Genomic DNA, 115343 nt, shown 5'->3' on the forward strand with positions numbered 1-115343 from the left:
CACGGTTGCGGCCTCGACCTCGACCACTTGAACGGCCGCGATCATCGTCATCGTCGTCATCATCACGGCTGCGGCCACGTCCTCGACCACCTGAACGGCCACGATCGTCATCATCGTCATCACGGCTACGACCCCGACCACCATTTTTATGACTTAAAGCACCAGCTTCACGAGCCTCTTCAGAGGTAAATTCGTGAGCATTTCCACTTGCATGTGCTGCTCGGCCAGCTTCACGAGCTTCTTCAGAGGTAAATTCATGCGCATTACCGCTTGCATGCGCAGCTCGTCCACCTTTACTGGCTATTTCTCTAACTCTTTCAGGATCCATACTTGCAAATCCACGATTTGAAGTACCTGTGCTGTTATTATCTTGATCTTCATACCTTATATTAGCCATAGTTACATCTTCCTATATTTAGTTATAGTCACTACCGCTTTTATTTAACGGACTAAATAAAGATAAAAGATCTATAATATTTTCCTATCTATGCTATGTATCAATCTTTTTAAATGTATATAAAATAAAAGAGTTAAAAACCTTATAAATTTATTACTTACACAAAAATTTAAAGATTTTAATTTTTATTATTTTTACTTTTTAAATACTCAGCATACTTATTATTACTCAAACAAACACTACAATATATTTTTACAAATATATGTTATATATCCCTCTAGATAACAAAAACTTTCAATATAAACAAAATCGTAAAAAACCAAAACAATGGGTTAATTAAAAAAACAGTTGCAAAACATTTAATTTTAATAAAAAACAATAACATATATTATTACATTTCAAAAAAATATTTACTTGTACAATAAACTTTCATGTTTAAAAATTAATTTAAGATATTTGATGATGAGAAGAAATCATGCCATTCAAAAATCAAAAGCCAACTCCCCAATACATTCATATTTCAATTCCTGAAATTCTACTAGGCCATATTAATATTGATAACACATGGCAGAGCTTTGATCAGGAATGGAGTTATAGAATAGAGCCGCCTTACGCAAGCCATCCCTTTCAAAGAGATGTATATGTAATTAAATCAAAAAAGATTAAAGAAGAAGAAAAATTAATGAGAGACAATTACTTAACTAAAGAAAATAAAAATTTAGAAGCGATAGAATCAGCAAAAGTAATTATAAAGAAAATATTAGATTTATCTAAAAATTTACCTATAGAGAACTGGTTAAATGATACAGGTCATAGATCTATTATTGAAAGTATGATTGATAAAAACAAAGTTAAAATATTAGAAATTACCTAATATTTAGATAATAAATATTTTTTTACATCTCTATATATAAAATAACAAAGGCAACCTTTTAAAAAAGACAACTTACTCATATTCACGTGGGAATTAAGCATTATAGGAATAGTAAAACTAGATTTTAAACAGAGGTATTTGAAACATGGAAAATTCAACAAATCAGTATCCAACCTCCGCCCCTGCACAAGTCCAATCTCATCAACCTGGTGATCAGGAAAAAATGCATCCAGAACCAGAAGTCATAAAAGCATCGCATAAAGGTAGCGATAAGTTACAAGGTAAAGTTGCCGTAATCAGCGGTGGTGATAGCGGTATTGGTCGGTCCGTGGCTGTATTATTTGCTCGAGAAGGTGCGGATATTGCCATACTTTATCTTGAAGAAGAACAAGATGCCCAAATCACTAAAGAACTTATTGAAAAAGAAGGCCAACGTTGTCTTTTACTGAAAGGCGATATTTCAGACCCAGACATTGCAAAACAAGAAATTGATGAAGTGTTAAAGCATTTTGGCAAGATTAATATTTTGGTCAATAATGCAGGTGTTCAATATCAACAAAAAGATATTGTAGACATTAGCAATGAACAATTAGAAAAAACATTTAAAACCAATATTTTTGCAATGTTTTACTTAACAAAAGAAGCTATTCCTTATATGCAAGAGGGAGATAGCATTATTAATACAACCAGTATTACTAGCTATCAAGGGCATGATGAACTCATTGATTATGCAAGTACTAAAGGCGCGATTACTTCTTTTACACGTAGCTTATCAAACAATTTAATGAAACAGAAAAAAGGTATTCGCGTAAATGGGGTTGCACCGGGTCCAATCTGGACACCTTTAATTCCAAGTAGTTTTGATGCTGAAACTGTCGAGAAGTTTGGTAAAGACACACCGATGGGAAGAATGGGTCAACCAAGTGAAGTCGCCCCTGCCTATCTTTTCCTTGCTTCAGATGATGCAAGCTACATTACAGGTCAGGTTATTCATGTAAATGGCGGTCAAATTGTAAATGGTTAAAAGATAGAAAATATTTGCATAAAAAAGCCCTGAAAGTTAACAACCTTCAGGGCTTTTACTTTAAGCCGGAACGTGCTGAGCTATTTTCTCTCGCGACCAAACGCGATGAGCTTTAAGCAAGTTTTTAAGTTTCTCTGAAATATGCTTAAATTCACCTTCTATTAGTGTTCCTTCATCTGCAACCAAATTAAGTGGCTCAAGTAGGTCAGATTTATTACCTAAAAAGACGACTGGTTTTAAATGTTTATAGGCTTCTAATATGTAATGACGAGTTACACCATCTTGTATCACTGCATTTAAATTATCGCCATCGGGAATGATCACCGCATCATAAGCAATTGATGGTTCTGCCATTTGCATACCATCAGCTGCAATAATTTTGTCTTGATGATCTTTAACTGGTGCTAAACTCGGTGCTAATAAATGAACAACAGCCCCTTCCTTAATTGCCCAGTTTTTAATGGTTTCTAATGCATCAGACTTCACCAGATTATGGATGAGTACGGCTATTTTTCGGCCTTGAATATCGGCTGGCGGGAAAGCGAGCATGGATAACTTAGCCGATTTTTCAACAGGTTGAGGTTTAAAATCGAGGCTAAGATCAGGTACTTCTATACCTAGATTTGCTCCCACTTGACGTGCTAAATCGAGGTCGATATTCGCCAAAATTTGTTGAACCTGACGTTCCCGAATATGTTTTCTTTTTACCTTACTGAGCTCAAAGGTATACGCATCGACCACATGTTTTTGCTCATGAGGTGCAAGGCTCTTATAGTAAAGACGAGGCTGAGAAAAATGATCTGAAAAAGATTCACTTCTTTCACGAATCTTTTGACCACTCACTCTCTCATAGTAACTTTCAAATCCACCATTTTCTGCCGCTGGAGGTGTCTCAACCGGCCAGTTCCCATCAATTGAATTTGGTTGATAAGAAGCTTGCCCTTTATGAATGGTATGCTGATGAATACCATCGCGTTGATTGTTATGGAATGGGCATACAGGTTTATTAATTGGTATTTGATGGAAATTCGGTCCGCCTAAACGACTTAACTGTGTATCCGTATATGAAAATAGTCGTGCCTGTAATAATGGATCATTCGTAAAATCAATACCTGGTACAATATGCCCTGGACAGAAAGCAACCTGCTCTGTTTCAGCAAAGAAATTATCAACATTTCGATTTAAAACAAAACGGCCAATAGGTGTGACAGGAACTAATTCTTCAGGAATAATTTTTGTTGGGTCAAGTAAGTCGAAATCGAACTTCATTTCATCTTCTTCTGCGACAATTTGCACCCCTAATTCCCATTCGGGATATACGCCTTTCTCAATGGCTTCGTAAAGATCTCGACGATGGAAATCAGGATCTTTACCTGCAAGTTTTTGTGCCTCATCCCAAACCAGAGCACTTAAGCCTTGTTTAGGGGTCCAGTGAAACTTAACAAAATGAGCTTTACCTTCAGCATTAATTAAACGGAAGGTATGCACACCAAATCCTTGAATTGAACGTAAATTACGAGGAATAGCCCGATCGGACATCGCCCAAATCACGGCATGCGCGGACTCTGGTACTAAAGACACAAAGTCCCAAAATGTATCATGCGCACTCGCTCCAGTAGGCATTTCAGTATCTGGTTCAGGTTTTACCGCATGTACAAAATCAGGGAACTTAATACCATCTTGCACAAAGAAAACTGGAGCATTATTGCCGACCAAATCGAAGTTGCCTTCTTGCGTATAAAATTTAATAGCAAATCCACGAATATCACGAACAGTATCAGCTGAACCACGTGGCCCTTGTACAGTCGAAAAACGTACAAAAATTGGAGTTTGAATAGATGGATCTGTCAAAAAACCTGCTTTCGTTAGACGCTCATTGCCTTCATAAGCCTGAAAATAACCGTGAGCTCCTACGCCACGAGCATGCACAATACGCTCTGGAATTCGTTCATGGTCAAAATGGGTAATCTTTTCTCGTAAGATAAAATCTTCTAATAACGTTGATCCGCGCGTTCCTGCTTTTAGACTATTTTGGTTATCAGCAATTTTAACCCCCTGATTTGTGGTTAAAGCCTGATTTGTAGCATCATCTCTTACCGTATCTAACTGTTCAGTTTTTTGAGTGGTATTGGCTTTGTTTGCCTCATCAGCACCAGCCATTTCACTTGTTTTATTTGTTAATTTAACGTTATCAGTCATGTTTATTACCTATGTTTTAAAGTTAAACCTTGGGTGAAGTAGAAAAATTAAAGAACTAGTTTTTGTTAAAAGAATTTAAATATGGGAAAAGGAGTTCAACATATTTACGTGTGCTCCAAAGCCCAATACTTTTATGATGTGAATCTGGCCCCAGAAACGGAGTCAGCTTGCATATTTTTATGGCAAGATCATGTGATTTCTGCACACGCTCTTGTAATGCATCAAGCTCGCCATCAGAGATATAGCTAAATAAATAATCTTGAATACGCTGGCTAGTATTTAATGCTCTGCTATATGCCAAGAAATTAGAAGAATGATCATTGCCCGCAATCCAGTCATGAATGATCTGACGCTCTACAGGGTTAAATACCCCATACATTTTTCCATTCTCATCATTAATTAATCTCCAGAAAGCACTCTGTTCAGGGTCAGCATTAAATTTAATCCACTTATTTTCAATTAAATGAGATACCAGCCCCTCAACATCGTCTGGGTTAGATAACCATTGATTAATCGTTTTGCACCCGAAATCTCTAGTTTCGTTATGAATTAACTGCCCAACCAATGCCTTTCTCTTTAAAATTTTAAGAACAAAATCTTCAAGATTTAAATTTTTTATAATGCTAGAAGAGCCTACGCCATGATTGTTTAGCGCAAAACCACGTTTTAATTTACTTAGAAAAAGTTCTTTATCTCTATATTTATCATAAATATTTTCTATAACTTTAATCGCTTTATTTGCATGTCCATTATCAATGTTATCAATGGTAATGTGCAGATTGAAGTACTTAGAATCGATGCCAAGCTCTGCAAGCTCATAATTGCTAATAAGTAGATGAAGTGGCAGTTGCTCATAGCCTAAATTAAAGCCCACAATCTCTGGAATAAACTCAGGTGGAGCATAACCAAGCGCCAACTGAATCACAGCATTATGGTAATATTCATCTGCTAAAAGCAGCTCAAAGCTATCGAGTCCCAAACTACGTAGCAAGTCATCATAAATACATACATGATTTGCCTTAGGCTCACCTAACCCAAGCTCTTCCAAATAGGTAATAATAAGATCATGGAAAACTGGGTCATTCCAATAGTGAACACAACTATATAGCCATGCACCATCTACTTTTTTGGTTGGAGAAACTTTAATTAAAAATTCAAACGCCTGACCGACATTATTAAAGTACTCTCTCTCACCTCCGCTTTGTCTGCGGTTTAAATAAGACTGAAATACCTCACAATTTTCTTTATTATTATTCTCACACCATGCTTTAACCATATTTATATGTGAAGGGAAATCAATTTCATTTTGATCTATTTTATCTATTTCTTTAGTTAGAAAATCTCTTGCTTTCTTTTCTTTTTCAAAACTAGAAATATCAGGATCAAGGAAAAAAACAAATAATTCGTAATAGTTCTGTTGATTATCTTGCAATAGGTCTAATAATCTTTCTTTCACTACAACAGGCATTTCCATTCTCCTTTTGTGAGATATAAACTACCATACTTTAATCAAATTATAATCCCAGTATCGCTTTGTTATATTGCGTTATTAAAAATAATTGTTTTTCTATAAACCTTTAAAATTCAAAAACATAACTTCTCACACAAAATTACATTCTCATCTTTAGAATAATTTAACTCCCTGTTTCTATAAAAAATATATAAATTTTAAATTTTTATTACATTAAGTTACCTTTAAAATTATAAAGATTAAAAAATTAACATAAAGTAATTAAAAATAATTTTATAACTAATTTAAAAACAATTGAAAGGAGAAAAAATGTTTAATTCATGCTGTAAATTATTAGCACAAGAAAAAGTTAAAATTGCATTTTTTGAGAGTGCTTCTGCGGGCTATTTAGCTTATCGCTTTTCTTTAAGCCCCTATTCCGGCGACATACTTATTGGAAGCTTAGTCAGCTATGACTTACGGGTTAAAGAAAATACCCTTCATATTTCTTCGGAACTTATTGAAAAATATACACCTGAATCCATGCAAGTCACCGTAGAGATGATCAAAAAAGGTAAAGACCTTATAAAGGCAGATCTTTATGTTGCTTGCACGGGATTATTAAAAAAAGGTGGATCAGAAACAAAAGATAAACCGGTAGGTACCTTCTTTTATTCTATTTATTATAAAAATAATTTTTATAATTTCCGCCGTATATTTAAAGGCCTCCCCTACATTAAGCTAAGACAACTTGTTTATTACATTACTCAAGATATAGAATTCATAATATTAGATAATAAAAAAGATAATCTCACTAATAAAAAATAACAAATACATATTTAGAAATGATCATAGTGTTTCTTTAACACCAATGTACTTAAATGTAATTTTATCCATCTTCATATTAATTATGTTTATCGATAAAATCTTCATTATATAAAAATCAAGGTTTTAATTAATTTCTAAAGTTACAGTTAAATATAGGGTAACACCCTTAGACTTCACATTTAAAATTTTCGTGTTTAAATAACCCTATCTGAAGCTCTCAGATAAAACACACATCATAAATGATATGAGGTAATTAAAGATGAGCACTACTAATAATCAAAGCAATCAACCTAATAATCAGCAGCAACAACAGCAGCAAAATGACAACCGTAATAACCAGCAACAGCCAAATGGCAACCAACAGCAAAAAGATCAACAGCAACAAAACAATCAGCAACAACAGCAAAATGACAACCGCCGCCAACAACAAGGCTCTAATCAAAAAGATCCTAGTCAACAAAACTCAAATAACAATAATCAGCAACGTTAATTCATTGCCGATTTAATTGTCATTTGATGCGGTCTTCATTTTATTTAGGAAGGTGCCTTCACCTTCCTAAATTCAACATAAGCATAAAATTTAATAATAGATGAGGAAAAACTGATGACAGATCAAAATAGCGATCACGCACGACTGCCAGCTGGCGACCATAACTATTCTGATACTTATTGGCGCGAAAGTTACGTTACTCGTCCTTATTATCAAGAAGCTCAGCTTACTACTCCAGATCTAGATTATGATCGAGATTTCTCGACAGCCTATGAATTAGGTCATCGTGCCCGTACCGAATCTGAAGAAGGTGCTCAATTTGAAGATGTTGAAGGTAGCCTTCAACAAAAATGGGAAGAGCTGAAAGCTGAATCCCGCTTAAAATGGGAACATGCTAAACAGGCAATTAAAGATGCATGGAACGATAGATAGTATTTGTATGTAATATCTTCTATTTATTAATTTAAAAAATATGAGCTTATTTCCTATTGGCCCTCGGAAATAAGCTCTTTTTATACGCCCCTATTTAACTTTCATTTTTCTTAAAATATTCAATAATTTCTTCTCCGTTATTCACAGGAGTTGCTGAAGAAGGCAAGGTTTCATCGTAAGCATAGGTAGGTAAAGCAACCTTAGCTCGGATTGGTGGTAATTTTTCTTGTCCACCCGTGGTAATTCGCTCAATAAAACCTGCAAGCCACAATACAAATTCTTGAGTATTTTTACTTTTAGGAATAATACTTAAATCCAATTTAATTTTAGATTCCTGCAAAGGTTTAATCAGTAATTCAGCAAAATCAATATAATTGTATAAAAGCTTCAGATTTGTCCCCTTGATTTCATGTCTGAGTTCAATCATCAAATTATTAAGATCTTCCATAGGCTCATCTGTAAAGCCTTTTTTTTCTTTAACATTTTGATATATTTTCTCAGCTATTCTTAAATACTGGGGCATATCCTTACCTTTATAAAATTGTCATCGCTACAATGAATTTTGGATGAATATAAGTAATTTATTGTGTGTATTTTATTAATTTTTTGAAACTATAACTCACCCTAGAAACAATTCAGTAACAACAAATTTATATAAAGACAATAACCTACTAATTTACTGATTAATTTTATATTTTCATATAATTATCTTTTTTATTATGTTACATATTTTATAGAAAATAACGATAAGAAAACTCACCTAAAAGTGAGCTTTCTTAGAAAAAATACTTATGAATTTTTATCAATTTGGTGAGGAGTAGTTGGATCATTAGCACCATGAGTTCCATCATCTCTTGAATCTCGATCTTGGCAAGCGCTCATACCTATTGCGATTGTAACAACCATGCTAACTGCACAAAAAATTCTTAACATTGAGGTCACCCTTATAAATTTTAAGACGTAGGCTTATGAATAACATTATCTTATGTTGGCCTACCGCTGTGGTTCTCTTAACTTTTGTAGGTTATGCAAGCTTTTGTAAAATCAAAATTAAACAAATGATTAAAAAATACCATTCTTGCAATTGATATTTTAATTAAATTTTGGCATAAGCTAATTATTTAAGATTGCCATATTCATAAAACTAAAATTGCTCATCCTTTATGAGTTTGTGTCTTATTAAGCCAATGATTGCAAACAATATATAAATAAACAATTAATAAATCTCTGATATATAAACATTAAAACTCAATTATAGAAATTAGTTTTAATAATTATTCAATTGTTTAAATTCTAAATAACTTATTATTTTATTAATGAAAATTTAAAAATATTAATATTTGTTTATATAAACCAATCTTTTATTTTTGCAATTGACCCGCTTTAAGGCTCAGCTTATGATGCTCCGGCTGACCTATTTTGTCAGTCGGTTTTAGCAGATCGTCTACCTAAGTGCACTAAAAACAAGTTTTTTGGTGTGGAGCCCCTCGTGCCTTTGACGGAGGAACGGGAGTGGGACACCTTCGGGTGTGCTGGTTTCTTAGGTATCAGTCTGCTAACCCTCTTTCGTTTCACCACCATAATTAATAGCAGTGATTGGGCACAACTTCTTTTATCAAGGAGTCTCTAATGACTATTATTTTATATCATTTTATTTTTATTACTCTTCATTATCTTATTGTTCAGCTTAAAACACGTTTAAAGAATTCTTCCCATCTTTTTACCTATCCCTACTTTTATCTTTTTAGGGAAAAGATCTCAACATTTAACGCCAGTTAAAGATGAGCGCATCTATAAGCATAACTTAACGATAACAACAACCAACGAAGAGCAATAATGATGTTTTTTTCATCTCGTATTGTTTTAGTGTGCACTCTATTAATAATTTCTATAAGTTTATTAGGGTGCAGACCTATCAGTAAAAACGAATTCAATACACATTGTGTGTGGTCAGGCCATGCGCTCTCACAATGCAATTGTATTTATAACGCTTTAGAAGAACATTATTCGCCACAATTTGTAGAAGATCTAGAAAAAATAAGCTTACAAAATATTGATGCGAACATGAACTTTGTGGAAACAATGAATGAAACAATTCACCAATGTCAGTTAAGTGCAAGAAAAGACCCAATTAACTGATATTTGCATGTTCCACTAAGAAATCTAGAAAGACCCTTACACGTTTAGGAACGTATTTATCATGCCCGATCCAGACAGCATGAAATTCTTCAGAAGCATTAATATTCCAGTCTTCAAGAATTTTAGTTAATTGCTTTTGTTCTAGCGCTTTTCGAACTTGAAATTCATTGAGTTGTGCAATGCCTGCATCGGCAAGTGCTAACTGCAAAATCGCTTCCCCATGATTTACTCTTAAAACCTGAGTAGGTACAAGCGTGATTTCTTGATTCTCTTTTTTAAACAGCCATGTCTTATTCTGGCGCTGATAGCTGACGTCTAAAAGCTGATGTTCAGATAGTTCATCTGGATGCTGTGGACAACCACACTGTGTAATATATCTAGGTGAACATACATAATGTTTATGAGTATTCCCCAATGAGCGAGCCACCAAATTTGAGCTTTTTAATGGACCTGTCCGAATCGCGACATCAATTCTTTGCTCAACTAAATTAATGACTTCATCACTTAAATGAGCCTCTAATTCAATTTGTGGATAGCGCTGATTAAATAAAGAAATACACGGCAACAAAAAATGGGTCCAATATGAAAGACTGGTATGTATTCTGATTCGGCCTTTAGGTGTGTGATTTGCAGTAACAGATTGTTCCAGTTCATCTAGCTCACTGAGTATTTGAAGACCTTGCTCATAGAACTGACAGCCTTCACTTGTGAGCTGAAACTGGCGTGTTGAACGATTTAGTAACCGGACTCCTAGTCGTTTTTCGAGCCGAGCAATTAATTTACTGACAGCAGACGGCGTCATGTCGCATGCTCTCGCTACTGCTGAAAAACTTCCTAATTCGACCACCCGAATAAAAATTGCCAACTCGCCAGATCGATTAATATCAAAATATGACATAACGAAATCTATTTATGAATCTAATTCACAAATCTTATTCCGCTTAGACCGCTATAACAAGCCACTAATTTGTTTCAAGATAACTCTAATTCGTTTTAAGGATTCATGAGATGAAACTTTATAAATCTACCCTTTTCTCTTTAGTTTTATTGTCTACCGTAACGCAAGCAGAAGTACAAAAAAGCCAATGGATTACCAGTTGGTCTGCCAGCCCACAAAAGGTTTGGAATAAGGATTTTGTTTTCCCAACCCATATTCCCGAGCAAATATCCAATCAAACGATCAGACAAGTTAGTCAAATTAGTTTGGGTGGTGAAGCAGTTAGACTCGTTTTCACCAATCAATATGGCGAACAGCCGCTTTATATCGATAAAACCACCGTAGGCTTAGTTAATTCAAAAAGTCTAAAATCTAAGAGTGCTTATCCAGTTTACTTCTCGGGTAAGCTCAAAGCACAAATTTTACCGGGTAAACAATTGATTAGTGACCCAATTCATCTCTCTGTTCCTGATCATGCACAGTTAATGGTAAATAGTTTTATTCAAAAACCAACGACATTTAAAACTTTTCATTGGGATGCTAAACAAACCAGTTGGCTGATTACGGGTAACCAGACCGCAAATTTAAATGCTCCTAGCGATGCAAAAACAACCACTGCAAGATTATTACTCTCTGCGATAGAGGTAAAACCAAAGCATAAAGCCCATGTTGTTGCGGTTATTGGAGACTCAATTACCGATGGAGCAACTGCAACTCTAGATGCAAACACGAGATGGACCGACTTTTTAGCTAAGCGTTTATCGCCACATCAAGTAGCGGTGATTAATAGCGGAATCTCAGGAAATCGACTACTTACAGACGGTATGGGCGACAGTGCTTTAGAGCGCTTAAAAAAAGAAGTGTTTCAATATTCTGGGGTGAAAACGTTAATTGTTCTGGTGGGCATTAATGATATTTCATGGCCGGGTACTGCTTTTGCTCCTAAACAAGAAATACCGTCTTTTGAAGCCTTAACTCAAGGTTATAAACGTGTCGTAGATGAAGCACATAAACAAGGCATTCAAGTGATTGGGGCAACCTTACCTCCATTTTCGGGTGCTTTACCCAATACCCCTTTAGATAACTACTACCAACCGAACAAAGATCAATTACGTAAAAAAATTAATGATTGGATAAGAACAAGTCAAACATTTGATGGAGTTCTTGATCTTGATCAAGGTTTAAAAGATTCAAAACACCCCGATCGATTAAACCCGATTTATGACTCAGGTGATCATTTACATCCTAATGATCGCGGTAATCAGCAAATGGCAAATCTAGTTCATTTAAACCAGTTACTCAAAAAATAAAATGTAGATACAGGTAGGAATTTTTCTCCTACCTGTATCAATATCGATTAGTTACCTTCTAATTCAGCGGTAAGTTTCGGTGCAATCGGCTGTTTTTCAACTGCAGGTCGTCGAAGCATCATGACTGCTAAAAAAGCAAGAATTGCAGGAATTGCGATCATCACAAAATTCATTTTATGTGGTAACTGTAGGCCTAATAACATGCCGGTTAAAATTGGCCCAACAATTGCTCCAATTCGACCAACACCAGAAGCACAGCCAATTCCTGTAGAACGCACACTTAATGGATAATATTGAGCAACGTAGCTATAAAGGAGAATTGAGGTACCAATGGTTGCGGCTCCTGCAACAGTCACCAAACCATATAAAACATAGGCTGGTGAGTTAAAACCTAAACCGACTAATGCCATAACACCCGCCAGCAGCATTGCCATAATTACAGGTTTTAAATGGAATTTATCAGAAAGAATGCCGCCACCGATTGAACCAATCATTGCGCCGACATTTAAGGCAAACAAGAATAAAATACTCTTTCCGAGTGAATACCCTGCTGCCAGCATGAGTTTTGGTAACCAGCTGCTTAAGGCATAAACCATGAGTAAGCACATAAAGAACACTAACCAGAACATGAGTGTATTGAAAGCACGGCCTTGTTGAAATAATCCCTTTACAGAGCTGCCTGTTGGAACATTATCGTCATTAAGCACTAACTGCGTATCGATACTCATAGATTGTTCAGGTGAAATTTTTTGAATAATGCGCTGTGCTTGTTCAGTTTTACCAGTTTTAACCAAAAAGGTTAAAGACTCAGGTAAAAACCTCCATATAACAGGCAACAAAAATAAAGGAATGCCTGCAATCAGGAACATAATTTGCCACCCCTGACTTTCAACCAAATAACTGCCAATTAATGCTGAAAGAATCCCCCCAATCGCATATCCACTAAACATGGTACCCACTAAGGTGCTGCGTATACGTTTAGGTGCATATTCTGATGTGAGTGCAACTAAATTTGGCATTACCCCACCAATACCTAATCCCGCTAAGAATCGAAGCACCCCAAACTCAAGTGGACTTGATGCAAAAGCACCTAAAAAAGTAAAACCACTAAAAAGAGCGACACAAATTAAAATCACATTTTTACGGCCTATTTTGTCTGCCAAAGTTCCAAAGAACATTGCCCCAAACATCATTCCGCATAATGCTGTACTTGCTAACATTCCCGCCTGTACAGCCGTCAACGACCACTCTTGCATCAGCAAAGGTAACACTACACCATAAATAACCAGATCATACCCATCAAAGATAATAATTAATAAACACCAAAGTAAAATACTCCAGTGATAAGGTCTAAATTTGGCCTGATCAATAATTTCATTTACATTTAATTTAGATGTTGTCATTTACCCACCTCCTCTGTGAGATAAATTCATATTCAATTTTTTAAAACGACATATTGCACCCTAAAGAAAAAACAGATTATTCAAGGTCTTATTGAATTAATTAAAAATCGTAACTCGCCATCATGTTGAAGCGGTTATCAGTCCCGTTACGCCCATCAAAAGTTTCTCGTTCGCCATAAACATATTCGACGCCCAAAGTAATTGGTTTATAAGGGTTATAAAGTGCATTTACCCAGCCCTGCCAAAGTTCTTTGTTTTGGGTTGTGCTATTACGTTGTAATTCGGCAAAACGGTTATCATCTTTGGCTTTCATATAGCCATAACCCAAGGTTGAACGAATTTGTGGCGTAAACTGATGGGTTATACCTAATGAAACTGTGTCAAATTCATTGCTATGCATATTGTTTTGATCATCTATTGCATAGCCGCTGTTACTCCATAGTAGGAAACGTCCATCTCCCTTGACATGGTAATAATCAGCTTTGAGTAATGTATCTGGCGTAATCTGATATTTCCCCCCTAGGCCTACACCCCAAGCCACTTCTTCATCATTATTGGTTCTCTTTTCAGCCACAAAACTACGACCTGATAGCATCGAGCCATTGGCGAATTTATGATTTAAGCGCCCTACCAAAGCTGGTAAACGCATTTTATTGTCAGGATCAGTTGTCGCTGTATATTTCGGGTCTTCAACCGATATTGCAAAGCTTGTATTTGCACTTAAGTTGTCGCTATAGCGAACCAGCGGTGATCTTAATAATGCCCCACCTACAAATGTGCCTGCATCAATTGTTTCTGGGTAATATTCTGGCGCAATAAATGTCGACCACGTTTGTCCAATGAGCCATTTATCAAAAGTTAAATAAGCATGGCGTATACGGAACTGATCACGAGTGGCTGCGCCAAAGAAGTCCATTTCCAGTTTCCCACCCACATCACCCATGGCTGTTGGGGTTTTAAAATTCAACCCAAACCGTGTCACATTGACGGTACTGTGCAACTGGTCTTTTTGAGCAGATTCTTCAGGAGTATTTTCGAGTGGAACCCCACTAATGTTGTTATACATGGTAGATGCGCCTTTCATTTGATAAGAAGCATCTGCCCGTATATAACCGTATAAGTTAAATTCTGCGCCAGACTTAGTTAACCCTTGCTGTATTGGCTGCACAGCTTGGGGCGTTGCAGAAGTTGCTAGTTCAACTCGTCCTTGCGATAAAGATTTTTGAGCTTGTATATTTGCTTGTAGCATAGCTCGTAGTTCTTTCACTTCTTGTCGAAGTTGTTCTATTTCAGGATCTGTTTTTCCTGCAAAAGCAGAAGACACAAACAGGGTCACAGAAACCGCCAATAGGCTTTTTTGAACCGTTGTATTTAAAGCATTTATCATAAAACTTTCCTTTTTTGATCTTTAAATAGACTTAAAGATCTCGACATCCTTTTTGTTATGCACCTATTTAGATAGGTCCTTGAAAATTTGACTTTCTTTCTCAAGAAAGACCTTCCGTCATATTTTTTAGACAAAACCTCCCTAAAGCGGCATTAGGGCCACTTTTTAATTTGTTTTAAGTAAAGCTAAATCTTTTAATTTTTTTCAGTTTTCATATTCTCTTCCTCATTGAGAATATTTAGGTGTTAAGACAACATTCCTATGTCTCTACTGGCATTATTTTTTTGCAATAAAACCCTGATAAATCAGAACCTGTGCATAAGACTGTACGCTTTCAAAGCCAGTCTTTTGCAAAAGTTTTATATAACCTTCTGTGGTTAGGCTAAAAAAGTCTTGAGCCATACGCTCTAACATTTTCTGGCATTGCTCCTCAGTTAAGCCTTGTGCCAAACATAAATAACGTAAAGCTTGAAGCTGCTGAGGGTTTATACACGTCATTAAATCGTAGGTGAGCAAGACAGCATTTTCATTTAAGCGATCATAAATATCTTTAAAGAACGCAGGTTTTATATCATCAGCAATAAAATGCGCCACAAGAATAGACAGCGCAGCATCAAAGCAATTTTCAAGAGGCAAAGCTGAAGTTTCCCCATGTATAAAAGTTACTTGTGAAGATTTACCTAAAAGTTCAACCTGTTCTTGGGCTTTTTGAAGCATCGTTAAAGATGGATCAACGGCTGTAAATTTCCAGTTCGGATGTCTTTTAAGTAAATATTCGAGTTCATAACCCGTGCCACATCCCACAATTAATATGTGAGAGTTCGGTTTCAACACTGATTGCAAAATGGCATCCACCTGTTGATGGATCACTTCATAACCCGGAATTAATTTACGGATATGTTCATCATAACCATCGACTACTTTAGGGCTATTAAAGTCTTTTGCCATTTTGTTGTATCCTCTATTTGAACTGCCTTTCAATTTATAGTTTGCTGCACTTTGACTGGGCTTTTGGCTTCTTTAGTCAAAGACATTTCCTGTCAAATTAAGCTCAGCACGCATAATTTCTTGTAACTTAAACTTTTGGGCTTTGCCTGAAGCAGTCATTGGAAATTCATTAAAGAATCGAACATAGCGCGGCACTTTATTATGGGAAATATGCTCTTTACAGAATTGACGAATGCTATTTTCATCAATTTGATGATGTTCATGCAAAATAATACAAGCACAGAGTTCCTCACCATATCTCGCATCTGGCAGGCCTATCACCTGTACATCGCTCACATCGGGATGGGTATATAAAAAGTCTTCAATTTCTTTAGGAAAGAGATTTTCCCCACCACGAATCACGACATCTTTAATACGGCCTTTAATTTTAATAAAACCGTCTTGATCCATTTCTGCAATATCACCCGTATGCATCCAGCCAGCCGCATCAATCACTTCACGGGTCTTTTCTTCTTCGCCCCAATAACCAGCCATGACTGAATAACCACGAACACATAGCTCGCCTAAAGTCCCTTGCGGAACAATCTGACCTTCTAAATCGACAATTTTAATTTCAACATGAGGATGAACATGCCCAACTGTACTTACTCGTTTATCAATTGAATCGTTTACCGAGCTTTGTACACTGACTGGCGAGGTTTCAGTCATGCCATAACAAATCGTGATTTCAGACATATGCATTCGGTCTATGACCCGCTGCATAATTTCACGTGGACAAGGACTACCCGCCATGATGCCCGTTCTTAAACTCGACAGATCAAACTCATTAAACTGTTCATGTTCTAGAGTTGCAATAAACATGGTTGGCACGCCATAAGCTGCCGTACAGCGTTCTTGATGAATGGCTTTTAACGTTTCTAAAGGATTAAATACCGCCGATGGATAGACCATCGTTGCCCCATGCGTAACACATGCTAAATTCCCCATCACCATGCCAAAACAATGAAATAACGGCACGGAAATACACACTTTATCTTGAGGGGTTAAACGTATCCCTTCACCCACAAAATAACCGTTATTTAAAATATTATGGTGGGTCAACATGGTCCCTTTAGGGTTACCCGTTGTACCTGAGGTAAATTGGATATTAATGGTTTCATCAAACTGATGTTGCTTCGTTAACTGTTTTAATTGTTCAAGCTGCTCGGAGTTTGGTGTTGTAACTAAATCACTAAAACGGTGAATGCCGGTGTGTTGCTGGTCATCGATTTTAATGACAAATTTTAAATGTGGCAGTCGTTCTGAACTGAGCACGTTATCAGGACTGTTGGTTAACTCAGGGGCAATTTTTGTGAGTAATTCTTGGTAATCGGTGGTTTTGAATTGAGAAGCAATAATCAATCCTTTGCATGAGACTTTATTCAATACATATTCAAGTTCATGGCTTTTATAAGCTGTATTTAGATTGACTAAAATAATCCCTGCTTTAAAGGCTGCGAACTGGGTAACCGTCCATTCCACACAGTTTGGTGACCAAATCGCTAACCGGTCGCCTTTTTTTAATCCCAATTTCAACAAACTACAAGCAAAAGCATTTACTTCATCCTGTAAAGCTTTATAGGTTAATCGTCTGTTTTGATGAAAACTGACGATTGCTTCCTTTTCTGCATATTGCCGACAGGCCTGATCAAATTGTTCACCAATGGTCATACCCAGTAAGGGTTGCGTGCTTGGTCCCGAGGCGTAGCTTAACCGTTCTTGTTGCATTGAATCATTCTCCTTGATTCTTTGTAATTCTCTTCGTACCTGATCTAATTGTTGTTACTGCAACTACTTTTCCAAACCGCCTACTTTGTAATGTTTATCCTTTATATGCCCTATTTCTTCTGCACAGCATCTACACAAAAGTCAGCAATCTGTTTTGAAAAATAGTCTCTGTGTGCTTGATCAAACTTTGTATTTTGAGCTGGATCTAGGGGTTCAACGACCACATAGGTCATGGCACCAACAACACAGAGTGCTGCTGTATTTAAATCATCCAAGACAAACTCACCACTTGCATTTCCATCCGCAAGTATTTTTTTCATACTTTGTTTAATCAATTGCTTCACACGAAAACGCTCATGTTCAACCGTTGAATCGACGGGTTCAAACATGAGTGAATATGCAAGCTGAGGACTATTCAGTGCCCGTTTTACAAAGGTTGCCACAGCCTTATGTAATTTCTGCTTTGCCGATAAATCACTTTCGGTAATCGAATCGATCACCAACAGTTCTGTGTTAATGGCCTCAGACAAAACTTCAATGAGCACTTGGCTTTTATTATCGAAGTAGCGATAAACCAGACCACTTGATACACCCGCTTGCTCTGCAATTGTTTGTATTTGTGCGTCTTTAAACCCTCCCTCTGAAATTAACTTTCTGGCTGAACTCAAAATCGACTTACGATTTTGCTCCATCCGCTCTTGCATTAAAGATGATCGTTTATAGCTCATAATTTATTCTCTAACAAATAAAATGAATTGTAAATCATTTTATGAATCTGTATTCACTTTTTTAAAAAATCATTGTATGGTACATATCAAATACCCACAAAATATTTTATGGACAACAAATATAACCAATAGGATGAAAATATCATGAACCTCCGCAGCTTGAATTTCGGTCTAGATGAAACTTTAATTGCGCTTCAAGATTCAGTAGCCGCATTTTGTGCAAAGGAAATTGCACCAATTGCCCAACAAGTTGATCAAGACAACAAATTCCCTGCACATCTCTGGAAAAAATTCGGAGATATGGGCCTTTTAGGTATGACCGTCTCTGAAGAATATGGCGGTGCCAATATGGGTTATTTAGCTCATATTATTGCCATGCAAGAAATTTCTCGTGCTTCGGCAGCCATTGGCCTCTCTTACGGTGCTCATTCTAATTTATGTGTAAACCAAATTAACCGAAACGGTAACGAGCAGCAAAAGCAGAAATATTTACCCAAACTGATTTCTGGCGAATATGTAGGTGCCCTTGCGATGTCTGAACCAAATGCCGGTTCTGATGTGGTCAGCATGAAATTACGTGCCGAGCAAAAAGGCGATCATTTCGTTTTAAATGGTTCAAAAATGTGGATCACCAACGGCGGTGATGCAGATGTACTTGTGGTTTATGCAAAAACTGACCCTAAAGCTGGTGCGAAAGGCATGACTGCTTTTTTAGTTGAAAAAGGCATGAAAGGCTTTAGTCACGGCAACCATTTAGACAAACTCGGTATGCGTGGCTCTAACACTTACCCACTATTTTTTGACAATGTGGAAGTACCTGCTGAAAACGTACTGGGTGGTGTCGGTAACGGTACAAAAGTATTGATGAGCGGCCTAGACTATGAACGTGCAGTTTTAAGTGCCGGACCTTTAGGAATTATGGATGCTTGTTTAGATGTTGTGATTCCTTATTTGCATCAACGCGAACAGTTTGGTCAGGCTTTAGGTGAATTCCAGCTCATGCAAGGCAAACTTGCCGATATGTATTCAACTTGGTTGGCATGTAAAGCCCTCGTTTATGCTGTTGGTGCTGCTTGTGACAAAGCCGACCATGACCGCAGCCTACGTAAAGATGCTGCAAGTGCCATTTTATATTCTGCTGAAAAAGCCACATGGATGGCAGGCGAAGCAATCCAAACTCTGGGCGGTAATGGTTACATCAATGAATTCCCTGCTGGTCGTTTATGGCGCGATGCAAAACTTTATGAAATTGGTGCTGGAACTTCTGAAATTCGCCGCATGCTGATTGGCCGCGAACTCTTCAATGAAACCAAATAATAATTATAAATAAGGACGCATCTTATGAACCAATTACAAAGCAAGATTAATATTCGAAGTGAAGACTTCAAAACAAACCAGCAAGCCATGCAAACATTGGTCACAGATCTAAAACAAGTTGCCCAACGTATCGCTTTAGGTGGTGGTGAAAATGCCCGTCAAAAACATTTGGCTAGAGGGAAACTTTTACCTCGCGAACGTATTGATCAACTGATTGATGTCGGAACGGCATTTTTAGAAATTGGTCAATTGGCAGCGTACAACGTTTATGAAGATGATGTTCCAGCTGCGGGTGTAATTGCAGGTATTGGTCAGGTCAATGGTGTGACTTGCATGATCGTTGCCAACGATGCAACGGTTAAAGGTGGAACGTATTATCCCCTTACGGTTAAAAAGCATTTACGTGCACAAGAAATTGCCGAACAAAATCACTTGCCTTGTATTTATTTGGTGGACTCAGGCGGTGCCTATTTACCAATGCAAGATGAAGTTTTCCCAGACCGCGATCACTTTGGGCGTATTTTCTATAATCAAGCACGCATGTCGAGTCTGGGTATTGCCCAAATTGCTGTGGTGATGGGAAGCTGTACCGCAGGTGGTGCTTATGTACCAGCTATGTCTGATGAAACCATTATTGTCCGTAACCAAGGCACCATTTTCTTAGGCGGTCCTCCTCTTGTAAAAGCTGCAACTGGCGAAGTAGTGAGCAGTGAAGACTTAGGTGGTGGTGATGTGCACACACGTCTTTCTGGTGTGGCTGACCATTTAGCTGAAAATGATGAACATGCAATTGCGATTGCACGGAACATTGTTGCCAACTTAAATAAAAAGCCAAATGATTTAAATAAACAAGTTGATGAACCACTGTTTGATGCATCGGAACTCTATGGTGTGGTGCCAAGTGATGCACGTAAGCCTTTTGATATTCGTGAAGTGATTGCACGCATTGTAGATGGTTCTCGTTTTGATGAATTTAAAGCACGTTTTGGCTCAACCCTCATTACTGGTTTTGCTTCGTTGTATGGTATGCCAGTCGGAATTATTGCCAATAACGGGATTTTATTTTCAGAGTCTGCACAAAAAGGTGCACACTTTATTGAACTGTGTACTCAGCGCAATATTCCTTTGTTATTTTTGCAAAACATTACGGGCTTTATGGTCGGTCGCCAGTATGAGAACGAAGGGATTGCAAAAAATGGCGCTAAACTGGTCATGGCAGTTGCAACCGCAAATGTACCAAAACTCACCCTGATTATTGGTGGTTCGTTTGGTGCAGGTAACTACGGCATGTGCGGACGCGCTTATTCACCACGCTTTTTATGGACATGGCCGAACTCTCGTATTTCAGTGATGGGCGGCGAACAAGCAGCCAGCGTACTTTCAACCTTAAAACGCGATCAAATTGAGCAAAAAGGTGCCGAGTGGTCAGCTCAACAAGAAGATGAGTTTAAACAACCCATTCGTGAACAATACGAACGCCAAGGCCATCCATATTATGCTTCTGCCCGCCTTTGGGATGACGGTGTAATTGACCCAGCTCAAACCCGTCAAGTACTGGGTTTAAGCCTTGCTGCTGCAATGAATGCCCCTATCCAGCCAACCAAATTTGGCGTGTTCCGCATGTAAGAGGTGTATATGAGCTATCAATTTTTACAACTCGAACAACAAGGTCAAGTTGCCTATGTTTGGCTGAATCGCCCTGAACTACACAATGCCTTCAATACAACAGTGATTGAAGAATTGCATGCTTGCTTTAAGCAAATTAATACACGTGATGATATTCGTGTTGTGGTTTTAGCTGGTCGTGGCAAAAGCTTTTCGGCAGGCGCTGACCTGAATTGGATGAAACAGGCAGGTCAGGCATCTTCAGCAGAAAATGAAGCAGATGCTCTAAAACTCGCGCAAATGTTAGATGCACTTGCAACGCTGAGACAACCGACTATTGCCCGCGTTCATGGCATTGCCTTTGGTGGTGGTATGGGCTTGGCATCGGCTTGTGATATTTGTATTGCCAGTACTGACGCCAAGTTTGCAACCTCTGAAGTGCGTTTAGGTCTTGCGCCATCTACCATTAGTCCCTATGTGATTCGTGCGATTGGCGCCAGACAAGCCTCTCGTTACTTTTTAACTGCTGAGCGTATTTCGGCACGTGACGCCAAACAAATTGGCTTGGCACATGAAGTCGCAGATGCAGAAGACTTAGACAGAAAAGTTCAAGAAATTATTGATGCTCTATTACTTGGTGGCCCCCACGCTCAGGCTGCATCAAAACAACTCATTCAAATGGTGAGTAACCAGATCATGAGCAATGATTTGCTACAACAGACGGCGCATCATATTGCTCAAGTTCGTCAAGGTAGCGAGGCAAAAGAAGGTCTGAGTGCCTTTTTAAATAAACAACAGCCTGCTTGGGTTTCTAACTCGAATAACAACAATTAAGGACGATCATCATGTTTGAAAAGATTTTAATTGCGAACCGTGGTGAAATTGCCTGCCGTGTGATTCGTACAGCTAAAAAATTAGGTATTGCAACGGTTGCTGTTTACTCTGATGCAGACGCAAATGCACAACATGTCAAACTTGCAGATGAAGCCATCTATATTGGCCAGTCGCCTGCGACTCAAAGTTATTTACAAGCTGACCGGATTATTCAAGCTGCCATTGACACAGGTAGCCAAGCGATCCATCCGGGCTATGGTTTTTTATCCGAAAATGACCAGTTTGCACTTGCTTGCCAACAACACAATATTTGCTTTATTGGCCCGCCAGTCGATGCCATTTTAGCTATGGGTTTAAAAGCCACGTCTAAAGCTTTAATGGAAAAAGCAGGCGTCCCTTTAACACCGGGTTATCACGGAACCAACCAAGATGCCGACTTTTTAAAACAACAGGCAGACAAAATTGGCTATCCAGTTTTAATCAAAGCTAGTGCTGGCGGTGGCGGTAAAGGCATGAGCTTGGTTGAGCGCAGTGAAGATTTTCTGCATGCATTAGCTTCTTGTAAGCGCGAAGCTAAATCGAGCTTTGGTAATGATGATGTCTTGATTGAACGCTATGTGATTCAACCACGTCACATCGAAGTACAAGTGTTTGGCGACACACATGGTAATTATGTTCATTTATTTGAACGCGACTGTTCCGTACAACGTCGCCACCAAAAAGTATTAGAAGAAGCTCCAGCTCCACAAATGCCAAGCGAGAAGCTTGATGCGATGCGTCAGGCTGCTATTGATGCTGCACGTGCAGTAGACTATGTCGGTGCTGGTACGGTCGAGTTTATTGTGGAACAAGACGGCACGGCGTATTTCATGGAAATGAATACCCGCTTACAAGTCGAACACCCAGTGACTGAAATGATTACCGGTGAAGACTTGGTTGAATGGCAACTTCGTGTAGCTTATGGTGAACCTTTACCTAAACTACAAAACGAATTGCAAATTCACGGGCATGCGCTCGAAGCACGTATTTACGCCGAAGAACCTGAAAAAGGCTTTTTACCTGCGATTGGTAAAATTGACTATTTGCACTACCCAACTCAAAACCAATATGTACGTGTAGACAGCGGTATTGTTGAAGGCGATGAAATCACGACGTATTACGACCCAATGATTGCCAAACTCATCGTATGGGGTAAAAACCGTGAAGCTGCACTCATTCAAATGCAACACGCTTTAAGTCAATTCCATGTCGATGGCTTAGGCAACAACATTGCCTTTCTTGAAAAGATTGTACGCAGTGAGTCTTTTAAACAAGCCAAGCTTGATACCAACCTGATTCAACGTGAACAAAACTTCTTGTTTAGTCCTGAAGAGATTAAACCTGAACTTGTGGTGGCAGCGGCATTTATTGAGTTTCTAAGTAAACTTAACAACAACAGCTCAAGCCAAAAACAGCTTTGGCAAGCTCAACCTCTATGGCGTTTAAATATTGCCTATCAGCACAGTATTAAACTGAATTATTTAAACCAAAATATTCAAATTAAATTTGCCTCACATGAAGATGGCTTCACCGCAGAATATAACGGTCAAAGCTACCCGATTTCAGGTCAATTGATTGATGCACATACTGCCTCTGTTCAAATTGGTGGGGCTCAGCAAAAGCTATCTTTTAACCAAAGTCAGCAAGGCATTACCTTGTTCCAAAATGGACAAAGCTATAAATTTGCTTATATTCGCCAAGACTTTAATCAGGCAGATAGTCAAGCTGATGAAGGCCACCTGAAAGCTCCAATGCCGGGTGTAGTCACGCAAGTGCTGGTGAGTGCAAATCATAGCGTGAAGAAAGACGATATTTTAATGACACTTGAAGCAATGAAAATGGAATACACCATCCGTGCCCCTAAAGACGGCGTGATTGTAGACTCCTATTTCCAAGTTGGCGATCAAGTCAAAGCTGGCGATGAGCTTGTGGAATTTCAACCTGCACAGGAGGAAGTTGCATGAGTGAGTTTGTCAAAATTGTGGAGGTCGGTCCCAGAGATGGCCTCCAAAATGAAAAGCAGGCTTTAACGGTTGAACAACGCTTAAACTTTATTAATGACCTGATAAATGCAGGTCTAAAATCGATTGAAGTGGGGTCATGCGTTTCGGCAAAATGGGTGCCGCAAATGGCTCAAAGTGACGAGCTATTTAAGCTGTTACCCCAGACCACAGATGTGCAATTTAGCCTGCTCACCCCCAATATCAAAGGTTTTGAAACAGCCCAAGCAGTGGGATGCAAAGAGGTTGCGGTTTTTACCGCAGCTTCTGAAAGCTTTACACATAAAAATATTAACTGCTCTATCGATGAAAGCTTTGAAAAATTTAGTGATGTCATGACCGCAGCGAAAGCACATAACATACGTGTGCGCGGCTATGTCTCTTGTATTGTCGATTGTCCTTATGAAGGCGCGATTGCACCTGAGCAAGTGGTGAAAGTCGTTAAGCGGCTCTATGACATGGGCTGCTATGAAGTGTCTTTAGGTGAAACTATTGGTACCGCAACACCAGATCGAGTTCAAAAGGTTTGGCAAGCCTGCCTCGCTGAAGTAGACAGCAAGGTTTTGGCTGGACATTTCCACAATACCTATGGCATGGCAATTGCCAATATTTATCAGTCCCTACAGCAAGGTATTCGCGTCTTTGATTCGTCTCTTGCAGGACTCGGTGGTTGCCCTTATGCCAAAGGTGCCTCAGGCAATGTATCGACCGAAGATCTGTTTTATTTGCTGTCACACATGGGATTTGAAACTGGCATTGACTTAGAAAAACTGATGCAAGCCAGCCAGAATATTAGCAATGTATTAAACCGAAAAAGCTTGTCGAATTATGCAAATGCCTATTGGCAAACCAAGTGTGCGTAGTAATAAATAAAATAACTCAGCATCTGGTATAAGGCTTACTCTATTAGGCTAAGTACCAGATCATCCTATCTAATCTTTATCTCATTCTGATCAGGAATTGGGACTATCCCTCATGCAATTTATTTAAAATCTATCATTCATCTCTGTATTAAATGCTCCTCTCAACAGAAGCATTCTCTACCCTATTTTTATTCTAATCCGTATTATTGTTCATCCTTTTCTAGTTTAGTCCTTAAAAAATTTATCTCATTATTTATAAAAATAAGATGCATCCATTTCAATTCTTGGTGAAATATATTCTTCTACCCAATCTAACCATGCACGCGTTTTGGCATCAATAAAATGGCGTGAAGGCAATAAGGTATAGACCCCAATATCGGGCGAACGCCACTCAGGCAAGATATGGCATAATCTTCCATTCTGAACCGCGTCTAAAGCCGAAAACATCGGCAATAACGCCACGCCCATATCTTGTTGCACCACATCTAATAATAATTCTGGGTTATCTGCAATGAGTTGCCCACCAATATCAATTTGGTAAGACTCACCATTTGCATTTAACAAATGCCAATCTGCTGTAATCGATGGATTAACTAATCGTAAACAAGCATGATTTTTTAAGTCTTCTGGTGACTTAGGAACACCATGTTTTTCTAGATAAGCAGGTGAAGCACATAAAACAGAAAAAATAGTGCCAATTCTGCGGGCAACAAAGCGGGAATCTGTTAAAGACTCAGTGAGATAGAGACTCACGTCTACCCCTTTCGCCAACAGGTCTGGAACGTACTGCGATGTCGTATATTCCACCGTTAACTCGGGATAATTTTTGCAAAACTCGGCCATGACTGGAAAAACATAGTGATGCCCGAAGCTTCCCATGCTTAATACACGTAAACGCCCTTTCGGTTTAGATGCCGTTCCTGTTACTTCTGATTCTGCTTCATCCACTATTGAAATGACTTGGCGACAGCGCTCTGCATAAGTCGCACCAATATCGGTCAGAGCCTGCTGGCGCGTTGAGCGTTGTATTAATTTTGTACCTAAGCGTGTTTCTAGCTCGCTGATAAGACGTGAAACCTGTGCTGTGGTCAGATCCATCTGCTCAGCTGCTGCTGTGAAACTCCCGCTATCAATCACTTTCAGGAATGCATGCATCGCATGCAATAGTCCACCATCGAGATTTTTGCGCATAACGTAAATATGTTTTCCTAAATTACGGATTGTTGCACCAGTTTAGATCAACCACAATGACTAAATGTACATACATTGGCACTAATTCTTTTTAAGAAGAGGAACCGATCTTTTTTTATTTCGTATGTCACTTGCTCCAAATATTCAACTGGATGTTGAAAAAAGAAAGTAGTCCGAGCTACTAAAAATTCTAAGGAGATATAAATGAACATAGCTACAAAAGTCACTCCAAATATTATTGCAACAAAGGATGTGTCACTTGAAGATAAATATATAAGTGATAACGGTACAGCATATATGACTGGCATTCAGGCACTTGTTCGATTGCCTCTTGCTCAGACTCGCCGTGACGCGATTAATGGTTATCATACTGCTGGTTTTATTTCTGGTTATCGCGGTTCTCCTGTTGGTAACTATGATAGTTTCCTTTGGCAAGTTCAAGGATTACTTAAATCCCATAATGTTGTATTTCAACCTGGTGTAAATGAAGACTTGGCTGCTACCGCAATTTGGGGTACGCAACAAGTTAATCTTTCAGGCCAAGGCAAATATGATGGAGTGTCTTCATGGTGGTATGGTAAAGGCCCCGGTGTTGACCGTTCAGGCGATGTACTCCGCCATGCTAACTTAGCTGGTACCTCTGAACGTGGTGGCGTGGTTGCTTTATTTGGTGATGACCACTCTTGTAAATCTTCTACAATCCCTCACCAGTCTGAACATGTCATGATTGGTTGTGGTATTCCAATTTTCTACCCAACATCCGTTCAACAAATTTTAGACTTTGGCGTTCACGCCATTGCCGTTTCACGTTTTTCTGGCCTATGGTCTTCAATGAAGCTGGTCAGTGAAATTGTAGAAACTTCTGCTTCAGTTCATGTTGATCTAGACCGAGTTAATCCCGTTATACCGGAAGATGTCAATTTCCCTGCCGACGGCGTTAATATCCGTTGGCCAGATCATGGCATTCAGCAAGAAGAACGTCTTTATAAATATCGCTTACCTGCTGTTTTGGCTTATGCCCGCGCGAATAAAATCAATACCGTAACATGGCCTTGTGAAAATGCCCGTATTGGTATTGCCGCAAGTGGTAAAGGTTATTTAGATACGATTGAAGCCCTACGCATTTTAGGTATTGAAGATGAAACTGCCCAACAGCTTGGGCTACGTGTTTATCAAGTTGGTCTAATTTGGCCTTTAGAACCTCAAGGCGTTCGTGAATTTGCCGAAGGTTTGCAAGAACTGATCGTTATTGAAGAAAAACGTCCAATTATTGAAGCACAAATTAAAGATGAGCTGTATTCACTTCCTGATAGCAAACGCCCACATGTGATTGGTAAAGCCACCGATGGGAAAGGTGAATGGAGTACCTCTATTGAGGAAGCACCACTCATTGGTCACTATGAGTACCAGCCTGAACCTATTGCAAAAATGCTGGCTGCTCGCTTCTTAAAACTAGATATTCCAGAAAGCCTAAAAGTACTAATCCAAAGCAGAATCGACTTACTGCTAAAAGCAGAGCAAGAATCAAAACGTGTTATTGATCTTGCTGAGCGTAAACCATATTTCTGTAGTGGTTGCCCACATAACTCTTCAACCGTAGTTCCTGAAGGTAGCCGTGCGCTAGGTGGTATCGGTTGTCACTATATTGCCGTTTCTCTTGACCGCGGTACTGAAACGTTCTCTCAAATGGGCGGTGAAGGTGTAAGCTGGGTCGGTGCATCGCCATTTACCAATGAAAAACATATTTTTGCTAACCTTGGTGACGGAACTTACTTCCACTCAGGTTACTTAGCAATTCGTCAGTCTATTGCTGCAAAAACTAATATTACCTACAAAATCCTCTACAATGATGCGGTCGCTATGACAGGTGGTCAGCATGTAGATGGTCATTTGAGCGTTGCACAATTAACTCGTCAGCTTGCTGCTGAAGGTATTAAAAAACAAGTGATTGTCACTGATGAAGTTAAACTATTAAACGAAGAAGACGGCATTGCACCGGGTGTAGAAATTCGCCATCGTAATGAACTTGACGCGGTTCAACGTGAATTGCGTGAAGTTTCAGGTGTGACCGCTTTAATTTATGTACAAACCTGTGCCAGTGAAAAACGCCGTCGCCGTAAACGTGATGCCTATCCTGACCCAGCTGAGCGTTTATACATTAACAGTGATATTTGCGAAGGCTGTGGCGACTGTTCGAAAAAATCAAACTGTTTATCTATCGAACCAGTAGAGACAGCTTTAGGTACTAAGCGTCAAATTAACCAAAGTAGCTGTAATAAAGACTTCACTTGTGCTGAAGGGTTCTGCCCAAGTTTTGTGACTGTTCATACACGTGATATGAAACGTCCAGCTAAATTTGAAGGAATTGGCGCAGGCTGGCCAACATCACCAATCATTCCTCAGTTATATGATGTTCCAAGTCGTATTATGGTCGGTGGTATTGGCGGTACAGGTGTTGTGACTATTGGTGCACTCCTTGGTATGGCAGCTCACCTAGAAGGCAAAGCAACCCGTGTTATGGACATGGCTGGTCTTGCGCAAAAAGGCGGTACGGTTTATTCATACGTACAACTTGCAGCAAGTGATGAACAAATTTCTTCTACAAAAATTCCAGCAGGACAATGTGAATTATTGATTGGTGCTGATGCCGTAGTCGCTGGCGGTAGTGCCGCACTTTCTCGCTTAAGAGATGATGCTTTGGTTATTGTGAATGAAGACAGCACGCCGACTTCTGAGTTTATTAAATCTCGTGACTGGTATGCCCCTATTACCGATTTAGTTGATCGTCTTCGTGGTCGTGTTCGTCAAGGTCAATTGGTTTCATTACCAGCAGCTCGCATTGCAACACAACTATTGGGCGATGCAATCTATACCAACCAGTTATTACTCGGTATGGCATGGCAATCTGGTCGTATTCCGCTATTACGTGAAAGCATTGAAAAAGCAATTCGCTTAAATGGTACTGCTGTTGAAAAGAACATTGAAGCTTTCCGCGTAGGTTGTCATCTTGCAAGTGACCCAACTTTAGCTGCACGTTTACTCGCAGCAATGCCAAAAACTAAAACGCCGCAAACGTTGGCTGAACTTGTTGAAGACCGCTCTACTCGTCTGACAGACTATTGGAATGACGCTTATGCAACTAAATACCGTACGCTGGTAGAACTGGCTGCTAAAAAGTTACCAGAAGAATTAACTGGTACCATTGCAACCCAGCTTTATAGAGTCATGGCGTACAAAGATGAATATGAAGTTGCACGTCTGTTAACAGGCAAAAGCTTCAAAGAATCGATTGAAACACAGTTCGGTAAAGGCTTACGTTTAACTTACCATCTTGCTCCACCAGCGTTACTGGGTGGTCTTCAAAATGTTCGTAAACGTGCATTTGGTTACTGGATGCGTTTCCCAATGATGATGCTTGCTCGCTTACAATGGCTACGTGAGACTTTCCTCGACCCATTTGCGCGTCAAGAAGAACGTCAACACGAACAAGCATGGCGTGACCGTTACATCGCATTTGTTGAAGCACTTGTTGAAGCTCCAGAAAATCATAACTTGGCTGTTGCTGAACAAATTGCAAAATTACCAGCAGAAGTACGTGGTTATGGACATATCAAAATGAAAGCAATGGACGCTGCAAAAGCGCGTTGGGATGAGCTTACACCAACACTCATTAAAGTTCGTAGCTAAGAAATTGCTTAAACTTTAAATCTCAAAATAAAAAAGTCATCCTCCGGGATGACTTTTTTATGGGTCCAAATATTTATTTGGCCATCTTACGTAAAGTTAAAATCTGCTCGCTTCGTCCAAATGGGCCATAGAGGTCATGTAAAACCGCACTGGTTAAGCCAATGCCATCCGATCCATATTGCTGAACAGTTTCCAAACCTAACCATTTACCTTGCGGATAACGATGCATGTGAATTTGCAAATCAAGATTTGGAAAACCCCACGTAAATTCACTTTCTTGTCTTGGTACAATTCCGTTTGCGGTATCCACCATGCCAATCAAATGTGCAAAATCTGTGGTCGGCAGCCCTTCAACCATTTCTTTATCATTATTTAGCCAAACAATGCCTTTACCTGCGCGATGCTGATCATCAATTTTTGTCACTAGTGTTTGAATAAAACCACCCGGCCACCTTTTCATACCCTTCCACTCAGTAAAAGAGTCTGGATGATGAACTGGCTGATCTTCAAGCCCAGCAATATCAGAACTGTCTTGAGTACACATTCGCCATGCTCTGGCAACAATACAAGTTTTACCTTGTGCTTGCATTTCAGCTTCTATTAGCTCAATTGTTTTTCCGGCACGAATCACTTGGGTCTTAATTGTAAACTCACCAAATGCAATAAGACCGAAAATATCAAAACTAATTCGACCAATTCGCATGCCTTGTCGTGGTGAAAACTGCTCTAACTCCGCTGCTATTAAGCCACTTGCTGGTGCCATATGCTGTTCATGAGGGTTCCAAGTGCCTTGTGCATGAACAGTTGAGCAATAATGAGCAATAACTTCACCTTGAGGACCAATTGATCTATTCAGTAATTGATAATAAGCATTCATGATTTTCTTTCCTTAGTCCTTACCGAACATCAATATTTAATGAAAGTTCACGTTTTAATGCTTATATTAATGGTCTATTCCCTTGGCTAAATTGGTTTTTCCTACCAAAAACTCATGAGTCTAAAGTTACAAATTTAATCAATGGGTAAAATTCCACATAAAAATTTCACCCATTGATTCTCAAAAACTACTATTTGTTAGAATGCAAAAGCATCTTGGTCAAGCTCCATGACAGATTCAGCTCCTGACTCAATTGCGGCAGCATGACTTTGTGTACGATGCAAAAGTTTTTGATAGAAAAACTTAGCTGTGCTTAGCTTCGCTTTATAAAAAGCTTCCTCTTGTGTACCTAATGCCAATTTTTCATGGGCAACTTGAGCCATTCGAGCCCAAAGATAGGCAAACACAACGTAACTAGAAAAATAAAGATAATCTACAGAGGCCGCGCCAATTTCTTCTGGATTGTGCTTCGCTTTTTCGGCAATTGTTTTAGTGAGTGATAACCATTGTTGCTTAAGTTCATCTAATTTTTCTAAATAAGGTTTCAGTGCAACATTTGCTTGATGTTGAAGAATGAATTGATCAATTAAATCCGTCATATTCTTTAAGAGCTTGCCTTCTGAATTTAAGACTTTACGTGCAAGCAAATCTAAAGACTGGATTTCGGTTGTTCCTTCATACAAGGTTGAAATGCGTGCATCGCGTACAATTTGCTCCATTCCATGCTCAACAATAAACCCATGCCCACCAAATACCTGAACACCATGTTTTGCAGACTCATTACCAGACTCAGTTAAAAAGGCTTTAGCAATAGGCGTTAAAAAAGCCAGTAAATTATCGGACTGTTTTTGCTGCTCTTGATCGGCTGAACTTTCAACAATGTCTACATGTTGAGCTAGAAAATAAGCCAGCGCACGTCCACCTTCAGCAAATGCTTTTTGTGTCATTAACATTGAACGCACCGCAGGATGCACAATAATCGGATCGGCATTCTTTTCCGGATATTTTGGACCAGATAATGAACGCATTGCGAGCCGCTCTTTTGCATAGCTTAACGCGCCCTGAAATGAAATTTCAGAGGCAGCGAGCCCTTGTACTGCCGTGCCAATACGTGCCGTATTCATAAAGGTAAACATACAATTAAGCCCACGATTTTCCGGACCAATCAAATAACCTTGAGCACCATCAAAATTAAGAACACAGGTGGCATTTCCGTGAATACCCATTTTATGTTCAATGGCACTACAGACGACCTGATTGCGATCTTGCAACTTACCTTCATCATCTACATTAAATTTAGGCACGATAAACAAAGAAATACCTTTTGTACCTGCGGGTGCTTGAGGTAGTCGAGCTAAAACAATATGAATAATATTTTCAGAAAGATCGTGTTCACCTGCCGATATAAAAATCTTTTCCCCAGTAATTGAGTAACTACCATCCGAATTTGGTTCAGCCTTAGTTCTAATTAAACCGAGGTCGGAGCCCGCATGTGATTCGGTTAAACACATGGTTCCAGTCCAGATCCCACTAATTAACTTGGCTAAAAACTGCTGCTTTTGCTGTTCTGTTCCGTGGTGTTCAATTGTTCTCATCGCACCATGAGATAACCCTTGATACATTGCCCAAGCCCAGTTAGAACCACACAACATTTCAGAAATCGCGATGCGTAATAGTGTTGGTAAGCCCTGCCCACCATATTCAGGGTCAGCGGTTAGAGAGGTAAACCCAAGTTCGGCATATTTTTGGTAGGCTTCTTTAAAACCTTTCGGTGTAGTCACTACGCCTTGATTTAAATGACACCCTTCTTGATCGCCATTTTGATTAATAGGTGCCAATTCATTTTCACAGAAATCTGCTGCTGCCTCTAAATATTGATCAATTAATTCTCGATTTACGCTTTCTTGATATTTGCTTAAACGTTGGTAGTTCTCTTCTGTTTGAAGCATTTCATGCAGAACAAATTGCATATCACGTAATGGAGCTTTGTATAAAGGCATAATTTTTTCCCTTTCACTTCACTGTCTGTTTCATGCAGGCAGATATGTTTTTCCTTGAATAGACTTTTATTTTTTCAACTCAACCAAAATATCAAAAAATTTCTTATAGCAAAACTAGTTTTCACTATTTTCATAAAATTTAACAAGCAAAAACATCCATCAAATATTCAATGTATTGTATTTAAATAGTTTTATTGAATTAATGCATGTAGAAATAAAAAACTGATTGCTATTTTAATTTTGTACTGCAAAATATTATTCCGTAAAAAATCAATTTATAGTATTGTGATTACATTACTTAATCATCCACGGACGATTTATGGATAGCCCGAAATACACAGGTCTTGAATTTTTAACAGCTTTAAAAAATGGTGAAGTTTCTCCATCACCTATGGCTCACACCATACCCATGCAATTAGTAGAAGTTTCCGAAGGTAAAGCTACTTATAAAGTTACTCCTAGACAAGAACATCGAAATATACAAGGCGGTGTACACGGCGGCTTTTGTGCTACAGCTTTAGATACTGCTACAGGAAGTGCTGCGCATACCCTACTCGAACATGGGGTTGGCTATGGGACTATTGATTTGAATGTAAAAATGATTCGTCCCATGCAAGTTGATACGTCTTACTACGCAAAGGCCGAATTGATTAATGCAGGGCGCAATATTATTAGCACCGAAGGTAAAATCGTGGATGAAAATGGAAAAGTATATGCTTTTGCCACTGCCACATTAATGATTATTCGAAAATAAAAGTCTTGTTAAGCTCCTCCTTATGGAGCTTTTTCTTGCTTGGCAATTTTGTCCATTTCATAGAAATCAAAGCGATCAATCATAAAACTCACAATGGCTAGACTTATACCTAAGGCTACACAGGCTTCCCATCCCCAGTGTTTCCATGCATAAACTGCAATAAAAGAACCCAACGCCGCCCCACCAAAATAGAGCGTCATATAAATTGAGTTAATGCGGGAACGTGCCTGCGCGGAAATTCGATACACCAGATTTTGGTTGAGTACATGAAATGCAGACAGCCCAAAGTAAGCCATAATCACGCCAACTGCATAGGCCACTAAAGATTGCTGTGCAAAAAATAGTGGTATCCATGCAGTAATTAATAAAACCATGCTAACCAGTGCGACTTTATTCTCAAGTCCCGCTGCAATTTTCTTACCCGCCCACGGTGTGGCAAACACACCAGCTAACCCGACAATTCCAAATAGACCAATTTGGAAATCATTAAAATGATAAGGAGCATTAGCTAAAAGGAATGTCATGGTTGTAAAAATAAGTGCCAAAATACCAAAACCAATTCCACCAGCAAAACCACGGCGAAGCAGATGAGGTTGATGCACCGCTAATGAAAATAATGAACTGTAAATTTGTAGAATATTGAGTTGATGAGATTTACGCGCAACTGGTAATTTTGACCACATGATCCAAGCAAAAACCAAAATGACGATGCCACTAATTAAATAAACGGCATGCCAAGACCAAACCGTAGAAAGTAAACCCGCAATAGAGCGCGCCAATAAAATTCCCAAGAACAAACCACTCATGAGAGTCCCAACAACTTGCGGGCTTTTTTTCGGACCTGCCAAACCTGCGGCGAAAGGAACCAAAACTTGAGTTGCAATAGAAAAGAATGTTGCTAAAAAGGTAAAGCCATATAAGACTGGCAAGGTTTGGCTAAAAGAAAGCCCCACTTGTGCAAGCCCCGTACAACACATGAGCAAACAAATATAACTACGCTTTTCAAAGAAATCACCGAGTGGAACCAATAGAAACAGTCCTATCGCATAAGACAGTTGTCCAATCACAATGGTTAAAGCCACTTGTTCGGCATTAGCCTGCAAAGCTTTGGCAATTGAATAAATTAAAGGCTGGTTATAATAGTTCGAGCCCGCACAAATCCCGCATGTCATCGCCATGATAAAAATAAAGCTTTTTGACAAAATATTGTCTGCATCGGGTCGAACTATTTTTTCCATTTTTAATTACGCCCTATTTTAAAATTTATACATCGACACAAAGTTTACACGCGATACATCGGCTGTTCTGCCATCAAAGACTTCTCGTTTACCTTGATGGTATTCCATGCCGATATCCATTTGTTCAATAGGCGAATAAAAGACGTTAGCAGCATAGTCAGTTAAACGCTTATTGGCATCGGGATTGAGTTTTGCATAAGCCGTATCGTCATCATAATCAAACACTGAAGCTGATAAGTTTGCACGCCATTGCTCATTGAATTTATATGTATAACCAATATTTACACTATTGAGTTTATTCATAACTAAATCTGTTTTTTCTTCATTTAAAGAAAAATCACCCGCTGCATTTAAACTTGTTGAATTTGCCAAGCCGCTTTGCGTGGTGTACGGCATAAATTTTTGATCACCAACAATATATTGATAATTTGCTTGCACCGATTGCTGTGGCGTTAATTGGTATTTTAACCCGCCCCCTGCACCCCAACTTACTTTCTTAACTGTTGAGGTGGCTACATCTGCTGACTTCTCGTTAATAAAACCTTGAGCAAGTGCAGTTAAAGGACCTTGTTTAAAGGTGTAGCGTCCCGTTAATGATGGAAAAGCCGAGACTCTGGAACCTGTATATTCTAGAGCTACTTTTAAATCATTATTGGCATCAATTTTCCAGTCATAGCGAATTTGAGGAGTACGCGTATAGGAAGTTCCCACAAATTGCGTGTAATCCACCGATTCTGTACGTGTTTCCATGTTGGACATGAGTGACCATGTTTGACCGAATGTCCAATCCTTATAAGTGAAAAATGCATGGCGAATACGGAATTTACCATCACCCGTTCCCATGTTAGAGCTATCAAAGAAATCGGCTTCAATATTTCCCGTAACCGCTTTATTGGGACTATTAAAATAGACCCCTAAGCGGCTTGCATTTACGCTTACATCTGAACGCGCATGATTAGAACGTTTATCACTCTCAAAAGGTGTGCGGTTTAAGCTACTTGTCGTTCTCCCTCCTGAATCAGGTGAAGATTTAAAATCGACCGCCGCATCTATACGGGCAATACCGTAAACCTTAACATTGTCGGTCCAAGTCACCCATGACGGAGCAATCGGCTTAGCTGTTTCAATGCTCTTATTCTTTTCGACATTTTCTTCAATTTGGGCCTGTTTGACCTGTAAATTACTTTGACTTTGTTTTTGAGCTATAAGTTCTGCTTTTAACTTTTGTAGCTCACTTTCTAGCAAATTAATTCGCTGTTCTGTTGTATCTGAAGAATTTGCAAAAACAGTCCCTGAAGCCGCAGCGCAAGCTGCAGCTAAAATTAATTTTTTCATCTTTTAATCCTTAAAGAAGCTTTTTTTCCATGTGTATAAATTAGGCTACACGTGCATCTATGAGCGGACAGTCGGTCACTGCCTGTAATTCATCAAAACTTAGACCTTCCACCATTTCCTTGACATAGGCTTTCTGATCTTTCAGTTCAATAATGCATAAATCGGTATAAATACGATTTACACATTGCTCACCTGTGAGTGGATATGTGAGTTCTTTTACAATTTTGGATTCACCCTTTTTAGTGACATGTTCCATATAGACATAAATAGTCTTTGCTCCCACAGCCAAATCCATCGCACCGCCTACGGCAGGTACATCATCTGGTTTGCCTGTGTGCCAGTTTGCCAAATCACCATTTACCGCAACCTGGAATGCACCAATCACGCAAATGTCTAAATGGCCTCCACGCATAATGTCAAACGAGTCACCATGATGCATAAAGCATCCACCTTCTAATAAAGTGACAAGTTCTTTTCCGGCATTGACTAAGTCTTCATCTTCTTCACCTGGTTGTGGCGGCGGGCCAAAAGCCAAAACACCATTTTCCGAATGTAAAAAGATTTCTTTGTCTTTTGGCAAAAATTTGGCAACGTTAGTAGGAAGTCCAATTCCCAAATTGACATAAGAACCTTCAGGAATGTCATTGGCAATCAGTCTAGCAATATCTTCACGAGAACGTTTTTGAACTGACATTAGATATCTCCTACTTTTACAACGTGCTGTACAAAAATTCCCGGTGTGATAATGCACTCTGGGTCAAGCGTTCCTAGCTCTACCGTATCATTAACTTGAACAATGGTATTTTTTGCGGCTTTTGCCATAATGGGGCCAAAATTACGGGCCGCTTTGCGATAAGTTAAATTGCCCCAGCGGTCGGCCTTATCTGCATAAATCAATGCAAAATCAGCTTCAAGTGGATATTCAAGTACATAATTTTTGCCATTAATAGTTCGCGTTTCTTTACCCTCGGCAACTTTGGTGCCATAGCCAGTTGGAGTAAAAACAGCTCCTAATCCTGCACCTGCAGCCTGAATACGACATGCCAAATTCCCTTGTGGAACCAGCTCTAGCTCAATCTTTCCAGCTCGATATAAATCTTGAAAAACGGTTGACCCAGCCGATTTAGGGAATGAACAAATCATTTTCTTAACACAACCGGCAATAATCAGATTCGTTAAACCCCGATCACCAGAAGCTGCATTGTTATTAATAATGGTAAGTTCTTTCTTGCCTAAATCAATTAAGGCCTCAATTAATTCAGCTGGTTGTCCAGTAACACCGAACCCACCTGTCATGATGGTTGCCCCATCAGGAATAGCTTTTAAAATCGGTTCAATATCACTGGTCAATTTATTAATCATTTCTTCACTCTCCTTAGTTATTCAGCTTTTTGAGGATCGTATAAACGATCTTTAATAAATAAGGTTGGGATAAGCCCACAGACAAAATATGCAATACCCATCAGTAATAAGCCTGCACCAATGGAACCATGCATTGCCAAATAACCAATGGTCAGTGGTGCAAAGATCGCTCCGATACGTCCAATATTAAATGCACCACCCACTGCTGTACCTCGAATAGAGGTTGGGAAGCTTTCGGTTAAATAAGTTGCGTTAATAGCGTACGGAATACCATAAAGGAAACCAAAAACCAGCATCAGCCAACCAATGTTTTCAGGCGTATGCATATACACCACCACTGGTATAAACAGTGCGGTTCCAATCGTACCGAAGGCGAAAACAACTCGGCGTCCAATACGGTCTGCTACAAAACCAGCAAGCACTTTGGCAAACATCATGGTCAAAAATGTTCCAATCATATAGATTGCCATTTCTTTAAATTTAATCCCTAACTCGGACTCTAGATAAGCAGGCAACCAGTTACTCACCCCCAAATAACCAAACATCAGGAACCCAGAACTAAATGACCAAAGCATGAGCATCTTGCCGTGTTTTTTATCTTTAAATAGGGCGATATACGGATTCTCAGCTTTTTTGGCAGTGCCAACAGCAGGGTTAGCAAGTTTTAAATCACGGGCTTTTCTCCATGACTCAGGTTCAGGCACAAAGAAGAACATGAGAACAGCCAAAACAATCGGGATAATCGTAATGAAATACAGCATCCGCCAGCCAAATTCAGGAATAATCCAACCTGATAGACCTGTAATCGTTAAAGAACCGAGGGTATAACCAGTCATCAGTGTTGCTAACACCGTTGTACGATATTTGGTCGGCACCATCTCAGACATTAAAGTATTACAGCCGATGTAAAGACAACCCAATCCCATACAGGTAATAATTCTTAAGATCGCGAGTTGCCCATAGGATTGTGCAAACCCCGTCATACAAGAAAGTATGGCAAATGCTGCTGTTGAAATGACAATAATGCGGACTCGTCCAAAACGGTCACTTGCCCAGCCACCAATCAGTCCACCAATCGCCATACCAAAAATTGACCAACTGCCTAATGCACCTGCCTGAATCGTGGTTAAACCAAATTCAGCCTTAATACTGGTCAGAGTAAAAGCTAGAATGCCAACATCAGCACCATCACAAAGTAAAGTGAGAAATGAAAATATAAAGGCTAGAACCCAGACTTTTTTAGGTGTCTGAGTAACCTCATTGTCTTGGAATGTACTTACAGCTTCCATTTTCATATTTTTACCTATCCATTACATAAAAGTGAGTATTCCTAAGCTCATTTATTTGAAAGAGAATATTTTTATAAAAATCATCCATCTTTCTATTTATCATTTTTTTTCATGCAATAAATTAACTGGTAACCGTGCATGACTTAGGTTCAGACCTGATCATGATCAAGTCTGAAACGCTGCTAAATTAATCAGCTTTTTGTGGGTTAAATAGTCGGTCTTTAATAAATAACAGTGGAATCACACCGCAGATAAAATAAGCAGCTGCCATCACCAATAGCCCTAAACCAATAGAACCACTTTGCGATAAATAACCAATTGTAAGTGGAGAGAAAATCGACAGAACCTTGCCAATATTATAGGCACCACCAACCGCAGAACCACGAATCGAAGTCGGGAAGCTTTCAGTCATATAGGTGGCATTAATGGCGTATGGAATGCCATACAAGAAACCGAAGAACAGCATCATCCATAAAATATTGGTTGGGGTATTTAGATAAACAATGACAGGAATAAACAGTGCTGTACCAATGGTTCCAAAGGCAAACACAGCACGGCGACCCAATTTATCCGCAACAATGCCCGCAATTACTTTGGCAAACATCATAATCAGGAAGGTACCGACCATATACATCGCCATTTCTTTAAATTTGATCCCCAGATCAGATTCAAGATAAGCAGGTAACCAGTTACTTACCCCGTAATAACCAAACTGTAATGCACCTGTACTGATAATCCACAACACAAACATGGTGCCGTGTTTTTTATCTTTTAAAATTTCAAGATAAGGATTCTGACGTTTCACTTTTTGGGTTGGATCGACTGTCGTTGTAGCCAATGCTTTCAACTCACGTGATTTTTTCCACGATGCAGGTTCAGGCACACAGAAGTGCATCAAAATCGACAACACTACAGGGGTAATTGCAATCCAGTACAGAAAACGCCAACCGTGCTCAGGAATAATATGACCTGCTAACAAGGTTGCAAGTAATGAACCCAAGGTATAACCCGTCATCAAGGTTGCCAATACGGTGGTACGATGTTTAGTCGGCACCATTTCTGACATTAAAATATTACAGGCAATATATAATGCACCCAGCCCCATCGAGCCAAAGACTCGTACAATGGCAAACTGCATATAAGAATCAGTAAAACCAAGTGCACAGGTTAAAACTGAAGAATAAGCAATAAAAAACACAATAATGCGCACGCGTCCAAAACGGTCACATGCCCAACCACCAATCAGACCGCCAATTGCTGAACCTAAAAGTGTTAAACTTCCTAAAGTACCTGCCTGTACACCCGTTAAATGAAACTCCGTTTTTAAACTGGTTAAGCTGAGCGCGAGAAAACCCAAATCTGCGCCATCACATAACAAGGTAAGAAAGGCAAAGATAAATGCAGTAATCCAAATCTTTTTAGGGGTTTGAATCCCTTCAGGACTTGCTTCCTGCTTCAGTGTTTCTGTGGTCATATCCATATCCTTAGAGGAACATGAGGCATCCAATGCCTCATGGCATTTAATTTTTTATTAGGCTGTAGCTTCCCTAATCATGTTTTTGGCAATAATAATTTGTTGAACTTGCGTAGTTCCTTCATATAAGCGGAACAAACGCACATCACGATAAAAACGTTCAATGGCATATTCACTGATATAACCTGCCCCACCGTGAATTTGTACGCAGCGATCCGCCACTCGACCACACATTTCGGTCGCAAACATTTTTGCGCAAGATGCTTCAGTACTAATGTTTTCACCATTGTCACGACGGCGAGCTGCATCTAAAACCATACATTTAGCAGCGTAAATCTCGGCTTTTGAGTCGGCGAGCATGGCTTGAATAAGCTGAAAGTTAGCAATTGGCTGACCAAATTGCTTGCGTTCAATGGCATAGTGAAGAGCATCATTTAACATACGCTCAGCAACACCGACGCTATATGCCCCAATGTGCAAACGGCCTTTATCAAGCACTTTCATGGCCGTTTTAAAACCAATACCTTCAATGCCACCAATAAGTGCAGATGCAGGTACTCGGCAATTTTCAAAAATGACATCACAGGTATGAGAACCCTTTTGTCCCATTTTTTGATCAATTTTCCCTAAAGTAATGCCGGGGGTGTTGGCTTCTACTAAAAAGGCTGAAATACCACCCGATCCTTTAATTTCCGGATTGGTTCGTGCCATTACCGTAAAAGTAGCTGCATGAGGCGCATTGGTAATAAAACGCTTAGTACCATTTAGAACATAAAAATCACCATCTTTTACTGCACTGGTTTTTAAAGAGGCTGCATCCGACCCTGACTCAGGTTCAGTTAAACAAAATGAACCTATAATTTCACCACTTGCATAACGTGGTAAATATTTTTGCTTTTGCTCTTCTGTGCCATCAATCAAAATTGCACTTGAACCAATTCCGTTATTGGTACCAATTAAAGAACGGAAAGCTGGTGAGGTTTGCCCAAGTTCAAATGCGACTCTTACCTCTTCTTCCATGGTGATACCTAAGCCACCATATTCTTCTGGAATTGTGAGTCCGAACAAACCAAGCTCACGCATTTGCTGCACAATGTCATCCGGAATTTTATCTTTCTCTACCACTTCGTTTTCACGAGGGATCAATTCATTTTTTACAAAATCTCGAATTGTTGAAAGTAATTGTTCCAACATCCCTTCATCACGGATCATCTGTGATCTCCCTTTTTATGTATTTCCATCGTACCCATCAGCCAATTCCAGCTTGTCTGGATACCATGTTTTAAATCTTGTTTACTGCGGATTTGTTTCATAGTACGAGAACGAAAACACAAATTTCAAGATTTTTTGAAAATTAATTTCGTTAAACGAAATTTAAAAACAGACCAATACACAATATCAAGCACTTACACTCCTCAAGAGATCACAATTGCTCTATTTAAATAAATAAGACTTGAAATAAATTCCAAAATACGCATCATAAAAGGAATATAGTTTTGATATGCGAAACAAGGAATGCAAAAATGAGTAAAGAAATAGGGAATAATTTCGTAGATGTTGATTACACCATTCAAAAAATAGCGATTGTAAAAATTAACCGCCCAGAAGCTAAAAATGCCTTAAACGGTGAAGTTCGTAAGCAATTAGCACAAATTTTTTCCAAATTAAGTTTTAACGATGAGATCAATGCGGTTGTACTCACTGGCGGCGATGAAGTCTTTGCCGCGGGTGCAGATTTAAAAGAAATGGCAACAGCAACTTCAACAGAAATGCTATTACGTCACACTGAACGTTATTGGAACGCAATTTCCCAGTGCCCTAAACCAGTGATTGCGGCTGTAAATGGCTATGCGTTGGGTGGTGGCTGTGAATTGGCAATGCATGCCGACATTATTATTGCCGGTAAAAGTGCAGTTTTTGGACAGCCAGAAATTAAAGTTGGTTTAATGCCAGGTGCTGGTGGCACACAGCGTTTGTTTCGTGCAGTCGGTAAATTTCATGCTATGCGCATGATTATGACAGGTGCCATGGTGAAGGCTGAAGAAGCTTATATCATTGGGCTTGTTTCACAAGTGACAGAAGACGATCAAACTATTCCCACCGCTATTCAAATGGCGCAAAGCCTAGCAAAAATGCCACCTATCGCCTTGCAGCAAATTAAAGAAGTTGCACTCATGAGTGAAGATGTTCCTTTAAATGCTGGCCTAACCCTAGAGCGTAAAGCATTCCAACTACTGTTCTCTACCGAAGATAAAAATGAAGGTGTTCAAGCTTTTATTGAAAAACGCAAACCCTCGTATCAAGGTAAATAATTGAAATAGACAACACCAAAGGAATGAAAATGGCTAAAAAAGTATTTATTAGTGCAGGTGGTTCAGGGATTGGACGCTGCATTGCTGAAGCATTTTTAAACAACGATGATGAAGTTTTCGTTTGTGATATTAATGCTCAAAGTCTAGAACAGTTTCAGAAAGATTATCCAAAGTTGCACATATATGCATGTGATTTAGCAGAGCCTGAGCAGATTAAGCTTATGTTTGCCGAAGCGATAACAAAACTTGGCCATATTGATGTTTTAGTTAACAACACAGGCATTTCAGGCCCAACCATTGCCGCAGATGAACTGAGTTTTGATGACTGGAACACGGTGATTAATTTAAATCTGAATAGTACTTTTTTAATTACTCAATTAGCGATTCCCTTGTTAAAGCAATCCGGCGCTGGTGTCATTATTAATATGTCATCAATTGCAGGTCGCTTAGGCTATCCATATCGTTTGGCGTATTCCACTTCAAAATGGGGACTTATTGGTTTTACCAAAACACTTTCTATGGAACTCGGTGCAGATAATATTCGAGTTAACGCGATTCTTCCGGGTGCTGTTGATGGTGACCGTGTCCAACGCGTTCTACAGGCCCGCGCAGATGTAGCCCAAAGTTCTCTTGAGAAGGTCACACAAAATGCTCTTAAAAATCAGTCGCTCAAATATTTTGTAAATCCGAAACATATCGCAGATTTATGCTTATTTTTAGCCTCAGATAGTGGTCGTTCTATTTCAGGCCAGATCTTACCAATTGATGGTGATAAACAATGCTTAAGTTAAATCACCCACCCTTATTTATCCGCTTAATTTCAAATACAGATCAATAATCAGGATGATCGACATGACTTATGATATTAAAAGCATGGCTGTGATTGGTGTAGGTATTATGGGCAGTGGTATTGCTCAAATTGCTGCACAATCAGGACATACCACTTATTTATATGATGCTAAGGCAGGTGCAGCAGAACAAGCAAAAGAACAACTTGCTGCCACATTTCAAAAGTTAGTCGACAAAAATAAAATTACGGCTGAACAAGCTGCAGCGGCAAATAATCATTTAATTGTTGCGCAACAAATTGAAGATTTAAAAGATTGCGACTTGATTATTGAAGCTATTGTTGAACGTCTGGATATCAAACAAAGTTTGATGCAACAACTTGAAGAGGTTGTTTCGGATAATACTATTTTAGCCTCAAACACCTCTTCTCTTTCTATTACAGCCATTGCGGCAAATTGCAAGAAGCCTGAGCGTGTTGTGGGTTATCACTTTTTTAACCCAGTCCCACTCATGAAAGTGGTCGAAGTCATTCGTGGTTTAAAAACAGATCCACTTATTATTGATGCTTTAAATAGCTTGTCTCGTGCATTCGGCCACCGCCCTGTAGTTGCGAAGGACACACCAGGATTTATTATTAATCATGCTGGACGAGCTTACGGAACTGAAGCTTTAAAAATTCTAAATGAAAATGTCTGCGACATTAGTGAAATTGACCGAATTTTACGTGACGGTGTTGGTTTTAGAATGGGACCTTTCGAGCTAATGGATTTAACGGGGCTTGACGTTTCTCATCCTGTTATGGAGTCGATTTACCATCAATACTATGAAGAAGCACGCTACAAACCTAACCCGTTAACCAAACAAATGTTGGAGGCTAAACAACTCGGACGCAAGGTTAATCAAGGTTTTTATAATTATGAAACCGGTTCAAAAACAGGTGAACAACCCGCCAAGTTTGTAGACCGTTTAGCACAATATCCAAAAGTTTGGGTAGCAGCAGATTTCTCTGAAGATAAAACACAGCTTGAAGATTATTTAACTCAGCAAAATATTGCCTTAGATACTGGCTCTGCACCACAATCAGACAGTTTATGTTTACTCGCCTGTTACGGCGAAGACACAACTCAAGCAGCTATACGCCTAGGCGTTAATCCTGAGCAAGCTGTTGCTATAGACATGTTATATGGCATTGCAAAACATCGCACATTAATGCCTTCACTTGTCACAAAAGCTGACTACCGTCAGGCAGCTCACTCTATTTTCAATTTAGATGGAAATACGGTCAGCATGATTGCTGAAAGTATCGGCTTTGTTGCTCAGCGTGTTTTAGCCATGGTCATTAATTTAGGCTGTGATATTGCCCAGCAAAATATTGCAACAGTAGATGATATTAATGCGGCAGTACGTCTTGGCCTAGGCTATCCATTTGGCCCAATCGAGTGGGGCGACCAAGTCGGTAGTCAAAAAATCTTACTCATTCTCAACCGTATAACAGCACTTACCCATGACCCGCGCTATCGCCCTAGCCCATGGTTACAACGTCGCGTCGCGCTTAATTTACCTCTCACTTTTACTCATTAGTCTTGAAAAGGAATTTCTCAATGTTAAATGCTTATATCTATGATGGTTTACGTAGCCCAATTGGTCGCCATGCAGGTGAACTTGCCTCAATTCGTCCAGATGATTTAGCAGCGACAGTCATTCAAAAGTTACTTGAAAAAACTGGTGTTCCGGGTGCTGATATTGAAGATGTAATTTTGGGTGATACCAACCAAGCAGGTGAAGATAGCCGTAATGTTGCGAGAAACGCACTTTTACTTGCAGGTTTACCCGTAACTGTACCCGGTCAAACCGTAAACCGTTTATGTGCCAGTGGTTTAGGTGCGGTAATTGACTCTGCGCGTGCCATTACTTGTGGTGAAGGTGAGTTATATATTGCAGGTGGCGTAGAAAGTATGTCACGTGCACCCTTTGTGATGGGTAAAGCCGAAAGTGCTTATAGCCGTGATGCTAAAATTTATGACACCACGATTGGCTCTCGTTTTCCGAATAAAAAAATTATTGCCCAGTACGGCGGTCATTCAATGCCTGAAACGGGCGATAATGTTGCTGCCGACTTTGGTATTACACGAGAGCAAGCCGATTTATTTGCAGCTCAGTCACAAGCCAAATATCAAAAAGCCAAAGAAGAAGGTTTCTTTGCGGGTGAAATCACCCCAATTGAGGTTTTCCAAGGCAAAAAGCTTCCACCAAAACTGGTTTCTGAAGATGAACACCCTCGCCCAAGCTCGACTGTTGAAGCACTTACGAAATTAAAACCATTGTTTGAAGGTGGTGTAGTGACTGCTGGGAACGCTTCAGGCATTAATGACGGCGCTGCGGCACTCCTGATTGGTTCAGAAGCCGCAGGTCAAAAATATGGCTTAAAGCCTATGGCAAAAATATTGTCAGCAGCAGCAGCGGGTATTGAACCCCGTATTATGGGGGCCGGCCCTATCGAAGCCATTAAAAAGGCAGTTGCACGTGCAGGGCTGACTTTAGAGGACATGGATATTATTGAAATTAATGAAGCTTTTGCATCACAAGTGTTGTCTTGCTTAAAAGGCTTAAATGTTGATTTTAATGATCCACGCGTAAATCCAAATGGCGGTGCGATTGCTATTGGTCATCCACTTGGTGCTTCTGGTGCCCGTCTTGCTTTAACTGTGGCACGCGAACTCATTCGTCGTAAAAAGAAATATGCTGTCGTAAGCCTATGTATTGGTGTGGGTCAAGGCCTCGCTATGGTGATTGAAAACGTTTCATAATTACCAAACCAGATATCCATTCATCACAACAGCGCAGTGATGAATGGATTTATTTTGCAGAGCGAAATATAATAGCAAAACTTTGCTTTATTATATTTGAGGATCGAATGTCTCAGAATTCAAAAACTGAACAACCAATAAATTTTGATGAGATACGCCTAGATCCTATTTCACATATTCATCGGGAAAATAACCCTCAATTTATCGCTTCTTTAGCGCGTGGTTTAGAACTTTTACGCTGCTTTTCTGCAAACAATCAGGTACTTGGAAATCAAGAACTTGCAAAAATGACAGGTTTACCTAAACCGACTATTGCACGTATTACCAATACCCTTGTGTCATTAGGTTATTTAAAACAATTGCCTAATTCGACCAAATATACCCTAGACATTGGTGTTTTATCTTTAGGATATGCAGCATTGTCGAATATTTCTATCCGTACTATTGCTCATCAATATATGGAAGAGATGAGTCAACATGTGCAAGCCCCAGTGGCAATGGCAACACGTGACCGATTAAATATGGTGTATATCGATGTGGTACAAATTGAAACTGCATTAAATATGCGCCGTCCAATTGGCTCAACTTTGCCACTTCATAGTAGTTCAATGGGAAGAGCATGCTTAGCGGCGACCCCTGAACGTGAACGTAATTTTTTACTTGATGCGCTTAAACAAAAGAACGCTGAAAACTGGCCTGCCATCAAACGCTCTTTAGAACGAGCTTTCCGTGATTATCAAGATTACGGATATTGTTTGTCTTTAGGTGAATGGCATAAAGAAGTGAACTCGGTCGCTGTACCATTAGTCAGCTCTAAACACGGTCTTTATGTCTTTAACTGTGGTGCGCCAAGTTTCCATTTAAATCCGGAAAAACTTGAAGGTGAAATTGGACCACGTTTAATCCATATGGTGCACAATATTCAAGATGCTTTGAATGAAACGCACTGACAACCGTACTTAGAAAAGTAATGGTTGTGATGGTTAAAGTTCCTCTTTCATTATGACAATAGGCATGATGAAAAACGCACTCTATACCCCAACCATTATTTTAATGGCTATTGCAGCAGGCATCTGTACAGGCGGAAATTATTTTAGCCAACCACTTATTCATTCGATTAGTTTAAGCTTAAATTTAACCGAAACCACCACGGCATGGGTGCCTACTTTAGCCCAGATTACCTATGCTTGTGGCTTACTCTTTTTAATGCCATTAGGAGACATTTTAGAAAAGCGTAAACTGCTCTTCACCTTTATGTTACTGGCTGCAAGTGGATTAATTATTAGTGGTTTTTCACATAATATTTATCTGCTCTTACTAGGTACAATCATTACCGGTCTATTTTCCAGTTCAGCTCAGCTTCTATTACCTCTCGCCGCAAGTCTGGTTCCCATTCAACAAAGTGGTCGTGTTGTTGGTTTTTTACTGAGTGGTCTCATGATGGGGGTTTTACTCGCTCGCTCCCTATCAGGTCTAATGTCTACGCTTTTTGCATGGAATGTGATTTATCTGGTCAGTGGCTTTTTATTACTAGTCATCGCCATTATTTTGCACCGTAGTATTGGATTGTTCCCACCCACCAAATCTGAAAACTATGCGAAAACCATCCGCTCACTTCCACAAATTTTTATCCAAAAACGACGTTTAAGAATTAGAACTTATATTGGTGGTTTTACATTTGCCTGTGTAAGTTTAACCTTTACTACCATGTCATTACTTTTGGCTCCCGCTCCCTATTTTTTTAGTGACTTTACGATTGGGCTTTTCGGTTTTGTTGGTGTTTTAGGAACGTTCGTTGCCAATTTTTCAGGCAAATTTATTGACCAAGGGTATATCCACAAAATTTCAATTTATTGCGGCGTGGGGCTTATTCTAAGTTGGATTCTTTTTTCACTTTTACCCTACCATTTCATCTTTTATATTATTGCCTTACTCATTCTATACGCTTCACTTTCCGCAGTTCATGTCACCAATCAAAGTATTGTATTTAAGCTCAATCAAGAATTACGTTCGCGTTTTAATGCGATTTATATGACTGGTTATTTTGCAGGTGGAGCTTTAGGCACCACAGCTGGAAGCTACGCTTGGAAACATTTTGGTTGGACGGGTGTCTGTATTTTAGGCTTAATTTTTGCCGTCTTTTGTCTTTATTATTGTATCGCCGATGCAAAAGATCAGCACAACTAGCAAGCTTGTACTGATCTTAAACGAATAACTTTCAATAATTTCGTAATAAACGTTATGAGCTAAAGTTAAATTTTATAAAAGCCCTAATAAACGTCCACGAATAATATCTTCTGCATCTTTGACAATTCGGCTGACCAATTCATCACAGGTCGGAATATCATGAATTAAACTTGCAACTAACCCACATGACCATGCTCCGGCATTTACATCGCCATCTATCATGACTTTAGGATAAACCCCTGCAACCTCTTCAATAATATCTTCAAATTTAATGTTGTCGCCAAGCGCTTTTTCTTTCGCTACAATTTTTTCAACGGCCACATTATTCAGCACGCGCTCGGTGTTGCGTAAAGCTCGCATAATTAAACGGGTATCTCTTTCAGTTGCATTCAGAATTGCCTGTTTCACATTTGCGTGTACTGGGGCTTCTTGAGTTGCAATAAAACGTGTTCCCATATTAATTCCATCTGCCCCCATGGCTAAAGCTGCCGCGAGTGAACGTCCATCCGCCATCCCTCCTGAAGCAACAAATGGAATTTCTAATGCATCAGCTGCTAAAGGCAATAGAATCATATTCGGTACATCATCTTCACCAGGGTGCCCACCACACTCAAAACCATCTACAGAAACTGCATCGCATCCAATTTGCTGGGCTTTTAAGCTATGTCGAACAGATGTACATTTATGAATAACTTTAATTCCAGCAGCCTTTAAATAAGGCATGACCTGTTCAGGATTACGACCCGCTGTTTCTACAACTTTTACTCCACCCTTAATAATTGCTTCTACAAAACCCGGATAATCAGGTGTATTTACGGTAGGCAAGAAAGTTAAATTTACGCCAAAAGGTTTATCAGTCATTTCTCGACAGCGCGCAATTTCTTTTGCTAGATTTTCAGGTGTTCTTTGAGTCAGGCCAGTAATAATGCCTAATCCACCTGCATTTGAAACCGCAGCAGCAAGCTCCGCAAAACCGACATAATGCATACCGCCTTGAATAATCGGGTGCTCGATTTCAAATAATTCTGTAATTTTCGTCTTCATATTATTTCCACTCACTTTTTATATACCTAGCTTCTGATTTCCTTAGCATGTCTAGGTACTTTATTACCAATAAATCCTGTAAACATTTCTAAACTTACAAAGCTTAAAATTTCGCAATACAAAATTTTATACCACAATATAAAACAAATTAATTGATAATGGAATTTATTTTCGATAGGATCATCTTATTAATTTAAAGTTTTAATTTCAAATCTGTCTAAGAATATTTGGTTTGAATCAACAATAAAGCGAATATTTTTCAAATAGTTAAACAAAAGGAATGAATGATGCAGCAGGATGATATGAGTCAAAATAAATTGACAATAGGTGTGATTAAGCAACATTTAGATAAAAATATACTCACACTAACGATGAGCAATCCCACCAAAAAGAATGCGATTAATTATGAAATGTATTCTGCACTCAGTCAGGCATTAGATGAGTCAGCAATCAATCAAGAAGTTCATGTTGTTATACTCACAGGCGAAGGGTCTGCATTTACCAGTGGCAATGATGTAAATGCATTCGAAACACGTAATACAACCAGTACCGAACCACCCTCTTCAATTGTGTTTCTAAAAAGCTTAGCAACGTTTCCAAAGCCGATTATTGCCAAGGTAAATGGTGTGGCAATTGGCATTGGCAGCACCATGCTTTTACATTGTGACCTCGTATATGCAAGTCAAAACTCTATTTTTCAGTTTCCTTTTGTGAATCTCGGACTTGTGCCTGAAGCAGGTTCTAGTTATATCTTACCGAGATTATTAGGGTTCGCTCGAGCTTCTGAAATTATTTTACTGGGCGAGAAATTTTCGGCGCAACAAGCTAAAAATTATGGTTTAGTAAATAACGTATGCGAAGAAAACGAGCTTCATCAATTTGTTGAAGATACGGCAACCAAACTCGCAAATAAACCAAGTCAAGCTTTACAGCTCAGCAAAAAATTATTAAGAGATATGCCTATTGATGATCTATTAAATCGTATTGATCATGAGTCGACTATTTTTTCTCATTGTTTGCAAGGTGAAGAATTTAAAGAAGCCCTAAGCGCCTTCAAAGAAAAAAGAAAACCTAATTTTCATAAGCACGTCATTTGAAATACAACTTATGAAAAAGGCCAGCAATCAATATCTTTGCTGGCCTTTTTGATTTTTTAATTCAGTACAGTTAACTAATCTCAGTACGAATGTTATTCACCATATGTAAGAGACGTGGTGCAATATCTTCTTCAAGTTTTTCTCGGTTCATAATAAAACTTGGACCACCACAGTTGAACACCAGCAAACCATGTTGTTCATGAATCAGTGGAACTGCAACTGAATTCACATCTTTATGCCATTCGCCAATTGAAAAACAATATCCAAAATCTTGGTAATCTTTAAAAGCTTTGTCTAAATCACGATTAATCTTGATCCAGTCTTCTTTGTGCTTGGTACGAATCGCATCAAGCAAAAACTCTCTTTCATCTTCAGGCATTGCAGCTAAACATGCACGTCCCATCGAACTTAAATGAATGGGTAAATAAGTGCCGACCTGACGGCGCATGGTCATATTTCCTTTACCTTGTACCACGTCAAGATAAATCATATTGAGTCGATCACGTGTTGCCATTGCGACCGCAGCACCAGCATAGTCTGCCAGATTTTTCATATATGGATGAGCAATAGAACGAATCGACACGTTAGAAAGCATCGAGTAACCAAAGGCAAGAACCCCAACTGAAAGTTGAAATTTGCTCGAATTTGGGACTTGTTTGATATAACCCAAACGAGACAAAGTGTGCGTTAGACGAGTAATGGTTGGCTTAGGTAAACCCGTCATTTGTGCGAGTTCTTGGTTTCCTAAATGCTGATGTTTTGGGGTAAAACAACGTAAGAGCTCTAAACCACGGGCTAATGCAGTAATAAATTGGCGATCATTTTCATCCTGCATGTCTTGAATCGGATGTAATAATTCATGTCTCAAAGGCGCTAATAATTTTTCTGTTTGCTCTGCATCTACTGCATCATTCATATCTATACCAATCCACATTTTGTTTCGCACTGCGAAAATTATAATCTATTTTTTCTATAAATAGCAAAAAAGCAAACGTCCTAGTCTGCATCTAAAATATAACTTGATTTAAACCATTCAAGCGAAAGGCTAAATATTTTATTTTCTAATTTTAAAAATAATTTTAACCCTTCGCTTTCAGGCCAGCTTACGCAATCACGCCTTTTTTCTTAAGCTCATCTAATTTTTCCAGAGAAACGATTCGACCTAAAACCACTTGCGTATGTTCACCCAATAAAGGAGGAGCTGTTTTGTACTCAACAGGTGTTCTTGAAAGTTTGATTGGCGAGCCAATTACCTTCAATTTTTCACGTTGCGGGTGATTCATCTCGACCAACATTTCTCGGGCAAACACTTGTGGCTCTTGAAAAGCTTGTTCCAAGTTATTGATTACCCCTACCGGAACTTTAGCAGCATAAATCGCATCTACCCATTCATCTGCAGTTTTAGTTAAGAAATGGTTTGATAAAATTTCGATAATTTCATCACGGTGTTTAATTCGGTCTGCATTTCGGGCAAAACGCGCATCATTGGGTAAATCGGGTAACCCAATACTTCTACAGAGCTGAATAAACTGGGTGTCATTTCCACACGCGATAATAAAATCACGATCAGAGGCTTTGAATACTTGGTAAGGCACAATATTGGCGTGTGCATTGCCATAACGCTTAGGGATATTACCTGATGAGAGATAATTCATTCCCTGATTTGCCATAGTCGCAATTTGGACATCAAGCAAAGCCATGTCAATGTATTGTCCTAAACCCGTCACATGACGGTTAAGTAAAGCAGCTTGAATGGCTATCGTAGAATAAAGTCCTGTAGCTAAATCAGAAAAGGCCACCCCTACTTTTTGTGGACCACCGCCTGGTAAATCATCACGCTCGCCTGTGACTGACATCAGTCCGCCCATTCCCTGAATAATAAAGTCATAACCAGGTTCTTCCGCTCTCGGGCCAGTTTGACCAAAACCTGTAATCGAGCAATACACCAATTTCGGGTTAATTGCAGATAAAGACTCGTAATCTAAACCATATTTTTTCAAAGAACCCGCTTTATAGTTCTCAATCACCACATCTGTGTCTTGAATTAAAGCTTTAATCAATTCTTGACCATCTGGGCTGGCAATATCGATGGCAACCGATAGTTTATTGCGGTTTGTAGACTGATAATAAGCAGCCTCTTGAGTATCAAACCCTGAGTCATCCTTCATCCAAGGTGGTCCCCACGAACGAGTATCGTCACCGACTTTGGGTCTTTCAATTTTGATGACCTCTGCACCTAAATCGGCCAGCGTCTGTCCACACCAAGGCCCAGCCAATACCCGACTTAAGTCAAGCACCCGAATTCCATTTAAAGCACCCATCTTCATCCCACTCTATCTGGTGATTCATTTCCTATAGGAAAATTTATCCATTTAAAATTTCGCATAGCGATATATATTTTTAATATACACACCTCATTTTAAAAATCAAACTTTAATTTTCCACTAAAAATGATGAATTTTTATAAGAAAATATAGCTTAAATAAATCAATAAATTAGCCAATCAAATACTAACAACAATATATCGCATTGCGAAATTAATTTTCAAAATATATTGTTTTGCGTTCATCCTTTGATTACTATCGCTTCAAATATTGATGATTTTACGAACATCGAATTGATGTTCTTAGCATGTAGTAAAAGGATGAGACTATGATTCGAGATCAGGAAACCTTAGATCAACTTGTTGATATGATTCGACAATTTGTTGAAGGTGTATTAATTCCTCATGAGAATGAAGTCGCTGAAACGGATGAAATTCCTCAAGATATTATTGAGCAAATGAAAGCGCTGGGCTTATTCGGTTTAACCATTCCAGAAGAGTACGAAGGCCTTGGACTTACAATGGAAGAAGAAGTCTATGTTGCTTTTGAATTAGGGCGTACTTCTCCTGCTTTTCGCTCTCTTATTGGTACCAATAATGGCATTGGTTCAAGTGGTCTCATTATTGACGGTACTGAAACTCAAAAATCATTTTTCTTGCCACGTTTAGCTCGCGGTGAAGTAATCAGTTCTTTTTGCTTAACTGAACCAGATGCTGGTTCTGATGCTGCATCTTTAAAGACTAGTGCAGTAAAAGATGGCGACTTTTATATTTTAAATGGCACCAAACGCTTTATTACCAATGCCCCTCATGCTGGCGTATTTACAGTAATGGCACGCACAAGTTCTGATATTAAGGGTGCTGGTGGTATTTCTGCTTTTATTGTCGACAGCCAAACCCCAGGTATTTCTCTTGGCAAACACGATAAAAAAATGGGGCAAAAAGGCGCTCACACTTGTGATGTGATTTTTGAAAATTGCCGTATTCCTGCTTCAGCACTCATTGGTGGAGTTGAAGGCGTTGGTTTTAAAACCGCCATGAAAGTGCTGGATAAAGGCCGTTTGCATATCGCGGCTTTAAGTGTTGGGGCCGCGACAAGAATGCTAGACGACTCTTTAAAGTACGCCATCGAACGTAAACAATTTGGGCAACCCATTGCCGAATTCCAACTTATTCAAGCCATGCTTGCTGACTCAAAAGCCGAGATTTATGCAGCCAGATGCATGGTGTTAGACGCCGCACGCCTACGTGATGCAGGACAAAACGTAAGTACCGAGGCCTCATGCTCAAAAATGTTTGCAACCGAAATGTGTGGTCGAGTCGCTGATCGCTGCGTACAAATTCACGGCGGTGCGGGCTATATCAGTGAATATGCGATTGAACGTTTTTATCGAGATGTTCGCTTGTTCCGCCTCTATGAAGGGACCACTCAAATTCAACAAGTGATTATTGCCCGAAACATGATTCGCGCTGCGTCTTAATCAAATTTTAAGCACTTTAAAAACGACTTGAAGTGCTTTCAATCAAATGTAGGTAATGGATTATGGCTACAAATTACAAAGAAGGTCTTTCACGTATACAACCCCATACTTGGAAAATAGCATTTATTTTTGCATTTCTAGCACTATTGGTTGATGGTGCAGATTTGATGCTGCTGTCTTATAGCTTAAATAGTATTAAGGCAGATTTTGGATTAAGTTCGGTACAAGCCGGCATGCTCGGTAGTTTTACTTTAGCAGGTATGGCTGTTGGTGGAATTTTTGGTGGTTGGGCATGCGATAAATTTGGTCGCGTCCGCATTGTTGTTATTTCTATTTTAATTTTCTCACTCCTCACCTGTGGCTTAGGTTTTACTCAGAGCTTTCTTCAATTCGGTATTTTAAGATTTTTTGCATCACTTGGACTTGGCTCGCTCTACATTGCGTGTAATACATTGATGGCCGAATATGTCCCGACACGTTACCGCACAACCGTACTCGGAACTTTACAAGCGGGTTGGACGGTTGGATATATTGTTGCAACATTACTTGCAGGTTGGATTATTCCAGATCATGGCTGGCGCATGCTGTTTTACGTTGCGATTATTCCCGTCATTATTGCCGTTTTAATGCATATTTTCGTACCAGAACCACAAGCATGGCAACAATCCCGTTTACAACAACCTGTTGCGGCTCAAAACGCATCGAAAACTTCGGCGTTTAAACTTATTTTCCAAGATAAACAGAACCGTAATATGTTTATCCTTTGGGCATTAACCGCAGGTTTCTTACAGTTTGGCTACTATGGCGTAAATAACTGGATGCCTTCTTACCTAGAAAGTGAGTTAGGTATGAAGTTTAAAGAAATGACTGCCTATATGGTCGGTACTTATACCGCCATGATTTTAGGTAAAGTACTTGCCGGCATGATGGCAGATAAACTAGGTCGTCGTTTTACCTATGCCTTTGGTGCGATTGGTACTGCTATTTTCTTACCACTTATTGTTTTTTATAACTCTCCAAGCAATATTTTATATTTACTCGTTACCTTCGGTTTCTTATACGGTATTCCTTACGGCGTAAATGCAACCTATATGACTGAAAGTTTTGCGACAGCCATCCGCGGTACAGCAATTGGCGGTGCTTATAATGTTGGTCGTCTTGGAGCAGCCCTTGCACCTGCCACAATTGGCTTCTTAGCATCTGGTGGTTCTATTGGTTTAGGTTTTGTTGTAATGGGCGCTGCCTATCTGATTTGTGGTGTAATCCCCACCCTATTCATTAAAGAAAAATTATATGACCCTCAAAAGTCATAAGAAGATCTATCACATAGGTCATATGCCTATCTGGTTGATGGTGCTAACGATCGAAACATGTGTTTTAAATCGTTAGCCGGAAATAAGGAATTTACTACTCAAAGTTATTCCTTATTTCCACATATGTAGAGTTTATTACTCTTCATTTTAATTTTTTAGGTAAGCTTAGCTCCCAAGGGAGCTAAGCTTAAAAAGATATATTTACCTAAACATTTGTTTAAGGTCGTTCACCCTGTCCCAAGCGGCGTTCAATATCATCTAAAACATTTGGCAAGTCAGCGACACTATCAATCACATAATGAGCGCCCGACGCATTCATTTTTTGGTATGCCTTATCTTTTAGGATAATCTGTTCATCAGCCGATAGCGAACTCCACTCTTCATAGCTTAAACCGACTTCATTACCACTAATCGCAAGTCCTACTGTCCAGCACCCTGCGTTTAAACCTTCGTCAATACCCACCACGGTATCATCTACTTTTACAACAGTTTTGATGTCAGAAACATCGAGTTGAATTAAGTTTTTCCATAACATTTCAGGATATGGACGACCAAATTTCACGTCACTTGCCGTAACGATACAGTCCGGTCGATAACCCTGATCGGCAGCATCTTTGACCAAACGACCAATCATCATAGATGCATAACCCGTGTTACTCCCAATTTTTGCACCACGCTTTTTAATATTTTCAAACGTTTCTAATGCGCCCGGAATTAAAGCAGAACATGTTGGAATCGATTTTAATTGATAAGGAATAAAATCTTTATATAAACGATCAATATCTGCTTCAGTTGCCGCCTGACCATATACTTTTTGCCATGCAGTAGCTACACGTGGCATTTTTAAAACAGCAGCAATATGCTCACGTTTTTCTAAACCCATTGGGGCACGCGCTTCTTCGACCGTAATTTCAATTTTATTGTCTTTAAATAAAGCCATAAAAGCCAAAATCGGTGCGCGTGATCCAAAATCAACAGTTGTACCAGCCCAGTCAAAAACCACAGCCTGAATTTGTGTATTGTTGGTCGTCATGGTGTATTCCCTTTAATTCAAATGTTTTAATAAAAGTTATGCTGTTACAGCTTGATTTAGATGGTTTTCACAGTAGCTGGCAATCGCAGCAAGGAGTCCTTCAATGTCATGAATATAAACTTCGCCAATATTGCCAATACGGAAGCAGTTAAGGTCGGTAACTTTGCCCGGATAAATCACGTAGCCTGATTTTTTCAAAGTTTCGTAAAATGACTGAAAGCTAAATGTTTCAACTGTCGGGTAAAGGAATGTCGTGATAATTGGTGATTGGGGTGCTTGATTGCCTAATACCAATTCAAAACCAAGCTCTTGCATACCTTGAGATAAGGTTTGCTGGTTTTGTAAATAACGTTGATAACGTGCAGCTACTCCGCCCTCTGCCTCAAGCTCAAGCAATGCTTGATAAAAAGCACGTACCACATGGGTTGGCGAGGTAAAACGCCATTTACCGTTATACTGCTCCATCGTGTTCCACTGATCATACAAATCGAGGCTGACCGAACGAGCCAAGCCTTTACATGCTTCTAGGCAATCACGCTTTGCCAAAATAAAGCCAAAGCCCGGAACACCTTGAATACATTTATTTGCACTTGAAATCAGAAAATCAATTTCAAGCTCAGCCATATCCATTGGTACACCACCAAATGAACTCATGGCATCTACAATCCAGATTTTTCCTGCTGCTTTAACCAAACGACCAATGTCTTGAATTGGGTTTAAAATTCCTGTGGTGGTTTCACAATGCACACAAGCAACGTGGCTAATGGTTTTATCTTCTAAAACACGCTCAATCTCTTGTAAATCTGGTGTCTGGGTTTCTAAATAATTCAGCTCTACAACTTCAATATTTAGGCAGTGTGCCATTTGCACCATACGTGCACCGTATGCGCCGTTATTAATAATTAAGATTTTGCCATCACACGGAATAGCTGAACCAAGCACAGACTCCACTGCAAAACTACCACTGCCTTGCATTAACACAGCCGTATATTTTTCAGGTTGGCTGGTTGCCAAGTTGACCAGTCGATTACGAATATCTTGTACCAGCGAGTTGTATTCTTGGTCCCAAGTACACCAGTCTTTTTGCATGGCACGACGTACTGTTGCCGATGTTGATAATGGTCCTGGAGTAAGAAGCAAATACTTGTTCTCTAAATCCATATCGAGTTGGGTTTGCATGTTCATAATGTTACTCATTTCTTTTGCGTTAATTTCAATATACACCAATCTGGTTTAAACCAGATGACAAACTAGTAAATATTTTGTTCTAATACTTCTTTCATAAATCCGGCCCCTGTGGTCATGCCTTTGCCAGCAATCGCACTCACCAGAAAGATATTTTTTTCGGCTTCAGTGACACAGGCCAACTCATGTTCATGGGTTAGGTAATAACCATTCCAACGTTTTTGAATTGGAGGTAAAGTCAGCCCTAGTTTTTCGTGGCAGTACGTTTGAATAAACTCATTAATCTCTTCACGCTGCTCGAACTGAGGCGCTTCATTAATTGAATGGTATTCGTGACTATCGCCCACGATCAGTTCGCCAAATTCGTTTTGTTTAATCAGAATATGAATACCGAATTCTTTAATGAAACCCTGTTGTGATGCTTTAACTAGCTCATGATGACTTGGGCAAATTTCAAAAGCTGGATAACGTGAAATAGATAAGCCTGAATAAAGAGAAGCATTTAATTTTTGGTGAAACTGTTGAGTCAGGGCCATTTGTAAGCCACAACGTTTCAGATTTAAACTTTGTAAGAGATCTGGATATAAAACATCGATGATTTCACCGTGGCAGATCAAAACTTTATTTGCCCGATAAGTCTCACCACTTGCCAAGCGAACCTGACAACTTTCCTGCTGATATTGGGTTTGAACAACACAGGCATTAGTATAAATCTCTACGCCTTTTCTTTCGGCATATGCCAATAGTCGCTGCCCAACCACATGCGGTTCGACCGAATAATCTTCTTCAAAAACCAAACCACCTTGAAACTGCTGCTCGGGGTTTAAATAAGAAAATTGGGTGACCAGCTCATCATGACTTCGTAAATGCACAGGTATTTGATAGTTACTTGCACGCTCGGCAAACTCATTTAAAACCTGCCATTCAAGTGCAGTGTTTGCCAGATATACACCTTGTCTTTGAGCAAATGAAATATCAGTTTCAGCCTGAATGCGTTGATAAAAAGAACGCGTTTCAAGCGCGTACTTTCGCCACTGTTGCTCTGGATGGGTTAAGGTCGATGTTCCGACCATACCGAAATTACGACGAGTTGCGCCCACAGGTTGAGCATTTTTCTCAAAGATACAGACTTTTAAACCTTGTTCTTGCGCCTGTATGGCAGCGGATAAACCTAAAATACCGGCGCCGACAACAATTAAATCAAACTTTGCGTTATTCATAAGACTTCCAATTTGCGAAATTTAAGATGAACAAACCCTTGCCTTGTTGAACAAAGCGTTTCGTTTCAGTCGGTTAAAGAAAAATTGTGTTTAGCTAAAACTTAGTGAGAACTTTCACGCCATTGCTGACTTCTTGCCATAATTTTTCTGGTAAATAACCAGTGAATGAGTTTTACAACGCATGAGGTCGTCAAAATCAAAATGCTCATCGCAACAGCAGCAACCGTGTCTCCCGCATCATCCATATTTAAAACAGCTACCGCAGCTAAACTTGTGTCTGGTGAATAGAGGAAAATGGCAGCCGACACAGTGGTCATTGCATTCACAAAAACATAGACCGACACATCGCATAGCGCTGGAAAACACATGGGCAAATAGACTTTCCAAAAGGTTTTCCACTTCGATGTTCCTAAAGTTTCTGCTGCCTGATCGAGCTGTAAAGGAATCTGTTTAATGGCATTGGTTAAAGTGAGGTGTGGCACGGTGTAATAATGCACAATGGTTGAAATCACCAAAATGGTCATGGTTCCATACAGCACATTTAACGGGTTACTTTGCTGGTTAAAAAACAAAATATAAGCAATACCTAGAACCAACCCTGGTACAGCAAGGGGGAATAAAACCAAAGCTTGGACATAATTTTTAATAAGTGGATGTGCCTTAAAACGTTCGGTTAATAGTGCCACCATAAAAATCAGTGCTGTTCCAAAAACCGTACTAAAGAGTGCCATGCGAACCGAGTTAAAGTACGCTGCCCAACCGCCGCCATCGACATATTCAAAACTGTAATGTGCTAAGGTCAAAGACAAATCATAAGGCCAAGACTGAATGAATGAAGCCAGCACTGCCGTAAAGATAATTAGTAAAATCGCACCTGAAACCAAACCACAAAATAAGCTCAGAACGACTTCAAGTTTTTTGTTCGATGCTGAGATATAAGGTTTAGCCTGAAAAGCTTGAAAACGTGCATGGCGTTTGCTTTGAATACGATCGAAAATGAACACGAACACTGCTGGTAACAACAATAAGATGGAAATTACCGCACCCATGCTCATGTTTTGCTGACCAATAATCTGCTTATAGACATCAAGCGCTATCATGTTAAATGAACCACCAATGACTTTTGGAATACCAAAATCGGTCAACACATAAATAAAGGCCACCAGACTTGCGCTGATGAGTCCATATCGAATTGAAGGTAGTGTGACGTGATAATGCGTCTTCCAGATATTTTTACCCAGCGACAAAGATGCCTCAATTAAACGCTGATCGACACTGCGAAAAGACACCATCATCAGCATCAAAATTGCTGGAAATAGCCAAAAGCAGTAACTGATTAAAATACCGATTGGACCATAAATTTGTATATCGCCCAGCAAAGGTTTAAACACACCTTGCTTACCGAACAAATAAACCAATGCCAAAGAAGGCAAAAGTGACGGCGCTAAAATGGGTAAAAAAGCGACCACTTTAAAGAAGCCTTTGCCTTTTATATTTACATTGGTGAGGGCAAAAGCATAAATACTGGCAAGAAATACTGTAATGACAGTAGCAACACAAGCAACCCACGCCGAATTAAATACAGAGCTGAGTAAAGCTGGACTTGCAAAATAGTTATAAAAATTTCCCAGACCAACAAAATTTTGATTTTCATCAAAAAATGCTGTTTCAAACAGCATCATTAAAGGAGCAATAATCGCTAAAGTCAAAGCGATTGCGACCGTAGCCAAAGCAATATTTGATCTTAATGAATATTCAGTTTTTCGACGCGGCTGTGCTTTTAAAACCGCTGAAGCAGTTTCATTTAACATAGTGCATACCCTTGTTCGTCAAAGACATGAATGAGCTGATTAGGCACTTTTATAAACATGAGTTCTTGCAAAGATTTGAACTTGGTATTTTCAATTTCAATTTGCAAAAGGTGTTTTGCCTGCTCAATTCCATCAATATGAATAGTGCAAAACAAACGGCGTTTTGCGCCTAAAAATTCAGTGCTTAATACTTTAACTGGCAAATACAACGACTCTTTATCATTACCAAAATCATCAACCAACTCGACAGCTTCCGGTCTGAAACCAATGCTGTAGTTTTGCCCTGCTTTAAGTTTTTGCTGCTCCAATTTTAAAGGAATAAAACCTAAAACCTCGAGCTGATTAACTACCGAACAAGTGGCGGTCAAAAAGTTCATCGTACCAATAAACTTAGCAACGAATTGGGTTTGTGGCTTGTAGTAAATATTGTGCGGTGTATCAATTTGCTCAATAACACCATGATTCATGACTACAACACGGTCAGAAATGCTTAATGCTTCTTCTTGATCGTGTGTAACCATAATGGTTGGCAAATTAAGCTGCGATTGAATAGAACGGATCTTTTGTCTTAGGTTTAGACGTACCTGAGCATCGAGTGCAGACAATGGTTCATCCAACAGTAAAATATCAGGCTTCGGCGCAATTGCCCGAGCAAGCGCAACACGTTGCTGCTGCCCGCCCGACAATTGGTTGGGATATTTTTTAGCAATATCGGGTAATTCAATCAGTTCTAATAATTGCTGAACTCGTTGACTACGCTGTGCCTTATCCCATTTCTTTTTGTCTAAGCCAAAAGCGATATTTTCTTCCACATTTAAGTTTGGAAATAACGCATAGTTCTGAAACACAATGCCGCAGTGACGCTTTTCAGCACTGAGCAACGTAATGTCTGCGCCCTTTTTTATGACTTTTCCATAATCAGGTTTTTCTAGACCCGCAATTATGCGTAGCAATGTGGTTTTACCGCATCCAGAAGGCCCTAAAAAGCTCACGAACTCGCCAGCTTTAAGGTCTAAATTAATATGCGTTAGGGCCTGAAAGTGTTGGAACTTTTTTTGGATATCCACCACTTCTAAAACTGAGGGGCCATGTTCAGGATATTTATAGGTCGTTAATGTCGACAATAAATGCCCTGCTAACTCGGCCTTTTGGTTTTGACCTAGCAGCGATGACTGCAATGACGAAGGAATTTGCATAATGAGGCCCTTATCCAAAAGATCACTTTTCAAAACGCTTTGACCATTCAGCCAAAATACGTTCACGCTGCTCGGCCGCCCAATAAAAATCATTTTTCACGAGCATTTGAGGAAGATTTTTCGGGAAGTCCATAATGGTATTTTCAATGCCTTTGTAGGCCACCATTGAAAAGTTATGTGCATAAGCTTCGTTTGCCACTTTGCTTACCGACCAATTTATAAATTTTTGTGCGCTATTTAATTTCTTGGTTCCTTTCACAATTGCTGAGGCTTCCATTTCCCAGCCTAAACCTTCAGTTGGATAAACCACTTCTAAAGGTGCACCCTCTACTTTTAATTTAAATGCCGGATAGCCGAAAGAAATTCCAATTGGGATTTCACCCTGTGCTGCCATCTTGCAAGGTTTTGAACCCGAATGAGGATATTGTGAAATGTTTTTATCTAAAGCTTGCATATAGTCCCATGCCTGCTTTTCGCCCCAAATTTGCATCCAAGCCGTGACATCTAAATAGCCTGTACCACTCGAAGCTGGATTTGGCATCACAATCAGGTTTTTATAAATGGGGTTGGTTAAATCTTTCCAAGTTTTTGGAATCGGTAACTTACGCTTTTCTAATTCGACTTTATTTACACAGATTGCAGATTCCCATGCATCCATACCCGTCCAAGTCGGTACAGGTTTTTGACTTACAAATTCTGGTTTTAAATTTTGCACACCTTCAGGTTTGAAAGGCTCAAGCATGTCTTTCTTTTCCATGACCAGTAAGCTGGTTAAAGCCACACCAAAAACCACATCCGCTTGAGGATTCTTCTGCTCTGCCAAAAGTTTAGCGGTGATCACACCTGTTGAATCTCGTACCCATTTTACTTTGAGTTCAGGATAGGCTTTGTGTAATTCTTCTTGGTATTGCTTAAGTTGGTCGGCTTCCACTGCCGTATAGACTGTAATTTCTTCTGATTGTTTTGATGTTGCTGATGAACATCCCATTTGAATAGCGACCACTACACCTAAAACTGATGCAGTGCCAAGTTTAATTGTCTGTTGAACATACTGTTTCATCTGCAAACCATCGAATGCAATTATTTGATGATCGTATTTCAACAGGTTTATATGACAGTTTAATTAATCTGGTTTAAACCAGATTGTATTTTTATGCTCGCGCTTCGAAATGCAAATCTAAAACATCGTGTAGCCAATATTCTTGGTCAACATCGGTAATCATGCCCTCTTCATTTCTGTTGCTACGACGAATATATAAACCCAGTGCGCCAACATTCACATGCAGTGCTTTAGCCTGCTGTTCCGATAAAGCCGTTGGATAGAGGTTAATGTCGGCTCTGGTGATATGGCAGTTATATTGATTTGCCATCAGTAAAGTAATGGATTGCTTGAGATCATGAGTTAAAAACTCGGGAAAAATCTCGGCGTTCACCCGTAAATGCTCAACCAAAACAGGTCGTCCATTAATACAACGACGTCGCCAAACCGAATAAATCGGATGCCCTTTTTCAACTTTTAAATGCTTAGCATCCCAAGAAGTGGCCTGAGTCAGCTCACTTGAAATCACTTCTGTCGAAGGTTCATAGCCTTGTTCAATCACAAACTGATTAAAGTTTTTTGTAGATTGCGGGTGGTAAATAATACGAGGCGAACGAACATACCAACCACGGCGATCTAAGCGATAAATCAGACCATCAGTTTCCAAAGCCAGTAAAGCTTCACGCGCAGCTACTCGAGTGGTTTGGAATTGTTCAGAAAGCACCCTTTCCGAAGGGAGTTTTGCGTGGGCTTCTAATACACCAGATTCAATGTCATGGGCAATTGCATCGCGGATAGGAATATATTTAGGTATGCGTGCTTGGTCCTGTTCCATACAAACTTAGAATTTATAAATAAAGAAATTAATAGCAATATACTGAAAAAATGTGACAAAAGCTTTTATTAATGCTGATCTTTTAAGCAAAACAATCTCTTAAGCTATTACGTCCCACTTAAGTTTTTATATAAAAAAGAGCATTTGCATGCCCTTTTTATTTCTTATCTAGCCCTTAACTTACGTGCTTAAAACTATCAATCTGCTTAATCTCATAAGGCAAACCGACATAGTTTTCAGCCAATGTTGTTCTACCTGCAATCGAGCCAAGCACATAACTTAGTTCGGCTTGTTTAATCTTATGATCAAACTCACTTTCAGTTTCAAAGCGATGTAATAAATGAGTCATCCACCAAGAAAAACGCTCTGCTTTCCATACACGTTGTAGGCATTTCTCTGAGTATTCATTTATACCCTGCTCGGAACCTTCGGCATAATATTCAACAAGCGCGCTTGATAAATAAGCAATATCGGAAGCCGCGAGATTTAGGCCTTTTGCTCCTGTCGGTGGAACAATATGTGCAGCATCACCCGCTAAGAATAGTTTTCCGAAACGCATTGGCTCAGTCACAAAACTACGTAACGGCGCAATACTTTTTTCAATAGAGGCCCCAGTTACTAGCTTTTCACGGCTTTCAGGATCTAGGCGGTTTTTTAACTCATCCCAAAACTTTTCATCCGACCAGTCTTCTACCTGATCTGTTAAAGGGACTTGTAAATAATAACGGCTACGCGTTTCAGAACGCATACTGCATAAAGCAAATCCACGTTCTGACTGTACGTAAATCAACTCATCGGCTACAGGTGGAACATCTGCCAACACACCTAACCAGCCAAACGGATAAACCTTTTCAAAGGTTTTAATTTTATCTTCAGGCACGCTGGCACGGCAGACACCATGGTAGCCATCACAACCTGCTATAAAGTCACACTCAATTTGAAAAGCTTTACCTTGGTACTCAAACTCAACTTTTGGTGCAGTGTAAAAATCTTTAACCTGTACATTTTGAGCTTCATAAAATGAAGTCAGCTGCTCTGCTTCACGCGCAGTCATCAAGTCTTTGGTGACTTCGGTCTGACCATATACGGTCACTTGTTTTCCACCTGTTAGTGCCGCCAAATCAACCCGATGTTTTACACCATTGGTTAAGATTTCAATGCCTGAATGCGGCAATCCTTTGTCTTTTAAATTTTGGTCAACGCCTGCTTGTTTAAGTAAGTCGACCGAAACTTGCTCTAAAATTCCTGCACGAATCCGTGAAGCCACATATTCAGCACTACGTTGCTCAACAATAATATGGTCGATGCCAGCTTTATATAAAAGTTGCCCAAGCAATAACCCTGCTGGTCCAGAACCAATAATTGCAACCTGTGTCTTTAAAATATCCATAACTTCATCCTTGTTTCATCCTGACTTTTAAATTACTGGCTTTAAGTTTTGTGCACTATGTATCCAAGACGAAAATAACCGTTTATCATTTAGTTTGTCCGAATAGCGGACAGAAACAACCAAAATAACAGGAATGAAAGGATGCCTTCTCTCGATGCTTTTTTAGAGCACCCAAACTCGCATGAGAAAATTCGTCAAGAAGACTACATTGCAGGGTTAGCAAAAGGCTTAGCTTTACTGGAAGCTTTTGGAACAGATCGGCAACGTCTTAATGTGACTCAAGTGGCTGAGCGAACCGGTATTAGTCGTACAGCGGCAAGGCGTTATCTGAAAACTTTAAAATACTTAGGCTATTTAGAAACAGATGAACATTACTTTTGGCTCACCCATCGCGTGCTGCGCTTTTCGAGTTCTTATTTAAGCTCTGCGCATCTGCCTAAAGTTGCTCAATCATTTTTAAATCTTTTGTGTGCGCAGACGTCTCTCACTTTTTCGATTGTAGTTCTGGACGATAACGAAGTCGTGCCGATTGCCCGTAGTTATTTACCGCAGCAAGATAATTTACGCGTAAGCCCTTATGGCATGCATTTAGGAAATCGACTCCCTGCCCATGCAACTTCCACAGGTAAAGTGTTACTTGCGGCACTGTCTGAAGAAGCTCAGCACACATGGGTCAAAACTTACGGTTTAAAACGCTTAACCCCATTTACCGTTGTAGATGAGTCAAAGTTTTTTGAAGTGCTTAAGGGCATTTCATTATCGGATTATTGTCTTTCTAAAGAAGAACATGAGCTTGGCGTGATTGCGATTGCCGTACCCGTTTTTAATGCACAAGGTCAAGTCGTGGCAGCACTTAACTGCATGTCTCAAACTAACCGTGTACAAGAAGATTATTTGGTTCAGCAAATTTTGCCATTGCTACGTAACACGGCAAATGAACTTAGAAATGTTATTTAAATAGACATAGAAACTCTTGTCATCAATTAGAGGTACAAGAGTTTCAGCTCATGATTTTAAATGGCGAAGTCTTTAACTCGCTGGTTTGCCAGAACTCATGAAAGAACGAATACGAGCCAATTGAGCAGCTAAACAATATTGAAAAAATTACTTACAGCAATTTTAGGCATTGATCTGTTGATGAAGATTTTGTTCTATAGACATGGCTTTTTGCCAGCTTTCTAAGCTTTCTAGACTTTTTACATATTGCTCAATATTGAGATATTTTGATCGAATATTTAAAGAATTAATTAGACCATAGACTACGAAACCAATCATAAAATCTGCACCCGTTAAGCAATTGTCTACTAAGAATTTTTTGCCTACTAATTGTTGATCTAAATATGAAAATACTTTATCCAACTCAGCATGCGCATATTGATCTAAGAACTTTAATTGAGTGCCATTTTTTAACTCAACCGAATTAAAAATATTTAATAAATATGGAACCATAGCCGAACTTTCTGAAAAATGAATCCATTGTAAATAATCAAGATAACTGTCTGAATCTTTCGCGGGCATAAGTTGAGGAGCAAACTTTTCAATCAAAATTTCTACAATGGCACCTGATTCAGCAATTACTTTTCCATCGAGCTCAATCACAGGTGATTTTCCTAAAGGATGAATATTTTTTAATTCTTGAGGTGCAAGATTTGTAGTTTTATCTCGGAAATAACTTTTTAATTCATAAGGTTGATTAATTTCTTCAAGTAACCACAGAATGCGAAATGAGCGTGAAGCATTTAAATGATGAAGAATAATAGACATTAATTTTCTCTTTTAAACTAGAAGGCCAACAAAGTGAGGCCTCACTATATAGACCTATAGACGACCGGTCTAATATTTTTTGTTATCAGCTCAGTATTTGTCTGATTAAGTAATAAAGTAAATGTGTTAAAAACAAAAAAAACATCCGTAGATATGGTGACAAACGGCTTTTAAATTTATCGACTGTCTAGCGCATTCTGAGGCCTCAAATTACATCAACTACCTAAACTACGCAAAAAACAATCCAGTACCTTTTCCCGCTCAATTGCCCCATCTGAACTTAAAAGCTGAATAATTGCCCCTTCAATCATATATAAAAATAGCTTTGCATCCTGAAAAGTTGCATCGGTTTTAAGTGCTCTAAGCTGGCTATAGATTTCATTGATTAGCCACGTTCGATATTTAATTGCGACTTGATAGGCTTTTGGATAGGTCAGTTTTGTTTCAAAAATGGCTTTAAATAATAGATAGTAAAGCCCCTCTAAATCGGTATGTAAAAGATAAAGTGCCTTGAGTTTATCTCTAGCGCTTGGGTGGCTGGTGTACTCAGCAATTGAAACCACTTTTTCTTTTAGACGCTCTTTTTGCACGATCAAACAGATTTCAATAAATCGCTCTTTAGAGTGAAAGTAGTTATAAAAAGTCGCTTTTGGAATCTTTGACTCTTTCAGAATTCTGTCGATCCCAACGGCATGAAACCCGTAATGGTGAAATAGATTAATTGACTTATTTATGACTTGTATGGCACGAGTTGGGAGAACTAACTTTGGCATAGGTTTACCGTTATAAATTCTTGTTGTTTCTAAACGAGATACTTTTTTGGGAGAAAAAAAGGCACAGCAAAGCCCGTTAAGACTGTGCGTGGCACATCTCAAGTTTTATTGTTGATTAAGTTTTTTTGAGCCGTAATGACTTAAAGCCTGAAAACCTTAGGGCAATCAAGCTGCTTTAATTTTTTAAGCTGTGTCGTTATAGCTTTTGGCAAAGACTGCCAAGAAATAATGAATGTGCAAAACCAACTCCTTTTTATTGGGAGTTCTGCCAGACATTAATAGGAATTATGGTGGCAGAACGAGAAAGGGTTCGCGGACTGGTACAACAACCAGCACACCCGAAGGTGTCCCTCTCCCGTCCTACCGCTACGGGAGGAGACGAGGAGCTTACACGCAAAACTATCCCTCAGAAAGGAATAATTCTGATGCTGTTGTATACGGTCCGCGACGACCGACTGGCAATGTAGGCCAGCAGGCAAAGAATAGTGCCCAACCCTTTTGCAGTCAAGCACGCAAAATGACATTTGTTTTAAATTAAATCGTTAAAAAAGTAAGGCTAAATAATGAAAGGGTTATTATTAAGTGGAGGTTATAAAATATTTAGAGTGATTTTATATTTCTTAGATTTTTAAAAGAATAAATACTACTTACTAACATATAAATTTGATCAATGGTTGTTAATTAGCCACGAATAATATTTAACATCTTATAGTAATTTATCCAACACTAATGGTTCGACTCTATTTTATAGAGCCGTATTAAAAATAGGCCACTAGATTTTAATGGCCCACTCTAAAATAATTATGGTTCTGTTGTTTGATTATGGATACTTAGCGAAGTAGCAGCCTTGATGGCTTCACTCATTAACTCTTTGACAGCGCCTTGGTCTAAATGTCCTGCTCCTGCTTCCATACAGATATGAAATAAAGCCACATTCAAGAAAGAAGTATTAACATTATCACGACCACTAAGTTTAGTAAGGCTTTCGATAGTTTTTAATGTTTGAGTAAGTTCCGCTCCGCTCAACTTTCCTGTCAGTTCACCAAGCTTGGCTGTTAAAGCATTTTCTACACTACGAGATTTCGCTACATCTGCGTTAACAATACAAGCGGATGGCACTCCTAGTCCATTTGTTGGATTTTTAAATACATATGCAGCATTACTGTCAGTTGTCCAAGCGTAAATTTTATCTGGTTGCTTTTGGCTTTCCACTGGATTCAATGACACAAAGCTTATAGATGGCTTATTAGGCCCATATTTAAGTTCCCAAAAAGATGTACAGCCTGATGTCGCAGCGATCGCGATAATGCAAAATAGCTCACCAAATAATTTCCTATTTAAAGTATTTAATTGATACATAAGAAATATCCTTATATAACGTCAATTATTACAAACTCTTAAATAAAGAATTGTAATTATTGAGAACACTTTTTAAGCTGATTAATACCGCCAAACTCTTTTAATACAACAGCACCTTTTTGTTGAATGTTGTTGTACCAAGTCTGAGTTTCAGCTATTGGTGGCACTACAGTCTGAGGAAAGACAACTGTCAGCACTGGGTCTTCAATACGAGATTTAGCTCGACTCACTTCATTGCGTATTTTAATGGGGTTACTTCCTAAATCCTCATGTAACTTAATTGATGCTTCACCTAATCCACCTCCATCTCCAAAGACACCGAATGCATATTTATTTGTTTTCGCACGATAAACTAAAGCTACTGTTCCTGGTTTTATACTGTATTTCTTAACGAATTGTGAATTAAGTACAACATAAGGAATTTTTGTAGCGTCAACAAAACGTCGTTGAGTTTCTTTTGGTGTATTAGGAATCGTTACCGACGTTTGGCTTATATAGGCTTTTTTAGGAAATGGATCACCATCTTGTTGAATTAATGGCTTATTTTTTTTATCAGTCATAAAACCAAATATAGCTACTTGGCTATAATCATTGGTTTTCTGCGCACGTGCCCACGCAGCGTTACATTTTTCTTGCCAATTATTTGGATTTGATTTTGGTGTAATTCTTTTTCCATTCTCTAGAGCAACTACACCATCACATGTATAAGATAGCCCTTTTCCATCAACAAAATAAGAATTGGGTGCACCATCAGCATCGATATTCAATACGCTTGACTTGAATAGAACTGCACTACCGACACTCCAAGGTTGCCCAGAACCAGACGAATTACCACAGGTCATGTCTTTTGCCGTAGCAAGTGTTGATAAACAAGTAATCGTAATTATCACAAAACTTTTATTCATTTATATGTACTCCATATATTTATTATAAAATACTCATATGCCCCCTTATCTTTATTCTTTTTTAAATTATATACCCATAAAACTAAAACAATTAAAAAAAATTAATATAAAAAAACTATTAAAAATTTTAAATTCCAAAAGACTAATTAAATTAACTAAAAAACCACCACATTAAAATCTAAGAAACAAACAAGATCTAACTTATCCCTTATAGATTATTAAGATTCGTGAAAATAGCCATTAAACACTATCTTGTTTAATCTGATAGTTTGAAGAACTAAAGTCCTTATAGCTAAGGCGGTCTTCTATTTCTAATGTTAAAAGCTGAACTTCTTGCATTGAATTTAAATATCGCTGTGCAAGTTTAATTCAGGCTCGCCCTGCTTAATGTTTAAAATGAGATGGGGCACCCCGTCCCCATCCGATTATTTAGCACTCAATGGCATTAACAGCGAGGCCACCTTTTGAAGTTTCTTTATATTTCTCAGACATATCTCTGCCTGTTTCTTTCATGGTCTGAATAACTTTATCGAGCGTCACAAAATGCTCCCCCTCATCATGAAGTGCCATTTGTGCAGCATTAATGGCTTTTACAGCAGCAATTGCATTGCGCTCAATGCAAGGCACCTGAACCAAGCCACCAATCGGGTCACACGTTAAACCTAAGTTATGTTCAAGCCCAATTTCAGCTGCATGTTCCACTTGTTCAGGTGATGCACCTAAAATCTCGGCTAAACCAGCCGAAGCCATCGCACAAGCTGAGCCTACTTCGCCCTGACATCCCACTTCTGCACCAGAAATAGATGCATTGAGCTTACATAAAATGCCGACTGCTGCTGCACTCAAAAAGAAACGAACCACTTTGTCTTCGGAAAAATCTTTAGAAAAAGTCACGTAGTAATATAAGACCGCTGGAATGATTCCAGCTGCACCATTTGTGGGTGCAGTCACTACTCGGCCGCCAGCAGCATTTTCTTCATTTACCGCTAAAGCAAATAAATTGACCCACTCCATGGCATGAAAAGTCGTCACAATCAGGTTTGAGTTTTTCTTATTTAATAACTTATCGTGAATTTTTTTAGCCCGACGTTTTACATTTAATCCGCCCGGTAATATTCCTTCATTAATTAATCCATTATGAATGCACTGCTGCATCACTTTCCAGATATCCATAATTTTAGCGCGAATGTCACTTTCACTACGCCAACTTTTCTCATTTTCAAGCATTAACTCACTAACTGATAAATGATGAGTTTTACATAAGCTTAAAAGTTCAGCCGCACTATGAAATGGATATGGAACCTTAATTTCACCAGTCTCAGACTGGGTTTGTGTTAATTGCGTTTGGCTAACAATAAAACCGCCACCAATCGAGTAATACGTTTCAGCATATAAAATTTCTTTCGCCTCGTTATAAGCAATCAGTTCCATTGCATTTGGGTGATGAGACAAAGATTCATCTAAAAAAAGCAAATCACACTTATAGTCAAAAGAAATACTCTTTTGTTGATCGAGCTGGATGGCTTTATTTTCAAGAACATCTTCAATCAAACTTGTACTTACTTGAGTATCGATATGTTCAGGGTCAAAACCCATTAATCCTAAAAGAATAGCCTTATCTGTCGCATGACCAACACCAGTTGCTGCAAGCGAACCATATAACTTAATCTGAACTCGAAACGTCGTCTGGAGATCATTTTGCTTAACTAAATCGTCCACAAAACTACAAGCTGCTCGCATTGGTCCAACCGTATGGGAGCTAGATGGGCCTACACCAATTTTAAAAAGATCAAATACACTTATAAACACAGGGTCCTACCTTCAATTCATTATTATTCGTTTGTTCGTCGTTATTGTGTCCTTTCGGATAACTCTAAAATTATCATTAAGCTGTCCATAAAGCACTGAAAATAAATGGGTCATTGCCTAAAAACAACACAATCAATTTCTAATTCAATATTTTCCAAAAATGGAATTTTCCATTAATTTAAATGGTAAATTACTCAACAAATATTTAAGAATTGTTCTTTTTAACAAATAAAATAGCGGACCTTTCCCAATTTTTTATAAAAAATATTTGGTTTTCAAGCTATTGACTTGAAATTTAAATTATTTAAATAAAATTAAAAACAATAACTTACCCAATATTTAGATCATTCTTTGCCAATAAATAGAATAAAAAATCCCCTATTTACCAATAAACATATATCGTATACGATATATGAAAGAGCAATAGTTCTGTCGTTAAGGAAAACGTAATGACAAGTCAGTTTAAAAAGCAGTTATCACTAATGGATCTTACATTCATTGGCTTAGGCGCCATTTTCGGTTCGGGATGGTTATTTTCAGCAAGTCATGTGGCCTCTCAAGCTGGCCCTGCGGGTATATTGTCATGGATTATTGGGGGCTTTGCCGTTTTAATTCTGGGGATTATTTATTGTGAATTAGGCGCAGCTTTACCTCGAGCAGGCGGTATTATCCGTTATCCCGTATTTTCACATGGTCCGTTACAAGGATATTTACTTGGTTCCGTGACCGTTATTGCCTTTTCAAGTTTAATTGCAATTGAAGTAGTTGCTGCACGCGAATATGCAGCAGCATGGTTCCCTTCACTTACAGAAATAAATGATGGCGTTCGGTCTCCAACTACCATTGGATGGTTGTTTCAGTTTGCACTTTTATGCGTATTTTTTGCTTTGAATTATTACAGCGTAAAAACCTTTGCAATTGCCAACAACCTCATTAGTGCATTGAAGTTTGCGGTTCCAGTTTTAGTGATGGTTGCACTTCTCTATCACTTTAAACCGGCAAACTTTTCAATGACCGAGTTTGCTCCAATGGGCGCTCACGGCGTACAAGGTGCCGTCTCTGCTGGCGGTATTATTTTTGCGTATTTGGGTTTAACTCCGATTATTTCAGTCGCAAGTGAAGTAAAGCGTCCTCAATTTACCATTCCTTTTGCACTCATCTTATCTGTCGTTTTAGCAACCATTATTTATGTAGTGCTTCAAGTTGCTTTCTTAGGTGCAGTACCTACCGATATGTTAGCAAATGGATGGTCAGGACTCAGTGACAAGTTCCCATTACCTTACCGCGATATTGCCATGTTACTAGGTTTGGGATGGTTAGCACTGTTAGTTGTTTCAGACGCTATTATTTCTCCATCTGGCTGCGGCAATATCTATATGGCTGCAACTCCACGTGTAATTTACGCATGGTCGAATAGTAATACGTTCTTCCGTATTTTTACGCGTGTAGATCCAAAATCAGGTATTCCACGTTATGCGTTATGGTTAACATTTGCACTTTCTGTATTTTGGACCATGCCGTTTCCATCTTGGGATAAATTAATTTCTGTAGTTTCGGCAGCGTTAGTTTTAAGTTATGCCCTAGCTCCTGTCACAGTGGGTGCCTTACGTCGTAATGCTCCTGAGCTTGAACGTCCATTCTATGTAAAAGGCTTTACTGTTCTTGGCCCACTCGCCTTTGTCATTGCTTCTTTTATTGTCTATTGGTCTGGCTGGAATGTCATTTCATGGTTATTAGGCGCACAAATCGTATTGTTTGCACTCTATGTCATTTTTAAACGCTATGTGCCAACCCAAGAAGTCAGCCTAGCTCAACAATTAAAGTCATCAGCTTGGCTTCTTGTTTACTACATTTTAATGATTATTGTTTCTTACCTTGGCAGCTTTGGTGATGGTGCATCACACCTATTAGCAGCTCCGTTTGACACACTTTTAGTTATGGTGATTTCTCTTGGTTGTTACTACTGGGGAATACATTCAGGTTTACCAAAAGCACTGATTAAAAATGATGATGAAGCTTAGCGATCACTTTCCTAAACATATATAAATTAAGGTTTTCTTTTGATTAATAACGTATACAAAATACTATATTTCTCAAAAGTAAAACCTAAGCTTTGATAATTCTCCAACGTCAGAAGAACTACTTTTGACGTTCACTCTAAAGTGAGGTTGATAATGTTAAATATTACTGGTCAAAATTTTATTGCAGGTCAACGTTCAAGTTCGGGCAGTAAATTTGTCTTAAGTTATGATGCTGCAACAGATGAAGCATTACCCTATCAATTTGCTCAGGCAACTCCTGAAGAAATTGATCAGGCAGCTCAAGCAGCTGCATTGGCTTATCCAGCTTTTAGACAGACTACGCCAGAACAGCGCGCGGTTTTTCTTGAAATAATTGCCAATGAAATTGATGCGCTTGATGACCAGTTTATTGCCACTGTCTGTCAAGAAACCGCGTTACCTGAAGCTCGTATTCGCGGTGAACGTGGGCGAACTACAGGTCAATTACGTCTATTTGCTCAAGTATTACGCCGTGGTGATTATTTAGGTGCCCGTATTGATTTGGCTTTACCTGGACGTCAGCCACTTCCACGTCCAGATTTACGTCAATATAAAATCGGTGTTGGGCCAGTTGCTGTATTTGGCGCTAGTAACTTCCCTCTTGCCTTTTCTACTGCTGGTGGCGATACCGCTTCAGCGCTTGCGGCTGGATGTCCTGTTATTGTTAAGGCACATAGCGGCCACATGGCAACCGCCGAATCAATTGCAAATGCGATTTGTAGTGCAATTGAGAAATGCGCTATGCCAAAAGGCATCTTTAGCATGATTTATGGTCAAGGTGTTGGTGAACCACTGGTAAAACACCCCGCAATTAAAGCAGTTGGATTTACAGGTTCACTCAAAGGTGGGCGTGCTCTCTGCGATTTAGCTGCTGCACGCTCTGAACCAATTCCTGTTTTTGCCGAAATGTCGAGCATTAACCCAATGGTTTTATTACCCGAAGCTCTAAAAGTGCGTGGTGATAAAATTGCAGCCGAACTTAGTGGGTCAGTGGTTTTAGGTTGCGGTCAGTTCTGTACCAATCCGGGTTTAATTATTGGAATTAAATCAGCTGAATTTAGCCAATTTCTTGAGCAATTTACGGCTGCAATGGCTCAGCAACCACCACAAACCATGCTTAACAAAGGCACTTTAAGAAGCTATGAACATGGCCTTAAAGCATTACTCACACATGACAAAATTGAGCATTTAGCGGGTCAACCACAACAAGGCCACCAAGCCTATCCTCAACTCTTTAAAGCGGATGTATCTCTTTTACTAGAGCAGGATGAATTACTTCAAGAAGAAGTATTCGGCCCAACAACGATTGTGATTGAAGTTGAATCGGCAGAGCAACTTGCTCTAGCGTTAAACGGACTTCGTGGTCAGCTTACCGCATCATTAATTGCCGAGCTGCAAGATTTTGAAAACTTCTCTAACCTGATTTCATTACTTGAAGAAAAAGCAGGACGTTTACTTCTAAATGGTTACCCAACAGGTGTGGAAGTCTGTGATGCCATGATACACGGCGGTCCTTACCCTGCAACTTCAGATGCACGCGGTACTTCGGTAGGAACCTTAGCAATCGAGCGTTATTTACGACCAGTATGCTATCAAAACTATCCAGATCACTTATTGCCACTCGCTCTTCAAAATGCTAATCCGCTTGGTATTGAACGCTTAGTGAATGGTGAAATGAGTAAAGCTGCACTTTAATATTTTTGAAGGAGTTTATCCAAGAGATGAACTCCTTTTTATTTAGATCAAAATCGCACAACGTAACCGCACATTATTCAAATAAAAAAGTGAAAAAAAATGGATAGCAAGATGCTCTATCAAATCAATACGTAACATATTTTTAAATAAGGATATTGGTATATGACGACAACATTAAAAAAGGTTGTAGCGGCCTCTATGGTCGGCTCCGTAGCTGAATGGTATGAGTTTTTCCTGTATGGAACTGCTTCCGCCCTTGTCTTTGGCGAACTTTTCTTTCAACAAACAGGCAATGCTATAGATGGCATTTTGGCAGCTTTCGCCCTCTATGCTGTTGGCTTTTTAGCAAGACCTATTGGTGGCCTAGTGTTTGGACATTATGGCGATAAAATTGGTCGCAAAAAATTATTGCAAATTAGCCTGATTATTGTCGGTATAACTACTTTTTTAATGGGTTGCGTTCCGACCTTCCATCAGATTGGCTATTGGGCACCTACACTATTGGTCATGCTGCGTTTAATTCAGGGCTTTGCTTTTGGTGGTGAATGGGGCGGCGCAGTTATTTTGGTTTCAGAGCACAGTCCAGATGATCGCAGAGGCTATTGGGCAAGCTGGCCACAAACTGGTGTACCGCTCGGAAATTTAGTAGCAACACTGGTTTTATTACTACTTTCAAAAAACCTTTCCCCTGAACAATTTCTGGATTGGGGATGGCGCTGTGCATTTTGGTTTTCAGCGGTCGTGGTACTGATCGGTTTATGGATTCGAAAAAATGTAGACGATGCCGAGGTGTTTAAAGAAGCACAAGCCAAACAACAGCTTCTTGAAAACCAACAACTCGGTATTATTGAAGTTTTAAAATATCATAAGAAGTCTGTTATTGCGGGTATCGGTGCTAGATTCGCAGAAAACATTTTGTACTATATGGTGGTTACTTTTTCGATTAGTTATTTAAAGTTGGTCGTCCATAAAGATACTTCGCAGATATTACTGCTTATGTTCGGCGCTCACCTGATCCATTTCTTTATTATTCCCGTTATGGGGCATTTAAGCGATATATTTGGCCGTAAACCAATTTACCTTATTGGAGCTGTACTCACTGCATTTTGGGGCTTTGTCGGCTTTCCGTTAATGGATACAGGCAATAACTGGCTCATCATGTTAGCAATTGTGCTCGGTCTATTTATTGAGTCGATGACCTACTCGCCTTACTCTGCCTTAATGACTGAGTTATTTCCTACTCACATTCGCTATACGGCGCTTTCCTTTTGTTATCAAGTCGCGCCAATTATGGCAGGTTCGCTCGCTCCATTAATTGCCTTAACGTTACTCAAAGAATTTAATAGCTCGGTTCCGATTTCTTTATATTTGGTTGCAGCAAGCTTGATTTCTATAGTCTCGATTTTGCTGGTAAAAGAGACCAAAGGCCGATCACTTGCTTTTAAAGATTAGTCTTTAAAATATAAATTATTCGCTTAACAATGTTTTTGGGTTGTTCTATACAGCCCAATTTTTTATCTAAATATTTTTGATAGAGCCGCGATATAAGGTAGGTGACACCCCTGTATGCAGCTTAAACTGGCGACAAAAAGCACTATGATCAGTATAGCCACAGCGCAAACCAATTTGAGTAATCGGTAAGTCTGTCGCCAATAGTTCAGTTGCGACTTGCAGACGAATTTTGCTAATCATTTGCCGCGGCGTTAAATGGTATATTTTTTTGCAATAACGTTCTAACTGAGCCACCGACACACCCGCAATTGCGGTCAAGTGTGCCAAGGTAATCGTTTCGGCATAATTCTTTTTAATATATTCCTCAACCTGAACCATCTTATAAAAAGCAGGATGTGTATTTTCAGGCACATTTAAATCATTAGAAATACCCGCTATTCCTACTAAATTTCCATCCGCATCAAATAATGGCTCTTTATAGGTTAGACACCAACCCGACTGGTTCTTTGCATATAAATGCAGTTCTAATTGCTCTGTTAACTTTTTACCACGACGAATTACTTGTAGATCTTGAGATGTATATATTTTTCCAAGTGAGTGGGGAAAGACTTCTTCCGAGGTCTTTCCAAGTAACGCAGTTTTATCTTTTAGACCACAGCGATTTACTAATGTTTGATTGACAAAGACATAGCGTGCTTCGGTATTTTTGATGAAAAATACCACCGAAGATAAAGCATCAAATAATGGTTCTATACTTTCCAGATTTTTTAAAAAATCTTCCAAAGTCGTGGTTAGTTTCGGAATTTGAACCAAAGTCATGAGCTAGAGCGGACAAAGTAATAACTTGTCTACTCTAGAACATTTTATTTTTGATTTAAAGGAGAAGTAGACATCGCCATAAGGCTTTTTACACGGGTAGGAAGTAATGGCGGTCGAGAGTTAGGCAGCTGCCAATCAAACAGGCAGGCCGCTGCTGTTGCACAAGTACTTCCCTGACATGCTCCCATTCCACAACGTGTGTGTAATTTTGCATCAATCCAACTACTACGCTTGGCAACCTTCTCAAAAGTCACATCTTCACATCGACAAAAAATAGTTTCTGGACGTGCAAGCGTTTTTAACTCAGTACGTAATTTGAAGCTTTTCTCAAGCAAATGTGCAAATAATCGATACCGTTGTCTTTGAGCAAATAATTGACTGGCTTTTTCATTTTGACCTATAGCTGCATAACCTGCGATGCTACCTTCAACCATTGCCAACTCACTTCCGCCAAAACCTGTACACTCACCTGCTGCCCAAACCTGCGGCTGTGATGTACGTTGATAGTCATCGACCGCAATCGCATTGTCTTTAATTTGACAACCCATTAACTGGCCCAATTGAGTATTCGGTATTAAACCAAACCCACAAGCGAGTCGATCACACTCAATTTCAACAATTCCTTTCGGTGTTTGTAGTCTTACTCGTTCAAGACGATCCTGTCCAATTGCTTCAATTACATAACTATCAGGGTGATATAGACGATAAGGTAAAGATAACGCCTGTATTATTTTCTCAGGCCAGCGCCAAAGTTGTAGTGCAAATTTACGAACGGAAGATGAAGCTGCCTGTTCAGCAACATAGAGGACTTGAGCACCTACATTTTTTGCTGTGTCCGCACTTGCTAGGAGTAATGGTCCGGAACCTGCGATCACAACACGTTCATTTTTGACAGGTGTGCCTGCTTTAATTAAAGCTTGTAAACCACCTGCACCCGTTACGCCAGATAAGGTCCAACCGGGAAAAGGTAAAAATAGTTCTCTTGCACCCGTACACAATATAAGCTGACGATAAGACAGATTTAGGCTGTCATGAGGTCGCTCAACGAGTAATTGGCCTACAAAAGGTGCAGCGACAATCTTGGCACCAAACATAAATTCAATATTAGGATAAGACTCAATTTGTTGATATTTCTGCTGCGCCATTTCAGGTACAGGAAAAATCGGTCCAGCACGCCAGATTTGACCGCCCGCCTGTGAGTTATTATCCAATATTAAAATTCGCCCACCACTCTCGGCGGCTGCAATAGCAGCTGACACCCCAGCAGGGCCTGCCCCTACAATTACCACATCGTATTGTTTTTCCATTATTGTGTTTCCACCTTCATGTCTTGCTGGCACAGCGTCTGACAAGCAAGCACTCTGAGTCCATTAATATTGACACGGCATTCCTGACAAACTCCCATTCCACAAAATGGAGTACGTTTTTCCCCACATACAGACAAACGGCTGTAAGACTTCGCTTGTGCTAAAGCAGCAGCAACATTCGTACCTTCAATCACAGAAACTGATTGTCCGTTAATAAAAAGCTGAATCATCTATGCAGCTCCTATAAAACGATGAGGTAAAAAAGGTTCAGGATCTATATCAAAAGTTAATCCACAAACGTGTGAAGCAATAAGTCTTGCTGTCCCTGTCGCAGTAGTTACACCTAGTCCTTCATGACCTACCGCTAAATAAACCGATTGAAATGCAGGATGCCGTCCAATCACAGGAATGCCATCCAGAGTGGCTGCTCGAAAACCAGTCCATGCCCGAATAACATTAAGATCAGCCAATGCTGGAAAATAATCAGCCGCCTCTTTAAGCACTCGAGTAAACACTTCTGGCTCTACAGTCGGATCAACCGTATTAAACTGACGAGATGACCCAATAAATAGCTGACCTGTCGGTCTAGGTTGAATATTACAAGCGACCGAAATTCCACTTATCGCTTGAGTGCTAGCCGCATAAGCCAAAGCCACCAATGTATGTTTTACATTTAATTCGGGATAACGGTCGGTAATTGCCAAATGACCTTTTTTAGGTTCAATCGGTAACTCTGGAAAAAAATCTGTTGCATGAATGCCGTTAGCCAAAACAATATGTGCTGCTTCGAGCCATGTTCCATCACTTAACTGAACCCGATTTTCTTCAATATGAATAACTTTAGCTTGCAGAACCTGAATATTTTTTGGGAATTGTTTTAACAACCATTCAGCAGCACAGGGTGCATATAAAATGCCATCATCAAAAACCTCTAGTCCACCGTATAGGTCATGCTTTAAGTTAGGTTCAAGCTGACGAACTTCATCTGAGTTTCGAAGTTGGCAACGGACACCTTGTGCAGTTAGACGTTGATATTTTTCCTCGGCAATCTGCATTTCTTCTGGGCTACTTGCCAGCCATAAAGTTGGCGTTTGGCGATATGCGCAGTCTTTCGAAAGCTCGTGGCCTAATTCATGCCATAACTGAACTGACCAATGACTAAGTTTCAATTCGGCTTCCAAGTCATCCATAATGACCAAATGCCCCATACCCGCGGCTGTTGCACCACCGATACGAGCATCTAAAACCTGCACATTTAACCCTTGTCGGGCTAATTCATAAGCACATGCCGCACCTACAATGCCTGCCCCAATGACTATGGCATCGGTTCTCATAGCTGAATACCCCAAGCAAATGGGTCATTTTCATCCATAAATAAAGTTGCTTCAGCACTCATGTAAGCTTCACCACGAATGGTTGGAATAACATATTCCCCTGCTTGCTCATACGAGGCAATAAACTGACTACCGATAATGCTGGCTTGTTTCCATAACTTTTCTGGTTCAAGTTTGCCATCTGCAGCTAAGCAAGCAATTTTTGCACTGGTTCCAGTTCCACATGGTGAACGGTCATAGGCCTTGCCTGGGCAAAGTACAAAATTTTTACTGTCCGCTTCAGTGTCACTTGCAAATAACTCAATATGGTCAATTTCTTGCCCATCTTTACCGGTTATTCCTTGTGCCGTAAGCGCTTGTCTGACTGTCCATGCATAGTCAGTCAGTTGATCTAAATTATCACTTGCAACACGTTGACCATGGTCATTAATCAAAAAGAACCAGTTACCACCCCATGCAATATCGCCAGTAACTTTTCCATATTTTTCAACATCAACTTCGACCGCTTTTTTATAACGATATGCTGGTACATTTCGCACACTAACTGAATGATCTTCATGCAATGTCGCTTCAACATCACCGACTGGAGTCTCAATTAAATGCGTACCAACTTGTATTTTTCCTAAGTGCGCTAAGGAAGCTACTAAACCAATCGTGCCATGACCACACATGCCTAGATAGCCTGTGTTATTAAAGAAAATAACGCCTGCGCTCGCTTTAGAATTCACTGGCTTACACAATAATGCTCCAACCAAAACATCATTACCGCGCGGCTCTAACATGGTTGCTCTACGGAAATGGTCATATTGTTCAGATAAGTTTTTTCGGCGGCTTTCCATATCGCCTGTGCCTAAATCAGGAAAGCCTTCAAGTACTAATCGTGTTGGTTCACCACCAGTATGAGAGTCCAAAATTTTTACTGTTTTCATTAAAGTATCCTTACATTTTTTTCTAGGATGACGGATCTCAAAACAGCAAGCTTGATCGTTTTCTTATGAATCGATGACGAAATCAGCATAGTTAAGATATGCTTCATCTAAAATAAAGACAAAAAAATTAGGCCATTGGCCTAATTTAAATAACACTAAAATGATTAAGAATAGAGCGCTTATTTTTTCGCATTTTTATGGTGAGGTAGATGCTCATAGAGTGATTGGCAAACACCATTAATATGCTCTTCTATTAATTTAACCGCTAAATCGACATCTTTGGCTTTACATGCTTTCACGATTTCTTTGTGCTCATCATTTGCACGTGATTTGCCTTCTGAAACATTCATCTGCAATCTTAAATAGCGCTCGATCTTATCGTAAATAGAACGAATTAATCCGAGCATATAAGGTCGCTGTGCTGGTTCATAAAGGCATGCATGTAACTGCCAATTCAGTGTGGTCCAGCTTCCAATATCCATGTTATCAATAAAGGCATTACAAATTTCATCTGCCTTTTTATAAGTTTCTTCCGTCATATTCGGCACGGCGAGCTGAATCAGCTTCGTTTCCAACATCACTCGGACTTCAAAAATCTGTGCTAACTCTTCTTCAGAAATGCGGGTCACAATTGCGCCACGATTTTTTATAAACTCAACCAGGCCTTCGGCTTCAAGTTGCTTTAAGGCTTCACGTACGGGAATTTTGCTGACATTAAATAGTTTGGCAATTTCATCCTGACGAATCGGTTCGCCTTCAGCAATATGCCCTGCAATAATTGCTTCTCTAATATATTTGACAATAACTTCAGATACCGAAGGCATTGCACCAAGATTTGATACATTAAAAGATGGTAACGTCACGAATATTCTCTTAACCTCAAAATATGACACAAATAAAAGGATGATAATTTTTATTCATCCGCCATAATGAAATCATTGCTTTTCAAGCATTATTTTCGGCACGGCTTACCTTTAATTCAATGCTGCTAAAACTCATTTTCTCTATTTATTGGAGCTAATAATTTTTAACTGCATTAATAGCTAAAGTATACTTTATACCATTTAATTCACAAAACTATTATTAGACTATGCTGAAATCGTCATCATTTTATTGTATCTAACCAAGCAAATCATAATAAATAGCAGCATACTACCTGATTACTAAATATATAACTTAGAGTAAGTATTGAGATAATTGTGGGATTTAGCGGGATAAGCTGGGATTGAGTGGGATGAAATTTGAAATTGTTTTGCAGAATATGAAATGGGAAAAAGCGAAGTTTTAGGCTTCGCTTTTTTTTAAGCTATGTATGAAGTTAAAAAAATAATCATCAACTATGCATTTTTTGCCTTGTTCACGACAACTAATACATGGCCCTAAAACGAATCTGTAATCAGAAGACATCCGTGTTAGATGATCATCTTTGAGTTGTACAATACTTTCAATTTGAAATTCGTGATCAAGAAATGAAACCCACCAATTGTTTTTACGAAGAAAGCTATGTACTTTTACGGCAGTTTCATTAGTCAGATGTATGATCATTATACAAACCTCTAATTAACCATTATTCAAACAAATCCAGATTCTGATCTACTCGGACTTTAAGCTTTTCCTCTCGGTTTACTATAGTCCGAATTTGGCGTTTTGTCAGATTGAATCGGCGTGCTAGCTGTGATTTGGATTCTTTCTTGGCGTGCTCTTTAATCATGCGGTTACGCATAGCAATTGTGATTGGCGTACCCATTGGAATTTCAATGTAAGTGTTACCCAATTGTGTAGCAAGCAACTGGAGCTTCTGTAAGCCAATGATCTGAGCAATTTCATGATTGATGCCTAAAGCATGTTTGTTTGGAATAAATAGCTCTGTGCCACCATACGCATCAATCATATTTAAAGCTTGAGGGATGCCAATAAGCTTGGTAGTAAATACAAAGCTTATTGGCATAAGACCTATAATCTCTTCTCCAGATAATAATGTAGGTGCATCAGCAATATGTGGACGATAAGCCATTGTCTACTCCTAAGCCTCTACAGGGTGAATACGCTCAATGCCACAGCGTTTACACCATTGACGCAAATGATTGATGATCATGTCAGCATGGTGGCTGCTTAAAAACTGCAATGCGCTCACACCGACTTTATTCTCGACAAATTTTGCTAGAGCTAATTCACTGCCATTACGAACTTGACCAGCTGCATGCAATTGCAGCCACAAATGTCGAATTAATTTGCTTTGAGCATCATTAGCTAGATTTTTCACATCAGTTTTATTTTTTGATTCCACTTCAAAACCAAATTGCTTGAAGCGATCTAGCACAGCTTGAAGCTGTGCTAGGTTTAAATCTTTAGAACTGGTTTTACCTGTAGTGCTTTGAATGATGTCACGGTAGACATCATCATCAAGGCCGAGTTTGGTTTTGCCTACATGGATTAATTTGATCAGGTTAGCTTTCTTATTGAATTTCATTTCTTATTCAACCTCGCTAGCTTTGCACGAGCATCCGCTAATTCAACAAATAAATGTACAGATAAATCAAAGTAGCTCTGAAGTGCATTGGTATAGTTTTTAACATCAATGTCCTTCCATGCTTGAATCTCAGCTGCACAATGCTTTGTTACTTTTTTCTGATTTGTCTCTGTAATCTTTTTGAATTTGGTTTTTACCATCACAAAAACACTCCTTTAGCAGCATCAAATAGACCAATTAATGCAAGCACAGCAAGAGACAATGATGCTCCAGCTTTTAGTACATAAGAGCGACGTTCAAATATAGTTAGACCAGTACTATTGCGTGTGGTCCAAGCCATTCGTGCATCTTTCAAGCAGTGATATAAACCAAGAATAAATACCGCAAAAAATGCAAGGATCAGCATGATGACTTCTCCTTTGGAATTTCAAATGAAAATACAAGTCTCCATATTTGATGGACCGCGCCACACATAACTTTTGCATCAGGTCCTTCATAGCCAAATGAATTAATAAATGTTCCAAAATCAGGTGTATAAAAACCTTCTTTTTTGCACCATTCAAAATATTCATTTGCAACTTGAATAGACCTTTTTTGAAAAGCAAAGGTTGCCTTTTTATGGTTTTTCTCAGCACGACGCTCTAAGATTGTTTTTGCTTCTTCCTCTGTCAGCCTCATTGTTTTCACGACACTTCTCCCAAACTTTCCACAACTTCAGGTGGTAAATTTTCTAAATCTTCAATACTGATCATTTATTATTTCCTGTTGGTATTGCGCTAAAAACCCGATCTACTGCCTTGAATTGTTTAACTGAGCTATATTTGATTCCAACTAAAAGACCGTTTATGCCTTCCATGGTTGAAATGTCTCCATATGTATCTAGAACAAATCCACACTCAGGCACTAGATCGTCTTCATTGAGTTCAGGGTATTCTTTACCATCCATGATCAAGTAAACATGGTCACGGTTAGCATCAATCAAAAGTTCTGCATAATCACTCATATAAACCTCGCTGCTCATCAGTACTGGATCACGACATCCAGCAGACACAGGCACGAATGCCTGTGTTTCGCTTATTTCAAATATTTCTGTTCAGGTTCGTATGTAACTTTTTCATCATTAGAAACTGGTTTGGCTTCCCAAGTACTTTCAAAAAAAGTTTCCTGATTTGCTTCCATCGTGTCTGATATTTCAGAAGCAATCTCAAGAGCATGGGCAAGGTCGTCAGCCTCAACAACGTGTTCTTTGACATAGATGTTTGAAACTTCAACTTTAAATTTCATTTTGTTCTCGCTTATGCTGCTAGGGTGTTCAAAGCCTGATCAATGGCACGTTGTTGAACCGTGTCCCGTGCAATTCTTTGATTGTTACTGTCCAACACGTGGTACTCGAAATAACCACAAAGGTTGAACTTCCGAACGACTCTTAGACCTTTCTTTTCAAGAACATCTAAGTGATTTACTTTTGTTGCCATTAATTCACCGCTTCCTTTAAGCCTTTACCAGCTTTGAAAGTTGGAGCCTTTGCAGCTGCAATCTGAATTTCTTCACCAGTTTTCGGGTTGCGACCAGTGCGCGCAGCGCGTTCTTTTACAGAAAAAGTTCCGAAGCCAATCCAAGAAACACTTCCGCCTTCAGCTAAAGCGGCAGTGATGGCATCTTCCACAGCTTGTAGTGCAGCTGCTGCCTGTGATTTAGTTAATTCAGCGTCCATTGCGATGTTTGCGATTAAGTCAGATTTATTCATGGGTAGTATTTCCTTCAGTAGTTGCTTGAGTTTGGTTAAGTGCTGTACATGCAATTTCTGCATGTTCATGGCGGTAAAAATTACCGACTAAAGCGTCGTCATCACGGACGATTGCAAACAATGCTTGTGGATCATCATTTAGCTGTGGTTCAAGTGCTTTAACTGTGTACATGTCAATAACCTCAGTCATTTGGTTCAGTGAGCAGCTGTAGCTGCTGGGTCAACGGTTTCAATTTCATAGCCAAAGTTGTTGCGCTGTTTAAGCGTTGCTCCAATTTCAGCAATCAATTCAGGCGTGAGTTGTTTAATAGACTCCTTATCTGGTTCGGTTTTAGTACGAATGCAGTGTTCAAGCTTTAATTGCTTAAGCATCTGGCAAGTAAAAACGGGGTCAGGAATAGTCACACTGGTTGATAAGCGGTAGCCAACCGAACCATGTGTCAACTTTTTACTTTTTATTTGCAAAAACTCAGTTTTACGGTGATCACAAAATTCTTTAAGTTGAAGTTCATGAGCCTTAACTCGTTCTAATAGAGGCTTAAGGCGCACCTTGGTTGCCTCCTTAAGTTTGTCGACCTGTTCATTACAAACAGATTCTTCAAGTGCGATGTCACGGTTGAGTTCTGCCATTTGAGCAAGTGTTTGATCAACTGCTTCCCAACTTTGAAGTTGTGGTTCTTTAAGTGCTTTACGTGCCATTAGTTTGTTTGCTCCTCTGTTTCAGCTGCTTTTAAGCGTTGGTAGCACTGTTCTAAAGATTCATCTGGTTGCTTGCGCTGAGCGACATGTGCCATAAGTTGTTCTTTTGGGATGTCCTTTAACCCACGCTCAGGTTGCTTCTCATTCATTTTTGTGAAGCCAAGCATTTCTGTAACGCTGAAGTTTGGACGTATATACTTTTGGCGTTCATGTTCAGCTTGTTCAGCTGCACGTTCAGCTTCAGTTTTCGCCAATGGTGCAGCAGCTGCTCGGCGCTCAGTTGGAGCTGGTGCATTTTCTGGCTTGAATGAACTGATCACTTCATACAGATAGCCGTGGTTTTTTAATGGCAGTTGCAATTTGCCTTGGTCACGACGTTCCAGTGTTGTGTTAATTGCCCAAATCCAAGCTGCTTGTGGTGCTGGATAATTCACACGGTTACGGCTGATTTGCTTGGCAAGAATGTCTGGAGCAATTTCATTTAATAACTTTGCTGTGCGTTCAAAAGTCAGGTCACGGTTCTCTGATCTAAACATGGCTAGATACTTGATTAATGGTTTTGCCAAGTCTCCAGTCATGTTCAAAGATGCGACGAATGCTTGACTTGCATCGCTATGACCAAGCAATGCATCTAGACTGCAAGTTGCTCCGCAAGCTGGGCATCTAGTTTTCATTTAGTGGCTCCCAACAAGACGCAACAATGCTTTGTGAATTGCTTGAATAATTAAGCAAGCACAGTCTTCGCCAGAGTCACCAAGCAAAGCCTCTTGATACAGTTCAAAAAATTCAGGATCATCAGAAATTTTCTGAAGCTGCTCCCACGTAAGTTCATTGGGAATAACTGCATGCTTGTTATCAACCAACTTGTTTAAGTCTTTGTTGAAGTTTTGGCGCTTTTGATTAGTGTTCATAGACCACCTCGAAAATGCTTTTGTTTAGCTTCATATTCAGCTTGGCAACCAACACAACGTGTTACTCCACCAAGCTTGCGACGCTGAGCAGGGATTTCTTCACCACAGTCTTCACACTCAAAGTTACTGACTTGGTCAAAGTGTTTAATGTTTGCAAGCGCATGGTCTAAATCCTGTTCAGACAAAGTGCTTGCGACGTCTGCAAAATCAGCCATTGCAACCTCCAAGTACCGCCATCACTACAGCGATTGCCGCGAACCAAACTAAAAAGTTCACAATCAGTAAATTTCTTAAATTGAATTTCATAGCCTATACCTCCATCACCAAGTCACCAGTGACGACATCAACACCCAACTCAGCAGCTACGTTTAATGCACCTGTTAAAAGGTTGCCGACTGCAAGTGGATATAAAAGGCTTTCACTATGGTTTTTGCGGCCCACATTGCGGGTGAGTTTTGTACAAATGGCATCTAGGCCAGACTCATCAATAAAGTCAGAAAGTTGACGACCCGCTGCTTTGCAACGGTGCTGTAAATAGTCAATAAGTGTGGTTTGGGTGAAGGGTTCAAGGGTGACAATTTCACAGCGCTGAACGACTTCACGAACTTCTGGGTTGTTTTCCGCCAGTTTGATTTTGAGTTCATCTTGACCAATCAAAACAATAGAAAGTAATGGCGTAAAACCATTCTTGAGTTCAAGAAAACGCTTGAGATGTTTTAAAGTTGGGATAGGTAAGCTATGTGCTTCCTCAATCATTAATGTGTGATGTAATCCAGCACGACTAGACTCTTTTAATAAGCTATGAATTTGCTGAAAACGCGCTTCAGGTGAACGCATTGCTTTTGTACTAGGTGCCAATGCGCGTAAAATTGCTTCGGCAATATGTGAAGATTTTAAGGTTTTACCTTTGATGTCATCAGCTTCTGTAGCAATCACATAAGGTTCAATAATGATTGTAGGTTCACGCTCACGTTCTACTCGATCATGTGTTTCCATACGAATAGTTGTTTTACCTGAACCTGACTGACCAACCAATGCAATAAATGAACTGTTTCCTTTAACAGTTTGCCAAACAGCTTCACGGGCATAATTAATGTTGGAGTCTTGATAAAATTCAGTCGCACTACGAATTTCTTCGGTAAAGATATTTTTAAATAACTTAAATTTTCTTTTTGCTTCTGGTGTTAAGGTTTGTTTGCGTAGTAGCATGAGTTGCTCTTCCTCCGGTTGAGTAGTGCTGTCATTCCCACCATCCAAGGCTTGGTCGTTATTGGCGTGGGATTGGTCAGCATCTAATGCGTTTTGAATGTCTTCAGGTGCAATGCCTTTGTTCTGTAAAAGCTCAATGAATTGGGCTTTAAACTCAGCTGCACGTTTTTTCGGTGATAATCCGTGGTTAATAAATAAATTGACTGTTGCAGTACTTACTCCTAGCGGTTTGCAGAGTGAGCTTTGTGTCATGTCATGTTGTTTAAGCAATTGTTTAAGTGCGCTCATGGATTACTCTCCAACCACTCGTAATTTTGGTTTTTGGGTTGCAGCTTTGATGCCTTCTGCAATTTCAGGAATAACGTCTTGTGGAACCTCTCCATTAGGGAAGGATTTCTTGAGTGCAGCCATACATTCTGGTGTCCACAACTCACCAACAAGCCCACGAATTTGTTTTGCTGCTTGAATCAAGTTGACTGGTGCAACCTGACGACGGCTAATTTCTGTCTGCATTTGTTCACCAGCACGTGGTAAATATTCAGGAACCTCATGCTTGGTAATGTGTGCAGTTGGGTCGATTTGACCTTGGTACGCTGGGGTACGCTTTTTGATAGCCTTATCAACTTCAGCTTGTGTTTCAGCGTTGTAAGCTTGTTTCATAATGCGCTTACGTGACTGGTCAATTTTGCTGTCAGGCATAGAGCGAATTTCTTCACCAATAGCTGGCGATTCAGCCAGTTGACCAAAGATGTCGTATTGATCTGGTTGCACGGTGTGGATGACTTGCTCACCATGTTCATTGGTCATCAAGACATCAATGTCAGGTGCACGATATGGATTAACAACCACATCAACTTTTGCGCCCACATAAATGCCATCAATGTGACGGACGTTATAGAACTGTTCGCCATAACCTTTGATCGTATGCTGAATTGTCAAATCACCTTTGACTGTACGAGATACAGGTAATGTGCTTACAAGCTCTCGGCACAATTCAATTGGTGGAGCCTTACGCAATTGTTCAGGGCGGATCATCTGCCAAACTTGGTTGCGTGTACGTTTAGTACGGCTATGTACTTTTGTTTCGTTAAACATCACACGCCATTGGGTTGCAAAGGCATTTAACTCTTCAATGCTATCTACTGTTTTAAAGCTCAGTAGTGACTCAAACTGGGTTTCAATGAGGTTGTTTGCTTGCTCAACTTGACCTTTTGCACGGCTGTTGTGGGTAGCATGAGCAATAAACTCAACGTTGAGTCGTTCAAGTAAATTACGGAATAAACCGCTGGTGTTTGCTGAGCCTTTATCCACATAAAATATGAATGGCACACCATGCATTGGTTCTTGGTTGCTGCGTAATTGAATGGCGTTTAAAAACACATTAGTTAAGTTCTCAGAGCTTTCAGCTCCCCAAACATATTCAAAGTAAATCCAGCCAGATGTGTGGTCTGTGATGACATAACGGATCACACGGTCTTTTTCGATTTTCTTTAAATTTGCTGGCTTGTTTTTGTAGAACTCACGCTCATCCATAACGTGCATACCAGATTTTTTATTGAGGTAAAAAACCACACAAATTGATGCATCAGCTTCCCAAACGTGGTTAGGGTGTAAAGAGCGTTGTTGTTGGTGTGCCGTCGGTGTAACAAGTTGAGATGGGTGGCACATGTTTTGTTTCATAACTCTAGAAATAGTCGCTGCTGAAACTTTTGGTGCTTTGCCACTGTCTTGTGCAACTTCCAAAGCTAGGTTGATTGGCATGCGTTTTTTGCCAGTTTTACTCATTGCGCTAATGACCATGCCACCAACAAGTTCAGCAGTTTCTACGCTGACAATTGACTTGCCTTTGTCGCTGCGTTGTTTGCGACCAGACTTATAGCCAACTGTTTCAAGTTCGCGGTAAAGTTGTGCCTTGCTTATGCGTAAATAGTCACAAGCAGTTTTTGCAATCTCAGCTTTTTCACCAAACCCAGCATTGGTGAGCTTTGCTGCTACTTCACGCAAATAGTCGATTTTTGCTAGATTTGGATTAGACATGATTAAGCCTCACCATCAACTTCAATAGGTGGTAAGTCAGCTGCTTGGAGAAACATCCAGTCTGGCGTCAACATATTTTGAAAATCGACTTGGACATTGAGGCTTTGACTGTATTGAGCAATGCGTTGGTATGTCGCAATAACAGCTTCATCAACACGTTCAAATAATTGTGAAATGCCTTTCTTCTCAGCCGTGTCTAGTACGCTATTTACTTCATTTTGATAGCGCATAAGTGCATTTAAAAAAGTAATGCTGGCAGTGTTTAAAGTTTCTAAAGCAGCTTTTTCTATAGCTTGTTCTTCAGATTCAGCACGCTTTTTTATTTCAGCTGGGCTTTGGAGCTTAGTTAATTTTGAATCAAGCTCATTGATCTTTTGGTCTTTCTTTTGGAGAATTTGCTCTTTGGCTTCAGTGTCAAGTTTCATGTCACGCAGTTTTTTACGTAACTCACTAGAAGTCATGCGATCAATGTCATCCAAAGTGATATCATTGACGCTACCACCTTCGCTTAGCTCTTTGATTTCTTCATCATCTAGAACTAAAAGTTCAAGCAATTTAGATTGGTTACCCGCAGCTTTCAAAACGGTCAAATTGTCCGTTTTGGAAAATTTCAAAGCGGCTGACATGAATCTGCGTGCTGCACGCTCATTAATATTGAGCATGTCTGTGCGTTGTCTAAATTCACCATGTGGCGTCATTTCTTTTAATAGAATTAAACGCTTTCCAAGCTCTAGACATGCTTCAACTGTGCGACGTTGATAAAAGCGAATTTCATCTTCAAGCGCGCCAACTGTAAGTGAACCTTCATAGCCGAATTGGGTTGCAAGCACACCAAGCTTGTGCGCATGCTCTGAAACTGATAACTCGGTTGTTTGTTCTTCATAATCCATGTGATCACCAATTAATTGCTGTACGTTTTTCAACTTCTTCGATACGAGCTTTTGCACGTTCGATTTCAGTACTGTGTGCCTTTGCCATTTGCACAACTGCTGTGCCTAATGTGTAAGAGCCATCTTGTTCTTGCATTGCCAAGCCTTCATTTACGAGTGTCTGTAATGCACGAGTAATGGTGCTTGGTGACTCATTTAATTGGTTTGCAAGCTCTTGATTAGTTGCGCCTTTCAAGCTGTGTCCACGTAAAGCCTTTAAAACCTTAAGGACTTTGCTAGCTGACTTATTTACTGCTGACATTAGTGATCACCCCTCATGTTGTGTTTCAGTGAAACAAGTTCATCACGGAGTATTTGGTTGTCCTGCTCTGCAAAAAACCATTGCATGTAGCCAAATGCCGATACAAATAGAAACAGCAAGGTGAAGAAATTTGCTCTCATGTTTCTTTCCTTATGTGCAAATTTGTGCAAAAATGTGCAAATTGTTAGGCATTAGGCGTTGGGCTAATGTCTTGCTTTAGACCTAATGCAACTGCGATTTCGTGTCCTTTACCGCGTTTGCATTTGGCCTGACCATTGAGAACTTTGTAGACATCATGTCGGTCAAAACCATGTGCAATTGCCCAATTTGTAATGGTTTCACCTTTCTGTTCAAAGTCCTTTTTAACTTGGTCTGGTGATTTATTTCGCATCTCTAAACCCTCTTATGTGCGGATATGTTCGTATATAGTTGCATTTAAGTCTAACGATAGTGCAGATAACTGCACTAGTTAATATGTTTGATGAGGAAATTTTCATGATCGGGCTTAGAATTAAAGAAGAACGAACTCGTCTAGGTTTAACTCAACCTGACTTTGCTCAAATTGCAGGCATTTCTAAGCGAACTTTGATAGATTGGGAGAAAGATGCATCATCACCAAATGCAGTGCAATTATCTGCACTAAGTCAAGCTGGTGTTGATGTGAATTACATTATTACTGGCAATAAAGTGCTAAGTACTATTGGTGATCTACCAGACGGATTTGATGGATTTTCATTAATCCCTGTTCATGAAGATGTTGTAATTTCAGCTGGTCATGGTTCTGTAGTGTGTGCTGGAGATGATCCATCGAACTACATGGCATTTAGAAATGATTGGATAAGGTCGAGAGGATTCTCTGTAAAAGATTTAAAAGTCTTTATTACACGTGGTGATTCTATGGAACCAACCATTGCAGATAGAGAGCCAATCCTTACCAATACAGCAGAAGTTAACCCTCAAGATGGACATATTTACGTTATTCGTAGTGGTGAGATGACTTGGGTGAAGCGCATCCAAAGACAGCTTGATAACACCTTATTATTGATTTCAGATAACAAGGCATATCCGCCAATGAAATTAGATTTAGATGCTGCACATGATGTTGAAGTAATTGGTAAAGTCGTTAATTCATCAAAGAACTTTTATTGATATGAAAAAATTAATTTTAATAGTTTGTCTAGTGGCATTAACTGGTTGTTCTAAAGAGCCAGCTGTCGAAAAATCAAATGACTCAGGGCAATATGTGTCAGGTGTTACTACGCAGCAAGATGCAGCAGCTTATGCTGAGCAAGAGGCAAAGAACTCTGTTAAAAATACAATGGGCTATAAATTAATATCTATTGCTGATCAAGGAAATGATGTATCAGTAGATGACCCTCGTGTTTCAGCATTAAATGGGAAATTAGAATCGTTAAGCAATCAAACAGGCATGTCTGAAGAAAATATTGCAGATATTTCTTACTATTTTGAAAAAGAAATAAAGAAGGAAAACAAGAAATCAGATATTGATGAAATATTAGAAGTTATCTCTATGGGAGTGGATAATAAAGCTTGTGAACTTCAAACAGAAAAAACTAAAGAGTGTATTTCTAGACTACTAGCCACGTATACAATTGCTAGAATAAAAGCCAATCAAGACCACCTAACAGCCACCCATAGTTTGAAATCTATTTTAGATGTTGTTAATGATCCTGAAAAAAGAGCTAAACTTGAAGCTATGATTAATACCCAATAAACTGAGCGGAAGTCCTTCCGCCTGATATAAATAAACTTAAATATACAAACTTAGCCTCATCATTTGATGGGGTTTTTTTGTGAACAAAACTTTTCAAACAGCACTAAAACGAGTGCTTCAACATGAAGGCGGATATGTAAATCATCCCTCTGATCCTGGTGGTGAAACCAATTACGGCATTACAAAAAGCGTTGCCCGTCAGTACGGTTATAAAGGTTCAATGAAAGATATCCCAATGGATATTGTTGAAAAAATTTATAAAAACCAATACTGGGATGCAATGAGCTGTGACAGTTTCCCATTCTCTGTGGGTTTCCAACTTTTCGATGCGGCAGTTAATCATGGCTTGGTTAATGCTCGGAAACTTCTACAGCGTGCTGCTGGGGTTAAGGACGATGGCATCGTTGGTGACTTAACTTTAGCGGCAGTTCGTAAGACACCTCAACTTACTTTAATTAGTTTATTCAATTCCAAACGACTTGAATTTTATTCAAAGATTTCAACTGTCAAAGTATTTGGTGGCGGATGGATGGTACGGGTTGCTGTAAATCTTAAATATGGTGTGGAGGATGTGGTATGAGCCAGTGGAAGCGTAATTTCCGACGTCAGCTAGCCAAAAGTCAAAATGGTTTGTTGAATCAAAATAAACCTGTTGATTCACAATATATTCAAGGTGTTGCAGTAAAGCTCAAAAAGCGCTGGATTGTAGAAAACTGGCGTAGTGGTTGGTTGTGGTTGTCGAACTGGATTTTGCTAGTTATTGCTTGGGTCGGATACAACGGGGTTCCACCTGAAATTATAGCGCTTATCCCAGAAGCTAATCGTGAAAATGTTATACCTGTTTTGTCTGCACTGGGGGTGATTTTCCGATTTATCGATCAGAACCGGAAGAAGCCTTTGCCGCCTGCATCCGATACGCTCAAGGAGGATGCATGATAATTCAGCTTGAACCATATCAAGTGTTTTTAGTTCTATCGGCTGTGCTGAGTGCAGTCGCTGGAATGATCAGACTGATGGGCGGCCAGATTAATAAAAACATCCAGCAAAACTTCGAATCAACGAATCAGAAGATTGAGGAAGTGTCACGCCAAGCTGCTAAGGGTCAAGAAGAAGTCCGTGAGCTTGAACGTAAATTCCTTGAGTTCAAAGCCGATATGCCTTTTCGCTACATTGCCCGTGATGACTATATTCGCGGTCAAACCATTATTGAAGCCAAGCTTGATGCTGTAGCAGAAAAGCTTGAAAAAGTTCAGATTAAGCAAGGAATTAACCCATGAGTTTTGATCTTCAAAAAATCCGTCGTGAAGGTATGCGCTGGCATTTGCTTAATGCATTAGATAAAGCACGTCCTTTGGGTGCATTGGATACTTTACTGCTTGATGTCATGCGTGCTTTGTACGCTGATACAACCCCACAAGAATTACATGTTCAATTGGACTATTTGGAAGAGCGTAAGCTGGTTGAAATTACAAAAAAGCCTGATGGTCATTGGCATGCAAAGCTTGACCGTTTGGGTATTGATATCGTTGAGTACACGATTGACTGTCAAGCTGGTATTGCTCGTCCAGATAAGTACTGGAACTGAGGTGACACATGGCAAGAGAGTCATCAATTGACCTACTAAGTGCTGAGGATAAATCTTGGCTTGATAAGCGGTTTATGGATCAGGGTTTTTGTGGCTATGAAGAAATTGCAAATATTCTGCAAGAGCGCGGTTACAACGTCAGCAAGTCAAGCGTACACCGTTACGGTCAAAAAGTAGAACAAAAACTTGCAGCGGTTCAGGCCAGTACACAAGCAGCCATGATGATTGCCGATGCTGCACCCGATGATAGTGATATGCGTAGCTCTGCTGTTTTATCACTAGTTCAAACTGAATTGTTTAATGCGCTCATTGCTTTGCAAGAATCAGAAAATCCTGATGCAGACCCAGCAGATCGCATCATGCTCATGGCAAAAGCTGGTAAAGGTATTGCGGAAATTTCCAAAGCTTCTGTGAACCAGAAAAAGTGGGAATCTGAAGTTAAAGAGCGTGTTCAAGCTGCTGCTAAAGAGGTGGATAAGATTGTTAAGAAAAGTGGCTTATCCAAAGAAACAGCTAATGAAATCCGTAAACAGATTTTAGGGATAACGAGTTAATGTCAAATAACCCTCTTCATGAATCACTTGAGCCTGATTTTTTTAGTGATGTGCCAGCTGTACTTTTAAAGTATCAGCAAAAATGGGTATCAGATAAAACCCCATTGAAAGTAGCTGAAAAATCACGTCGTATTGGTTTGACATGGGCTGAATGTGCCGATGCAACACTTGAATGTGCCAGTGATCGAAATGCAGGTGGTCAAAATATCTATTATGTTGGGTACAACAAGGATATGACAGTTGAGTTTATTCAAGCCTGTGCAATGTGGGCAAGGGTCTATGACTTAGCTGCAAGTGAACTTGAGGAAGGTATTTGGGAGGATGGTGATAAACAGATCCAGACTTATATTATCCGTTTTCCAAATTCTGGATTTCGAATTGAAGCTTTAACCAGCCGACCATCCAACTTACGTGGGCGTCAAGGTCGTCTAATTATTGATGAGGCAGCATTCCATGATGATTTGCCGGGTTTGCTTAAGGCTGCTTTAGCGTTCTTAATTCTTGGGGGATGTGTCAGAGTAATTAGTACTCATGAAGGTGAAGATAATCCATTTAATGAACTGATTAACGAAATACGATCTGGTAAGCGTAAAGGGTCAGTCCATCGTATAACCTTCTCTGATGCTGTAGCTCAAGGTTTATATAGTCATACCGTTTGTTTACGTAAAGGCATTGCATATGATCCTGATGAGGAAAAAGAATGGGTTGATGATGTTTATGGGTTTTATGGTGATGCAGCCAATGAAGAGCTAGATGTTGTTCCCTCCAAAGGTGGTGGTCGCTGGCTGCCACATTCATTATTAGAGAGTAAGAAAGACAGCACAGTACCAGTCATCCGTTTTCATGCACCTAAAGGTTGGGATGACTTTAGCAATGTGAGTGAAGAGGCTCGAAATGCTGAAGTACTAGAATTCTTTAATGAACATTTAAAGCCATTGATTGAAGCTTTACCAAAGAAAATGACCAGTTACTATGGCTTAGACTTTGCTCGTAAAGTCAATGCTTGTTCATTCTGGCCATTGGTAGAACAACCAAATACAAAAAAGCGTATTCCTTTCTTGTTTGAGATGTTCAAAGTTCCATATAAACAACAAGAAGAGTTTCTAAAGCTGATTGTTGCGATACTGCCTAACTTTAGTAAAGGCGCTCACGATGCAGGCGGTAATGGTGGCTATTTAGCTGAAGCGATGCAGGTCATATATGGCGAACGAATTGAGGCCATCATGTTGACTGAAGCATGGTATAGGGAAAATACACCACACTTTAAAGCCTCACTGGAAGATGGTGATATTGAGAACATGCCAGCGGATCAGGATGTCTTGGAAGATCACCGAGCATTTGTGATGGTAAACGGTGTTGCTCGTATTCCAGCACAGGGTAAATCTAATTCAAATAATAAAGATCGTCACGGTGATAGTGCGATTGCTCACTTGTTAGCAGATTATGCCAGCAACCATCCTTCAGCACCGATTGAGTTCATTCCATTACCTTCTAGAGAGGAAATTGAAACGAATCCAGATGATTATGATGGCTGGTTTAGTGAAGTTGGATGCTATTAATTCCATTCAAATGACTGAGCTAGTTCATTTATAGATTTATAAATCTTTATAAACGCGATTTAAGCGATTTCTTTTATTATTTGCTGCAATGATGCATAAAACGAATTAAATCGCTTAGATCGCAATTCTGAGCATTAAAAAAATATCAAACTGAGCGGAAGTCCTTCCGCCTGATTTTTTCCCTCTATAAGTCCAACAATGATGCAGAATCCTCAACTGTATTTTCATCTCATGGCTAAAAAAGACCGCACCTCTAAGAAACAAGATCGGACTGCACTTGAAACACGTCAGACTGCTGAGGTGGCATGGCTGACTAATCAGTGGCAAGAGCACCCGGTCGTTGGTATGACGCCACAACGCTTACACCAATTATTGACAGACGCTGAACAAGGCAACTTGCAAGCTCAAGCTGATTTGTTTTGTGATATGGAAGAGCGTGATGGTCATATTTTTTCTGAAATGGATAAGCGGAAAAAAGGCGTTAATAGTCTAGATTGGAATGTTAAACCTCCTCGAAAGAACCCAACCACACAAGAAAAAAAGATTGCTGAAGAAGTTGCTGAATGGATTGGTGACATTAAAAGTTTAGAGTTGGTTTTTTATAATGCACTAGATGCCATTGGACATGGTTATGGTTGTCAAGAACTTGAATGGGAACGATTGGGAAATCTATGGTTACCTAAAGAGTTCCACTACACCATTCCTAGAAATTTCATGACACCTCAAGCATCTCCCAATGAATTAAGGCTAAATGATAGTTCACCAGAAGGTAGTGAGTTTTGGGACTTTGGTTGGTTTGTGCATAAGCATCAGGCGAAGTCAGGATATATTGCCCGTTCAGGTTTACACCGGATTTTGGCATGGCCTTTTTTATTCAAAAATTATGGTGTCCGTGATGTCATGGAGTTTTTGGAAACTTATGGACTACCTAGCAAAATTGGTAAATATCAAGAAGGTGCGACGCAAGAAGAAAAAATGACCTTGCTACGTGCCGTTATGAGTATTGGGCGAAATGCTGGTGGCATTATTCCCAAAGGCATGAGCATTGATTTTGAGAAAGCCACAGATGGTGATACGAAAAACCATTTTGATTTGGTCAGTTGGTGTGAAAAGACAGAATCAAAAGTAATTGTGGGTGGTACTTTACTTTCACAGGCGGATGGTAAAACAAGTACAAATGCTCAATCGAACACACATGAGATTCAATTTAGAGCTATTGTAAAATCTGATGCAAAACAATTAGCACGTTCTTTGACTGATAGTTTAATCAGTTCAATGATGCGATTGAATTACCCCAATATTCCTAAAGACCGCTATCCAGAGTTTTACTTTGATACCAGCGATGTTGAAGACATGGAGGTATTTAGTAACTCACTTGAGAAGCTTGTTGGTGTGGGTATGAAAATTCCTTTGTCTTGGGCGCATGAAAAGCTTGGCATTCCACAGCCTGCTGATGATCAGGAACCTGTACTTGGGATTTTGCAGCAGCCTAGTCAGATACCTAACCTTGCATTAAATACTTTCCAGCCAAACCTATTAAACAGTTTAATTGCTGCAAACTCTGCCCAGTTGCCTGTTGAAGAACAGGCATTACAACTGCTAGTGAAAGATCAATCTGAGAACGCACAAGCTACCGCTGAAGACTGGACTAAGCAATTGCTTGCAAAGATTGATGCTGGCAATGAAGAGGAAGTTTTAGCCATCCTTCAGGACGTTTACCCGGCAGATGATGAACCGGCTTTACAAGAAAAATTAACTCGATTGATTTTTGCTGCTGAAGTGATGGGGCATTTAAGTGTTCAAGCGGAGCAAAGCTAATGCCTACTGCTCAACGTCCAGAGTTGAAAGCTTTATTCGAACTACCGCCAAGTGATGCCATTTCTTATCTTGAAAAAAAGGGTTTTAAGATTGGTTGGGATTGGCATGAAACCTTGGATAATGCCCACAGTCGTGCCTTCACAGTTGCTAAAGTTGCCCGCATGGATCTATTGCAAGATATTCGTCAATCATTGATTAGTGCGATGCAGCAAGGCCAAACACTGGAGCAATGGAAAGCCAGCATTACCCCAACGCTTCAAAGTAAGGGCTGGTGGGGAAAGAAAACCGTCATAAATCCTGAAGGTCGTGAACAAGAGGTCCAACTGGGAAGCCCGCGACGTTTGCGTACAATCTACGATACAAATATACAATCCGCATTTGCAGCTGGACGCTATAAAGCAATGATGGCTGGCAGTGAAACTAGGCCCTATTGGGAATGGCGACATATTACGATTAGTAATCCCCGTAAACAGCACGTTGCCTTGGACGGTCGATTATTCCGTTTTGATGATCCCTTCTGGAGTGTTGCTTATCCGCCCAGTGAGTGGGGTTGTAAATGCCGGGTAATTGCACGCTCAGCCCGTGAGGTTGAAGGAAAAGAAATTTTATCCAGTGATGGACATGAAACGGAAATATATGAGCGTGTTGGTACAGACCGTAATACGGGTGCTGATGTCATTGCTAAACGCAAGCAGTTTGATATTCCAACAAAAGACGGGAAATTAACATTTGCACCTGCTGCCGGGTTTAATGGCTCTCCAGCTTCAAGTTATTTAATGGACGACGTGATGGTACGTCGTGCAACTGATTTAATGGGTGAAGCCAAGGGTTTGCAACAGGCACAACAGTTGATTACTAATCACAATCTTTCAAAAGTTAATGAGAGTTTTGTGAAAAATGCTCTAAGCCTTTCAAAACCGAAAAAACAGTTTAGCCCAGTTGGTGTACTTCAATCTGATTCAGTTGGGTTTTTATCTGCACAGGGTCAATCACTTGAATCTAAAATGGTTTGGATGCGTGATGATGTGATTGTGAATAAAAAATACTCTGATATCTCTGTGTCTGTGTTGAGTGCATTGCCTGATTTAATCACCAAGGTAGAGCAGAAACTTTGGGATAAACAAACCCAAACCCTATTTTATTTATTACCAGATGATGTGGTTGTTGAGTTAAAGGTTGAGTCAGGTCATTTGCAAGTTTCACGAATCTTCAAAGGCATGCCTTCCAATGATTTTGAGGTGATTCAATGAATGTAATTCAGATTAATGATGATGCTCTACAAACCCGACTGAGCAAAGTTGCTGCTGCAATGCAGGATACAACCCGACTGGGTCATGCGATTGCACTTAGTTTTGATACGGTTACACAAGATAATTTTGATAGTGAGGGTCGCCCAAAATGGGCAGGATTAAGCCCGAATTATGCAAAGAAACGTAAGCCGGGTAAATTGCTATTTCAAACGGGTCATTTGCGTAGAAGCATTACCACATCTGTCACAAGTGATAGTGTCACTATAGGCACAAATGTCATATATGCAGCGATTCATCATTTTGGTGGAACAATTAAGCATCCGGGTGGAACTCGATATGTAATTCGTGATGGTCGTGCACAGTTTGTAAGTAATGGATTTACTGGACCTACAGCTGGTGTAACAAAACCTCATAATATTGATATGCCACCACGTCCTTATTTACCAATGGATGAACGCGGATTCTTACAGCGTGAAGCTGAAGATGCTGTCTTTGATGATGTTGATTTCTACTGGCACAAAAGCTTTGCATAAAAATAATTAAAACTGGGCGGAAGTCCTTCCGCCTGATCTTTTCTTTCTCTCCAATCTAATCTCATAACATCTTTTTAAAAGTAGATGTTATGCCTAAATCAATTCTTGTTGCTTCATGCTCATTTGACTTGAATGCTACATCGACTCGTCTAGTTCTTGTTCCTGAAGGAACATTTAGCGGAGTTGATGGACGACCTTTTGATGCACCGCACTGGATACTTACTCCAGAGCGTGGTGAGCAGATTGTTGCTGCATTAAATCAACGTGCAGTTGATATGGTGATTGATTATGAACATGCCACATTGAAAGCACAGGAAACTGGTGAACCAGCTCCAGCATCGGGGTGGCTCAAGGCAGCATCTTTTTCATACATCAAGGGAGTTGGCATATGTAGTACTAATTTTAAATGGCTCGATAAGGCTAAAGAACATATCGAGAAGGAAGAATATAAGTATTTATCACCCGTTCTTTTTTATACCAAAAATACTGGTGAAGTCGTTGGACTTCATAGTGTCGCATTAACCAACACCCCGAACTTAGACAATCTGCCCGAGGCTCAACTTGCTGCCTTGGCACAGGATTACTTTACCCAAAATTCACCACAGGAATCTGAAATGGATGAGTTATTAGACCAACTGCGTTGGATGTTAAATCTGCCACTGTCTGCAACAGCAGAGGAAATTTTGGCAGAACTTAACAAGCTGTCAGCGCAAATCAAAGAAAAAATTGGTGTTGCCGTCGCTGCAAATGGTCAAAACCTTTTTGATGCATTAAATGCAATTGATCAACTCAAGGTTGCAGCAAATAGTCAAGCCACGGTTGATCCGACCCAATTTGTGCCTATGAGCGTATATCAAGAGGCTGTAAACCAAGCAGGTGCAGCTGAAGCAGCTCAAAAATCTAAAGAAATTGATGATCTCATTGTGGCTGCATGTAGTGATGGTCGTTTGACTGGTCAATCAACCATTGCATGGATGAAGGATCAGGCAAAAACCAATCCCGATTTTGTTAAGGCTCATCTTGAAAGCCTCCCGAAAATTGCAGCTCTAACTCAACGCCAAACTGAGCAAGTCAACTTGGCTGCAAACCATCAACAACAACCTGTTGTAGATGATATTACCACTAGCATTGCAACCCAATTAGGGCTTGATCCATCAGATTTAGGAGCTAATCAATGACATATATCCAAAATGGAATCGTCACAGAAATGCGTGATGGTGAACTAATCCCTGTTCCATTAAAAGCTGGTGCAGTGGTTCTAGTTGGGACCTTCGCGTTAGTTGATGACACGGGATTCGCAGTTGGCTCTGCTGCTGCAATTGCAGCAACCCAAAAGGTTGTGGGTGTTTGGGATGGTTCAGCAGACAACACAGATGGTGAAGCTGGTGACGTTTTAGCTTGTGCTCGACGAAAAAAACAATTCTTGTTCCGTAATTCAGCAACTGATGCTGTCACACAGGCTGAATTTGGTGATGAGGTTTTTGTAGAAGATAACCAAACTGTCGCTAAAACAACAGGTGCTGGCCTTCCGGTTGCAGGCAAATTTATGGGTTTTGATACGCAATTTACTGACCGCGTTTGGGTGGAGATTTAATTAATGATTATTACTGAACAAAATGGCGCTCGTATTCTGAATGCTTTAAGCACAAGCCTTAAGCTGGTATTCAAAAACGCTTTTGATGCGGCTCCTAGTAACTATGCGAAAGTTGCAATGGAAGTTCCAAGTACTGGTGCATCTAATACTTATGCGTGGACGGATCGTTTTCCTGCTTTACGTAAGTGGATTGGTGATAAAGCGGTTAAAAAATTAACAGGTCATGCCTATATTCTGGTCAATGAAGATTATGAAGCTACTGTTGAAGTAGATCGTAATGATATTGAAGACGATAACTTAGGTATGTACACCATCGAAACCCAAGCTGCTGGTCAATCAGCTAAAGAATGGCCTGATGATCTTGTCTTCACCGTTTTAACAAAAGGCTTTGAACTAAAGTGTTATGACGATAAACCTTTTTATTCAACTGATCATAAAGTTGGTGAAGGTAAAAATGCCAAAGTCTTTTCTAACAAACTAACCAAGGCATTAAGTGTATCCTCACTGGCAGCTGCACAAGCAAGTCTTGGTGCTGCAATGACCATGATGCAAGAATTAAAAGATTCTGAAGGTAAGCCACTCAACTTAAAAGCAAACCTTTTAGTAGTGCCTCCGGCATTACGAGAAATTGCTAATGCCTTAATGACTACAGATCGACTAGAAGATGGGAAGGTGAACCCATATAAAGGTGAATTTGAAGTATTGGTATGTCCTTGGTTAGATACAAAAACTGAATGGCACCTTTTGGATTCCTCTCGTCCAGTCAAACCAATTGTTTATCAACCCCGTAAAAAGCCAAACTTTGTTGCTCAATTCGACATGAACAGTGACAGTGTCTTCATGCGTAAAAAATATCGTTATGGTGTTGAAGCACGTGGTGTTGCTGGTTTTGGTTTATGGCAAATGGCTGTCGGTTCTACTGGTACTCAAGCATAAGGTGAATTGATATGTATGCAACGGCAGAAGCGATGATCAAAAAGTTCGGTGAGCATGAGTTAATCCAGCTTACTGATAATGAAGAATCTGAATATTTAGATGCTATTAACTACGATAAGTTGAATGCAGCTCTGCAAGAAGCTAATTCAGAAATTGATGGCTATCTGATGGGTCGCTATAAGCTGCCGTTGCAAACTGTCCCACCATTCCTTGAAAGCCTTGCTTGCCATATTGCGCGCTACCATGCATGTACGGGTGCAATGACTGATGATGACCCGATTCGTACCCGTTATATCGATGCCATTAATAAATTGAAAGATATTTCTAAAGGGATTGTTGGTGTCGGTGGTACGCCAGCTGGTGAGTCTGAACCTGTTAAAACCTCATCCAATAGTGTGATGTTCCAAGTTGGACGTCATGACTTTGGAGGTAAAGGATGGTGATTAATTTAAGCGTGGTTGAGCAAGGCCTTAAACAAGTCATGGCTAATCAAATTACTGATAAAAAATGGCCTTGGGTACGACAAATCAAAACATATGGTGGTGAATTTGATGAGGGCTTGACCGCTATTGTTAAAGCATTTCCAGCCATTTGGGTGGTTTTTGAGGGTTCTGGCACCCCTAAAAAGATCAGTTATAACAAGACTGAATATCCATTGAAATTTGTGGTGTTAGTTGGTACTCGCTCCGTTCGTAGTGAAGAAGCAAGACGCCAAGGCGCTGCAAGTGATATTGGTACGTATGAAATGTTGGACCGAGTACAGCAACTTTTGATTGGCAATGACTTGTCATCAGTTGGCATCAAAGGGCTTGCGCCATTGGAACTGGGTCGCACCAAAACTATCTTCAACACTAAAACCGCTAGTCAATCAATTAGTGTGCTTTCTCAAGAATTTACAACGCAATACACAATTACTGCTTCTGATCGTGACCGTGAAGAGGCTGATGAATCTATCGGTGAAATCCACCGTATCAATGTCAATTATTTCTTTGAGCCGGGTGATGGCGTCGTAGACGCATCTGATCTGGTTGAACTGAAGGAAAATGAATAATGAGTATTCCTGCGGGCATTAAAACACCGGGCGTTTATACAGACGTCAATATCAATACCCTCCGCACAGGGCTTCCAGCCAATGAGCAAAAAGTACTTTTTGTGACGCTAGATGTTTTGTCCGGGCAACTCTCCCCAGTTGATGTTTATGACACAGCTGGAGCCGATGCTAAGTTCGGTGCCAATTCGCAAGCTGGTCGCATGATTAAAGCAGCGGTAAAAACTTATCGTCTTGTTAATGCTCAAGCTGTAGCGCTTGCAGTAGAAGGCGTACAAACTCAAGCAGCTTTACATACCGAATCAGGTGACCCTGTGTTAACTGAAAACGGTGCTTTGATTGAACCGTAAGGGGTAAAATATGGCTCAACAAATCGTGATTGAAGTACCTGGTACTAAGATCAGTGAACTGGAAAGAACATCTAGTGTTTCACGTACCGATGTTACTCCAGTAGTCCAAAACGATGAAACAAAACAAGCCGAAATTGGACAAATTGCTGATTTTGTTAAGTCTGAACTTGGTTCTGCTGCATTAAAGAATGAGACAGATTTTGCTACGCCAGCTGCTGTTACAGCCGCAAATGCTGCAAGTCAACAACGTGATGACGCAATTAACGAGCGTGTTGATACCGTAGAATTCTCCATCACTACTATTGCAAACGGGGCTGATGCTTCTTTCAATACCTATGCTGAAATGATTGCCTATACTCCGAGTAAGGCAAACGTTTCAGTACGTGTGAATGCTGATCCTGATGCGACAAAAAACGGTACTTATACGTGGAGTGGTACGCAATACAATAAGGGATTCGACATTGTTCAATACCTTCTAAATATTGTAAATGCACTGGCAACCGTTAAGCCTCAGCATTTAGCTAATGCTACAGACTTTAATTTGATTGTTAATGCTGGCAACTACTTTATTTCCTCCCAGCCTGATGCACAAACAATGCTTAATCTGCCAGCGGCTTACCAGCTTTCTGGCTCATTAATCAATGTGCCGATGTCAGGTACCGTGCAGAATGGGGTCTTACGCTATGGGTATCAGATATATAGAACTGGGCTTGGAACAGCAATTGAGCGTTATTGCCTAAATTACGTATGGCGTGATTGGTCTGTTGTTGCTGATAAAAAAAGCATGGCAGATTTACAAGGGCTTGCGCTAACAACGTCAAGCCTTGAAGCACGTCATTATTACAAACAAGTTCTTCAGTATCTTGGAAAGCATTTTGCTGAATATCTTCCCCTCGGTGGGACACGTTTTCCGCTCTACATGGACAAGAATCTAGGTGTAATTCTGGAAGTTGATATTATTTCAGGTGAAGTCTTTGGTAACTTTTCATCAAACGCCTCAACACAGACAATTAAATCAATTGGTGAAAAGCTGCCAGAACATTTAATTATTGCGCCTTATAAAGTTGACCACTTCTTATTCTACGGTCAATCATTATCAGTTGGTGCTACAGCAACAACTATTCTTTCAAGTACCCAACCTTTGCATAACCTGACTTTCGATACAGGTACTCGTATGCAAGGTCTTGTTGCTACTGCAACCAAGCCTTTAATTGAAGAATATTTTGCTGGTCAAACTGCTCCAGATGGTGGAAATAACCGTGGTGAAACAGTTTGCTCTGGTGCGGCGAATATGTCAGCTTTACTTGCTTATCAGGAAAACTCTGTTGATCCAGAAGAATTTCCTATTTTTGCAAGTACAGCTGGTAAAGGTGGAACAGCTATTGCAAACCTTAAAAAAGGTACTCCTTGGTATAACGATGTCTTTTTACTTCACTTAAATAAGGCTAAAGAGCTTATCGGTACTGACTATGGTGTAAGTTGTATCGGATGGTTACAAGGTGAACAAGATGCGTATTTTACGACTTCTTATGAAAGTTATTTGAGCCAGTTCCTTCAGCTTCGTCAGGATATGGAAGCTGATGTACAGCTTATTTCAGGAAAAAATCAGCCAGTTCATTTACTAACTTACCAGATGAGCTACCGAGCGCTGGGTTCACGTGATGTCATCACCAGAGCATTGTATGATGCAACAAATCTAGATGAAAAAATTCACCTAGTTACCCCAACTTATCTATTCCCTCATAATCCAAATCCCAATGATCAAGTTCATCTGACATCTTTAGGTTATAAATGGATTTCTGCATATTTTGGTCGTGCTCGTAAAGAACTTGTATGGGATAAGATTTTTCCACGCTCGCTCAAAGTATTGTCAGCCACATATTCTGGTAAAAAAATTACGGTTAAGTTCAAAGTACCAACACGACCACTTGTTCTTGACACAGTTAATTTGGCTATGACTACAGATTATGGTTTTAGAGTCACGGATGGGGCAAATACTCTGGCAATCGATACGATTAATACATATGACGATACGGTAGTCATTAGTCTTTTGAACGCCCCTACATCAGATGTAGATGTATATGTGCGATATGGACACGATTATCTAGGCGCAGGACTTACGATCTTAAATGGTGCATCTGGAAACTTACGTGATAGCACAGATGAAACAGTTGTGATTGATGGGCAAACTATGCCGATGTTCTATGTGGGTCCGCATTTTGAGCTGAAGGCTGTTAAGGAGGCTATCTAATGTTAATCCAAGTTCTTCCTGTAGCTGTAGCAAATACATTGCGTCAGCTTGATGCAATAGACGTAGAGCGATATGACTCAGTAGCAAACAGCTTGTTTGCTCGTTGGGATTTTCGTGCAAGTACCGTTGTTCCTGCTGGTGGATTCACTGTACTCAATGCGCAAAACAAACCATATAAAAAGCTTATCCCTATTGATGGCAACTATTTAACTTATCAGCCTGATGGATTGCTTGTACAAGGCTATGCATCTCGTGGGGTTAGAAGCCCTTTATTTAATCGTGATTTACCTCATGGTTATACGTTGTGCTGTTTAGCTACTCTTGTGGGGGTGCGTGACAATAAGATTTTGATGGTCATGGGTGATCAATCAGACTCAGAACAGTCAACAAGTCGTACTGGTGCTTCAATTTTCATTTCTGGAGCAACTGAAAATAATGTCTTTGTCGGGATCGGAGGAGCATCATCTAGTGCAACATTCTACCCAGTTCAATTAAGTGTCCCCATCTTCTTTTGTTTAACTGTTGAAAATCTACCAAACGCTGTCAATGTGCGCGGCTACATAAAAGCTACGGGTCTAGATCATCAAATTCCAATGTCAGCTCCTCGGCCGCTCAATGATAACCCACGCTCTCAGATCGGACTTGGTAGCGTTGACTATTTATCATCAAGTACATCTCAAAATCTGAAATATTCAGAATTTTCAATTTTCACCAAACCCTTAACTGCTGAAGAAGTTGAAGCCGAATATCAAGCAGTCAAAGTACGCCACTCTTTACAATAGGTAATATTCATTATGACTCTTCAAAATACACTCGATACAATCAAACCACTCGGTCATACCATCATTGCGGTATCAGCTCCTCCAGCTGCTGGAGTTGACACAACAGCGTGGATTGACCATTTAATTTCTGTCAGTGACTCAATTGAGCAACGTCCTGCAATTTTGGTCGTGCCGTTCTCTGACATTGAAGCTGCTGAAGCATTTGCTGACCAAGCACCAGTAAAAACCAGTTACCGTGTCGTTGCTGTCTGCTATCACGGTGCCACAGGTCAGGAACCTGAACTTGCTGGTGCAATGGCTGCGGCTTTGGCTGATTCACCTGATCCTGCACTGCCATTTAATGGCGTTAATCTGGGTGGGATTACAGCTGTTGCTGATGAGTTCAAACTTACATTTGAACGAATGGAAGCGGCAATGAATAAAGGTGTTTGTATGATTGAGACAGGCGCAGATGGTAAGCCAGAAATTGTACGGGCAATCTCAACATTCCGTATTAATCCAGATTCTGGTGAGCCAGATGATCTTATGCTTGATATTAACTGTGCCTTGATTGTTGACTATACGCGCAAGGTGGTGCGACAGGACTATAAAAAAGAACGTCGTAGTAAGAATACACCTGCACGACGTCGTAATCTAAGAACAGTAGTACTCAAACGATTAATTCAGCTTGATAAGGCAGAGATTTTAGAAAATGTCCGTGAATCTGCTGACCAAATCATGGTAAATGCAGATGAAATTGATCGTCGTCGAGTGAACGTAGTCATCCCAACATATATGGTGCCGGGTTTACACGTGATTGCCACAACATTTGATATTTATCTTGGTTAGTTAATTTAACTAAGTTTGAAAAGGCCGCTTAATGCGGCCTTTTTTCATATTGAGCGGAAGTCCTTCCGCCTGATTTTATTTTTTTAAGTATTAGACAATGAGCCATCTTTGAAAGAGGTTTGCAAAATGGCTGAGAAAGCTGTTGGTTTTATTATCTTAAGCGTGGATGGTCAAGAATATGACTGCGCCACAATTAATCCCACAAAAAATACGGGTAAACGTCCAATCCCAACAATGAATCGTACTGGTGAGGTCAAATACACTTCTGGTGGCATCAAAACATATGCCGTATCTGTGGCTGTGGTAGTCCCAGACTCAAAGGATACTGTTGATTGGCTTGCAATTGATGATGCCCGGCTCAGTATTGAATCGGAAACAGGTAAGTTCCGTGAAACGTATATCGACTTTAATGTACAAACCATTTCCGATACGTATGACGTGAATGGTGAAACACGTCGTAACCTTGAAGGTTTTGCACTCTCTTATATCAACGAAACTATGTAAGGATTAGAAAATGGATCAAATTCAAGTAGAAGGTACATTACCTGTAGCACTTAAAAAATTAGTTGGTCAAACAGATATTAAGAGTCGAAAAGTTGTGATGCGTCAAATGACAGCAATTGAATATTTGCAGGCTCAAGCATCAACTGAAGTCGGTCAATTCGTTGGTATTGCTGACTTAGCAGCTATGACAAAACTTGTTGATGCTGAAGGAAATGAGCATGATATTAGCTATGACATGCTTGGGCATTCATCACGAGCAAATCTGAATTATTTAACAGACTTACGTGCAACTCTTGATGCAAAGGAAGCAGCCGAGAGTTCATTGCCCGAGCAAGAATCGTCAGAAGACTGATAGATATTGGTTTCCCCCCAGATCAGGCATTAAATATGCGGCTTGATCTGGCTGCGGCCTTACTCAGTGATGAGCGGCTTGATAATACTCATCAAAGAACACCAAAAAGTCACCCTCCGCAACCACTAACGCCTCCAGCTCCTGCATCTAAAGATGAAGGTATAACTTTTGTTGCAATGGGTCGGAAACATTCAAAACCAAAGGGCTAAACTATGAGCGGAAGCAATTCTACCGTTTCTTTGACGTTGCAGATTAGAGGGCAACAAGCCGCACAAGAGATGAAACGCATCTCTGATCAGCAAGTTCAAGCCACTACTAAAATTAATACGCAATGGACACAGGTTGCATCTGCTCAAGCTAAGTTTGTAAATACAGCTAAAGTTGGTACACGTGAGACTTTGAATACTGCCCGTGCCGGGGACCAGTTATTACGTACAAACAAGATGCTTGAGGGGGTTTTACGTCAACAATCAATTCAGACAAAACTTCAAAGCCAGCTTTTAAAACAACAGGTTAGTTCTGCACAGCAATTGGTAAGCTCTTCAAAACAGGTCGAGCAATCTAGTAAACGGACTTATCAATCTACCCAGCAAACAATGTCACTGTGGCAGAAAGGTACTGCAATTACAGGTGGCGCTATTGCTGGAGGTATGTATGTATCAAATGCTCTGCAAAAGCCACGTGATTATGATCAACAGCTGACATACATTGCTGCAACCGCCACTGGTGGTCAAGGTATGACTCCAGAAGCTCGTTTAGCTGCTCGCGGTCAATTGAATGAATATATCAAAACAGCTGTGCGTGGTGGTGGTGGAACCCGTGAAGATGCTGCTGAAGCTGCTAATGCTTTGATTGCTTCAGGTAAATATGAACTTAATACCGTTGCTCCAGCTTTAAATACAGCAACAAAAACAGCCTTTGCTACAGGTGCTTCGGCAACTGATGCAGCTTCTTTAACAGTTCGGATGCAAGAATTTGGTATCACTGATTTGCAACGTGGACATGATATTGCTGTTCGTGGTGGTCAACTCGGAAGCTTTGAATATAAAGACCAAGCAAAATGGCTTGCTCAACAAATGGGGTTAGCAAGAGCAGCTGGTTATAGCGGTGAAAAAGGTTTTGTTGAGCTGGTAGCAATGAACCAAGTGGCAATGAAAACTGCTGCAACACCCGATGCCGCTGGTAATAACATTGTTGGATTATTACAAAAATTATCGAGTACTGAATTTAGTAAGGCGATTGCAGATGCAGTCAAGGTGAAGTCTAGTGATCCTACTAAATCAGATGGTAAGAAAAAGCCATCACAAGTTTTTGACTGGAGTACTTATGCAATCCAGCAACGTGAACAAGGCGTCTATGGTGTTGAAGCATTTGTTAAATTGTTGGAGAGACAGCTTGCTGGAAATGCCCAATATACAAAGCTTCAGAAACAAGCTAAATCATCTAATTCAGCAACCCGTACAGCTGCTTTAAATGATATGAGTAATATCGCTATGGGTTCTGAGATCGGTAATATTATTGCGGATCAACAAGCACTCATGGCTGCACTGAGTGTTGTCTATAATAAAGACACTTTGAATAATTTACGAAAGGAATTGCCGAATGCATCAGGGACTGTCTCCTCTGATTATGAGATGGTAAGACAAACTGAATGGGCAAAAGATCAGGCAATGAATCAAGAAAAATTATTTGCTCAATCTAAAGCTTATGATGCTATTTCAGGATCATTAGGTGATTTAAAAGAGAATTTAACAAAGACAGCAGCAGAAAACGAAAACTTGGCTGGTGTTACTTATGGTGCAGCTGTAGCAGTTGGTGGTCTTGCTTTAGCAGCTGGTGCAGCTGCTTTTACCCTTAAATCTATGGGGGGAAAAGTATTACCAGATTTACCAACGACAAAAGGTGGATTGGCTTCTAAAGCTTCAGGTGCAGTTAAAACGGCAGGTCTTGTCGGTGCAGCTTATACAGGATATGAAATCTTTAAACCAATGGATGATGCCGGGTATAGCCTTGTAAGCGGGCTTTTAGCGAAAATCGGGATTGGTTCAGGTGGAGAAAGTCCAGACTTTGTGCAGCAAGCTATTGAGCAAAGCAAGGCTCAACAAGCTTCAGCCGAAGAGAAAAGTAATACGCTGATTGCCGAGCAACAAAAACAAAATCAGTTGAGCCAAGATTTAATTAATAAAATGAATACTTTGATTGATGTCACTGGGCAAAATAAACCTACCATTAATTTTAGTGGTGGCATATTAGGTGCAATTTCTGAAAATGCAGCAGCTCAAGAAAAACGCCATGGTGCTCCAAACGTACCTTTTTATTTGCAAAAACACTAAATTGGGCGGAAGCCTTTCCGCCTGATATAAATTACTTATATTTCCCATTATAGCCTCACTAGATGTGAGGCTTTTTTGTTATGGGTTGGGATACGGATTTACAGGATGCAAGTTTTCGGGGTGTGCAGTTTGAATGTACATCCACCAAGGATACTTCATCAAAAACTCTTGCTATCAAACAAGCCCCATATTCAGATGAAGCTGAAATTGAAGATATGGGTAATGAACCGCGTCGAATTTCGATTCAAGCGGTTTATACCGGGTCTGACTATTTAACTTGGGTCAATGCATTAGAAGCCGCCTTATCAGCGACTGGATCAGGTGAACTCATTCACCCCGTGTTTGGTATTCAGCAGGTTAATGTTGTTAATCATCAAGTTGATCATGATGCTGAAAATCCAGACTTTTGTAGCATTTCAATTGAGTTCATTAAGGCAAAGGCTGAAAAGCGTGAGCTGTTTGTACCTGTTGCTGTACCTGAGAAAATTGCCACTACAACAATTATTGATGCTCCAGCTTCAGCATTAGAAAGTGCATTAGAAAAACTCAAAATTGCAGACAGCGATAAATTATTTAGCACAGTCAATACGATTCGCAACGGTATCGATCAGGCGCGTACCTATTTAGGTGTTGCAAAACAAGCAATTGAAGATGTTTTATCACCTGCTGACTGGATTGTTGGACTCGTTGATGACGTCACTAAGCTGGTGACCTTTGATACCAATATTTCGGCTTTATCGAAATGGCGTGATGTGGTTCATCGTGTTGAGCGTTTTGAAAACCTTTTTCAAAATGATGATGATTCTCCAGAATTGCAACGAGTTTGGCGCTCAACACATGCTGCTAGTCAAGTCGCAATTGCACAGCAAGTTGTGACAACTACACGTACAGAAATGGCAAACAATCAAGAAATCAGCTTTACACCAGTTGATTTGGCACTTGTACGTAAAAAAACACGAGAAGTACTTCAGCAAGCTATCCGTGAAGAACGTGCCATTAATACGTTTGAAAGCATCACCCAAATTCAAGTCTACAAAGATGTTGCAGCTCAGATTCAGGATCAAATCCAAGAACTCATTGAAACACGTCCACCCATCACCAAAACACAAGTACCGGTTCCTTGCACCCTGCATTGGTTAGCCCACTATTTATATGGCGATATGCGTCGTGCTGAAGAAATTCGTCGTTTAAACCCTGAATTGATTAATCCTGCTGCATTGCAGGTCGGCATGGAGCTAACCATCTATGCAAGATAATAATGGTAATGAAATTCGCCTAGTGATTGCTGGCCTTGAAGCTAAAGGCTGGGATCAGGTTGAAATTGACAGTCAGATTGATACACCTGCCGAAAACTGGAGCTTTACGCTATTTGAAACAGGCGCACAAGCCCTAAATGCTGATATTAAAGGCAGTGCAAAAGTACAAGCTTACTATGCAAATCAAATCATTTTAACAGCTGTTGCTGATCGTATTTCTGAAGCTGCAAGCCGTGATGGCTATGGCCTACAGGTTTCTGGCCGTGACCTCGTTGGTCAGTTGATTGATTGTTCTGTGCCTATTTTTAATGGTCGTCAAATTACGCTTGAAGAGTTGGTAGGTCGCTATGTTTTAGGCGGTGACTTGGGTTCACTGTTTCATGATGTCCGCATTCAAAACAATGCTTGGCTAAAGAACAAGGTGTCTGTTGAGCCGGGTGAATCATTGTGGGATTCATTGACCAAGGCAGCTCAAATCACTGGACAACATGTCTGGCTTGATCCGGATGGAACGTTACAAATCGGTGACCCATTTGCTAATCCTTATCATGTGCAAACCCCATTGCGCCTGATGCGCCCTTTAAACAACAGCAATAACGTTTTAAGTCTTCAGTATGACAACGACGTGTCTAATGTTTTTAGTCATATCAAGGTTTTGAGCCAAGATGGTAACGCAAATTCAATCTTGTCTGAAACTACAGCACAAACACAGTACGGCTATAACCGTTTGAAAATCGTCAGTTTGGGCGATGTGGAAACTGAAGCTGAAGCAAATGCAGCATTAGAGAAAATCAAAAAAGACAACGATCTTGAAGCCCATACGCTGACTGCAACGGTTTCAGGCTGGATGATTGACGGGAAACTTTGGTCCACGGGCTGGTACATCAATTTAGAAACCAATGTTTTATCAAGAGCGACAGCGAAATGGGCTGTTTATGGTCGCACGTTTCAACTTGACCGCAAGAATGGCAAGACAACAAAACTTCTTCTGAAGCGTCAAGGCGATTGGGCAAATCCACTGGTACTGAAGGAGAAAAAATCATGATGAAAGCTGTAGCAGCCCAGATAAATAAGGCAATGAAACAAATCCGACAACCACTGTTCGCCATGGTAGCCCGGGGTGGCTCAAAAGTATTGCAGTTAAAGGGCTTTGCTGATGAAACTTTACAAGAAGTAGAGCTTTTTCAGCAAGTCGGCTTTAACTCTCACATCCCTGAAGGCGCTCGTGTCGTTGTGATTCCCTTACATGGCAAGACTTCCCGTTCAATTGTCGTTGCAACGACAGGTGGAGCTGTTGTTGTCAACGTGGATGAAGGTGAAACGGTAGTTTATGACCAGTTCGGGCACAGTCTTTTGCTTAAAGAAGATGGCACGCATATCACTGCTGGTGACCTTTTTGTTGATGACGGTGATTTGCATGTGACGAATGGTCAAGTCTTTGACAAGAAAGGCTCAATGCAGGAAATGCGCGACATTTATAACAAACACAAACACGGTAATACACCGACTCCAACAGAAACAATGTAGGTGAATCATGGCGAATATTGATTTAAAAACGAAAGATTATGTGTTGATGAGCCTTGATGCTGCATTTAGCAAGGATGAGGTTCAAGCAATTTGTCAGAGGTTAAATATTCATCGACGCAAGTATTGGGCAAATCCTAACCGTGGCAGCCGTTTTTATACGTTGAGACGCTCAAAAGATGTTTCTCGTACTATTCAAACAGTTAAACAATATGCTGAAGAAGCCTTGGAAGGCTTAGTACCGAATCGTTTTGCTTCAATTTTGGTAAATGCTTTTCAGACTGTTAAAAGTCAGGTGGACCTAAATATTGAAGTTACGCAGCTGTCTGGCCAGAAACAAACAATTCTTTATTTTGTTAAGGTTGGAGGCTAAACAATGGCTTATCCAATCAAGACTTTTGACCAATTACGCGCTGACATTATTCAGGAAATCCAAAATTTAACAGGATTAACGCTGGATGATGAAGATGATGCAGCAATTCGTGCTGACGGTGAAGCTGCTGTAGTTGAGGGCCTTTATCATCATCAAAGTTATATTCAAAAACAGCTTTTTGTAGCTACAGCTGATGAGCCTTTCCTTTATATACATGCAAAACGTTTGGAATGTCCGCGTAATGGAGGCTCTAAGGCTTCAGGACGAGTCAAAGCGACGTCAAATACTGCGGTCACTATTCCAGCTGGTACTAAAGTCACAGATGGTAAAGGTCATTACTGGCTAACTATATATAAAGAGACACTTACAGCAAATAAGCCTAAAGAAATCCAAGTCATTGCTGAGTTTGAAGGTGTGAGCTGGAATTTCGATGGTGAGCAGCTGCTGTGGGTTAGTCCGTTGCCGGGT

Annotated in this window: 117 protein-coding genes, 1 other RNA gene and 1 pseudogene (1 of these 119 running past the window's edge); 56 read left to right on the forward strand and 63 right to left on the reverse strand. The window is 39.8% G+C overall.

Features of this window, described 5'->3' with window-relative positions:
- Positions 1–397, reverse strand: a 397-nt coding sequence (locus RMB03_RS06465; RefSeq protein ID WP_311074764.1) for a KGG domain-containing protein, incomplete at its 3' end; no start/stop codon positions are given.
- A 475-nt stretch (positions 398–872) separates the two neighbouring features.
- Here RMB03_RS06465 and RMB03_RS06470 point away from each other — a divergent pair.
- Together RMB03_RS06470 and RMB03_RS06475 are read left to right on the forward strand one after the other, a co-directional pair.
- The gene (locus RMB03_RS06470) at positions 873–1271 is read left to right on the forward strand and encodes a DUF6367 family protein (RefSeq protein WP_231761363.1); all 399 of its coding nucleotides are present in this window, start codon (positions 873–875) and stop codon (positions 1269–1271) included.
- A gap of 145 nt (positions 1272–1416) precedes the next feature.
- Complete coding sequence (locus RMB03_RS06475) at positions 1417–2295, forward strand: SDR family oxidoreductase (RefSeq protein ID WP_017389382.1); 879 nt, start codon at positions 1417–1419, stop codon at positions 2293–2295.
- 60 nt (positions 2296–2355) lie between these two features.
- On the opposite strand, the gene katE is transcribed toward RMB03_RS06475, so the two are convergent.
- Positions 2356–4500 carry a catalase HPII gene (katE, locus tag RMB03_RS06480; RefSeq protein ID WP_311075395.1) on the reverse strand — a complete coding sequence of 715 codons (2145 nt, stop codon included), beginning with the start codon at positions 4498–4500 and terminating at the stop codon, positions 2356–2358.
- A gap of 49 nt (positions 4501–4549) precedes the next feature.
- Positions 4550–5962 (reverse strand): iron-containing redox enzyme family protein, encoded by a 1413-nt coding sequence (locus RMB03_RS06485; RefSeq protein ID WP_311074769.1) that lies wholly within the window; start codon positions 5960–5962, stop codon positions 4550–4552.
- A 312-nt stretch (positions 5963–6274) separates the two neighbouring features.
- Here RMB03_RS06485 and RMB03_RS06490 point away from each other — a divergent pair, with 312 nt between their 5' ends.
- The 3 genes from RMB03_RS06490 (at position 6275) to RMB03_RS06500 (ending at position 7694) form a co-directional block, all read left to right on the forward strand.
- Positions 6275–6772, forward strand: a complete 498-nt coding sequence (locus RMB03_RS06490; protein ID WP_311074771.1) for a CinA family protein — start codon at positions 6275–6277, stop codon at positions 6770–6772.
- Positions 6773–7031: 259 nt separating this feature from the next.
- Positions 7032–7262: a hypothetical protein gene (locus RMB03_RS06495; protein ID WP_005047633.1), complete on the forward strand. Its 231-nt coding sequence runs from the start codon at positions 7032–7034 to the stop codon at positions 7260–7262.
- Between the two features lie 114 nt (positions 7263–7376).
- On the forward strand, positions 7377–7694 hold the full coding sequence (locus tag RMB03_RS06500) for a hypothetical protein (protein ID WP_005041460.1): 318 nt from the start codon (positions 7377–7379) through the stop codon (positions 7692–7694).
- A 94-nt stretch (positions 7695–7788) separates the two neighbouring features.
- Here the strand turns inward: RMB03_RS06500 and RMB03_RS06505 are convergent, their stop codons facing one another.
- On the reverse strand, positions 7789–8217 hold the full coding sequence (locus RMB03_RS06505) for a hypothetical protein (RefSeq protein ID WP_005041462.1): 429 nt from the start codon (positions 8215–8217) through the stop codon (positions 7789–7791).
- 1313 nt (positions 8218–9530) lie between these two features.
- Here RMB03_RS06505 and RMB03_RS06510 point away from each other — a divergent pair.
- Positions 9531–9833, forward strand: a complete 303-nt coding sequence (locus tag RMB03_RS06510) for a hypothetical protein (RefSeq protein ID WP_311074775.1) — start codon at positions 9531–9533, stop codon at positions 9831–9833.
- On the opposite strand, the gene RMB03_RS06515 is transcribed toward RMB03_RS06510, so the two are convergent.
- Positions 9826–10731, reverse strand: a complete 906-nt coding sequence (locus tag RMB03_RS06515; protein ID WP_231761365.1) for a LysR family transcriptional regulator — start codon at positions 10729–10731, stop codon at positions 9826–9828. The two genes, RMB03_RS06510 and RMB03_RS06515, sit on opposite strands and share 8 nt — an antisense overlap.
- Positions 10732–10841: 110 nt before the next feature.
- On the opposite strand from RMB03_RS06515, the gene RMB03_RS06520 reads away from it, so the two are divergent.
- Positions 10842–12080, forward strand: coding sequence for an SGNH/GDSL hydrolase family protein (locus RMB03_RS06520; RefSeq protein WP_311074778.1), 1239 nt, complete (start codon positions 10842–10844; stop codon positions 12078–12080).
- A gap of 47 nt (positions 12081–12127) precedes the next feature.
- Here the strand turns inward: RMB03_RS06520 and RMB03_RS06525 are convergent, their stop codons facing one another.
- The 5 genes from RMB03_RS06525 to RMB03_RS06545 all read right to left on the reverse strand — a co-directional run bounded on the left by RMB03_RS06525 (position 12128) and on the right by RMB03_RS06545 (position 18313).
- Entirely contained in the window at positions 12128–13483 is a 1356-nt protein-coding gene (locus RMB03_RS06525; protein WP_311074780.1) for an MFS transporter, read from the reverse strand.
- A gap of 100 nt (positions 13484–13583) precedes the next feature.
- Positions 13584–14867 (reverse strand): DcaP family trimeric outer membrane transporter, encoded by a 1284-nt coding sequence (locus RMB03_RS06530; protein WP_311075398.1) that lies wholly within the window; start codon positions 14865–14867, stop codon positions 13584–13586.
- A gap of 279 nt (positions 14868–15146) precedes the next feature.
- Positions 15147–15818 (reverse strand): class I SAM-dependent methyltransferase, encoded by a 672-nt coding sequence (locus RMB03_RS06535; protein ID WP_311074782.1) that lies wholly within the window; start codon positions 15816–15818, stop codon positions 15147–15149.
- Between the two features lie 72 nt (positions 15819–15890).
- Positions 15891–17585, reverse strand: a complete 1695-nt coding sequence (locus RMB03_RS06540; protein ID WP_056479281.1) for an AMP-binding protein — start codon at positions 17583–17585, stop codon at positions 15891–15893.
- A 110-nt stretch (positions 17586–17695) separates the two neighbouring features.
- A complete protein-coding gene (locus RMB03_RS06545; protein ID WP_003651165.1) occupies positions 17696–18313 on the reverse strand; it encodes a TetR/AcrR family transcriptional regulator in 618 nt (205 codons plus the stop codon).
- Between the two features lie 144 nt (positions 18314–18457).
- On the opposite strand from RMB03_RS06545, the gene RMB03_RS06550 reads away from it, so the two are divergent.
- The 5 genes from RMB03_RS06550 to RMB03_RS06570 are packed head-to-tail and all read left to right on the forward strand — an operon-like array spanning position 18458 to position 24971.
- Positions 18458–19630, forward strand: coding sequence for an isovaleryl-CoA dehydrogenase (locus tag RMB03_RS06550; protein WP_003651160.1), 1173 nt, complete (start codon positions 18458–18460; stop codon positions 19628–19630).
- 24 nt (positions 19631–19654) lie between these two features.
- Positions 19655–21256, forward strand: coding sequence for a carboxyl transferase domain-containing protein (locus RMB03_RS06555; RefSeq protein ID WP_311074786.1), 1602 nt, complete (start codon positions 19655–19657; stop codon positions 21254–21256).
- Between the two features lie 9 nt (positions 21257–21265).
- Positions 21266–22069 carry an enoyl-CoA hydratase/isomerase family protein gene (locus RMB03_RS06560; RefSeq protein WP_056479275.1) on the forward strand — a complete coding sequence of 268 codons (804 nt, stop codon included), beginning with the start codon at positions 21266–21268 and terminating at the stop codon, positions 22067–22069.
- 11 nt (positions 22070–22080) lie between these two features.
- A complete protein-coding gene (locus tag RMB03_RS06565) occupies positions 22081–24072 on the forward strand; it encodes an acetyl/propionyl/methylcrotonyl-CoA carboxylase subunit alpha (protein WP_311074788.1) in 1992 nt (663 codons plus the stop codon).
- Positions 24069–24971, forward strand: coding sequence for a hydroxymethylglutaryl-CoA lyase (locus RMB03_RS06570; RefSeq protein ID WP_311074789.1), 903 nt, complete (start codon positions 24069–24071; stop codon positions 24969–24971). The genes RMB03_RS06565 and RMB03_RS06570 overlap by 4 nt, the downstream gene beginning before the upstream one ends.
- 249 nt (positions 24972–25220) lie before the next feature.
- On the opposite strand, the gene RMB03_RS06575 is transcribed toward RMB03_RS06570, so the two are convergent.
- On the reverse strand, positions 25221–26162 hold the full coding sequence (locus RMB03_RS06575) for a LysR family transcriptional regulator (protein ID WP_092705465.1): 942 nt from the start codon (positions 26160–26162) through the stop codon (positions 25221–25223).
- Between the two features lie 204 nt (positions 26163–26366).
- On the opposite strand from RMB03_RS06575, the gene RMB03_RS06580 reads away from it, so the two are divergent.
- Positions 26367–29849: an indolepyruvate ferredoxin oxidoreductase family protein gene (locus RMB03_RS06580; protein ID WP_311074792.1), complete on the forward strand. Its 3483-nt coding sequence runs from the start codon at positions 26367–26369 to the stop codon at positions 29847–29849.
- A gap of 73 nt (positions 29850–29922) precedes the next feature.
- Here RMB03_RS06580 and RMB03_RS06585 read toward each other — a convergent pair whose 3' ends face one another.
- Together RMB03_RS06585 and RMB03_RS06590 are read right to left on the reverse strand one after the other, a co-directional pair.
- A complete protein-coding gene (locus RMB03_RS06585) occupies positions 29923–30726 on the reverse strand; it encodes a thioesterase family protein (RefSeq protein WP_311074794.1) in 804 nt (267 codons plus the stop codon).
- 197 nt (positions 30727–30923) lie between these two features.
- Positions 30924–32726, reverse strand: coding sequence for an acyl-CoA dehydrogenase C-terminal domain-containing protein (locus RMB03_RS06590; RefSeq protein ID WP_311074796.1), 1803 nt, complete (start codon positions 32724–32726; stop codon positions 30924–30926).
- Positions 32727–33030: 304 nt separating this feature from the next.
- Between RMB03_RS06590 and RMB03_RS06595 the strand changes: the two genes are divergently transcribed.
- Positions 33031–33480 (forward strand): PaaI family thioesterase, encoded by a 450-nt coding sequence (locus tag RMB03_RS06595; RefSeq protein WP_311075400.1) that lies wholly within the window; start codon positions 33031–33033, stop codon positions 33478–33480.
- 20 nt (positions 33481–33500) lie between these two features.
- On the opposite strand, the gene RMB03_RS06600 is transcribed toward RMB03_RS06595, so the two are convergent.
- The 7 genes from RMB03_RS06600 to RMB03_RS06630 all read right to left on the reverse strand — a co-directional run bounded on the left by RMB03_RS06600 (position 33501) and on the right by RMB03_RS06630 (position 41390).
- Entirely contained in the window at positions 33501–34718 is a 1218-nt protein-coding gene (locus tag RMB03_RS06600) for an MFS transporter (RefSeq protein ID WP_311074798.1), read from the reverse strand.
- An 18-nt stretch (positions 34719–34736) separates the two neighbouring features.
- Positions 34737–36053, reverse strand: a complete 1317-nt coding sequence (gene dcaP / locus RMB03_RS06605) for an outer membrane trimeric porin-like protein DcaP (RefSeq protein ID WP_127491384.1) — start codon at positions 36051–36053, stop codon at positions 34737–34739.
- A 40-nt stretch (positions 36054–36093) separates the two neighbouring features.
- Entirely contained in the window at positions 36094–36747 is a 654-nt protein-coding gene (locus tag RMB03_RS06610) for a 3-oxoacid CoA-transferase subunit B (protein WP_004642400.1), read from the reverse strand.
- Positions 36747–37415 carry a 3-oxoacid CoA-transferase subunit A gene (locus tag RMB03_RS06615; RefSeq protein WP_281832149.1) on the reverse strand — a complete coding sequence of 223 codons (669 nt, stop codon included), beginning with the start codon at positions 37413–37415 and terminating at the stop codon, positions 36747–36749. Before RMB03_RS06615 ends, RMB03_RS06610 begins: the two co-directional genes overlap by 1 nt.
- A 17-nt stretch (positions 37416–37432) precedes the next feature.
- Positions 37433–38710, reverse strand: coding sequence for an MFS transporter (locus tag RMB03_RS06620; RefSeq protein WP_270902257.1), 1278 nt, complete (start codon positions 38708–38710; stop codon positions 37433–37435).
- 181 nt (positions 38711–38891) lie between these two features.
- Positions 38892–40178: an MFS transporter gene (locus RMB03_RS06625; protein ID WP_311074803.1), complete on the reverse strand. Its 1287-nt coding sequence runs from the start codon at positions 40176–40178 to the stop codon at positions 38892–38894.
- A 57-nt stretch (positions 40179–40235) separates the two neighbouring features.
- Positions 40236–41390, reverse strand: a complete 1155-nt coding sequence (locus RMB03_RS06630; RefSeq protein WP_003651134.1) for an acyl-CoA dehydrogenase family protein — start codon at positions 41388–41390, stop codon at positions 40236–40238.
- 311 nt (positions 41391–41701) lie between these two features.
- On the opposite strand from RMB03_RS06630, the gene RMB03_RS06635 reads away from it, so the two are divergent.
- The 6 genes from RMB03_RS06635 to RMB03_RS06660 all read left to right on the forward strand — a co-directional run bounded on the left by RMB03_RS06635 (position 41702) and on the right by RMB03_RS06660 (position 48273).
- Complete coding sequence (locus tag RMB03_RS06635) at positions 41702–42490, forward strand: enoyl-CoA hydratase (RefSeq protein ID WP_311074806.1); 789 nt, start codon at positions 41702–41704, stop codon at positions 42488–42490.
- Between the two features lie 29 nt (positions 42491–42519).
- Positions 42520–43281, forward strand: coding sequence for an SDR family oxidoreductase (locus RMB03_RS06640; protein WP_205469470.1), 762 nt, complete (start codon positions 42520–42522; stop codon positions 43279–43281).
- Between the two features lie 61 nt (positions 43282–43342).
- The gene (locus RMB03_RS06645; RefSeq protein WP_311074811.1) at positions 43343–44860 is read left to right on the forward strand and encodes a 3-hydroxyacyl-CoA dehydrogenase; all 1518 of its coding nucleotides are present in this window, start codon (positions 43343–43345) and stop codon (positions 44858–44860) included.
- A gap of 20 nt (positions 44861–44880) precedes the next feature.
- Entirely contained in the window at positions 44881–46086 is a 1206-nt protein-coding gene (locus RMB03_RS06650; RefSeq protein WP_311074813.1) for a 3-oxoadipyl-CoA thiolase, read from the forward strand.
- A 107-nt stretch (positions 46087–46193) separates the two neighbouring features.
- The gene (locus tag RMB03_RS06655; protein WP_004642385.1) at positions 46194–47036 is read left to right on the forward strand and encodes an IclR family transcriptional regulator; all 843 of its coding nucleotides are present in this window, start codon (positions 46194–46196) and stop codon (positions 47034–47036) included.
- A gap of 64 nt (positions 47037–47100) precedes the next feature.
- Complete coding sequence (locus RMB03_RS06660; protein WP_311074818.1) at positions 47101–48273, forward strand: MFS transporter; 1173 nt, start codon at positions 47101–47103, stop codon at positions 48271–48273.
- A gap of 72 nt (positions 48274–48345) precedes the next feature.
- Here RMB03_RS06660 and RMB03_RS06665 read toward each other — a convergent pair whose 3' ends face one another.
- Positions 48346–49317, reverse strand: a complete 972-nt coding sequence (locus RMB03_RS06665) for a nitronate monooxygenase family protein (RefSeq protein ID WP_004642382.1) — start codon at positions 49315–49317, stop codon at positions 48346–48348.
- Positions 49318–49604: 287 nt separating this feature from the next.
- Here RMB03_RS06665 and RMB03_RS06670 point away from each other — a divergent pair, with 287 nt between their 5' ends.
- On the forward strand, positions 49605–50414 hold the full coding sequence (locus RMB03_RS06670; protein WP_231763391.1) for an enoyl-CoA hydratase: 810 nt from the start codon (positions 49605–49607) through the stop codon (positions 50412–50414).
- Positions 50415–50484: 70 nt separating this feature from the next.
- Here the strand turns inward: RMB03_RS06670 and RMB03_RS06675 are convergent, their stop codons facing one another.
- A complete protein-coding gene (locus RMB03_RS06675) occupies positions 50485–51330 on the reverse strand; it encodes an IclR family transcriptional regulator (protein ID WP_017389939.1) in 846 nt (281 codons plus the stop codon).
- A gap of 187 nt (positions 51331–51517) precedes the next feature.
- Positions 51518–52735, reverse strand: coding sequence for a CaiB/BaiF CoA-transferase family protein (locus RMB03_RS06680; RefSeq protein WP_311074821.1), 1218 nt, complete (start codon positions 52733–52735; stop codon positions 51518–51520).
- A 331-nt stretch (positions 52736–53066) separates the two neighbouring features.
- On the opposite strand from RMB03_RS06680, the gene RMB03_RS06685 reads away from it, so the two are divergent.
- Together RMB03_RS06685 and RMB03_RS06690 are read left to right on the forward strand one after the other, a co-directional pair.
- Entirely contained in the window at positions 53067–54218 is a 1152-nt protein-coding gene (locus RMB03_RS06685) for an acyl-CoA dehydrogenase family protein (RefSeq protein WP_311074823.1), read from the forward strand.
- A 62-nt stretch (positions 54219–54280) separates the two neighbouring features.
- Positions 54281–55531, forward strand: coding sequence for an MFS transporter (locus RMB03_RS06690; protein ID WP_311074825.1), 1251 nt, complete (start codon positions 54281–54283; stop codon positions 55529–55531).
- Positions 55532–55748: 217 nt separating this feature from the next.
- Here the strand turns inward: RMB03_RS06690 and phnX are convergent, their stop codons facing one another.
- The 8 genes from phnX to pobA all read right to left on the reverse strand — a co-directional run bounded on the left by phnX (position 55749) and on the right by pobA (position 65240).
- Complete coding sequence (gene phnX, locus RMB03_RS06695; protein ID WP_311074826.1) at positions 55749–56564, reverse strand: phosphonoacetaldehyde hydrolase; 816 nt, start codon at positions 56562–56564, stop codon at positions 55749–55751.
- A 36-nt stretch (positions 56565–56600) separates the two neighbouring features.
- Positions 56601–57788 (reverse strand): 2-aminoethylphosphonate--pyruvate transaminase, encoded by a 1188-nt coding sequence (phnW, locus tag RMB03_RS06700; RefSeq protein ID WP_311075403.1) that lies wholly within the window; start codon positions 57786–57788, stop codon positions 56601–56603.
- Between the two features lie 26 nt (positions 57789–57814).
- Complete coding sequence (locus RMB03_RS06705) at positions 57815–58969, reverse strand: TIGR03364 family FAD-dependent oxidoreductase (RefSeq protein ID WP_311074829.1); 1155 nt, start codon at positions 58967–58969, stop codon at positions 57815–57817.
- A 101-nt stretch (positions 58970–59070) separates the two neighbouring features.
- Positions 59071–60780, reverse strand: a complete 1710-nt coding sequence (locus tag RMB03_RS06710; protein WP_311074831.1) for a putative 2-aminoethylphosphonate ABC transporter permease subunit — start codon at positions 60778–60780, stop codon at positions 59071–59073.
- Positions 60774–61976 carry an ATP-binding cassette domain-containing protein gene (locus RMB03_RS06715; protein WP_311074833.1) on the reverse strand — a complete coding sequence of 401 codons (1203 nt, stop codon included), beginning with the start codon at positions 61974–61976 and terminating at the stop codon, positions 60774–60776. Before RMB03_RS06715 ends, RMB03_RS06710 begins: the two co-directional genes overlap by 7 nt.
- Before the next feature lie 22 nt (positions 61977–61998).
- On the reverse strand, positions 61999–63036 hold the full coding sequence (locus tag RMB03_RS06720; protein ID WP_311074835.1) for a putative 2-aminoethylphosphonate ABC transporter substrate-binding protein: 1038 nt from the start codon (positions 63034–63036) through the stop codon (positions 61999–62001).
- Positions 63037–63127: 91 nt separating this feature from the next.
- Positions 63128–63850 (reverse strand): UTRA domain-containing protein, encoded by a 723-nt coding sequence (locus RMB03_RS06725; protein WP_311074837.1) that lies wholly within the window; start codon positions 63848–63850, stop codon positions 63128–63130.
- A 175-nt stretch (positions 63851–64025) separates the two neighbouring features.
- Positions 64026–65240, reverse strand: coding sequence for a 4-hydroxybenzoate 3-monooxygenase (pobA, locus tag RMB03_RS06730; RefSeq protein ID WP_311074839.1), 1215 nt, complete (start codon positions 65238–65240; stop codon positions 64026–64028).
- Between the two features lie 141 nt (positions 65241–65381).
- Here pobA and pobR point away from each other — a divergent pair, with 141 nt between their 5' ends.
- Positions 65382–66197, forward strand: a complete 816-nt coding sequence (gene pobR / locus RMB03_RS06735; RefSeq protein ID WP_311074840.1) for an IclR family transcriptional regulator PobR — start codon at positions 65382–65384, stop codon at positions 66195–66197.
- Between the two features lie 162 nt (positions 66198–66359).
- Here the strand turns inward: pobR and RMB03_RS06740 are convergent, their stop codons facing one another.
- The 6 genes and pseudogenes from RMB03_RS06740 to RMB03_RS06765 form a co-directional block, all read right to left on the reverse strand.
- Complete coding sequence (locus RMB03_RS06740; RefSeq protein ID WP_311074843.1) at positions 66360–67004, reverse strand: glutathione S-transferase; 645 nt, start codon at positions 67002–67004, stop codon at positions 66360–66362.
- Positions 67005–67219: 215 nt separating this feature from the next.
- Positions 67220–67777 carry a TetR/AcrR family transcriptional regulator gene (locus RMB03_RS06745; protein WP_311074845.1) on the reverse strand — a complete coding sequence of 186 codons (558 nt, stop codon included), beginning with the start codon at positions 67775–67777 and terminating at the stop codon, positions 67220–67222.
- Between the two features lie 801 nt (positions 67778–68578).
- Positions 68579–69136, reverse strand: a complete 558-nt coding sequence (locus tag RMB03_RS06750; RefSeq protein WP_311074847.1) for a hypothetical protein — start codon at positions 69134–69136, stop codon at positions 68579–68581.
- A gap of 56 nt (positions 69137–69192) precedes the next feature.
- The gene (locus RMB03_RS06755; RefSeq protein ID WP_311074849.1) at positions 69193–70026 is read right to left on the reverse strand and encodes a glycoside hydrolase family 75 protein; all 834 of its coding nucleotides are present in this window, start codon (positions 70024–70026) and stop codon (positions 69193–69195) included.
- A gap of 255 nt (positions 70027–70281) precedes the next feature.
- Positions 70282–70410, reverse strand: a pseudogene (locus RMB03_RS06760) (gamma carbonic anhydrase family protein); the annotation flags it as partial.
- Between the two features lie 60 nt (positions 70411–70470).
- Entirely contained in the window at positions 70471–71850 is a 1380-nt protein-coding gene (locus tag RMB03_RS06765; protein WP_311074851.1) for an L-serine ammonia-lyase, read from the reverse strand.
- Between the two features lie 449 nt (positions 71851–72299).
- Here RMB03_RS06765 and RMB03_RS06770 point away from each other — a divergent pair, with 449 nt between their 5' ends.
- From RMB03_RS06770 to abaF, 3 genes are all read left to right on the forward strand, one after another.
- On the forward strand, positions 72300–73871 hold the full coding sequence (locus tag RMB03_RS06770; protein WP_311074854.1) for an APC family permease: 1572 nt from the start codon (positions 72300–72302) through the stop codon (positions 73869–73871).
- A 153-nt stretch (positions 73872–74024) separates the two neighbouring features.
- Positions 74025–75605 carry an aldehyde dehydrogenase (NADP(+)) gene (locus RMB03_RS06775; protein WP_311074855.1) on the forward strand — a complete coding sequence of 527 codons (1581 nt, stop codon included), beginning with the start codon at positions 74025–74027 and terminating at the stop codon, positions 75603–75605.
- Between the two features lie 162 nt (positions 75606–75767).
- The gene (gene abaF, locus RMB03_RS06780) at positions 75768–77057 is read left to right on the forward strand and encodes a fosfomycin efflux MFS transporter AbaF (protein WP_311074857.1); all 1290 of its coding nucleotides are present in this window, start codon (positions 75768–75770) and stop codon (positions 77055–77057) included.
- Between the two features lie 66 nt (positions 77058–77123).
- On the opposite strand, the gene RMB03_RS06785 is transcribed toward abaF, so the two are convergent.
- The 26 genes from RMB03_RS06785 to RMB03_RS06910 form a co-directional block, all read right to left on the reverse strand.
- Positions 77124–77876, reverse strand: a complete 753-nt coding sequence (locus RMB03_RS06785) for an AraC family transcriptional regulator (protein WP_311074859.1) — start codon at positions 77874–77876, stop codon at positions 77124–77126.
- Positions 77877–77920: 44 nt separating this feature from the next.
- Complete coding sequence (locus RMB03_RS06790; protein WP_311074861.1) at positions 77921–79183, reverse strand: FAD-dependent oxidoreductase; 1263 nt, start codon at positions 79181–79183, stop codon at positions 77921–77923.
- Positions 79183–79413 carry a 2Fe-2S iron-sulfur cluster-binding protein gene (locus RMB03_RS06795; protein WP_101663680.1) on the reverse strand — a complete coding sequence of 77 codons (231 nt, stop codon included), beginning with the start codon at positions 79411–79413 and terminating at the stop codon, positions 79183–79185. The genes RMB03_RS06790 and RMB03_RS06795 overlap by 1 nt, the downstream gene beginning before the upstream one ends.
- Positions 79414–80517 carry an FAD-dependent oxidoreductase gene (locus RMB03_RS06800; RefSeq protein WP_311074864.1) on the reverse strand — a complete coding sequence of 368 codons (1104 nt, stop codon included), beginning with the start codon at positions 80515–80517 and terminating at the stop codon, positions 79414–79416.
- Entirely contained in the window at positions 80514–81446 is a 933-nt protein-coding gene (locus RMB03_RS06805; protein ID WP_311074866.1) for a 4-hydroxyproline epimerase, read from the reverse strand. Before RMB03_RS06805 ends, RMB03_RS06800 begins: the two co-directional genes overlap by 4 nt.
- Before the next feature lie 179 nt (positions 81447–81625).
- Positions 81626–82309: a GntR family transcriptional regulator gene (locus tag RMB03_RS06810; protein ID WP_000174664.1), complete on the reverse strand. Its 684-nt coding sequence runs from the start codon at positions 82307–82309 to the stop codon at positions 81626–81628.
- Between the two features lie 704 nt (positions 82310–83013).
- The gene (locus tag RMB03_RS06815) at positions 83014–83460 is read right to left on the reverse strand and encodes a Mor transcription activator family protein (RefSeq protein WP_311074868.1); all 447 of its coding nucleotides are present in this window, start codon (positions 83458–83460) and stop codon (positions 83014–83016) included.
- A 9-nt stretch (positions 83461–83469) separates the two neighbouring features.
- Positions 83470–83916, reverse strand: a complete 447-nt coding sequence (locus tag RMB03_RS06820; RefSeq protein ID WP_311074870.1) for a regulatory protein GemA — start codon at positions 83914–83916, stop codon at positions 83470–83472.
- Positions 83913–84119 carry a hypothetical protein gene (locus RMB03_RS06825; RefSeq protein ID WP_311074871.1) on the reverse strand — a complete coding sequence of 69 codons (207 nt, stop codon included), beginning with the start codon at positions 84117–84119 and terminating at the stop codon, positions 83913–83915. Before RMB03_RS06825 ends, RMB03_RS06820 begins: the two co-directional genes overlap by 4 nt.
- Complete coding sequence (locus tag RMB03_RS06830; RefSeq protein WP_311074873.1) at positions 84116–84322, reverse strand: hypothetical protein; 207 nt, start codon at positions 84320–84322, stop codon at positions 84116–84118. Before RMB03_RS06830 ends, RMB03_RS06825 begins: the two co-directional genes overlap by 4 nt.
- Complete coding sequence (locus tag RMB03_RS06835; protein ID WP_311075405.1) at positions 84316–84594, reverse strand: hypothetical protein; 279 nt, start codon at positions 84592–84594, stop codon at positions 84316–84318. The genes RMB03_RS06830 and RMB03_RS06835 overlap by 7 nt, the downstream gene beginning before the upstream one ends.
- A gap of 70 nt (positions 84595–84664) precedes the next feature.
- A complete protein-coding gene (locus RMB03_RS06840) occupies positions 84665–84937 on the reverse strand; it encodes a hypothetical protein (RefSeq protein WP_311074875.1) in 273 nt (90 codons plus the stop codon).
- Positions 84924–84992, reverse strand: an RNA gene (locus RMB03_RS06845) — hammerhead ribozyme type II. Before RMB03_RS06845 ends, RMB03_RS06840 begins: the two co-directional genes overlap by 14 nt.
- Positions 84991–85200 carry a hypothetical protein gene (locus RMB03_RS06850; RefSeq protein WP_311074877.1) on the reverse strand — a complete coding sequence of 70 codons (210 nt, stop codon included), beginning with the start codon at positions 85198–85200 and terminating at the stop codon, positions 84991–84993. Before RMB03_RS06850 ends, RMB03_RS06845 begins: the two co-directional genes overlap by 2 nt.
- Positions 85201–85211: 11 nt before the next feature.
- The gene (locus tag RMB03_RS06855) at positions 85212–85391 is read right to left on the reverse strand and encodes a hypothetical protein (RefSeq protein WP_311074878.1); all 180 of its coding nucleotides are present in this window, start codon (positions 85389–85391) and stop codon (positions 85212–85214) included.
- Positions 85391–85663, reverse strand: a complete 273-nt coding sequence (locus RMB03_RS06860; protein ID WP_311074880.1) for an HU family DNA-binding protein — start codon at positions 85661–85663, stop codon at positions 85391–85393. Before RMB03_RS06860 ends, RMB03_RS06855 begins: the two co-directional genes overlap by 1 nt.
- Positions 85656–85835, reverse strand: a complete 180-nt coding sequence (locus RMB03_RS06865) for a hypothetical protein (RefSeq protein ID WP_311074883.1) — start codon at positions 85833–85835, stop codon at positions 85656–85658. The genes RMB03_RS06860 and RMB03_RS06865 overlap by 8 nt, the downstream gene beginning before the upstream one ends.
- 23 nt (positions 85836–85858) lie before the next feature.
- Positions 85859–86362 carry a host-nuclease inhibitor Gam family protein gene (locus RMB03_RS06870; RefSeq protein WP_311074885.1) on the reverse strand — a complete coding sequence of 168 codons (504 nt, stop codon included), beginning with the start codon at positions 86360–86362 and terminating at the stop codon, positions 85859–85861.
- Positions 86362–87036: a DUF2752 domain-containing protein gene (locus tag RMB03_RS06875; RefSeq protein ID WP_311074888.1), complete on the reverse strand. Its 675-nt coding sequence runs from the start codon at positions 87034–87036 to the stop codon at positions 86362–86364. Before RMB03_RS06875 ends, RMB03_RS06870 begins: the two co-directional genes overlap by 1 nt.
- Positions 87037–87273: a hypothetical protein gene (locus tag RMB03_RS06880; RefSeq protein ID WP_311074890.1), complete on the reverse strand. Its 237-nt coding sequence runs from the start codon at positions 87271–87273 to the stop codon at positions 87037–87039.
- Entirely contained in the window at positions 87270–87488 is a 219-nt protein-coding gene (locus RMB03_RS06885) for a TraR/DksA family transcriptional regulator (RefSeq protein WP_311074892.1), read from the reverse strand. The genes RMB03_RS06880 and RMB03_RS06885 overlap by 4 nt, the downstream gene beginning before the upstream one ends.
- 94 nt (positions 87489–87582) lie before the next feature.
- Positions 87583–88770 carry an AAA family ATPase gene (locus RMB03_RS06890; RefSeq protein ID WP_311074894.1) on the reverse strand — a complete coding sequence of 396 codons (1188 nt, stop codon included), beginning with the start codon at positions 88768–88770 and terminating at the stop codon, positions 87583–87585.
- A 3-nt stretch (positions 88771–88773) separates the two neighbouring features.
- Complete coding sequence (locus RMB03_RS06895) at positions 88774–90519, reverse strand: DDE-type integrase/transposase/recombinase (protein WP_311074896.1); 1746 nt, start codon at positions 90517–90519, stop codon at positions 88774–88776.
- A 2-nt stretch (positions 90520–90521) separates the two neighbouring features.
- Positions 90522–91409: a hypothetical protein gene (locus tag RMB03_RS06900; protein WP_311074898.1), complete on the reverse strand. Its 888-nt coding sequence runs from the start codon at positions 91407–91409 to the stop codon at positions 90522–90524.
- Positions 91410–91413: 4 nt separating this feature from the next.
- A complete protein-coding gene (locus RMB03_RS06905) occupies positions 91414–91710 on the reverse strand; it encodes a helix-turn-helix domain-containing protein (protein ID WP_311074900.1) in 297 nt (98 codons plus the stop codon).
- A 184-nt stretch (positions 91711–91894) separates the two neighbouring features.
- Positions 91895–92101 carry a DNA-binding protein gene (locus RMB03_RS06910; protein WP_311074902.1) on the reverse strand — a complete coding sequence of 69 codons (207 nt, stop codon included), beginning with the start codon at positions 92099–92101 and terminating at the stop codon, positions 91895–91897.
- A 104-nt stretch (positions 92102–92205) separates the two neighbouring features.
- Here RMB03_RS06910 and RMB03_RS06915 point away from each other — a divergent pair, with 104 nt between their 5' ends.
- The 29 genes from RMB03_RS06915 to RMB03_RS07055 form a co-directional block, all read left to right on the forward strand.
- A complete protein-coding gene (locus RMB03_RS06915) occupies positions 92206–92859 on the forward strand; it encodes a S24 family peptidase (protein WP_311074904.1) in 654 nt (217 codons plus the stop codon).
- A 1-nt stretch (position 92860) separates the two neighbouring features.
- Positions 92861–93445 carry a hypothetical protein gene (locus RMB03_RS06920; RefSeq protein WP_311074906.1) on the forward strand — a complete coding sequence of 195 codons (585 nt, stop codon included), beginning with the start codon at positions 92861–92863 and terminating at the stop codon, positions 93443–93445.
- A gap of 79 nt (positions 93446–93524) precedes the next feature.
- Complete coding sequence (locus RMB03_RS06925) at positions 93525–94025, forward strand: glycosyl hydrolase 108 family protein (RefSeq protein ID WP_311074908.1); 501 nt, start codon at positions 93525–93527, stop codon at positions 94023–94025.
- Complete coding sequence (locus tag RMB03_RS06930; RefSeq protein WP_311074909.1) at positions 94022–94381, forward strand: hypothetical protein; 360 nt, start codon at positions 94022–94024, stop codon at positions 94379–94381. The genes RMB03_RS06925 and RMB03_RS06930 overlap by 4 nt, the downstream gene beginning before the upstream one ends.
- Positions 94378–94722: a hypothetical protein gene (locus tag RMB03_RS06935; protein ID WP_311074911.1), complete on the forward strand. Its 345-nt coding sequence runs from the start codon at positions 94378–94380 to the stop codon at positions 94720–94722. Before RMB03_RS06930 ends, RMB03_RS06935 begins: the two co-directional genes overlap by 4 nt.
- Positions 94719–95030 carry a hypothetical protein gene (locus RMB03_RS06940; RefSeq protein ID WP_311074913.1) on the forward strand — a complete coding sequence of 104 codons (312 nt, stop codon included), beginning with the start codon at positions 94719–94721 and terminating at the stop codon, positions 95028–95030. The genes RMB03_RS06935 and RMB03_RS06940 overlap by 4 nt, the downstream gene beginning before the upstream one ends.
- Positions 95031–95038: 8 nt before the next feature.
- A complete protein-coding gene (locus RMB03_RS06945) occupies positions 95039–95584 on the forward strand; it encodes a DUF3486 family protein (protein ID WP_311074916.1) in 546 nt (181 codons plus the stop codon).
- On the forward strand, positions 95584–97143 hold the full coding sequence (locus tag RMB03_RS06950) for a hypothetical protein (RefSeq protein ID WP_311074918.1): 1560 nt from the start codon (positions 95584–95586) through the stop codon (positions 97141–97143). Before RMB03_RS06945 ends, RMB03_RS06950 begins: the two co-directional genes overlap by 1 nt.
- Before the next feature lie 198 nt (positions 97144–97341).
- On the forward strand, positions 97342–98961 hold the full coding sequence (locus tag RMB03_RS06955) for a DUF935 domain-containing protein (RefSeq protein ID WP_311074920.1): 1620 nt from the start codon (positions 97342–97344) through the stop codon (positions 98959–98961).
- Positions 98961–100211 (forward strand): phage minor head protein, encoded by a 1251-nt coding sequence (locus RMB03_RS06960; protein ID WP_311074921.1) that lies wholly within the window; start codon positions 98961–98963, stop codon positions 100209–100211. Before RMB03_RS06955 ends, RMB03_RS06960 begins: the two co-directional genes overlap by 1 nt.
- Entirely contained in the window at positions 100208–100744 is a 537-nt protein-coding gene (locus tag RMB03_RS06965) for a phage virion morphogenesis protein (protein WP_311074923.1), read from the forward strand. The genes RMB03_RS06960 and RMB03_RS06965 overlap by 4 nt, the downstream gene beginning before the upstream one ends.
- Positions 100745–100833: 89 nt before the next feature.
- Positions 100834–101922, forward strand: coding sequence for a phage protease (locus tag RMB03_RS06970; RefSeq protein WP_032007175.1), 1089 nt, complete (start codon positions 100834–100836; stop codon positions 101920–101922).
- A complete protein-coding gene (locus RMB03_RS06975; RefSeq protein ID WP_311074925.1) occupies positions 101919–102338 on the forward strand; it encodes a hypothetical protein in 420 nt (139 codons plus the stop codon). Before RMB03_RS06970 ends, RMB03_RS06975 begins: the two co-directional genes overlap by 4 nt.
- A gap of 3 nt (positions 102339–102341) precedes the next feature.
- A complete protein-coding gene (locus tag RMB03_RS06980) occupies positions 102342–103274 on the forward strand; it encodes a Mu-like prophage major head subunit gpT family protein (RefSeq protein ID WP_032007173.1) in 933 nt (310 codons plus the stop codon).
- Between the two features lie 11 nt (positions 103275–103285).
- Entirely contained in the window at positions 103286–103717 is a 432-nt protein-coding gene (locus RMB03_RS06985; RefSeq protein ID WP_311074928.1) for a phage protein Gp36 family protein, read from the forward strand.
- Positions 103711–104325 carry a phage protein Gp37 gene (locus tag RMB03_RS06990; protein WP_311074930.1) on the forward strand — a complete coding sequence of 205 codons (615 nt, stop codon included), beginning with the start codon at positions 103711–103713 and terminating at the stop codon, positions 104323–104325. The genes RMB03_RS06985 and RMB03_RS06990 overlap by 7 nt, the downstream gene beginning before the upstream one ends.
- A complete protein-coding gene (locus tag RMB03_RS06995) occupies positions 104325–104672 on the forward strand; it encodes a phage tail protein (protein WP_311074933.1) in 348 nt (115 codons plus the stop codon). The genes RMB03_RS06990 and RMB03_RS06995 overlap by 1 nt, the downstream gene beginning before the upstream one ends.
- Positions 104673–104682: 10 nt before the next feature.
- Positions 104683–106923, forward strand: a complete 2241-nt coding sequence (locus RMB03_RS07000; RefSeq protein WP_311074935.1) for a pyocin knob domain-containing protein — start codon at positions 104683–104685, stop codon at positions 106921–106923.
- Positions 106923–107705, forward strand: coding sequence for a hypothetical protein (locus RMB03_RS07005; protein ID WP_311074937.1), 783 nt, complete (start codon positions 106923–106925; stop codon positions 107703–107705). Before RMB03_RS07000 ends, RMB03_RS07005 begins: the two co-directional genes overlap by 1 nt.
- 12 nt (positions 107706–107717) lie before the next feature.
- A complete protein-coding gene (locus RMB03_RS07010) occupies positions 107718–108533 on the forward strand; it encodes a phage tail sheath C-terminal domain-containing protein (protein WP_311074939.1) in 816 nt (271 codons plus the stop codon).
- A 126-nt stretch (positions 108534–108659) separates the two neighbouring features.
- On the forward strand, positions 108660–109037 hold the full coding sequence (locus tag RMB03_RS07015) for a hypothetical protein (protein WP_311074940.1): 378 nt from the start codon (positions 108660–108662) through the stop codon (positions 109035–109037).
- A gap of 10 nt (positions 109038–109047) precedes the next feature.
- Entirely contained in the window at positions 109048–109389 is a 342-nt protein-coding gene (locus tag RMB03_RS07020) for a hypothetical protein (protein WP_311074942.1), read from the forward strand.
- A 35-nt stretch (positions 109390–109424) separates the two neighbouring features.
- Positions 109425–109598, forward strand: a complete 174-nt coding sequence (locus RMB03_RS07025; RefSeq protein WP_311074944.1) for a hypothetical protein — start codon at positions 109425–109427, stop codon at positions 109596–109598.
- 3 nt (positions 109599–109601) lie between these two features.
- Positions 109602–111722 carry a phage tail tape measure protein gene (locus RMB03_RS07030; protein WP_311074947.1) on the forward strand — a complete coding sequence of 707 codons (2121 nt, stop codon included), beginning with the start codon at positions 109602–109604 and terminating at the stop codon, positions 111720–111722.
- 80 nt (positions 111723–111802) lie between these two features.
- Positions 111803–112978, forward strand: a complete 1176-nt coding sequence (locus RMB03_RS07035; RefSeq protein ID WP_311074949.1) for a DNA circularization N-terminal domain-containing protein — start codon at positions 111803–111805, stop codon at positions 112976–112978.
- Positions 112968–114023, forward strand: a complete 1056-nt coding sequence (locus tag RMB03_RS07040; protein WP_311074951.1) for a phage baseplate assembly protein — start codon at positions 112968–112970, stop codon at positions 114021–114023. The genes RMB03_RS07035 and RMB03_RS07040 overlap by 11 nt, the downstream gene beginning before the upstream one ends.
- Complete coding sequence (locus tag RMB03_RS07045; RefSeq protein ID WP_311074953.1) at positions 114020–114505, forward strand: phage baseplate assembly protein; 486 nt, start codon at positions 114020–114022, stop codon at positions 114503–114505. Before RMB03_RS07040 ends, RMB03_RS07045 begins: the two co-directional genes overlap by 4 nt.
- A gap of 7 nt (positions 114506–114512) precedes the next feature.
- The gene (locus RMB03_RS07050) at positions 114513–114875 is read left to right on the forward strand and encodes a phage GP46 family protein (protein ID WP_311074954.1); all 363 of its coding nucleotides are present in this window, start codon (positions 114513–114515) and stop codon (positions 114873–114875) included.
- Positions 114876–114878: 3 nt separating this feature from the next.
- Positions 114879–115343 carry the beginning of a baseplate J/gp47 family protein gene (locus RMB03_RS07055; RefSeq protein ID WP_311074955.1) on the forward strand. The gene runs 582 nt beyond the window's last position, so only the first 465 of its 1047 coding nucleotides appear in the window; its start codon is at positions 114879–114881; its stop codon lies off the right edge, out of view.

Origin of the sequence: Acinetobacter sp. V91_7 (assembly GCF_031799075.1) — a bacterium.
Lineage (GTDB): Bacteria > Pseudomonadota > Gammaproteobacteria > Pseudomonadales > Moraxellaceae > Acinetobacter > Acinetobacter calcoaceticus.

Coding starts and splice junctions, on each gene's coding strand:
- RMB03_RS06470 (WP_231761363.1), top strand. CDS start 873: ATGCCATTCAAAAATCAAAAGCCAACTCCCCAATACATTCATATTTCA.
- RMB03_RS06475 (WP_017389382.1), top strand. CDS start 1,417: ATGGAAAATTCAACAAATCAGTATCCAACCTCCGCCCCTGCACAAGTC.
- RMB03_RS06485 (WP_311074769.1), bottom strand. CDS start 5,962: ATGCCTGTTGTAGTGAAAGAAAGATTATTAGACCTATTGCAAGATAAT.
- RMB03_RS06490 (WP_311074771.1), top strand. CDS start 6,275: ATGTTTAATTCATGCTGTAAATTATTAGCACAAGAAAAAGTTAAAATT.
- RMB03_RS06495 (WP_005047633.1), top strand. CDS start 7,032: ATGAGCACTACTAATAATCAAAGCAATCAACCTAATAATCAGCAGCAA.
- RMB03_RS06500 (WP_005041460.1), top strand. CDS start 7,377: ATGACAGATCAAAATAGCGATCACGCACGACTGCCAGCTGGCGACCAT.
- RMB03_RS06505 (WP_005041462.1), bottom strand. CDS start 8,217: ATGCCCCAGTATTTAAGAATAGCTGAGAAAATATATCAAAATGTTAAA.
- RMB03_RS06510 (WP_311074775.1), top strand. CDS start 9,531: ATGATGTTTTTTTCATCTCGTATTGTTTTAGTGTGCACTCTATTAATA.
- RMB03_RS06515 (WP_231761365.1), bottom strand. CDS start 10,731: ATGTCATATTTTGATATTAATCGATCTGGCGAGTTGGCAATTTTTATT.
- RMB03_RS06520 (WP_311074778.1), top strand. CDS start 10,842: ATGAAACTTTATAAATCTACCCTTTTCTCTTTAGTTTTATTGTCTACC.
- RMB03_RS06525 (WP_311074780.1), bottom strand. CDS start 13,483: ATGACAACATCTAAATTAAATGTAAATGAAATTATTGATCAGGCCAAA.
- RMB03_RS06535 (WP_311074782.1), bottom strand. CDS start 15,818: ATGGCAAAAGACTTTAATAGCCCTAAAGTAGTCGATGGTTATGATGAA.
- RMB03_RS06540 (WP_056479281.1), bottom strand. CDS start 17,585: ATGCAACAAGAACGGTTAAGCTACGCCTCGGGACCAAGCACGCAACCC.
- RMB03_RS06545 (WP_003651165.1), bottom strand. CDS start 18,313: ATGAGCTATAAACGATCATCTTTAATGCAAGAGCGGATGGAGCAAAAT.
- RMB03_RS06550 (WP_003651160.1), top strand. CDS start 18,458: ATGAACCTCCGCAGCTTGAATTTCGGTCTAGATGAAACTTTAATTGCG.
- RMB03_RS06555 (WP_311074786.1), top strand. CDS start 19,655: ATGAACCAATTACAAAGCAAGATTAATATTCGAAGTGAAGACTTCAAA.
- RMB03_RS06560 (WP_056479275.1), top strand. CDS start 21,266: ATGAGCTATCAATTTTTACAACTCGAACAACAAGGTCAAGTTGCCTAT.
- RMB03_RS06565 (WP_311074788.1), top strand. CDS start 22,081: ATGTTTGAAAAGATTTTAATTGCGAACCGTGGTGAAATTGCCTGCCGT.
- RMB03_RS06570 (WP_311074789.1), top strand. CDS start 24,069: ATGAGTGAGTTTGTCAAAATTGTGGAGGTCGGTCCCAGAGATGGCCTC.
- RMB03_RS06575 (WP_092705465.1), bottom strand. CDS start 26,162: ATGCGCAAAAATCTCGATGGTGGACTATTGCATGCGATGCATGCATTC.
- RMB03_RS06580 (WP_311074792.1), top strand. CDS start 26,367: ATGAACATAGCTACAAAAGTCACTCCAAATATTATTGCAACAAAGGAT.
- RMB03_RS06585 (WP_311074794.1), bottom strand. CDS start 30,726: ATGAATGCTTATTATCAATTACTGAATAGATCAATTGGTCCTCAAGGT.
- RMB03_RS06590 (WP_311074796.1), bottom strand. CDS start 32,726: ATGCCTTTATACAAAGCTCCATTACGTGATATGCAATTTGTTCTGCAT.
- RMB03_RS06600 (WP_311074798.1), bottom strand. CDS start 34,718: ATGGAAAAAATAGTTCGACCCGATGCAGACAATATTTTGTCAAAAAGC.
- dcaP (WP_127491384.1), bottom strand. CDS start 36,053: ATGAAAAAATTAATTTTAGCTGCAGCTTGCGCTGCGGCTTCAGGGACT.
- RMB03_RS06610 (WP_004642400.1), bottom strand. CDS start 36,747: ATGTCAGTTCAAAAACGTTCTCGTGAAGATATTGCTAGACTGATTGCC.
- RMB03_RS06615 (WP_281832149.1), bottom strand. CDS start 37,415: ATGATTAATAAATTGACCAGTGATATTGAACCGATTTTAAAAGCTATT.
- RMB03_RS06620 (WP_270902257.1), bottom strand. CDS start 38,710: ATGAAAATGGAAGCTGTAAGTACATTCCAAGACAATGAGGTTACTCAG.
- RMB03_RS06625 (WP_311074803.1), bottom strand. CDS start 40,178: ATGACCACAGAAACACTGAAGCAGGAAGCAAGTCCTGAAGGGATTCAA.
- RMB03_RS06630 (WP_003651134.1), bottom strand. CDS start 41,390: ATGATCCGTGATGAAGGGATGTTGGAACAATTACTTTCAACAATTCGA.
- RMB03_RS06635 (WP_311074806.1), top strand. CDS start 41,702: ATGAGTAAAGAAATAGGGAATAATTTCGTAGATGTTGATTACACCATT.
- RMB03_RS06640 (WP_205469470.1), top strand. CDS start 42,520: ATGGCTAAAAAAGTATTTATTAGTGCAGGTGGTTCAGGGATTGGACGC.
- RMB03_RS06645 (WP_311074811.1), top strand. CDS start 43,343: ATGACTTATGATATTAAAAGCATGGCTGTGATTGGTGTAGGTATTATG.
- RMB03_RS06650 (WP_311074813.1), top strand. CDS start 44,881: ATGTTAAATGCTTATATCTATGATGGTTTACGTAGCCCAATTGGTCGC.
- RMB03_RS06655 (WP_004642385.1), top strand. CDS start 46,194: ATGTCTCAGAATTCAAAAACTGAACAACCAATAAATTTTGATGAGATA.
- RMB03_RS06660 (WP_311074818.1), top strand. CDS start 47,101: ATGATGAAAAACGCACTCTATACCCCAACCATTATTTTAATGGCTATT.
- RMB03_RS06665 (WP_004642382.1), bottom strand. CDS start 49,317: ATGAAGACGAAAATTACAGAATTATTTGAAATCGAGCACCCGATTATT.
- RMB03_RS06670 (WP_231763391.1), top strand. CDS start 49,605: ATGCAGCAGGATGATATGAGTCAAAATAAATTGACAATAGGTGTGATT.
- RMB03_RS06675 (WP_017389939.1), bottom strand. CDS start 51,330: ATGAATGATGCAGTAGATGCAGAGCAAACAGAAAAATTATTAGCGCCT.
- RMB03_RS06680 (WP_311074821.1), bottom strand. CDS start 52,735: ATGGGTGCTTTAAATGGAATTCGGGTGCTTGACTTAAGTCGGGTATTG.
- RMB03_RS06685 (WP_311074823.1), top strand. CDS start 53,067: ATGATTCGAGATCAGGAAACCTTAGATCAACTTGTTGATATGATTCGA.
- RMB03_RS06690 (WP_311074825.1), top strand. CDS start 54,281: ATGGCTACAAATTACAAAGAAGGTCTTTCACGTATACAACCCCATACT.
- phnX (WP_311074826.1), bottom strand. CDS start 56,564: ATGACGACCAACAATACACAAATTCAGGCTGTGGTTTTTGACTGGGCT.
- RMB03_RS06705 (WP_311074829.1), bottom strand. CDS start 58,969: ATGAATAACGCAAAGTTTGATTTAATTGTTGTCGGCGCCGGTATTTTA.
- RMB03_RS06710 (WP_311074831.1), bottom strand. CDS start 60,780: ATGTTAAATGAAACTGCTTCAGCGGTTTTAAAAGCACAGCCGCGTCGA.
- RMB03_RS06715 (WP_311074833.1), bottom strand. CDS start 61,976: ATGCAAATTCCTTCGTCATTGCAGTCATCGCTGCTAGGTCAAAACCAA.
- RMB03_RS06720 (WP_311074835.1), bottom strand. CDS start 63,036: ATGAAACAGTATGTTCAACAGACAATTAAACTTGGCACTGCATCAGTT.
- RMB03_RS06725 (WP_311074837.1), bottom strand. CDS start 63,850: ATGGAACAGGACCAAGCACGCATACCTAAATATATTCCTATCCGCGAT.
- pobA (WP_311074839.1), bottom strand. CDS start 65,240: ATGGATATTTTAAAGACACAGGTTGCAATTATTGGTTCTGGACCAGCA.
- pobR (WP_311074840.1), top strand. CDS start 65,382: ATGCCTTCTCTCGATGCTTTTTTAGAGCACCCAAACTCGCATGAGAAA.
- RMB03_RS06740 (WP_311074843.1), bottom strand. CDS start 67,004: ATGTCTATTATTCTTCATCATTTAAATGCTTCACGCTCATTTCGCATT.
- RMB03_RS06745 (WP_311074845.1), bottom strand. CDS start 67,777: ATGCCAAAGTTAGTTCTCCCAACTCGTGCCATACAAGTCATAAATAAG.
- RMB03_RS06750 (WP_311074847.1), bottom strand. CDS start 69,136: ATGTATCAATTAAATACTTTAAATAGGAAATTATTTGGTGAGCTATTT.
- RMB03_RS06770 (WP_311074854.1), top strand. CDS start 72,300: ATGACAAGTCAGTTTAAAAAGCAGTTATCACTAATGGATCTTACATTC.
- RMB03_RS06775 (WP_311074855.1), top strand. CDS start 74,025: ATGTTAAATATTACTGGTCAAAATTTTATTGCAGGTCAACGTTCAAGT.
- abaF (WP_311074857.1), top strand. CDS start 75,768: ATGACGACAACATTAAAAAAGGTTGTAGCGGCCTCTATGGTCGGCTCC.
- RMB03_RS06785 (WP_311074859.1), bottom strand. CDS start 77,876: ATGACTTTGGTTCAAATTCCGAAACTAACCACGACTTTGGAAGATTTT.
- RMB03_RS06790 (WP_311074861.1), bottom strand. CDS start 79,183: ATGGAAAAACAATACGATGTGGTAATTGTAGGGGCAGGCCCTGCTGGG.
- RMB03_RS06795 (WP_101663680.1), bottom strand. CDS start 79,413: ATGATTCAGCTTTTTATTAACGGACAATCAGTTTCTGTGATTGAAGGT.
- RMB03_RS06800 (WP_311074864.1), bottom strand. CDS start 80,517: ATGAGAACCGATGCCATAGTCATTGGGGCAGGCATTGTAGGTGCGGCA.
- RMB03_RS06805 (WP_311074866.1), bottom strand. CDS start 81,446: ATGAAAACAGTAAAAATTTTGGACTCTCATACTGGTGGTGAACCAACA.
- RMB03_RS06815 (WP_311074868.1), bottom strand. CDS start 83,460: ATGGCTTATCGTCCACATATTGCTGATGCACCTACATTATTATCTGGA.
- RMB03_RS06820 (WP_311074870.1), bottom strand. CDS start 83,916: ATGAAATTCAATAAGAAAGCTAACCTGATCAAATTAATCCATGTAGGC.
- RMB03_RS06830 (WP_311074873.1), bottom strand. CDS start 84,322: ATGCTGATCCTTGCATTTTTTGCGGTATTTATTCTTGGTTTATATCAC.
- RMB03_RS06835 (WP_311075405.1), bottom strand. CDS start 84,594: ATGAGGCTGACAGAGGAAGAAGCAAAAACAATCTTAGAGCGTCGTGCT.
- RMB03_RS06840 (WP_311074875.1), bottom strand. CDS start 84,937: ATGAGCAGCGAGGTTTATATGAGTGATTATGCAGAACTTTTGATTGAT.
- RMB03_RS06850 (WP_311074877.1), bottom strand. CDS start 85,200: ATGAAATTTAAAGTTGAAGTTTCAAACATCTATGTCAAAGAACACGTT.
- RMB03_RS06855 (WP_311074878.1), bottom strand. CDS start 85,391: ATGGCAACAAAAGTAAATCACTTAGATGTTCTTGAAAAGAAAGGTCTA.
- RMB03_RS06860 (WP_311074880.1), bottom strand. CDS start 85,663: ATGAATAAATCTGACTTAATCGCAAACATCGCAATGGACGCTGAATTA.
- RMB03_RS06865 (WP_311074883.1), bottom strand. CDS start 85,835: ATGTACACAGTTAAAGCACTTGAACCACAGCTAAATGATGATCCACAA.
- RMB03_RS06870 (WP_311074885.1), bottom strand. CDS start 86,362: ATGGCACGTAAAGCACTTAAAGAACCACAACTTCAAAGTTGGGAAGCA.
- RMB03_RS06875 (WP_311074888.1), bottom strand. CDS start 87,036: ATGAAAACTAGATGCCCAGCTTGCGGAGCAACTTGCAGTCTAGATGCA.
- RMB03_RS06880 (WP_311074890.1), bottom strand. CDS start 87,273: ATGAACACTAATCAAAAGCGCCAAAACTTCAACAAAGACTTAAACAAG.
- RMB03_RS06885 (WP_311074892.1), bottom strand. CDS start 87,488: ATGGCTGATTTTGCAGACGTCGCAAGCACTTTGTCTGAACAGGATTTA.
- RMB03_RS06890 (WP_311074894.1), bottom strand. CDS start 88,770: ATGAGCGCACTTAAACAATTGCTTAAACAACATGACATGACACAAAGC.
- RMB03_RS06895 (WP_311074896.1), bottom strand. CDS start 90,519: ATGTCTAATCCAAATCTAGCAAAAATCGACTATTTGCGTGAAGTAGCA.
- RMB03_RS06900 (WP_311074898.1), bottom strand. CDS start 91,409: ATGGATTATGAAGAACAAACAACCGAGTTATCAGTTTCAGAGCATGCG.
- RMB03_RS06905 (WP_311074900.1), bottom strand. CDS start 91,710: ATGTCAGCAGTAAATAAGTCAGCTAGCAAAGTCCTTAAGGTTTTAAAG.
- RMB03_RS06910 (WP_311074902.1), bottom strand. CDS start 92,101: ATGCGAAATAAATCACCAGACCAAGTTAAAAAGGACTTTGAACAGAAA.
- RMB03_RS06915 (WP_311074904.1), top strand. CDS start 92,206: ATGATCGGGCTTAGAATTAAAGAAGAACGAACTCGTCTAGGTTTAACT.
- RMB03_RS06920 (WP_311074906.1), top strand. CDS start 92,861: ATGAAAAAATTAATTTTAATAGTTTGTCTAGTGGCATTAACTGGTTGT.
- RMB03_RS06930 (WP_311074909.1), top strand. CDS start 94,022: ATGAGCCAGTGGAAGCGTAATTTCCGACGTCAGCTAGCCAAAAGTCAA.
- RMB03_RS06935 (WP_311074911.1), top strand. CDS start 94,378: ATGATAATTCAGCTTGAACCATATCAAGTGTTTTTAGTTCTATCGGCT.
- RMB03_RS06940 (WP_311074913.1), top strand. CDS start 94,719: ATGAGTTTTGATCTTCAAAAAATCCGTCGTGAAGGTATGCGCTGGCAT.
- RMB03_RS06945 (WP_311074916.1), top strand. CDS start 95,039: ATGGCAAGAGAGTCATCAATTGACCTACTAAGTGCTGAGGATAAATCT.
- RMB03_RS06950 (WP_311074918.1), top strand. CDS start 95,584: ATGTCAAATAACCCTCTTCATGAATCACTTGAGCCTGATTTTTTTAGT.
- RMB03_RS06955 (WP_311074920.1), top strand. CDS start 97,342: ATGATGCAGAATCCTCAACTGTATTTTCATCTCATGGCTAAAAAAGAC.
- RMB03_RS06960 (WP_311074921.1), top strand. CDS start 98,961: ATGCCTACTGCTCAACGTCCAGAGTTGAAAGCTTTATTCGAACTACCG.
- RMB03_RS06965 (WP_311074923.1), top strand. CDS start 100,208: ATGAATGTAATTCAGATTAATGATGATGCTCTACAAACCCGACTGAGC.
- RMB03_RS06970 (WP_032007175.1), top strand. CDS start 100,834: ATGCCTAAATCAATTCTTGTTGCTTCATGCTCATTTGACTTGAATGCT.
- RMB03_RS06975 (WP_311074925.1), top strand. CDS start 101,919: ATGACATATATCCAAAATGGAATCGTCACAGAAATGCGTGATGGTGAA.
- RMB03_RS06980 (WP_032007173.1), top strand. CDS start 102,342: ATGATTATTACTGAACAAAATGGCGCTCGTATTCTGAATGCTTTAAGC.
- RMB03_RS06985 (WP_311074928.1), top strand. CDS start 103,286: ATGTATGCAACGGCAGAAGCGATGATCAAAAAGTTCGGTGAGCATGAG.
- RMB03_RS06990 (WP_311074930.1), top strand. CDS start 103,711: ATGGTGATTAATTTAAGCGTGGTTGAGCAAGGCCTTAAACAAGTCATG.
- RMB03_RS06995 (WP_311074933.1), top strand. CDS start 104,325: ATGAGTATTCCTGCGGGCATTAAAACACCGGGCGTTTATACAGACGTC.
- RMB03_RS07000 (WP_311074935.1), top strand. CDS start 104,683: ATGGCTCAACAAATCGTGATTGAAGTACCTGGTACTAAGATCAGTGAA.
- RMB03_RS07005 (WP_311074937.1), top strand. CDS start 106,923: ATGTTAATCCAAGTTCTTCCTGTAGCTGTAGCAAATACATTGCGTCAG.
- RMB03_RS07010 (WP_311074939.1), top strand. CDS start 107,718: ATGACTCTTCAAAATACACTCGATACAATCAAACCACTCGGTCATACC.
- RMB03_RS07015 (WP_311074940.1), top strand. CDS start 108,660: ATGGCTGAGAAAGCTGTTGGTTTTATTATCTTAAGCGTGGATGGTCAA.
- RMB03_RS07020 (WP_311074942.1), top strand. CDS start 109,048: ATGGATCAAATTCAAGTAGAAGGTACATTACCTGTAGCACTTAAAAAA.
- RMB03_RS07025 (WP_311074944.1), top strand. CDS start 109,425: ATGCGGCTTGATCTGGCTGCGGCCTTACTCAGTGATGAGCGGCTTGAT.
- RMB03_RS07030 (WP_311074947.1), top strand. CDS start 109,602: ATGAGCGGAAGCAATTCTACCGTTTCTTTGACGTTGCAGATTAGAGGG.
- RMB03_RS07035 (WP_311074949.1), top strand. CDS start 111,803: ATGGGTTGGGATACGGATTTACAGGATGCAAGTTTTCGGGGTGTGCAG.
- RMB03_RS07040 (WP_311074951.1), top strand. CDS start 112,968: ATGCAAGATAATAATGGTAATGAAATTCGCCTAGTGATTGCTGGCCTT.
- RMB03_RS07045 (WP_311074953.1), top strand. CDS start 114,020: ATGATGAAAGCTGTAGCAGCCCAGATAAATAAGGCAATGAAACAAATC.
- RMB03_RS07050 (WP_311074954.1), top strand. CDS start 114,513: ATGGCGAATATTGATTTAAAAACGAAAGATTATGTGTTGATGAGCCTT.